A 112459-nucleotide genomic window follows, 5' to 3' on the forward strand; every position below is an offset into this window, starting at 1 on the left:
CATGTGGGAGGCGCCCACCGCAGGCGCCAGACCTGAAGCCCTCCGCCGGGTGAAATATACCTACGCAAATGTCAGCGTCCCGCGGACGCCTATGGATCCCCAAACAGTCCTCTCCGCGGCTCGGGGAGGCCAGCATGTTTAGCCTTAACCCGCCGCCGACCGCCTCTATTGTCATTTGTACCTACACCGCGAAGCGTTGGGACCTGCTACTGGATGTCATCGAGTCCGTCCGGGCCCAAACGGTCGCGCCCCAGGAGGTCCTGGTGGTCATTGACCACAACGAGGCTCTGTATGAGCGGCTCATCGAAATCGTGGACAACGTGACAGTAGTTGAAAGCTCTGGCCCCCCGGGGCTCTCAGGCGCACGAAATACCGGGGTGGGCCTGGCAGACGCCGACGTCGTGGCTTTCTTGGACGACGACGCCGAAGCCGCGCCGGACTGGCTGGAGCGGCTGCTCGCCCTCTATGACGATCCTGATGTCCTGGCCGTCGGCGGCCGCGTGGAACCGGTGTGGGAAACGGGCCGTCCGGGCTACTTCGGTGAAGAGCTCGACTGGATCGTAGGATGCAGCCACCGCGGAATGCCCAANTTTCAGGCTCGAAGTCCTCCGCCAGGTGGGCGGATTCAATGTCTCCCTCGGCCGGCAAGGCACGAAACCGCTCGGGTGCGAGGAGACCGAAATTTGCATCCGCTCCAAGATGGGCTCACCCGGGTCACGGATCGTCTACGAGCCGGCCGCTCTGGTTCGTCACCACGTCCCTGCCGACAGGGGAACCATCCCCTACATGTTGTCGCGTTCCTGGTCCGAAGGTATCTCCAAAGCCCAGGTCAGCCAGATCGTTGGCCACAAGCGGGCACTCGGCCCTGAGCGGCGATACGTCCGGAGCGTACTGCCACGGGCCGTTTTTTCCGGGATTCGTGATTGGGGCCGGGGATCAAACCCCCAGGGCTTGGGCCGCGCTGGTGCGGTGATGGCCGTTCTGGCCTGCACTGCCGCTGGCTATCTGCGAGGGCGCCGGATCGCGCATATCGAGGGCCGCGCATCGGCCGGGACAGCGCTCGTAGGCACACCCTGGAGGGAGGTCCAGTGAGCGAACGCGTCGACGAACTTAGCCCGGTCGCGGGGCGGGCTGCCCTGAAGCTGGCCCCCGCCATGGAGTGCGCCTTTGCCGCCGGAGTGCTTTCCCTGCCTCATTCCTGATCGATAGGGTGGGCTGGGACGCCGACCCATGTTTCGCCGTCGGGTACGTTGCTCAACACTGCCGCCCCCATGCCAACAGTCGCGTAGGACCCCACTGAAGTCCGTGCGCGGACGCTGGAATTCAGTCCCAGGTAGGCCGCCCGGCCGATCCGGACTCCGCCGCCCAGCGACACACCGGCGGCGAACGTCGCGAAGTCCGCCACGTCGTCGTCGTGCGTGAAAGTCACGGACGGCATGGCCACAACATGAGCCCCAAGCGTGACCGAAGCCGTCAGCGTCACATTCCGCAGCAGGATGCTGCCCCGGCCGATCCGGCAACCCTCGGGGCACTCCACGGTGGGGTCGATCGCAGTGGCGTACCGGGCATCGCGCACGCCCTGGGCCGCCAGCCGTTCCACCACGGTTTCCCGGGATTTTCCCGAGGCCAGGCAGACCAGCACCAGTGCGTGCGTGAACTTGGAGGCGTCGTCAATGGTCCCCAGCACCGGCGCACCGTCCACGGTGACGCCTGCCATTTCCTTGTCGTCGTCGAGCAGCCCTACGACGTCGTACTGCCCGCTGGCGCGGACCATGGTCAGGACCTCCCGGGCCAGCCCGCTTGCTGCGATCAGCACGAGTTCGCTCACCGGCGTACACCGGCGGCCGCCCGTACGCTGTTCATGACCCGGTTCAGGCCCACGTTGTCTAGGCCGTGGAAAATCGGGAGAACCAGGGTCCGGTCCGTCAGCCGTTCGGTGTTGTGGAGCCCTGCGTTGCCAGTTTCGCGCCACCGGTAGGCAGGCTGCCGGTGAGCCGCCATGGCGCCGCGGCGCGCCGAAATTCCGGCATCGGCCAGGCGGGCCAGGAGCCCTTCGCGGTCAATGGCGAAATCCGGGAGGACTTCGACCCAAAAGGACTGGAAGTTGGCCGTCCCGTACGGTGGGTCGGCCACAAACCGCAGACCAGTCAGGCCGGAAAGCCCTGCCTCATACTTCGCGGCGATCTCCCGTCGGCGAGCCACTATCTCGCCCAGCCGGCCGAGCTGCACGATGCCGACGGTGGCCTGCAGATCCGTCATCTGGTAGTCGAAGCCGACCTCGACGTACACCTCCGGCGCGGCAATGCGGGATCCGCGACGGTCCGCCGCCGGCACGTTCAGGGAGTGGCCGCGGAGGCTCCGGGCCCGTGCCGCCCAGTCCGCCCGGTGGGTTGTCAGCATCCCGCCCTCGCCAGTGGTCAGCACATTGTCCTGGTGGAACGACCACACGGTAATGTCGGCCCCCGTGCCCACGGGCCTGCCCTTGTATTCAGAGCCAACGGCGCAGCCGGCGTCTTCGATCACAGTGATTTCGTGACGGTCGCACAGTTCGCGGACGGGGTCCAGGTCAACGGGGACGCCGGACTGGTCCACCACGATCACGGCCCGCGTGTCCAGGGTCAATGCCGCCCGGACCGTGGCCGCAGTCACAGTCCCGGTGGCGGGGTCCACGTCGCAGAAAACCGGCCGTGCCCCGATATACGTGACAGCATTCGCCGTGGCGATGAAGGCCAGCGACGGCACCACCACGTCATCGCCGGGACCGATGCCGGCCACTATCAGCGCCAGGTGCAGTGCGGTGGTACTGCTGGAGGTTGCGACGGCGTGGCGCACTTCTTGAGAGGCGCTGAACCTCGCCTCGAACTCTCTGACCTTGGGCCCTTGCGAGAGCAGACCGGAGGCCAGGACGTCCGCCACGGCTCGGGCTTCTTTGTCGCCGAGCCAGGGTTCCATGACGTTGATGCGGGCAAGGACGGTTTCCGCAGTCACCGTGCACCGGCCTTCCTGGTGGCCGTTCTCATGTCCGAGTCCTTCCCACGTGCAGCTCCGGGATGTTCATTGCCTATTGCAAAATTAGTCCCTTCCGTCCCGTTCCGGGGCGGAACGGAAGCGGTACTGCGGGCGCTGGCCGGGAACAATGCGGGAACTGCGGTTACCTGCAACGCCGGTGCCTCAGCTCGGGGCCCGGCGGCGGGATGCACCCCATCAGGGGGCACGCCGCCCGGCTACTGTCCTAGACGGCAGGAAGGACGAACGGCTCCTTAGCGAAGGCGGCTTCCTTGCCGGCCGCAAGGGCCGTCAGCTGGGCTCGTGATTCGACTCCGAGCTTCCTGTAAATCGCAGTCAGGCGCACCTCCACGGTCCGGACGGACACATAGAGGGTGGCCGCGATTTCCTTGTTCCGCATCCCGCGGGCCACCATTCGGGCCAGCACGCGTTCGTGGTCTGCAAGCATCAGCATCGCCGGATTGTCGGGCGTGCCGGCTGGTTCCACCCGCTCGTCGAGCAGCAGCGAGTCCACGTGCTGGGCCCAGGCATGGGCACCCGCTTCGTCGAACATCACTTTGGCACGAAGCAGACCGTCCCGGGCGCTCCGAAGGCGGCCGAAGGCGTTGAGGCGTTCGGAGTAGCAGAGCAGTGTCCTGGCGCGTTCCAGCAGGGACTCCTGGGCGTTCCTGCCTGCAAGTGCATCATTGAACATCTGGAGGGACTGCTCGCCGTCAGCCAGCATCGCCCGGCTCCGGGCAACCGCCATCATGAGCCATGGCGAACGCAGGCCCACCGCCCGGCTTTCCAAGTGCCACAGTGCCTGGGCGGCTTCCCTGTGCCTGCCCAGCCTGACCAGGACTTCCACCAGATCGGCCTCACAGCGCAGCAGAGTCGGGTTGCTGAAGGCCTGGCCGATCTCCGCTGCCCGGGACAGCTGCGCGAAGGACTCGGCGAGATTTCCGCGCATGAGGGCAAAATGCCCCTGGCACGCGGCCAGTTGCGCCGTGATGGCCGGGTGGCTTTCCGCCCCGGAGAAGTGCTGTGCGTCTGTTGCGTAGGCGTGGGCGAGTTGCTCGTTTCCGAGCGCATTGGCCCGCCAGACCCGGAAGACGTGCCGCATTCCACGGTGGTATTTGGTTTCCGGTTCGGCCAGTTCAAGGTCCTCGATCAGTTTCACGGCTTTCCGGACGTTGCCGGCACGGATTTCGTTGTCCACAGCAAAGAAATCGGCGGTTTCCCGCCAATTGACGGTATCGGCCTCCAGCACGTTCCGCACCCGGGCAAAGGCCTCCTGGGCGGCAGCATGGTGTTCGGCGTAGGCCAGCGCGCGGCCCTGTACCAGAAGGGACGCCACGGTTTCGTTCCCGCCGTCGGGCTTGCGGCCGAACTGTCCGGACTTCCCGCCGATCACCTCGATGAGCCGCTGGGCGCTGTCCGCCAGTGCCAGGCAGTCGGGGGAGGCATGGTCCAGGTACTTCTCGGCGTACTGCACCAGGCCGGTGGCATCCTCAAGCTCCCAACGGTCCGCGTAGTACAGCGCAGCGGCCACGAGCAGGCGGGCTGCAAATGCCGGATCATGCTGTCCGAATTCCTTCACCAGCCGGAGCACCATGCTGGAGCGCACGGCGCCGCCCTGGATGAACTGGATCTCGAAGGCGAGGCCTGTCAGTCGAAGGACCAAGGCAGGGTTCCGCGTCACCCGCTGGGCCCAGTCCAGGTAGCGCTTGGCGTAGACGAACTCACCCCTGTTCAACAGCAGTTCGGCCACCGTGGTGAGCCTGGCGGTGGTCTCCGCTTCCCAAGGGTTGATGGTCAGGGCCCGTTCAATGTACTCGACGGCGAAGGGCACCTCGCCGCTTCGGATCAGGTCAACGGCAAACCGGAGCAGGCCAAACGGAGTCTGCCGCTCCAAAGCGGTAAAACTCAGATGCCAGCGGTGGGCATAGGGATCCGCGGGCTCCGCTGCGGCCGCCATGGCACGGTGGCTGGCGGTCCGCGTTGCCGGTGTCATGGCAGCATAAACGTAGCCCCGGAGCAGCTGGTCCTGGATCCTCAGGTGTGGTCCGGACCGGTTGACCATGCCATTTGCCAGCAGTTCGTCGATCCCGCCCCACAGTTGGTCGCATGCCCGTTCCAGGGTGGCGATATCGCTGCGGCAGGACAGCGAGAGGAGGTCCAGGACCTGCCTCGCACCTGGCGAGAGCCCGCCCACGGTGGCGGCGAACTCGGCCTCGAAGCTGCCTTTGCCGGGGAGCGGGACGGGGAGTGCGTATTTTCCCTCGGCCTGGCGTTCCAGCAGCAGCCCAAAAAGCTCGACGGCGGCGAGCGGGTTCCCCTGGGTGGCCGCGGCAACTGCGTGGACCGCCGCTGTCGCGGTCTGCCGAGCCGGAATGGACTCCAACATGCGGACCGTGTCGTTGTAGCTCAGCGGCGCCAACTGGAGGGCCGGCAGGGAGGCGAAGGGACTTTCGGCAGTCTCTTCCCGCACGCTCATAAACAGTGCCATGTCCGTCCCGGTCAGCCGGCGTGCCAGGTATCCGATCACGGCCTGGCTGCTGGGGTCCAGCTGGTCGGCATCATCGATGACGATGACCGTCCGGGATGACGAGCGCTGGTGCAGTCCGTTGAGCAACATGGTGGAGACAGTGGGGACGTTCATGGCGCCGCTGGAATCGCGCAGTAGTTCATCGGCGAAACGGTTAAGGACGGGGTCGTCGATGCCGGTGAGGAGCGCGGTAAGGCCGGAGAGCGGCCAGTCGGACTCGGACACGCTCGCGGTGAGAAAAACGGTTCGGAAGTCGGAAAGGCGGGGAATCTCGGACAGGAGGGCGGATTTGCCCATCCCACGCCGGCCCACCACCTTGAGGGCTGAATCCTTAGGACCCCGGATTACGGAGAGTATCCGGTCCAATTCCCTGCTTCTGCCTATTAACGACATGTGGTCCCCATCCATCGAAGAAGGAGACCGAACTGCTTGCTCTATCCAAAATCCTGGGTCCATCCAGCCGCTTGCGCGACACGCGGACCGGCTTTCCTGGCCGCGTCATTGCGTCCAGCACGGTACCCAGCCGTTCTTGCAAATATAGCCCTGTTCCGCGGCGGGCACCAGAGACTTTTGCCTCATGCGCGGAGCCTGTTTCCCGGGTTATCCACATAGCCCGCCGGACGCTTCCGGCGACGCGCGCGCTACGCGTAGCCTTGAGTCAAGCGCGAATCGCCTATCCGGTCCAAATGCACTAAGATATTGAAGTCTGTGCTGCGCCCTGCCTCCGTTCTGTTGGCCGGGCATTGCACGGCATCGCAAATGAACCTCCTGTTACGGAAATGCCGTAACCGCTTAGCCCAAAGGAGGTGGGTTCACATATGCGTCCTTACGAATTGATGGTAATCATCGACCCCGAGGTCGAAGAGCGTACCGTTGAGCCGTCGCTTCAGAAGTTCCTGAACGTCATCACCAACGATGGTGGAACCATCGAAAAGGTTGACATCTGGGGCCGTCGTCGACTGGCTTACGAAATCAAGAAGAAGTCCGAAGGTATCTACGCCGTGGTGAACTTCACCGCCAAGCCGGACACCGCCAAGGAACTTGACCGCCAGCTGTCTCTTAACGAGACCATCATGCGCACCAAGATCACCCGCCCCGAAGAGCAGAAGGTTGTTGCTGAGTAATTTCAGCTCCGATTTTCATTCTTTACCCCGCAGGATCGAATTCTTCACCCAGGATCGAACAAGGAGGCAGTAGATGGCAGGCGAAACCACTATTACGGTCATCGGTAATCTCACCAGTGACCCGGAATTGCGGTTCACACCGTCAGGTTCGGCAGTCGCGAACTTCACCATCGCTTCCACCCCGCGCACCTTTGACCGCCAGTCCAATGAGTGGAAGGACGGGGAAACCCTGTTCCTCCGCGCAGCGGTTTGGCGTGAAGCAGCCGAGAACGTCGCAGAGTCCCTCACCAAGGGCATGCGCGTGATCGTTTCCGGCCGTTTGAAGAGCCGTTCCTACGAAACAAAAGAAGGCGAAAAGCGCACCGTTATCGAGCTCGAAGTCGATGAAATCGGCCCGAGCCTGCGTTACGCCAATGCCAAGGTCAACCGCACCCAACGCTCCGGTGGTCAGGGTGGTCAGGGTGGCTTCGGCGGCGGCAACAGCGGCGGCGGCTTCGGAGGCGGCAACACTGGTGGAAACCAGGGCGGCAACTCCGGTGGAAGCTTCGGTGGCGGCAACCAGCCGGCTGCACAGGAGGATCCCTGGGCGACGCCCGGTGTCTCCAATGCAGGTGGCGGCTGGGGCAACGGCCCCGATTCCGAACCTCCCTTCTAAACCAATCATTTAGGCCCGACGCCGGGACCGCCGAAAGTGCCGCAAGGCATCTGACGTGGCTGTCGCCGTCGGACCACCACCATCCCGTGGATCAACATCCACGGGCTCCATAGAATAGGAGCTCCACGATGGCTAAGGCTGAACTCCGTAAGCCCAAACCAAAGTCCAACCCCTTGAAGGCCGCTGACATCACTGTCATCGACTACAAGGACGTAGCATTGCTGCGCAAGTTCATCTCCGACCGCGGAAAGATCCGCGCCCGTCGCGTCACTGGCGTCACGGTGCAGGAACAGCGCAAGATCGCCCAGGCAATCAAGAACGCCCGCGAAGTTGCACTGCTGCCCTACTCCGGCGCTGGCCGCGGCTAAGGAAGGGACTGACTAACATGGCAAAGCTCATTCTGACCCACGAAGTAACCGGTCTCGGTGCCGCTGGCGACGTTGTCGAGGTCAAGGACGGTTACGCACGTAACTACCTGCTGCCCCGCAACTTCGCCCTGACCTGGTCGAAGGGTGGCGAGAAGCAGGTTGAGTCCATCAAGACTGCCCGCGCCGCCCGCGAGCACGCTTCCCTGGAAGACGCTCAGAAGCAGGCCGCTGCACTCTCCGCGAAGCCGGTCAAGCTCGTCGTCAAGGCTGGCGAGACCGGACGCCTGTTCGGCACCGTCAAGCAGGCCGACGTAGCCGACGCTGTTGAGGCCGCTGGCCTTGGCAAAATCGACAAGCGCAAGGTTGAACTGCCGGCACACATCAAGTCGGTTGGTTCCTACCAGGCCAACGTCCGCCTCCACGCTGACGTTGCCGCTGTGATCGAACTCAACGTAGTCGCAGGCAAGTAGCCTTTCCGGTTACGCAGCCTCAAACTGCACAAAAACCCCCGTTGCCGTCACCGGCGGCGGGGTTTTTTGTGCCCTGCGCTGCGCCGACATGGCACTTGGCGGCAGTGTCGGTGCCCGGGACTGCGGTTAAGTGCCATGTCGCGCGTCAGTCAGTAGTGGTACCGCCCAAAGCCCACGATGGTCGGCCCCCACATCTCGGGCTCTTTGCCGGTGATCTCCCTCATGAGCGCCAGCAGCCGCTGGCCATCACGGTGCCTGACAGGGTCCCCGACTGCGGCCAGGAATTCGTCCACTGAGGCGCCGGTTGCCTGGGTCTTGTTTTCAGCCATGACGGAAGTCTCGCAGAGCCCAGGTCACTTGTCAGCCGCGCCGGTCCGGATGGTAGCCAGCGGCGGTGAGCCGCAATACTCCCCCCCGCGCGCCGCCGGCGCGATGCCCGGCTCAGCCACCGTCCGGACGCCAGTACCGCAGCCCGCCGCTGGTGGTGCCGTCGCGGGCGACGTCGACCACGGCGTACGGGAACGCCCGACGGTCCGACTGGTCAGGTCCGCGACCGCGGACGTCCGAACACCACGTGCCGGTGTTGACGTATCGGGTGGGGCACGCCTCGAGCGCCGACTCGAGGGCCCGGTGGGTGTGGCCCGAGACGTACCAGGCCACTCCGGAACCGTGCGCCTCGAGGGTACGTGCGAACCGGCCCGCTGCAGCAGGAGCCTTCTCGCCGGTGACTCTGCGCCCGGCGGCCGAGAGCACTATGCGAGTCGCGGCGACCGGGAGCGCCGACACCGTCCGGAACCGGGACAGGCGCGCCAGGTCCCGAACGGCCACCCCGTCGAGCGCGAGCCGCAGTGACTCGCCCTGCAACAGCTCGTCGTACGCGGGCTCCCGAATGCGACGTTCCGCCAGCTCCGACGCCAGGCACGACCGGGCAACGGCCCGGGCACGGCCCAGGCGCGACCTCGACGGATGGGCGTGCCAGGCGGCGAGCGGCGGAAGGTCCAGCTCGTCGGTGCCGTTGACCGCCGCGCGGAGCACCTCGGGAATCCGGTGCAGCGCGTGGTGCTGGTGCCCGTGCTCGGCCACGAGCACATGGGGCACGTGCAGGAACCACGGGTGCACCCGGACCCGCGTGGGCTCTGCGGGGGACAGCAGCGCCGACAGGCGGGCCGCAACCGAGGGCCGGGCCAGCTCCACATCGTGGTTTCCGCACACGAAGTGCAGGTGCACGCCGCGCGCCGCACACTCCTCCAGCGCCCGGAACGTCTCGAGATGTCGGACGAGGATGGACTCGAGCCGGGCCAGGCTCTCGTCCTCATTGACCCCAGCCAGCTCGAACGTGTCACCGACAAAGACGACGTGCTGCTGCAGACCGGAGGCAGCGAGCACCTCGCGGCGCAGGAAATCGGGCAGCACTTTGCCGGGGCACCGGGGGTCGTCGTCGGACACACCCAGGTGCAGGTCGCTGAGGAGCCACCACCGTGCCGGGCGGCTCACGCTAGCAGTTCCAACACACGTGGAAGGAAGAAGAGCAGGGACACCATCCACATGACGGCCACGACCCTGCGGCTCACTGTCCGGCCGAGTAGCCTCGGACGTGTCGTGGGCTGACCGGCTTCCGGCCCAACGCGTCGGACCTCAAGCCCGACGAGGGTAACGAGCAGGGCGAGGGTGACGACCAGCGCGGCTGTCGCGAGCAGTCCCGACAGATCGATCATGAAACGGCCTCCTGTCGTGCGCGTGCTATGCACGCGAGGATGGTGATGACGCCCATCGTGACAACGCATGCCTGCCACGACCACACAGCGAGGTAGAACATCGCCGTGGACACCGCCGTGAGGGCGGCGAGGCCAAGCGCCAGGACCAGCAGCGCGCGGAGCGCGAAGTCGGTAACCGGCGTGAGGCGGGCCAGTGCCTGCCCTGGAAGCAGGATGAGGACGGCTATCGCGGCGACCGCCTGCAGCGGTGTCGGCAGCCCGAGGAGCGTCACCAGCGACAGTGCGACGGCCGCGAGACCGAGCACCGCGGTGGGCCGGCTGATGCCGGCGTTCATGGTGTCACCCGGTAAACGCGTGCGTCAACGTTGCTGAACACGAGCTCCACGCCGTCCTGCGCGCTCAACCACGCCTCCAGCTCGTCGAAGCTGCCCTCGCTGCTGACGCCCCGGAGCACGAGACTCGCCTCCGACGAGCGCGTGAGCAGCACGACGGCACCGGCAGGGTTGTCCCTGGCGTCTTCGTAGACGAGTGGGCCGCACGTCGCCGTCGACAAGTCGGACTTGCACATGAAGTCGATCGTCCGGTACCGGTGTTCGAGGTATGCCTCGCTGCGCCACGGCGTCGGGGTGGACGCCGAGATGATCATCGAGCCGGGGGGCGCGAGACGCTTCACAGCGGCGACGGCGGTGATCTCATTGTCGGTGAAGACGTCATACTGGGCGTTCCCGAACCGGCCTGTCACGGTCATCCCGGCCAGCAGGAGGCACGTGAGCACAAGGCCACCCGCGGCGCGGGAGGAGGGGCGTGTGCTGCCGTCCGCGGGAAGCAGGACCGAGCACGCCTGCAGGGCGATGAAGGGCAACGCGAAAAGCGAGACGCGGATGAGCATCTCCCCGCCGTACAACTGCACGGGGAAGAGCAGCAGTGGGGTGACGGCGAGGAGGACCACCCGGATGTCGAGACGCCCCCTGCGCCAGTCGCGCACGGCCCCCGCCGTGGCGAGCGCCCACAGCACGAGGGTGAGAAGGACCCTGACCTGCACCACGAGCACGTGGCCGGCAGTCCCGCTCACGCGGTCGACGACGTTGGCGTCGATCGCGGCCAGCAGTCCTCCTTCCGCCAGGGGTGGGTTCCCGGCGAGGTATGCACTGGCGGGAAAGACGAGCCAAAGCGCCAGCACGACCGCGGTGATCAGGGGCAGCCGGCTGGGCCAGACACGTCCGCTCAAGGTGAGAGCGGTAACGGTGATGAGCACCAGGAACGGCGTCAGCTGATGGCTCGCACAGATGACCGTGATGAGCAAGAGGGTCACCGCGAGGGCGCTCACCCGGTGCCCCGGCCGGTGCTCTGCGGGCGACCGCCCTAGCCACCACGCCGTCAGGTCGGCGCGTCCGAAGCCGAGAAACTTAGGGGTCCGCGCGGCCAACGGGCCAAGGACCAGCGCGATCACGACGAGGTACAGGAAGAAGCCGAAGGCCTGGGGAGACAAGTAGTCCTGGTCCTGCCAGTTGCCGAGGCAGAAGATCCAGAGCACGAGCCAGCGCCGCCGCGGATCGCGCGTCAGGTAGCCCGTCAGCACACTCAGGGCAGCGAGCCACAGTCCCATGTTGAGCACCGGTGCCCACAGGGCAACGGTCACCGGGTCGAGACCGGTCGCCTTCAGCACCGTCGCCAGAAGGGCGAAGAAACCCGGCCAGTTGAAGTAAGCATCGATGTCGGGGTCGATCCCCTCGGTGCGCGAGAGGGCGTCCGCAATGCCGAGATGACGGAACGCGACCTCACCCCGCGGTACGTCCGTCACGAAGGCTGCGGTCCCGAAGAGCACGAGCACCAGCACCACGACCAGCCACAACATGACCGGGCGGCGCGCCGGGCCCGCGGCATCTCCGCGCAGCGCCACGATGAAGGCGACGTTCAGGATCAGAACCCCCACCCAGAACGGGTAGGGGAGCACGGCGGCGAGCCCCAGATCGCTGCTAACGGGCACTGCCACCGTGGACGCGGCCCACACGGCAAGAGCCAGTGACACTACTCCCGCCAGTGCGCACCACACGTCACGGGGCTTCCAGCGTCCCTGGATGCGGTTGGGTGCTTCAATTGTGGTGGTCATCGTGACTCCTTCGTGATGCGCCGGAGAACGGCGACTAACCGGAGGCCGGCCGCAACGGCCCCAATGGAGAGCACCACCAGCCACGCAAGGGCCATGGCGCCGGGGCCCGTTCCGGCGACGAACAGCGCTGAGGTGCAGAGGGCGACTCCGAGCGTCACGCCTACTACGATCGGCTCTGTGTAGCGGCCGAGAGCCCGGCACACGGCGTTGTACGCCTGCAGCACCGCGTACGGCACCAGTCCGGCCGCCAACCACCGCAGAGCGTCCGCGGATGCGTCGGCGTACCGCTCGCCCAGCAGACTGAGCAGCGGGTGAGCGAGGAGGACGAGGACGACTGCCGCCAGACCTCCTACGGCAAGCGACCAACGGAGACTCGCCCAGGTTGTAGACACCAGGCGGTGCGGGTCGCGGACGCCTTCGGAGAACTGGACGATGCCCATCAACATCGGAGCGGAGTAGGCGGCCCAGGCCATCATCCATGCGGGATACCAGTAGGCAGCGATCTCCGGCGCCACCGTGTGGGCCAGCAGGAGCGGCAGCACCAGCCCGGGGGCGCGCTCGGTGAGGGTGAGGAGCTGGTACGGAATACCCACCGCCAGCAGTGGACGGCCGCGCGCCGAGCGCAAGGATGGTCGCGGCCGGTAGCCAATCAGTTTTCGCAGCTGGATCACACCGACGACGCACGCCACCGTATTCCCGAGGGTCCAGCAGGCCATTACGACGTCGGCGGAGGCGCCGTGCGCCTGCCAGGACACGAGCGCTGCAGCCCCGAGTGAAACCCCGCCGCCCAACGCGTACCTCAAGGTCGCGCTGGCACCGCGTCCCAACGCCACGAGCGCCTGGTCCAGCACAATCACCAAGGTGCCGGTGACGGCAGCCGCGAGGAACGTAAGCCAGAAGAGAACCGATGTCGACGCCGTGTCCGGCGCCACAGCCGACTGCAGCACGAGGTAGCCGAGGGCCAGCACGGTGCCGGCTACCCCCACGATGGCGAACGCCGAGTCCAGCACCCGTGCGGGGGGCTCTCCTCGCCCCACCGCGACGATTACGGCCGACCCGGCACCCAGCACCGCGAGCTGCGTGCAGATCATCACTGCCGCGACCGCGGCCATGGTGAGCCCGACCTCACGGTCTGACGTCGCGCGCGCGGCCACGACCCAGAAGGCAAAACCCCAGCCAATCTGGGCAGCCTTGCCCACGATGAGGCCGAGGGAGCTGCGCAAAGCGGAGTGCCGGACGGTCGAGCCGTCCCGGACAGTGGTCCCCCGCTCAGCGCTCACGACGCAACCCCTTCGCCAGGCCGGCGTAGTTATACCAGCAGAAGGCGAAGTAGTAGCGCAGCCACCGTGGCTGGCCCGCGGCGAGGCTCAAGGCGCTGCCCCGGACTGCCGCGGCGAAGGGCAGCAGCGCCAACCTCGCACCGCGCCAGCCGTGCTTGCGGACCATCCGTCCCAGTCCCGTTCCGTCCATGAGGAACTGGTCGAGCGCGAAGTCGAAGTCGTCTGCGGCAAAACGATGTTCGACGACGACCCGGCGTGACACCGCCGTTCGCAGCCCTGACTCCCGCATCCGCCAACGCAGCTCGATGTCCTCTCCCGACTTGAACGAGTCGTCGAAACCCACGCCCAGCATGAGGTCCCGGTCGACGACCGTCGCCACAAGCCCGAACCAGTTGCGGCTGCGGCCGGTGCGATGGTGATGTGCCAGCGCCTGCCCCCAGTAGCCCGGTCCAGCGACACTCTCCAGACCGGCCTGGAGGGCGTCGTAGCCGCCCTCGACCAGCTCCGTGAGCAGGTCGGCAACCCCCGTGGGCCCGAACACGACGTCGGCGTCGACGAGCAGGACCCAACGGGTGCTGCTGCTCTGCACACCGAGCGTTCGAGCCCATGGCAGGCCGCGCCCCTCGTCACTCAGGACCCGGGCACCGGCCGCTAGGGCGAGGTCGACGGTGCGGTCGGTGGAGCATCCGTCCACCACGATGATCTCGGCTACACCTGACTGACGCAGGGCCCCCAGACAGCGCGGGAGCAGGTGCTCCGCGTTGCGGGCCGGAACGACCGCGGTGATCTCGGCAGGGCTGTGACTCTCTGTGTCCCGCACTTCAGGCCTCCTGGTCGAGGACCGACGGCAGCAGCTCCTCGAGATACCGGACAATGTCGTCCGACGCTTCGTCCGCCGTGTACGCGGAGGGCACCTGCAGCAGGTGGCAGGGACGTCCGTCGAGTGCCTTGCTCAGCACGACCCCCTTCGCCGCGAAGTGCTCGCGCCACGGGAGGACGGACGTGGCCGCCAAGCCAGTCACGACCCGCTGCGAGAAGCCCGCCATCTCGATGTGGAAGTTGCCGATCATGCGGTCGACCATCCAGTCGCTCGTCCGCTCGACGATCCGAGACCGGGCGCCCTCGAAGCGCTCGATGTAGATGGCGGCCGCGAGCGGGGCCGAGGTCGTCACTTCTCGCCCCGGGAACGCGGTCCCCGCCTCGACCATGCGGTGCTCCGGCGACCATCGCCGGGAGAAGTCCGCGAGGCGCGGATAACGGATGACGTAAGGATGCACCACCGTCGTGAGACGGCCGACGCTCTTCGAGAGCTGTGACGGGACGAGGGGTTTCCGGACACCTTCGAACAGGTGCGGGTAGATGGCCCGGTGGTGCGGCTTGATGAACATCGGCTTCGCGTAGCCGAGCAGCGTGGCGTCCTCGGCGAGGAAGGCCCAGTCGTCACCCATGAACGACCACCCCTCGCGCCGCATCAGCTTGGCAGCGGTGCTCGTCTTACCGGTCCCTCCGGCGGCGGGAAGCGCAATCGCGTGACCCCGGTACGCCATCGTTGCCGCGTGGATCATGCCGGCTCCTCGACCGACCATGGCGACATCGAGAACAGGGACCACGGAGGTCAACAGCTCACCCGGTCCGTGAATGCGCCACTGCTCTGCGTCTCTCACGATCTGGACGCGATCGGCTTGGAAGCGCACGCTGTTCCCCGTGTACGCGAGCTCGTGCTCGAGCAGACCCGCATCCGGCATCGGCTCCGGCCCGGCGTCGACGACGATGTCGGCCGGCCGTTCGGTGTCGGTGGCGAAACACGCCAACATGCTCTGGAGCTGGGTCGCTGACGGCGCCTTTGCGTCGACGCGGATCGTGATGCGGCCGTGGATGTCGAAGTGCAGTGCCTTGCTCTGCCAGGTGCGCATGGTCGTCTCCTGTCTGGGGTGGTCTCGGTCGGATGGTGTCTCGGCCCCGGCGACTAATCCAGCCAGTGCCTCTAGAGGAATTCGAAACCCCCGGCCGAGTGACCCTGCCCGTAAATTGAGCATATGACCAGCCCGGCCAGGTAAACACCAGTACTGAGTACTCGCTTTTTGTATCGCGTCCTACATAGGGAATTTCGTGCTCCCGCCAGAGCTAGGTGTGGAGGGGCAGCGCCGAGTGACCTGTTAGGTGGAGTGGGGACTTATCCCGTAACGCTTTAGGTAGAAGGGGTGCCCCTCCCGCGCATCCAGGAAAACGCAGATGCTCATTTCATGCCGCCTGGAGTGCAACCGCCGGTGACCTGGCACCGCTGGAATAAACGCGGACAGGCATCGGTTATCTCGATACATGCAAACACATGTATCATAGGCTGTACCGAACCTCAGGAGTCCAAGTGGAAACCCGCCGCATCACCGTACTGTCCGCCGGCCTGGGCGTGCCGTCCTCGAGCAGGCTGCTCGCCGACCAGCTCGCCGCTGCAGCAGAGCACCGCCTCGCCGATGCGGGTTTCGAGGTGAAGGTTGAGGTCGTTGAGCTCCGGGACCTCGCGGTGGACATCGCCAACAACTTTGTCACCGGCTATGCGGCCCCTCGCCTGGCGGATGTCATTGCCGGCGTGGAGGCAACCGACGGCATCATTGCCGTTAGCCCGGTGTTCAGCGCTTCCTACAGCGGCCTGTTCAAGTCCTTCATCGACGTCCTGGACCCCAAGTCCCTGGACGAGAAGGCCGTCCTGCTGGGCGCCACCGGCGGTACCGACCGCCACCAGATGGTCCTCGAGTACGCCATGCGCCCGCTGTTCAGCTACCTGCGCACCAGGATGGCCGCTACGGCCGTTTTCGCCGGCCCCCAGGACTGGGGTAAAACGGACGACGGCGGCTCGCCCTTATCGTCGCGGATCGACCGTGCGGCGGCTGAGTTCGCCGCCCTCCTCGCGGAGGATCAGCCCGGCCGCAAGCCGGCGGCACTGGAGTCCCTGCCGTTCGAACAGCTCCTGGCAGGCATTTCCGGCGGACGCTAAGGCGCCGGTCCGCAAAGTCCGCGCCCGTCCGCAAAGCTCCCCCGTCAGCGCCCGGGATCCCGGCGTCTGAACTATTCGGTGTCCCCGGTCGTTGACCGGAACATGAAATGTCCTGTGGATTCAATTGACCTGATCATGAGCGAACGCAGCGGCGTCGAGATCGACTACTGCCCGCAGTGCCGCGGCGTCTGGCTGGACCGCGGTGAGCTGGACAAAATCATCGACCGCGCCAACGACGCTATGGACGGCGGCGCTCCTACGCCGGCGCGCCCGGTGGCCGCGGCGCCTGTCGCTGCTCCGGTTCCGCCCCCGCTGTATACGAACTTTGAACCCCGCCGCGAGCAGCCGCGGTACGAGCAGCCCCGTTACGACCAGCCGCGCTACGACGACCGGAAGTACGACAAGCCGGGGTATGACCGCGACCACGACCGCCGGCGGCCCAAAAAGAAGGAAGGCTGGCTGGGAGACATCTTCGACTTCTGACGGCCGGACGGCGCACTGTGCCGCGGCTGGGAGCCTTGGGGTCCGGGAGCGTAGCCGCCCAGGATCCTTAGTCGTCCAGGAGGGCGATGAACTCGCGTGCCTGTTTCATGGAGATGTCCGAGTGCTTGGTCAGCGCAGTGGCGGCGCCTTCGGTGTCGCCACTGCGCGCCAACGTGCGGATGCGGCCGTAGATCTCGTCGTTGAGCATATTGCTGCTGACCTCACGCGTTACATCGCCCTTGCTGGCAATGGCGCGGTAGCGGTAGGGGAACCGCTGGGGCGTGTCGTCATCGTCGGGCTCCGCCTCCGCCGCTTCAGCGGCAGGGCTGCGGTAGGCCTGCGGGTGGGCGGCCAACGCCCCCACCGCGTCCCGGGATGCCCGCAGTCCTTCTCCTGTGGCCTCGTAGTACAGCTTGATGGCCGCCATCGCCTGTCCCTGGGCAATCAGCGCGTACAACCTGCGGTGCTGGTCCTCGGAGAGCTTGGTGGCGGCCCGGCGGGCCACCTCAATCGGATCCGGCGCAGGGGCCGTGCCGGCCTGCTTGGCGGCCGCCTGCCGCCTGCTGACCGCCCGGGCAGCCAATGCGACACCGGCGGCCACGACCGCGAGGATGATAACGGGGATCACGAGCGATTCCATTTCTAAAGCCGATCTACATACTTTTTGGCTGTCGCCAGGTCCGTTTGGGTTGCCTGGCGGAGGAGTTTGATGGCCTGGATCTTGTGCCCGTCGTGCGCCATTGTCTGCAACTGCATGGCCAGCTGAGGGTCCAGAATCCCGCCGGGGAGCGCCGCATAGCCATACTGGCCGGCACCCGCTCCGGACTGCCCGCGCCGTGCTGCCCGGGCATGGTCTTCCTGCTGCGATTGCTGCTGTTCGTTCTGGCTGGGCCGGGTGTTGGCTTCCAGGCGGGCACGCACGGCTGTTGCCACGCGTACCTGCTCGGCATAGTGCTCCGCAGAGCGCCTCGCCAGGTCCTGCTGGTACTTCTCGGCGTCGGACGTCCCGGAATTACGGGGTCTGAGGGCCGTCGTAAATGCCCAGATTATTGCCGCCAACACGCCAGCCGGCAGAAACACCATCAGTACATCGCCCATAATCAGAGCTTATGCCAGATGCCCGTTATCCACAGCACATTCCGGCCGTTGCATACAGCCGATTCGCTGTGGCGTCAAAAGATGCCGGCAGGTGTGCGATGCATCACTAAACCGGTATGAATCGCCGGTGGAGGCGCTCGGATATCCGGATCTTTCAACAGCGCCACGCCGCAAGCTGTGGATGAAGGTTGCGAAAAAAAGAATTTAGTCCACATCTTCGACGAACGTTTTCGCAGGTCAGACGCCTATATACGGCAAAAGTTTTTTTGTTTCCACAGGTCCACCCACAGGCTGTGCACAAGCTATGCCCCTTAGTGCACAGGTTATCCACAGCCCTCCGGGTTGGCGGGCTTGGACGCTGGGGCGGTGGCGGCTACCGTTGCGGGATACCTGCTTTTGGGGTGCTGTGACGCCGTTGCGCACATGTGCTGTCGCAGCAGTGGAGGACTTCGGTCCGGCTGCTGCGGCGCTTTCTGTGGATAACTAGCGGAACATGGGGATAACTCCCACGCGCGTTGCGCAGACTCAACGTTGCGGAGGCTTCAATCGGGCCCGCCGCGCTTCATTGTCGGAGGCCGCTGATAGACCTGAACGTATGCCGTCCCGTGGAGGTCCCGCAGGAGGGCATCCCGGCAGGTGAATGACTTACTCGCCGCATCAAGTCGCGGCACACTATGGAGGACGGCAGCTTTGTCAGTAACGCACCTGGACTCGATCGAGGGTACCCGCGGATCAGAAGGCAGCCGTAAGCCACCACAGGACATTCCCGCTGAGCAGTCCGTCCTCGGCGGCATGATGCTGTCCAAGGACGCCATCGCTGACGTTGTGGAAATCCTCCGCGGACAGGACTTCTACCGGCCTGCGCACGAGACCATCTACGAGGCGATCATCGACCTCTACGGCCGCGGCGAGCCGGCGGATGCGGTTACGGTCTCGGACGAACTGACCAAGCGCGCAGAGATCAACCGGATCGGCGGACCCGCCTACCTGCACGAGCTCATCCAGACTGTCCCTACGGCCGCCAATGCCGGCTACTACGCCGAAATCGTGGCAGAGCGCGCCATTCTGCGCCGGCTCGTCAACGCAGGCACCAAAATCGTCCAGCTGGGATACGGTTCCGACGGTGAGGTGGAGGACCTGGTCAACCAGGCACAGGCCGAGGTTTACGCCGTCGCGGAGCGGCGCACAGCAGAGGACTATGTGGTCCTCAAGGACGTCATGGAAGCCACGGTGGACGAGATCGAAGCGTCCGGACACCGCGGGGAAGGCATGACCGGTGTGCCAACGGGGTTCTACGAACTCGATGAACTCACCCATGGATTGCACCCGGGGCAGATGATCGTTATTGCCGCCCGTCCGGCAGTTGGCAAGTCCACGTTTGCCCTGGACTTCGCCCGCTCGGCCGCCATCAAGAACAACCTGGCCACTGTGATGTTCTCGCTCGAAATGGGCCGGAACGAAATCGCCATGCGCCTGTTGTCCGCAGAGGCAACCATCGGCCTGCAGGACCTTCGCAAGGGCACCATCAAGGACGAGCAATGGTCCAAGATCGCCACCACCATGGGCCGGATGAATGATGCCCCGCTCTTCATCGATGACAGCCCGAACATGTCGCTGATGGAAATCAGGGCCAAGTGCCGCCGCCTCAAGCAGCAGCATGACCTGAAGCTCGTGATCCTGGATTACCTGCAGCTCATGAGCTCCGGCAAGAAGGTGGAGTCACGCCAGCAGGAAGTCTCCGAGTTCTCCCGTGCGCTGAAGCTGCTGGCCAAGGAACTCCAGGTTCCGGTCATCGCCCTGTCGCAGCTCAACCGTGGCTCCGAGCAGCGCCAGGACAAGCGGCCCATGGTCTCTGACCTCCGCGAATCCGGCTCCATCGAGCAGGATGCGGACATGGTCATCCTGCTGCACCGTGAGGACGTCTACGACAAGGAATCCCCGCGTGCGGGCGAGGCGGACATCCTGATCGCCAAGCACCGTAACGGCCCCACCAAGGACATTGTGGTGGCATTCCAGGGTCACTACTCGCGCTTCGCCAACATGGCGGCCGACGCCGGCGGCAGCGGCTTCTAAGGTCGTTCCCGCCGGGGCTGGCTGGCTGGTTTAGCCCTGCCCCAGCAGATGGATCCCTCCGTCTTAGCCCTGCCCCAGCAGGTGGTTGGGCAGCCGGTTCCCCGGGGCGGTCCCACGGATCTCGAGCAGTTCGCGGGCGTGGGCATGCAGGCGTTTGTCCTCCGCCGAGACCGGCACCCAGCCGGGGACGGGCACGGAGTTGCCGTCGGCGTCGCGGGCCACCATCACCGTGAGGCAATACGTGGTGAGGTTCAGTTCTTTGCCCTTCGGATCTCCGGAGCGCACATGTACGGCGATGTGCATGCCTTTCGTCCCGGTGTAGACCAGCCTGGCCTCGACCTCCACTACGTGGCCGATCAGCAGGGGCCGGTAGAAGCGCACGCCGCCGGAGAAGACCGCCACGGTGTCCATGCCGCAGTAGCGGGACGCGCAGACGTAGGCGGCTTCGTCGATCCACTTCATCACGATTCCGCCGTGCACTTTCCCGCCCCAGTTCACGTCCGTGGGGGCCGCCATGAACCGCAGCGTCACGCGTTCGGCGGTCCCGGCGTCGGTATATTCCTGGGCGTTCATGGCTTCGACGATCCGTTCACGGACCTTGATCCGCGCCAGGGCGTGGTCCCGCTGTTCGATCTCCGCGGCCGTGATCGGTTCGAACTGTTTGACGGGTATGGGCTTGCCGTTGTCGCCGACCGCCACAAAGATCACCATGCACTGGCTGCGCATCGTGGCAGGCCCGCCCTTGGGGTCGCTTGACGAGACGACGGTCCGGATGTGCATGGAGGAGCGTCCCGTGTAGACGATGGTGGCCTCCACCTCCACCATGTCGCCGCTGTTCACGGGGTCCGCGAAGTGGATGTTGCCCACGTAGGCGGTGACGCAGTAGGACTTGGCCCAGCCCACGGCGGCAGCGTACGCAGCCTTGTCCACCCATTCGAGGACGGTCCCCGCATCCACCGAGCCGCTGTGGCCCACATCCGTGGGGGCAGCCAGGAAGCGGAGGGTTACGGAATTGGCCGCGGTCTCAGTCATGCTGCGATCTTACTGAGGCGCGGTGTTACCGGAGGGTCGGGGCCGACACATACCCGCAACAGGTACTGCCCCACCCGCCCTTTTGGGGCGGACAGGGCAGTTCTGTCGGTGGACTACTGGAGGCTACTTTGCGCCGGTATAGGTGATATCCGGCTGTGCGGGCAGTTTCATGCCCACTCCGATGAAGAAGCTGGGGTGCGGCGGCTGGTTGTAGGCGATGTTCTCGCGCGCAACCGACTGCCGATACACAGGATCATGCATCAGGGTGCGGAGCCGGACGTCAGTGCCGGCGCTGGTGGTGTAGATCCGCAGTTCCGTGCTGTCCGACGACGGCCACGCAATTTCCTCACGCCAGTCACCGAGCAGATCGGCCTGGATGGCCGGAGTGCCCTTGGTGCTGTTGTTCGACTTCGTTCCGGCCGCCGTCAGCCATGACGCAGCCGAGGTCATCCAATTTGCATCACTATTGATAATGACTATCGTTAGTGATATGATAAAAACTCACTCACATCCCGGCCATATGCGCACTTATCCGCAGGCTCTCCCGGCAGTTCTCGCGGTTTCGGCACTGCTCCTCACGGCATGCGGGGCTGCTCCGGGCGCGGGCTCCGGACCGTCGCAGGGCGCAGGCCCTGACTCGGCCGGCACTTCCGCTTCTGCCACAGCAGGGCGGGCGAAGGAAGGCCAGGCCCCCACCCCTCGGCTGGTCCTGACCCACGACGCCGGCATTAGCGTTCTCGATGCGAAGACGCTGAAGCCCGTGGAGGAAGTGCCGCTGGAAGGCTTCAACCGCCTCAGCCCGGCGGGCGACGGCCGGCACGTTCTGGTGGCCACCGGAGATTCCTTCCGCGTCTTCGATGCAGGTGTGTGGACCGAGGCGCACGGCGACCATGGGCACTCCTATGCCGCCGCACCTCGGCTGACGGACCGGGCCTTCAGCGCCAGCAAGGCCGGCCACGTGGTCAACCACGCCGGGAAGACAGTGCTGTTCAATGACGGTTCAGGGAAGGTGGAGGTCTTTGATCCGGCCGCGCTGACTGACGCACTCAAGGCCGGCCTGCCCGAGACCAGCACCTACACCGCACCCGAAGCCCACCACGGCGTCGCCATCGCGTTGGAGGATGGGAAGCTGCTGGTCACCCTCGGGAACGAGGAGGGCCGCACTGGCCTGGCGCTGCTGAGTGCGCCGGAAAATGGCGGCGGGCAGGGACGCGGTGAACTGCTCCGCAACCAGGAGTGCCCCGGCGTGCATGGTGAGGCAGTGGCGGGCCATGAAACCGTGGTGGTGGGCTGTGAGGACGGCATGCTGGTCTACCGCAACGGCGCCTTCACCAAGGTTGCAGGCCCTGACCCGTACGGCCGCATGGGCAACCAGGCCGGAAGCCATGAATCTCCCGTGATCCTCGGCGATTACAAGGTGGACAGGGACGCTGACCTGGAGCGGCCCACCCGGATCTCGCTGGTCAACACCGACACCGGGACGCTGCAGCTGGTGGACCTGGGCGCCAGCTATTCCTTCCGTTCCCTGGGCCGCGGTCCGGGCGGGGAGGCTCTGGTGCTGGGCACCGACGGGGCGCTTCATGTGATTGATCCGACGACGGGCGAAGAGAGCACTGCCATTTCCGTGGTTGGCGCCTGGACGGAGCCGGATGCCTGGCAAGATCCCCGCCCGACCCTGTTTGTCCAGGGTTCAACCGCCTACGTCACAGAACCGGCTGCTTCCAGGATCCATGCCGTGGATCTCAAATCCGGGAAAATCATCAACAGCACGGACCTGGACCACGTGCCCAACGAACTGACCGGGGTGACCGGCTGACGCTCCTGCCACGGCAAAGACGTTAAAAGCCCGACGGCGGACCGGCACCTGGGTGCCTGTCCGCCGTCGGGCGCTGCTCGTTGAGGAGGAGTCCGCTTAGGCGAGGACTGCCAGTTTGGAGCCCTTGCGGCCGAACAGGACGCGGTCCACGGACACGCGGCCGGCTCCGGTGAGTGCGAGTGCCAGGGCGGCAGCGCCCAGGAGCAGCACCAGTTCGTACCCGCCCTTGTCGGCGAAGACTCCTGCCGAGGCGTGCACCAGGAAGAAGGCGCCGATCATGTTTACGGCCAGCAGGGCGGCCACCACGCGGGTGAGTACGCCCAAGATGAGGGCAATGCCGCCAGCCAATTCGAGGCCTGCGACGAGGGGCGCTGACACGTTGGCTGCCGGAACGCCCATCTGGGTGAACGCGGCCTGGGTGCCGGCGATGGTCCATTCGTTGAACTTCTGCCAGCCGTGGGCGGCGAAGAGGAAGCCGAGGGCGACGCGCAGGACGGTGATGGCAGTGGTGGTGAGGCGTGACTGATTCATAAATCGAGTCTCTCTGACCATTAGTTGAAGTGTCAACTAATGGTCCGCCATTGTGTCCTTTGTCATGACTTCCGGCGTCACGGAAGCGGAGCAGCCAGGTGGGCGGTGCCGGCCGTTAGGCTGAAACCGTGCCCAACCAATCCGCCCCCGCTGCCGTCCAGCGTCCCGCCAGCCATGCCCGGGAAATCCTGCGGCTCGCCGTGCCGGCGTTCGGCGCACTGATCGCCGAACCGCTGTTCCTGCTCGCGGATTCGGCCATTGTGGGCCATCTCGGCGTGGCCCAGCTGGCCGGGGTGGGGCTCGCCTCCGCCGTGCTGCACACCGCCGTCGGCCTGATGGTTTTCCTCGCCTACTCCACCACCCCGGCGGTGGCCCGCGCGATGGGACACGGCCAGCTGGGCAAGGCACTCGCGGCCGGGCGCGACGGCGTCTGGCTGGCACTTCTGCTCGGCTTGGTCCTGGCTGTGGCTGGCTTCTGGGCTGCTGAACCGCTGGTGGCCCTGATGGGGGCGGAGGGTGAGGTTCGCGCGTTCGCCGTTGACTATCTCCGCTGGTCCATGCCCGGCCTGGTGGCCATGCTGCTCATCTTCGCAGGCACCGGCGTCCTGCGCGGATTGCAGGACACCAGGACGCCGCTGCTCGTGGCCACCGCAGGCTTTGCCTTGAATATTGTCCTCAACCTGTGGCTGGTCTACGGGCTGGACTGGTCCGTTGCGGGCTCGGCGGCAGGCACCAGCGTGGCCCAATGGGCCATGGCGGCCGTCTATCTGGTGATGGTCCAGCGCAATGCCGCCCGGCACGGCATCAGCCTGTGGCCCGACTGGAGCGGCATCCGCGCAATGACCCGGGTCGGTTCGTGGCTTATGCTCCGCACGCTGAGCCTGCGCATCGCCATCCTGGCCACGGTATTTGTGGTCACGGGGCAAGGTGCCGTCAACCTGGCGGCACACCAGCTGGCCATGACCATCTTCTCGTTCCTCGCCTTTGCCCTCGATGCCCTTGCCATCGCCGCCCAGGCCTTGATCGGCAAGGAACTGGGCGCCTCCAACGCCGTCAGGGCGCGGCACCTGACCCGGACCATGATCCGCTGGGGCATTGGATTCGGCGTGGTCACGGGAGCCCTGCTGGCCGTCGCGGCGCCCTGGGCAGGGGTGCTGTTCACTTCCGACGCCGGCGTCCAGTCCGTGCTGACCTACGCCCTGTGGATCCTGGCAGCCGGTCAGCCTCTTGCCGGGTTTGTTTTTGTCCTGGACGGCGTGCTGATCGGCGCCGGGGACGCCAGGTACCTGGCGCTGGCGGGCGTGGTCAACCTCGCTGTCTACGTCCCCATGCTCGTGGCCGTTGCCGTCTCCGGCATGTCCGCCGCCGCAGGCCTGGTGTGGCTGTGGGCCGCCTTTGCGCTGGGGTACATGGCCGCCCGGGCGCTGACGCTGGGCCTGCGCGCCCGGGCGGACCGCTGGATGGTGCTGGGTTCGCCATAGGGCCGGCGGCCACTAAACTGGACCGGTGAACCAACCACTGACGCCCACAGATGCTCCCGCCGGCACCGCCCAGCAGGCAGACCTGTGGAAGCCGGTTCTGCTCCGGGCCGTGGCCGCACTGTTGTTCGGCGCCGCGACCATTTTCTGGGCCGGACCGTCGGTCCAGGTCATGGGCTGGGCGGGCGGGCTGTACCTGCTGGCCACGGGCCTGCTGGTCCTCTGGGCCATCCCGAAGACCGGCTACGCGCGTGACGGCATGCCCGGCAAGATCCTCTCCGCCGCAGGGGCCGCCCTGGCAGGCGCCGGTGTTGCCCTGGCGCTGCTTCACGGGGACCGCGTCTTCGGCGTCGTCGCGGCAGTGGGACTTGGCCTGGCCGGAGCCGTGGAGCTGTACTGCGGCCTCAAGTATCGTCGCCGGCACGTGCTGGCCCGCGACTGGCTGGCCTCGGGCATCATCGGCCTTGGTACCGCGACGATCCTGCCCTTCTTCATCAGCCTCGGAGCCCATGCCCTGCTGGGCGTCGCCGGCGGCGGAGCCATCATCTCCGGTGTGCTCTGGGTCCTGTCGGGGCTGACGCTAAGGCACGATTCCCGGCCCGCCTCCACGAAGCCGTAAACTAGAAGCGAAAGGTTCTACCCGGCGTAGAAAACGCGCCCGGAACAACCCCACACATTCGAACCAGCACGCCCTTCGGCATGGCTGTAGGAGAGGAACTACCTTGGCAGACCAGAAACCAGGAAAACCGCGCAAGCTGCGGACCTCGGTGAAGGGGCCGCTGATGTTCTCTGCGTTCTGGGCCGTCCTCGCCTTCGTTACGGTGCTGATCTTCGCCTCCGGCGGCAGCTCGAAGACCCCGCGGTTCGACCTCGCCTTCACGGGCGCCGGCATCGCGTTCATCGTCACGCTGGTGATCGCGGCCATGCTGGCCATGAGCCACAAGGAGAACTCCGAACACCTGGGCAAGGGATCCGGCGTCAACCTGAGTTCCGCCCGGAAACCGTCGCACGGATTCGGGGGACACGGCCCCAGCCAGGCCGGCGGCGCCCCTGAGACTCCGGACGCTGACGGTACCGGCTCCAGCCACTCCTAGCGAACAATAGCCTGCCGCGCGCGGTACGCTGCCACGTGCGCGCGGTTGGCGCAGTTCCCGGTATCGCAATACCGTTTCGACCGGTTGCGGCTGAGGTCCAGGACCACGGCATCGCAGTCCTCGGCCTCGCACACGAGCATGCGGTCCATCTCCTTGCTCCGGATGACGTCCGCCAAGGCCATGGCGGCTTCGGTGCCCATGCGCTCTGCCAGCGGCGCGTCCCTGGCAGTGGCGTGCAGATGCCAGTCCCACTCATCGTGCTTCATTAGCTGGGGGAGTGCGTTGGCCTCGCGCAACAGGCGGTTGACGCCTGCCACAGCAGAGTCTTCGTCTGCAGTCCAGAGGGCGGCAAGCCGCCCGCGCAGTTCGTGGACACTCGACAGCTCCGCCGCATCGCGGGCGCGGGCTCCACTGAACCCCTCGGACTGAAGGAAATGATCCAGGTCCGCCACCGTGGCGAGCGATTCGCGTCCGTTGGCGGCGGTGTTGATCAGGTTGACGACGGCGCGCAGGGCTATTTCGGTGTCAGGGGCAAAGACCATCTTGACTCCTTACTGGGGTCGGGCGTAATGTCAGGACCATTATCACACTTTACTCCTGACAGGAGGCGTCGGTGACTGCCGCCCCTAACCCCGCAGCCGCGGGCGGATTCCTTGGCTCGGGCCTTGGAATCGCGTTGTTCTCCTCTGCCGTCTTCGGGCTCTCCGGCTCCTTCGCCAAAGCGCTCCTGGAAACCGGCTGGTCCCCGGGCGCTGCCGTGACGGCCCGCCTGACCGGTGCCGCGCTGATCCTCGCCGTTCCTGCCGTTCTGGCCTTGCGCGGACGGTGGTACCAGCTGCGCGACAACTGGGTCACCATCGGTCTTTTCGGCCTGATCGGAGTGGCCGCATGCCAGCTGTTCTACTTCAACGCGGTAGCCCGCCTGTCCGTGGGTGTAGCGCTGTTGCTTGAATACCTGGCTCCCGTCCTCATCGTCCTTTGGCTATGGGGAGCCAGCAAGAAGCGGCCACGGGCGCTGACCTTCGGCGGAACAGTGCTGTCGCTCGGCGGCCTGGTTCTCGTCCTGGACCTCACCGGAACGGTCAAGATCGACATCATCGGGGTCCTGTGGGGGGTGGCCGCTGCCGTATGCCTTGCCATCTACTTTTTCATCACGGCCAAGGAGAATGATTCCCTGCCGCCCATCGTCCTGGCGTCCGCCGGGCTGCTGGTGGGGGCAGCCGTTATGTGGCTGGCGGCCGCCACGGGACTGCTTCCCATGGCCTTCAGCACCGCGGATACCAGGCTCGGCCCCTGGATCACGCCCTGGTGGGTCTCCCTGGGTGGCCTGGTCATCCTGGCAACAGTCCTGGCGTACGTTTCCGGCGTTGTCGCTGCCCGCGCCCTTGGCTCCAAGGTTGCGTCCTTCGTTTCGCTGACCGAGGTGCTGTTCGCCGTGACCTGGGCCTGGCTGCTTCTGGGTGAGCTGCCCGGCGCCATCCAGCTCCTGGGCGGCGTCCTCATTGTCGGCGGGGTGGTTCTGGTCCGGCTGGACGAGCTGCGCTCCGGCACGGCCGCTGCAACTGTCGGTGCGCCCGCGCCGCTGGACCACGCGAACGACGTCGAACCTGTGCCCTGAGTGCCGGCTGCCTTGCCCTGTAGGACTTGCCCTAAAAGGCAGGTGCCACAGGCCGGGGCACCGCCGTCGCCCCGCCGTTGTGCCTCCCTTTCGTTGAGCACCCGCCGATAAATGCCGCGAGGGCCCGGACACTGTGCAGTGTCCGGGCCCTCGCAGTAGGGCTTCTGCGGTTAGCGTGAAGCCTGGTCCTGCTCGCTGGCGTTCTTGGTGGCCTTCTTGCTGGCATCCTTCAGCGCCTGGATGACCTGGTTCAGCGCCGCGGTGTGCGTGCCTGACCATTCGCCGCGGAAATGGTCGGCGTCCGGGCCCTTCCAGTTGGTGCTGTCCAGCACGCGCGTCAGGTTGGACCTCTGCTGCTCGATCTCGCCAGCACCGGCCTGCAGCTTGCTGCCAAGAGTCCTGAGCTGTTCTACATCTGCGCCCCAAATAGCCATCAGTTTTCTCCTCGTTGCCTTGGATCCGATCCAGATCGGCATCCCAGCGGCCCCCGGCTCACCCGGAAGATCCATTACCTGGAACCTATCCCGGCCCCAAATCACTGTCGATGGGCACCGCTGCCCATGCACCACTCCCCATGGGCCACAGCTCCCGGTGGTTGAATGTCGACAAGCTCGATCACCGGTGGGCGGGGGGTCGATCCGAAGCGTTCCAGAGCCTAGCATGGGCATATGTGCCGGAACATCCGAACCCTCCACAATTTCGAACCGCATGCCACCTCTGAGGAAGTGCATGCCGCCGCGCTGCAGTATGTGCGCAAGGTCAGCGGCAGCACCAAGCCGTCCAAGGCCAACGAGGACGCCTTCGAAGCGGCGGTGCACGAGATCGCCCACATCACCCAACACCTGCTGGATTCGTTGGTCACCCACGCTCCCGCCAAGCACCGGGACGAAGAGGCCGCCAAGGCAAGGGCCCGGGCGGCCGTGCGCTTCGGCACCGCCTGAGCGGCGCTTCCCCTGAAAGTAAGTAGCGCCAACAGTCGTTTTGAGCGTTCATAACGACAGTTAGCGCTACCTAGTTGGGTGGGCGCTGCCTACTTGCCGAAGCTGCGCAGCCGGAGCGAGTTTGCCACCACCAGGACGGAACTCGCCGCCATCGCGGCACCGGCAATCATCGGGTTTAAAAGGCCCAGGGCGGCCACGGGAATGCCGACGGCGTTATAGAAGAACGCCCAGAACAGGTTGGCCTTGATGGTGGCCAGCGTCCGCCGGGACAATTCGATGGCCTGCGCCACCTGTCCCAGGTCATTGCCCATGACGGTGAGGTCCGCCGCCTCTATGGCCACATCGGTACCGGAACCCATGGCGATGCCCAGGTCAGCCTGCGCCAGCGCGGCGGCGTCATTCACGCCGTCGCCGGCCATCGCCACAATGGCCCCGCCCGCCTGGAGCCGACGGACGGCGTCGACCTTCCCGGCAGGCAGAACACCTGCATAAACGTTGTCAGGGGAAATGCCGACGGCGGCAGCGACCTGCGCGGCCACCGCGGCGTTGTCCCCGGTCAGCAGAATGGGGCGCAGCCCGAGCTTCTTCAGCTTTGCCACAGCTTCCGCGGATCCCGGCTTCACGGTGTCGCGGAGACTGATGATGCCGGCAGGGGTGCCGTCCACCGCCACCCAGATGGCCGTGGCACCGGTAGCTTCCGCATCGGCCAGCGCCTCCATCTGCGCGCCGGAAGGGCGGACGTCGTTCTCCGTGAGCCAGCCGGTGCGGCCCGCGAGGATCACTCGCCCATCAGCGGTTCCCACCACTCCGCCGCCGGGTGCCGAACGGAAGTTTTCGACGGCGGGGAGCCGCCCGCCGTCGTCGTGCCCGGTTTGTGCCTCAAGGGCCGCGGCCGCGATGGCGTGTGCGATCGGGTGCTCCGATGCCGCTTCGACGGCGCCGGCGAGCCGCAGCACGTCCTTGCCCTGGTATCCGTCAAACGCGAGAGTGTTGGCCACGGCGAGTTTTCCGGTGGTGACGGTGCCGGTCTTGTCGAGCAGGATGGTGTCCACGGTGCGGGTGTCTTCGAGGACCTGCGGGCCTTTGATCAGGATGCCCAGCTGGGCGCCCCGGCCGGTTCCGGTGAGCAGTCCCACGGGAGTGGCAAGCCCCAGGGCGCACGGGCAAGCGATGACCAGGACGGTGACTGCGGCGGTGAAAGCTGCCCTGAGCTCGGCAGGCTCAATCACCGGGCTGCTGAATGCGAGCCACAGCGCAAACGTGAGCACGGCGAGGGCAAGAACTATGGGGACAAAGACGGCGCTGATCCGGTCGGCGAGGCGGGCGATGGGGGCTTTGCCGGTCTGCGCCTGCGAGACCAGCCGGGCCATCTGTGCCAGCGTGGTTTCGGAGCCCACGCGTGTGGCCCGGACCAGTAGCCGGCCGGAAGTGTTGATGGTGGCGCCCGTGACCTTGCTCCCGGGCTCCACCTCCACCGGGACGGATTCGCCGGTCAGCAGGGATGCGTCCACTGCTGAAATTCCGTCGATCACCTCTCCGTCCGTGGCGATTTTTTCGCCGGGGCGGACCACAACGACATCTCCCACGCGGAGCTGATCGGCGGGGACTTTATGTTCGGAGCCGTGGCGAAGGATGGTGGCGTCCCTGGCGCCAAGGTTCAGCAACGCCTTGAGGGCGTCGCCGGCCTTCTGTTTGGCGTTGGCTTCGAGGAACCGGCCAAGGAGCAGGAAGGTGGTGACCACGGCGGCCACTTCGAAGTACAGCCCGCCGCTTTCCATGCCCTCCATGGCCGGGTGTTCGGTCATACGGGGATCCAGGGCCAGTTGCCACACGCTGAAAAGGTAAGCGGCAGCGACGCCGATGGAGACGAGAGTGTCCATGGTGGACGCCAGGTGGCGGGCATTGACGGCCGCAGCGCGATGGAAGGGCCAGGCCGCCCAGCTGACCACCGGAAACGCCAAGGCCCCGGCTACCCAGCCCCAGTTGGGAAACTGCACGGCCGGAACCATCGAAATCGCGAGGACCGGGAGCGTCAGTATCGCGGCCACGATCAGGCGCGGGCGCAGTTGCGAGGAGGCGGGGCCGTGGGACATGTGGTCACCTTGCGCGCCGCCTTCGGCGCCATGCTCCGCGTGCTCGGTCGTTCCTCCCTTAGACGCACGCTTCCGCATGCCACCGGAGTCGGCGCTGTGCCCGTCTTCCGTACCGCCGTGCTGAGGCTGGTCGTGATCGGTGGCGTGGTGCTCGTGGGCGGTGCTTTGGCTCGGGTAGCGCGGGAGGCGGACGGTTGCTTTGTAGCCGGTGGCGTTGACTGTGTCCACTATTTGCTGGTCCGTGATGCCGGCCGGGACCGTGACGTGGGCGGATTCCAGCGGGAGGTTGACGGAGGCTTCGACGCCGTCGAGTTTGCCCAGCTTCTTTTCCACGCGGTTCACGCAGGAGGCGCAGGTCATGCCCTCAATGTCCAGTTCAACCACCCGGCTTTGAGGCTGGTGATGGAGATGGTCTGTGCTCATGATGGATCCCCCGATCAGACAGCGTTACGCGTCGTTGGCAACAACCAGGTAGCCTGCTTCGGCTACCGCCTCGCCGATCTCGGACGGCGACAGCTCCTGGCTTGAGGTGATGGTGACGGTGGAAATGCCGCCGGCGTTGAGTTCGACGTCGAACGTTTCAACCCCGGCGAGCGATTCAAGTTCCTCGCTGACAGACGAAATGCAGTGGCCGCAGGTCATGCCGGACACGTTGACGGTGGTGGAGGTGCTGCTCATGGCTGGCTCCTTGAAAGGGGGCCGGCGGTGGCCGGCCGTGAATGGGTGGTCAGTGGCAGGTGGTCAGCGCAGGAGGCGGCCGATGGCCTCTGTAGCTTCCTTGACTTTGACGTCGATGGCTTCAGCGCGAAGGTCAGGGTCAGGTTCCGCGGCGGCACCCACTACGCAGTGGCCGATGTGCTCCTCCACGAGTCCCAGGCTCACGGCGTGAAGCGCTTTGGTGACCGCGGAGACCTGAGTCAGTATGTCGATGCAGTATTTGTCCTCATCCACCATCCGGGCGATGCCGCGGACCTGGCCTTCGATGCGCTTGAGCCTGCGCAGGTATGCCTCTTTGTTGGCGGTGTAGCCATGCGTAGGCGCCGGGTCGGTGCCAGTGTGTGTGGTCAAGGTTTCCTGCGAAGGTTCCATGCTGCCAATATATACCCCGTAGGGGTATATAGCAAGTACCCCCTGGGGGTATCCAATTCGGGGATGCTCGCCACGAGCCAGGGGTAGGTACGGTTGCCGGAGGGCAGAAAAAAGCTCCGGAGTGCGTTATTGGGGGATACGCACTCCGGAGCAGCTTTTGGGGCAGATTAATCCGGCCTCTGCGACCGGATCCTTCTGCTTGAATTAGCTTACGTGCCGGTACAGCCGTCCGCTACCACCTCGAATAACTACTTTCGCTTTATTATTTCGGACCCCCGGAAACGGCCCCGAAGAGCCGAGGCCAACGGCTCAGGCTCCCGGCTCAGGCCTCGTCCTGATGCGCCGGTCTCCGGTAGGGAACCACCAGCACTGGCCGGCTTTGATGATGAGTCAGCCAGAGTCCAACTGATCCGTTGAGCAGTTCGGAGATCCGGTGGGTCAGGCCCCGCTCCGACGTTCCCACGACGATCATGGGGGAGTTGCTTTCCGCGGCGAGACGGGCCAGTGCACGGCCCGGATCCCCCGCCAGGGTCCGCAGGGTCCAATCAACGGGGGCGCCCGACGTCGCGGCGTCGGCCACGGCTCGCTCGATCACCGCCCTGAGGCCGGAGGTGACCGATCGGATATCGTCGTCGTCCTTGTCCGGGTGAAGCGACAGTCGGTGCGCGGATCTGGTCGGATCCCATTCCACCAGGTAGCTGGCCTCGTCAACATAGGCGCACAGCAACGGCGCTGACAGTTTGGCTGCGAGGGATGTTGCGGTCTTCAGCACCTCCGGATGCTGATCGGGCAGCAAGCCGACCAAGAGTGGAGGCGGGCCACTGAAACGTTCTGGATTCATAAGGCCATTCTGTGCCGCTGGGCGCCACTTGAACAGGGCGTCAGGCGCGTGGACGTGTCAGCATGGACGTGTCAGCCGGCAGCGGGCGACGCCGAGACCACCACGTTTTTTCCCCACGGGTCTTCCGTGTAGCAGCTGATCAGGACCACGCGGCTGGGCACCATGTCCCAGATGGGGCTGTCCTTGAGGCTGTCCTTGAGGTATGTGGTGACGCTGTCCACGCGGTAAGGGATGGTGCCGGTTACGGTGACGACCTCGAACGTGTCGCCAATGACGGCAGCGGAGCTGAGGTGATTGAACGGGGCGTCCCGGCCCTCCCAGCTGTGTCCGATGATGTACGTGGTGTTGCCCGACCCGTTGCCGGGAGTCCCGAACGGTGTCAGCCAATACCCGTCCATGGTGGTGGGCGGCTCTACTGTACGGGTGGCGACGGCCGAGGCGTCCGGTTCAAGGGGATGGACGGCCGTGTCGATTGCCGCAGCGGGGTAGAGGATACGCAGGGGTGCGGAGGCTTCCGGCAAAGCCGGGCCGGGGGTGGTGGCGTCTGCGGCCGGGGCTGTTGCCGTCTTTGGAGCTGCCCCCGGAGCTTCGCCAGTGCCGGACAGCGGCCAAGGAACGGACGACGGCGTGGCCCGGGACCGTGCCGACAGTTCCGCTGCGGGGACGGCGGCTTCCCCGTGCTTGAGCAGCGGAGCACCGAAGGTGAGGGACAGGAAACCCAGGACTCCGCACAGCAGGATTGCCAGATCTCCACGGTTCCATGCCCGGACGCGCAGGACTTCCAGGACACGCAGAACGCCACCCCGGACGCCGTGGGTGCTGGAGTGCTTCGCCATGATGTTCCTTTGCGTTCAGAGGGTTGAAGGTGCGCCTGCTTGAAATTGCGCCGAGGGCGTCCCGCCAGGTTTTGGCGGGACGCCCTCGGTGACAGTCTGTGGCAGCGCTGGCGGCGTCAGCCCGCCGTCGGCGATTCCGTGCGGGACTTGCGGCGCACCGCAACCACGGCGCCTGCACCCAGCAGGACACCCAGGCCGGCCAGCCACGTAGTACCTTCATCTGTTCCGCCCGCAGCGGTTTGTGCGTTGAAGCCCTGGTTGGTGCCCTTGCTGACAGCGGCTGCTGCCGCGGCGGGCGCCTTGGCAGCTGCGCCCTTGGGGGCGGCAACCTGGGGTGCTGGCGTCTGCGCCGCCGGTGTGACCGCGCCGGCGGCCCCAGCCACCACTGCCGGTGGGTCCACGACGATGGGCGGAACAACAACCAGTGGATCCACAACAACCGGTGGGTCCACGACGACGGGCGGAACAACAACCGGCGGCAGCGTCACGGCCTCGCAGTCATTGTCAAAGTCCGCCATCCCTTGAACGTCCCAGTTCAATCCGCCAGGCAGCAGCTCATTGGGAGGGATGATGTCCCTTGAGTGACCGCTATGGGCACCCAGGCCGTTCACCCCGCTAAGGTCAATGCTGATGGTGTGTCCGTTGTGGCAAAGAGTGAAGTTGTCTGCCGCGCTGGCCGGGGCCGTGACGCTGAGCATTGTCAGCCCCACCACTCCCAAGGTTGCGAATGTTCGTTTCATGGTTTTTCGTCTCCCCAGATTTTTCCGAAAGGACCATGGCGGCGAGGGAGAAGCGGCGGTTCTCTGAATGCCCCCAGCAGCATGATCAGTTTTGCTTGTGGATTCAGGCTAGGGGCGCCGGACGGGCGCGGTCGCGAGTAGCGGGTACTCGTCTTTTTCCGCCTTTGACCTGCGCCGTTACCTGTGGGTACGCGGAAATGGGAGCCCGCTACTGGAGTTTTCCACCCTTGAACGTGGACAGAGCGGCGCCTAACGTTGGAGCATACGAAAGGTGCGTGACCGGCATGGAAATCTACATGTGGTGGCTGGATCTGGACCTGCAAACCAAGGAATGGCTGAGAGAAAACCTCCGTGCGGCGGAACTGCCGCTGCCGGTGCTGCAGGGCATCGCCGAAGCCGGCGGGCCGCATCCGGATACCCCGGTGGCTGTCCTCACCGAAGCCGACTGGGATTTCATCGAGACGCAGTCCGAATTCGTCGACTGACCGGACGCCCCTGGCGCCGCCGGCACGGCCACGCCGGACCGGTACACCCGGAGCAGTCCCCTCGGACCAGTCCACATAGCGAAGAAAAGCGTTGCGGCCCTCCGGCCGGGGTGGTTGCATGGGTGCATGGCAACCGCAGAGAACTTTGTCTTAGCGATCGGGACCAAAAAAGGCCTCTGGCTGGCCACCAGCCAGGACCGGAAGCAATGGTCCTTCTCCGGCCCGCATTTCCTGATGAGCGAAATCCCGAGCATCGGGATCGACACACGGGACGGCCGTACCCGGATCATGGTGGGCGTCAGGTCCGAGCACTGGGGCCCGACTGTGGCCCATTCCGATGACCTCGGCGCCACCTGGACCGAACCTGGACAGGGCGCCATCACGTTCCCCGAAGACACCGGCGCGGCCGTGGAGCGCATCTGGCAGATCTACCCGGACGCAGAGTCGCGGCCAGGGGTGGTATGGGCAGGTGCCGAACCGATTTCGGTCTGGAAATCCACCGATGGCGGCGAGCATTTCGAACTCAACCGCGGGCTATGGGACCACCCTCACCGCAGCGACTGGGGTGCGGGCTACGGCGGCGCCGCCGCCCACTCCATCGTGGTGAATCCGGCCGGGGACAACGTCCACGTCGCCATGAGCACCGGCGGTGTGTACCGCTCGCTCGACGGCGGTGAGTCCTGGGAACCCCGCAACAAGGGTATTTCGGCCTACTTCATGCCGGACCCCAATCCTGAGTTCGGCCAGTGCGTCCACAAGATCGCGGCGGATGCTGCGGTGGAAGGACGGCTGTACGCGCAGAACCATCACGGCGTCTACCGCACGGATGATAACGGCGAAAACTGGAACTCCATCGCCGAGGGACTTCCGGCCGACTTCGGTTTTGTGATGCTGACGCACCCGCGCCGGGAAGGAACCGCCTGGGTTGTGCCGCTCAAGGCCGACGGCGAGCGGATCCCGCCCGAAGGGAAGCTTGCCGTGCACCGAACGGACGATGCCGGGGCCACCTGGAAGCGCCTGGATACGGGCCTGCCCAAGGGGGAGTACAACAGCGTCCTCCGCGACGCCGCGGGCGTGGATTCATCCGAGCCAGCCGGCGTCTACTTCGGAACGCGCGGCGGCACCGTGTACGCCAGCGCGGATGAGGGGGAGACGTTTGCTGAGGTTGTCAGCCATCTCCCCGACGTCCTGTGTGTCCGCGCCTGCGTAGTCTCTACGGCTGGACTGCCGGTTCCGGAAACGGCAGCGGCCCGCGGTGCCTGACATCAGCGTCGTACTACCCAGCATCCTCCAGCCGCTGGCCGGCGGCCAGTCCATCCTGACTGCGCCCGCCGACGGGACGGTGACGGTGGGAAGCCTGCTGGATTCGGTGACCGGGGATTACCCGGTGCTGGCCAGGCGGCTGCGGGACGAAACCGGGGCGCTTCGCCGGTACGTGAATATTTACGTTGCCGGTGACGAAGTGCGTCGGCTCCAGGGCCTGGAAACTGAGGTGTCGCCCGGCCAGGAGGTACTGGTCATCCAGTCGGTGGCCGGAGGTTAGGGCCGAAGTATCTCTCGGGCGGTCCGGCGGGCAGTCCTGACTGACTGCGCCCGCCCTCGTCGTGCAAGACTCCGGAGTACAAGATTCAAGGGTGCAAGATTCCGCAAGTAGTGCTGCGCCAGCGGCCCAACACGCGGTCAGGCAATGCGCCAGACGCTGCATTCGTCCGTATTGATCGCTTTCCGCGAGCCGGTGTGATGGTCCATGATCCAGACAACGCCGATTCCCGGTGCTGTCTCCTGGACACGGCCACGGCGGATGACCACGTCGTCGTAGCTGGGGCCTACGGAGAGGCGGGCCTCGATTTCATCGCCGCGGTGGAGCTGGTCCAGGGCGCGGACTCTTGTTACATGGGCTTTGGCTTCCTTCAACATGGGGGCCTCCTGGCTGGAGCTGGTGCCTGCGCTTGCCGGCACTTCCAGTGTGGCTGGGCAATGTTGCGCCCTGGTTTCCTCAACGTTAGGAGCCGGTTAGTTCTCCGCGATCGATTCGTTTCCGCCGGCACTACAGATTCGGCGAATCCCACACGTCAAACCCCGCTGCGGCCTTCAGTTGGGCATCGTGCCGGTTCAGGCCTACCGCCGGCGGGCCTCCCGGGCAAGAATGAGCACTATGCAACTTCCCGTGATGCCTCCCGTCCCGCCCATGCTCGCCAAGGCCGTCAGCGGGATGCCCGACGGGGCCCTCAGCTATGAGCCCAAGTGGGACGGGTTCCGGTCCATCATTTTCCGCGACGGCGATGAGCTGGAGATCGGCAGCCGCAACGAAAAGCCAATGACCAGGTATTTTCCTGAGCTCGTGGAAGCCCTGAAGGAAAACCTGCCGCCCCGCTGTGTGCTGGACGGCGAGATTGTCCTGGTGGGGGCCTCCGGTGACCGGCTCGATTTCGATGCCCTGCAGCAGCGCATCCATCCTGCCGCCAGCCGGGTCAAGCTCCTCGCCGAACAGACGCCCGCCAAGTTTGTGGCCTTTGACCTGCTGGCCCTGGGCGACGACGACTACACCGGCCGGCCCTTCGCCGAGCGTCGGGCAGCGCTGGAAAAGGCGCTCGCCGCCAGCAAGGCTCCCGTCCACCTCACCGCCGCGACCAAGGACAAGGCCACCGCCGAGCAATGGTTCCAGCAGTTCGAAGGTGCAGGCCTGGACGGGATTGTGGCCAAGCCGCTGGAGGGGAGCTACCAGCCGGACAAACGCGTGATGTTCAAGGTCAAGCACGAACGTACGGCCGATTGTGTGGTGGCCGGCTACCGCGTGCACAAGAGCGGACCGGACGCGATCGGCTCTTTGCTGCTGGGCCTGTACAAGGACGACGGCGGCCTGGCGAGCGTGGGCGTGATCGGCGCCTTCCCCATGAAGCGCCGGCAGGAGTTGTTCGAGGGACTCCAGACGCTGGTCACGGACTTCGACGGTCATCCTTGGGCCTGGGCCAAGCAGGAGGAAGGCGAACGGACCCCGCGCAACGCGGAGGGCAGCAGGTGGAGCGCGGGCAAGGATCTGTCTTTTGTGCCGCTCCGGCCACAACTGGTGGTGGAGGTCAGGTATGACCACATGGAGGGCGACCGCTTCCGCCACACTGCCCAGTTCAACCGCTGGCGGCCGGACCGGGATCCCGAATCCTGCACCTACGCCCAACTGGAGGAACCGGTCAGCTTCGACCTTGCCTCGGTCCTGGACACCGGACGGCCGTAGGCACCCTGCCCGCTTCCCGCCGTCGAACGTTCCAGCCCATCTGCCCCGCGCGGGTACGGAAAAGCCGGCGCGTCCTGGGGACACGCCGGGCCTTCCGGTAAGCAACTGGGCAGCAGCGTCCGGGCTGTAACGTCTGGGCTGCCGGGCCTACTTCAGGCCAAGCTGCTTGGTGGGGACGTTGAAGGTCTCCTTGGCTGTCAGGGCGGAGATGGCCGAGATCCCGCAGATGACGGCGGTGAAGATGCTGATCTGGACCCAGCCGCCGGGCCTGATGCCGCCCATCGCTGCCACGATGGCGGGAGCGAAGCCTGCCATCAGGAAGCCGAGCTGGGTTCCGATGGCCAGGCCGGAGAAGCGGACCTTGGTGCTGAACATCTCGGCGTAGAAGGACGGCCAGACGGCGTTGGAGGCAGCGTAACCGCAGGAGAAGAACCCGATCGCTGCGAGGAACATCAGCGGGACGCTTCCGGATTCCAGGCTGAGCAGGAAGACCGGCGTGAGGATGGCGCTGGAGAGTGCGCCGTAGATGAAGACCGGCTTGCGGCCGATCCTGTCGGCGAGCATGCCAAAGAGCGGCTGGGTGCCCAGGGCCACCAGGTTGGCGCCGACGACCAGCCAGAGCGTCGTGGTCCCGTCAACACCGGCGACGGTCTTGGCGTAGCTGATGGCGAGGGTGCCGAACACGGTGGAGACAGCGGCGATGAAGGCACAGCAGACCACTCGGAGCACATCGCGCCAGTGGTCCTTGAGGAGGTCGGCAACGGGCAGCTTGGAGATCTGGGCGGTCTTCTGGGCTTCCTCGAAGGCCGGCGGTTCGTGCAGTGTGCGCCGGATGAAGAACGCCACCAGCACCACCACAGCGCTGAGCCAGAACGGAATGCGCCAGCCGATGCCGTACTTGATCTCGTCCGGGAGGGCCAGGACGGGGATGAAGACGAGGGCGGCGAGGATCTGGCCGCCCTGGGTGCCCGTGAGGGTCCACGAGGTGAAGAAGGAGCGGCGGTTGTCCGGCGCGTGCTCCAGCGTCATGGATGACGCCCCGGCCTGCTCGCCCGCGGCGGAGAGACCCTGGCAAAGCCTTGCCAGCACCAGCAGTGCCGGAGCCCACCAGCCCACGGTGTTGAAGTCAGGCAGGCAGCCGATCAGGAACGTGGACGCGCCCATTAGCAGCAGCGTGAACATCAGCACCTTCCGCCGGCCCACCCGGTCACCGAAGTGGCCCAGGATGACGGCGCCCACCGGCCGTGCCACGTAGGCGAAACCGAAGGTGGCGAAGGACATGATGGCCGCGTTGGCCCCGGCGTCCGGGAAAAACACCGTGGGGAAGATCAGGGCGGCGGCGGAACCGAAGATGAAGAAGTCGTAGTATTCGACGGCGCTGCCCAGGAAGCTGGCGAGGGCTGCTTTCTTTGGCGTCCCGGCCGGGGCAACGGTGCCCGGCCCGGCGGACGGAAGTGTCTGGCTCATGGAGTTCCTTTGATGTGACGACGTTGTCGCGGATGGATCTGGAGGGCGCAGCCGCACCTGCCTGAGTGATGGCGGAGCGCGGTGCGGCTGGTGTCCGTTGAAAGACCCGGACCAGTAGCCACATGGTGGGAGCTACTTGTGCGATACAGCAATGATGGCTGTGAGCGCAGTCACTTGTCAAGAAAATAATCACCATCTAGAAATAGTTCCCACGATGTGGCAACATCGACGTATGAGTGTGAATCAAACCACAGCAGTCGATGACGTTGCCGCCGAGTCACAGCCGCCCAAGGGTGACCGTACCGACATGGTGGGCAAGGCCCTGGGCCTGCTGGTCCTCCTGGGCGACGAACCCCGCGGTGCCAGCGCCGCGGAGATCTCGCGCCGGGCCGAACTTCCGTTCAGCACCACCTACCGCCTCCTGGGTTCCCTGACGCGCGACGGCTTTGTGGACTATGAGCCGGACGGCCGCCGCTACCACCTGGGCCTCCGCATCTTCCAGCTGGGGCAGCGGGTCTCCAATCATCACGGATTTGCCGGCACGGCCCTGCCGGTCCTGCGTCGCGTCACCGAGCAGACGGGGGAGGCCACCATCCTCAGCGTCCGCGACGGCCATCATCACCTCACCGTTAACAAGGTTGACGGCCCCCAGGCGTTTCGCGTCACCAGCGACCCCGGCCACCTTGGCGCCCTGCATGCAACCGCCGTGGGCAAGGCCCTCGTGGCGTTTGCCGAGGACGCGGAGCGGGAAGCCCTGATCGAGGAGCTCCAGTTGGAAGCGCTCACCGAACACACCATCACGGACCGGGGTGCCTTCCGCGCCGAAATGGAACTGGTTCGCCGCCAGGGGTATGCCGTGATGGATGAGGAGAACGAGAACGGCATGCGCGCCGTGGCCGTGCCGCTGCTCAATTCTCAGGGCCACGCCTTCGCCTCCCTTGCCACCGCCGTTCCCGTGTTCCGCCTCAGCATGGAAGCCCTGCTGGCCCATGTGCCCCTGCTGCAGGATGCCGCGGCGGAGCTGGCAGCGCGCTTGCCGCAACGGTAAATAACTCCAAAATGTTCGCATCTAGAACAATCGTGCGAGAAGTGAACAAGTGTTGTACTGTAATCCCTATCACCCGACCCGCCGCAGACGCCTCGAGCGCCGCTGCCCGCCGGGTGCCGTATCAAAAGGAGCTGCCCGGATGAGCAATCGAACTGAGTCCTACCTCGTGGGACTGGTCGGCGATGGCGTGATGCCGTCACTCACTCCCGCCATGCACGAACGCGAAGGCGATGTGCAGGGCCTGCGCTACCTCTACCGCCCCATTGACCTGCTGGAGCTCGGGCTTTCCGGCGATGCCGTGGGGGATCTGCTCAAGAGTGCCCGCAGCCTGGGCTTCAACGGCCTGAACATCACCCATCCGTGCAAGCAGCTTGTGCTGGCGCACCTGGACGAGGTTTCGCCGGATGCACTCAGGCTCGGGGCCGTCAACACAGTCGTCATCGAGGACGGCCGTTTCATCGGCCACAACACCGACTTCTCCGGCTTCGCCGCCGCGCTTGCCTCCGGCCTTCCGGGCGCGCGGCTGGACCGCGTGGTCCAGCTTGGCGCGGGAGGTGCTGGGTCCGCCGTCGCCTATGCCCTGCTCACGGCCGGCGTGAAGGCGCTGGACCTGGTGGATGTGGACCCCGCCCGCTGCGCGGCACGCGCCGCCGAGCTGGCCGGCTTCTTCCCGGGCCGCACCGTCACAGCGCGTACGACGGCGGAGCTGCCGCAGCTGATGCACTTGGCCGACGGTCTGGTGCACTGCACGCCCGTGGGCATGGCCGCCCACCCGGGCGTCCCGCTGGACCTGGACCTGCTGGAAACACGGCACTGGGTGGCGGACATCGTCTACCGCCCGATCGACACCGAACTGGTCCGCGGCGCCCGCGCCAAAGGCTGCGAGGTCCTGGACGGCGGCCGCATGGCCGTGGGCCAGGCGGCGGACTCTTTCCGGATTTTCACCGGGCAGGAAGCCGACGCTGACCGTATGCGCGGCCACTTCCTGGAGCTTGTGGCCAAGGAAGAGGTGGCTGCCTGATGCGCACCGGAATCGCTACGGTCTGCCTCTCCGGCACCCTGAAGGAAAAGATGCAGGCCTGCGCCATCGCCGGCTTTGACGGGATCGAAATCTTCGAGCAGGACCTGGTCACGTCGCCGCTCACGCCCGAGGACGTCCGCAAGATGGCGGCGGACCTCGGCCTCACGCTGGATCTTTACCAGCCGTTCCGCGACTTCGACAGCGTGTCCGAAGACCTCCTGGCCGCCAACCTCCGGCGTGCCGAAGCCAAATTCAAGCTCATGGCGCGGCTGGGCATGGACACCGTCCTGGTCTGCTCGAATGTGGCCACCGCCGGCATCGACAGCGACGACCTCCGGGTGGAACAGCTCGGCCAACTGGCTGCGCTGGCCGGGGACCACGGCGTCAAGGCGGCCTACGAGGCCCTGGCCTGGGGCAAATACGTCAACGACTACGAGCACGCCCACAAGCTGGTGGAAGCCGTGGACCACCCCAACCTGGGCACCTGCCTGGATTCCTTCCACATCCTTTCCCGCAACTGGGATACCGCCCCCATCGAGGCCTTCAACCCGGACAAGATCTTCTTCGTCCAGGTGGCAGACGCCCCCAAGCTCTCCATGGACGTCCTCTCCTGGAGCCGGCACTACCGGGTGTTCCCGGGCGAGGGCCAGTTCGAGCTCGCCAAGTTCATGGGCCACGTGGTCCGGGCGGGGTACAGCGGCCCGGTGTCGCTGGAAATCTTCAACGACGTCTTCCGCCAGTCGGACGTGGAGCGCACCGCCGTCGACGCCATGCGCTCGCTCATCTGGCTGGAGGAGCAGAGCGCCAAGTGGCTGGATGCTGCTTCTGACGGCGAGACGGGCACGGGTGCCGCTGGCACCCGTGCCCCCGGCCGCCGTCGTTATCCAATGGAACTCGCCACGCTCCCGCAGGTAGCCGAACCGGCAGGCTACAACTTCGCCGAAGTCAGGGCCGCGGACACCAAAGGACTGGAAACCGTCCTGGGCCAGCTGGGCTTCGAGTTCAACGGTCGGCACCGCACCAAGGACGTGCAGCTCTGGAGCCTGGGCCACGCCCGGGTGATCATCAACGAGGCCGCACCAGCAGACGGGGACGACTCAACGGTGGGCACGTCAGCGGGGGATGCGTCGCCCGCCACCGCTCCTGCCATTGGTGCCCTTGGCTTTGACGTCGCCTCCCCTGTGATTGCCGCTGCCCGCGCCCAGCAGCTGAAGGCCCCCGCGGTCCCGCGCAAGAGCCAGGCCAACGAGGAAGTGTTCCAGGGCTTCGCCGCCCCGGATTCCACGGAGATCTTCCTGTGCCAGGGCACGTCCGACGGCACCGCGGCCTGGACCAGCGAATTCGGGGAGGGGCTCGAAAAGCCAGCCGCCGGACCCTCCGCCGTGATCGACCACGTCAACCTGGCGCAGCCGTGGCAGCATTTCGACGAGGCCGTCCTCTTCTACACAAGCGCCCTGGCCCTGGAGCCGCAGCCGTTCGCGGAGGTGCCCAGCCCCACCGGCCTGGTCCGCTCGCAGATCATGGCCACCGGGGACCGCGCCGTGCGGCTGGTGCTGAACCTGGCGCCGCTGAACCAGCAGCGCAGGACCTACCAGGAACACATCGCCTTCGCCGTGGATGACCTGGTGGCCACCGCCAGGGACTGCAAGGCCCGCGGGCTGGAGTTCCTGCAGATCCCGGCCAACTATTACGAGGACCTGGACGCACGCTTCGGGCTGGTACCGGACTTCCTGGCCACGCTGCAGGAACTGAACCTGCTGTACGACCGGGACGCGGATGGCGAATTCCTCCACTTCTACACGGCCACCGTGGGCAGTGTGTTCTTCGAAATGGTGGAACGCCGCGCGGCCTACGACGGCTACGGCGCCCCCAACGCCCCCGTGCGCCACGCAGTCCAGTACGACCACCTGCAGCACCGGTAAAGACAGCACCACCACTCAGAAGCAACAACCAGAGAAGAGGAGGCCGCAGTGGAGACACAGCAGGATCTCAGTGCAGAGATAAACGCCATGGGCGATGCCTACGCGCGGGCGCTCAAGGACGGCGTCTCGGCCGAGACCCAGCCCCGGCTGGACTACGCGCCATACCGCAGCAGCATCCTGCGGCACCCCACCAAAAGCCTGCACCACGCGGACCCGGAAACCATTGAGCTGTACTCGCCGGCGTTCGGCCACCAGGACGTGCACGCCCTGGAATCGGACCTGACCATCCAGCACAACGGCGAACCCCAGGGCGAGCGGATCATCGTGGCCGGCAAGGTCCTGGACGGCGACGGCCGCCCCGTGGCCGGGCAGCTCGTGGAAATCTGGCAGGCCAACGCGTCCGGCCGCTACATCCACAAACGCGACCAGCACCCGGCGCCGCTGGACCCCAACTTCACCGGAGTGGGCCGCTGCATCACCGGCCCGGACGGCTCGTACCGGTTCACCACCATCAAGCCCGGCGCCTACCCGTGGAAGAACCACGTCAACGCCTGGCGGCCGGCCCACATCCACTTCTCCATGTTCGGCACGGAGTTCACGCAGCGGATCGTCACGCAGATGTACTTCCCCGGGGACCAGCTCTTCCCGCTGGACCCCATCTACCAGTCCATCGTGGACCAGGACGCCCGCGACCGGCTGGTGGCCAGCTACGACCACAACCTGACCGAGCCGGAGTGGGCGCTGGGCTACAACTGGGACATCGTCCTCACCGGTTCCAAGCGGACCTGGACCGAAAACGAGGCGCTCGGCGCAGCAGGAGACGAGGAATAACATGAGCACAACCACCAATCTTGTTCCCACCCCCGGCCAGACCGTCGGCCCGTTCTACGGTTACGCCCTGCCGTTCGAGAAGGACAACGAACTCCTGGCTCCCGGCTCGCCCGGTTCCCTCCGCCTCCAGGGCACCGTTTACGACGGCGCCGGGGAGACCATCCCGGACGCCATCCTGGAGATCTGGCAGCCCGACGCCGACGGCAGGATCGTGCAGCAGACCGGCTCCCTGGTCCGCGACGGCTACACCTTCACCGGCTGGGGCCGCGCGTCCGTGGGCCACTCCGGCGTGTACACCTTCACCACCGTGAACCCCGGCCCCACCGGACCCGGTGCCGCACCCTTCATCTCCGTGGCCGTATTTGCCCGCGGCCTGATGAACCGGCTTTTCACCCGCATGTACCTGCCGGAAAACGAGGAAGCCCTCGCCAAGGACCCGCTGCTCAGCTCCCTGGACCCGGACCGCCGCAAGACCCTCATGGCCCGCCGCGATCCCGACGGCGGACTCACCTGGGACATCCGCCTGCAGGGCGAGGGCGAAACAGTCTTCCTGGACTTCCAGTGACGGACGCCGCCGGCATGGAAGGTACCGGCCACTTCGGAACCGCTGCGGACGGCGACGTCGGCCTGCTCAGTCCTGTCTCGGCGTCGCCCCTGGTGACGGCGCTGACCGGTGACCGCGCGGTGCTGGCGGCGATCCTCGCCGTCGAGTCCGGCTGGGCCGCCGTGCTGGAGAAGGCGGGCCTGGCACCTGCCGGTTCCGCCGCCGTCGTGGCCTCCGCCGCCGAGGCGGGGCGGTACGACGCAGCAGACATCGCGCTCCGGGCCCAGGGCGGCGGCAACCCCGTCATCCCGCTGCTGGCAGATCTGCGGACGCATGTCTCGGCGTTGGACGGTGCCCGCATCGGCGCAGTAAAGGCGGTCCACGCGTCGCTGACCAGCCAGGACGTCCTGGACACGGCTCTGATGCTGCTCGCGCGCAACACCGTTGAGGCGGTGCTTGCGGACCTGAAATGCACGACGGCGGCGCTCGCCTCCTTGGCGGAACAGCATGCGGACACGCTGGGCGTGGGCAGGAGCCTGACCCAGCACTCGCTTCCGTATACGTTCGGGCTGCGGGCGGCGCAGTGGTTCCATGGGCTGGCCGCCGCGGGCCGGCAGCTGGGCACCGTGCAGTTCCCGGTGCAGTTCGGCGGGGCGGCCGGAACATTGGCCGCCGGAACCGTGCTCACTTCCGACTCGGCCACCAGCCCCTTTGATCTGGCCGACTCACTGGCCCGGCAACTGGGCCTGGCCGCGGCGCCCGCGCCCTGGCACACCAACCGTCTGGCCGTCACGTCCCTCGGACATGCCCTGGCCTCGGCGCTGGATGCCGCCGGCAAGATCGCCACCGACGTTCTGTTTCTGAGCCGGCCCGAGGTGGCCGAGCTCGGCGAACCGCGCGCCGCCGGACGCGGCGTCTCCTCGGCCATGCCGCAGAAGCAGAACCCCGTGTTGTCGGTTTTCATCCGCAGCGCCGCACTCCAGGCGCCGCAGCTGGTGGCCCAGCTGCACCTGGCCGCCGCCAACTTCAACGACGAACGCCCCGACGCCGCCTGGCATACGGAATGGCCGGCCCTGCGCCAGCTTCTCCGCCTGGCACTTGGCGCGGCCGGGCACCTGCGGGAACTTGCCGAGGGCCTGCAGGTTTTCCCCGACGCCATGCGCCGCAACCTCGAGCTCGCCGGCCCGTTGCTGCTGGCCGAAGGCGTGGGCGCCGCAGTTGCCCCGCTGCTGGCCGAACAGGATGGCCGCAGCGGGAAGGAGCAGCTGCAGGCCGTGGTGGACCGGGCGCTCCAGGCGCCCGCCGCCGAGCAGGGCGCCACCTACCGCCGGCTGCTCCGCGAGGCTATCCCGGCGGGCGTGCTCACCGATCTGCGGCTCGACGAACTCCTGGACCCGGCCAGCTACCTGGGCCAGGCAGCCGAAATATCGCGCCGCATCCTGGCCGCGTACCCCGACTTTTCCAAACCTACCCAGAACGGAGCCAACCGTGGCTAAACCGACCCTGAAGGCAGTTCTGCTGTCGCCCGAACGGGCTTTTGGCGATCGTCCCCTGCTGGTGGTTGGACCATCACTGGGTACGTCCTCCGTCCTGTGGTCCGACGCGGCCACCCTGCTCAGCAACGACTACGACGTGGTGGCCTGGGACCTGCCCGGGCACGGCGTCTCACCCGCCGCAACCGAGACCTTCGACGTCGCGGGCCTGGCGGATTCAGTGGTGGACCTGGTGGACTCGATCGCCCCGGGCGAAGTCTTCCACTACGCCGGGGTTTCGCTCGGCGGTGCCACCGGCCTGCAGCTGGGCATCAAGCACGGCGAACGCCTCAAGAGCCTGTCCATCCAGTGCGCCGGGGCCAAGATCGGCACCCCCGAGGCGTGGCTGGAACGTGCCGAAACCGTGCGCAGCCAGGGCACTCCCGTGATGATCCAGGGCTCCGCGCAGCGCTGGTTCGCGCCGGGCTTTATGGACCGTGAGCCCGAGCGGAGCAGCCGGCTCCTGCATGCCCTCCGCGACACCGACCGCTTCAGCTACGCTTTCTGCTGCGAAGCCCTTGCCGGCTTTGACGTCCGTGCCGAACTCGGCAGCATCACCGTCCCCACCCAGGCAGTGGCGGGTGCGGCAGACACTGTTGTGCCGCCGTCGTTCGCGGAAGAAATTGTTGCCGGCATTACCGCCGGGGGCGGCACTGCCAACGCCGTGACGCTCGGGGGAGTGGCCCACCTGGCCCCGGCCGAGGCGCCCGCCCACGTTGCTGACCTGCTGCGGAGCCTCATCACCTGGAGCGAATCCCGTGGAGCAGCCAAATGAGCGGCGCGGAACTTCCGGGCGATGAACGGCACGGCGTCGTCCAGCCGGACGCCACCAGCCAGCAGATTTACGACGGCGGCATGGTGGTCCGCCGCGAAGTGTTGGGCGCCGCGCACGTGGACCGGGCCAACGCCAACAAGGACGAATTCACCGACGACTTCCAGGACATGATCACGCGGATCGCGTGGGGTGGCATCTGGACCCGGCCGGGCATCTCGCGGCAGATGCGCTCGGCCGTGACCATCACCGCGATGGTGGCGCACGGGCACTGGGAAGAGCTGGCCATGCACATCCGCGCGGCCATCACCAACGGCCTGAGCCGGGACGAGATCAAGGAAATCCTGCTGCAGACCGCCATCTACTGCGGAGTTCCCTCCGCCAACACAGCCTTCAAGACCGCCCAGCAGGTATTCCAAGAACTGGACGCCGCCACCCCACCCACCACCCCGGATAACGCGCCCACCCCACCCCACTAGCCCACCCACCCACCCAACTAGGTAGCACTAACTGTCGTTATGAGCCCTCAAAACGACAGTTAGTGCTACCTAGTTGGGAACACCACAGAATTTTGAGGACCAGTTATGAATCAGGCTTTTGTGTACGACGCCGTGCGCACCCCGTTCGGCAAGTTCGGCTCCGGCCTTGCCGCCGTCCGCCCGGATGACCTTGCCGCCCACGTCATCACCGAATCCGTGAAGCGGGCCCCCGGGCTGGATCCCGAGCGGATTGACGAGGTCGTGTTTGGCAACGCCAACGGCGCGGGCGAGGAGAACCGGAATATCGCCCGGATGGGCACGCTGCTGGCCGGCTTGCCGGTCTCGATCCCGGGCACGTCCGTGAACCGGCTCTGCGGTTCCTCCCTGGACGCGGCGATCATCGCCTCGCGCCAGATCAACGCCGGCGACGCCGAGTTGATGCTCGTGGGCGGCGCCGAGTCGATGTCCCGCGCCCCCTGGGTCCTGCCTAAGACGGAGAAGCCCTACCCGGCCGGGGACATGACCCTGGCGTCCACCACGCTGGGCTGGCGGCTGGTGAACAAGGCCATGCCCAAGGAGTGGACCATCTCCCTCGGCGAGGCCACCGAGCGGCTCCGCGAGAAATACGGCGTCACCCGCGAGGCCCAGGACGAGTTCGCGGCGAACTCGCACAACCTCTCCGCCGCCGCCTGGGACGAGGGCTTCTACGACAACCTCGTCGCACCGGTCCCCGGCACCGACCTGGTCCGGGACGAGGGCATCCGCGCCGGGTCCTCGGCAGAGAAGCTGGCCGGGCTGAAGACCGTGTTCCGCACCGAGAACGGCACCGTCACCGCCGGGAACGCTTCCCCGCTGTCCGACGGCGCCTCCGCGGCCTGGATCGGCTCCGAGAACGCCGCCGGGCTGCTCGGGCTCGAACCGCTGGCCCGCATCGCCGGCCGCGGCGCGCACGGCAACGACCCCCAGTTCTTCGGTTACGCCCCGGTGGAGGCCGCGAACAAGGCCCTCGCGAAGGCGGGCATCGGCTGGGACCAGGTAGGCGCCGTCGAACTTAACGAAGCATTCGCCGCGCAGTCCCTGGCCTGCATCAACGCCTGGGGCATCGACCCGGGAATCGTGAACCGGCACGGCGGCGCACTCGCCATGGGCCACCCCCTTGGCGCGTCCGGCACCCGGATCCTGGGCACCCTCGCCCGGTCCCTGCAGGCCTCCGGTGAGCGCTGGGGCGTCGCCGCGATCTGCATCGGCGTGGGCCAGGGCCTCGCCGTCGTCCTCGAAAACGTCACTGCCGCCCCGCCGGCAAAACCAGTGAAGGGCTAAGAGATGCTGACTTTTGTAGATACCGTGGCCGACGCCGTTGCCGGCATCAAGGACGGCTCCACTGTGATGATCGGCGGGTTCGGCAACGCCGGCCAGCCGTTCGAACTGATCGACGCGCTGATGGACTGCGGCGCCAAGGACCTGACCGTGGTGAACAACAACGCCGGCCAGGGCGATCAGGGCCTCGCACTGCTGATCAAGGAAGGCAGGGTGAAGAAGATGATCTGCTCCTTCCCGCGGCAGTCCGATTCGTGGCACTTCGACGCCAAGTTCCACGCTGGCGAGATCGAGCTGGAACTGGTGCCGCAAGGCAATCTGGCCGAGCGGATCCGCGCCGCCGGTGCCGGTATCGGCGGGTTCTTCACGCCCACCGGCTACGGCACCATGCTGGCCGAGGGCAAGGAAACCCGCATTATTGACGGCCGCGGCCAGGTTTTCGAAACGCCCATCCTCGCCGACGTCGCGCTGATCAAGGCACTGAAGGCCGACGGCGTGGGGAACCTCGTGTACCGCAAGACCGCGCGGAACTTCGGTCCCATCATGGCCGCCGCCGCGAAGCACACGGTGGTCCAGGTGTCCGAGATCGTCCCCACCGGGGGGCTCGATCCCGAAAACGTTGTGACCCCCGGAATCTACGTCAACAGCATCGTGAAGGTGGCCTGAACATGAGCGCACAGACCAACAGCCAGGCCAGCATTCAGACGTCCGACAAGCCGCTTGGCCGCGATCAGCTCGCGGAACTGGTGGCCCGCGACATCGCGCCGGGTTCCTTCGTGAACCTGGGCATCGGCCAGCCCACCCTGGTCTCCAACTACCTCAAGCCGGAGCAGAACATCACGCTCCACACGGAGAACGGCATGCTGGGCATGGGCCCGGAAGCCGTGGGTGACGACATCGACGGCGACCTCATCAACGCCGGCAAGATCCCTGTCACCGAGCTGCCCGGGGCATCCTACTTCCACCACGCGGATTCATTCGCGATCATGCGCGGCGGCCACCTGGATATCTGCGTGCTTGGCGCATTCCAGGTCTCGGCCACGGGCGACCTCGCCAACTGGCACACCGGCGCCCCGGACGCCATCCCGGCTGTGGGCGGCGCGATGGACCTCGCCACGGGTGCCAAGGACGTCTTTGTGATGATGACGCTCCTGACCCGCGACGGCGCTTCGAAGATCGTGGACGCGTGCACGTACCCGCTCACCGGCGTGGGCTGCGTGACCCGCGTGTACACGGACAAGGCCGTCTTCCTCACCGGGCCCGACGGCGTCACAGTCCGCGAGACGTTCGGCTGCACCTTCGAGGAACTCCAGGAACTGGTGCCCGTGCCGCTCAAGTCAGCCGCCGCCGTCGCGCTCTAACCCACGGGGCGCGAACTGGCACTCAAGCGCCGAATAGGATTGGTAACCATGACCAATGCACCCGCAGACTCACGGGCCGCCCCGCAGGCGAGTGACCAGTACGTGCAGTCGCTGGCGCGCGGGCTGGCCGTGATCCGCGCCTTTGATACCGACCACCCGGTCATGACCCTCACCGAGGTGGCTGCCCGGACGGACCTGACCAGAGCCACGGCCCGGCGCTTCCTGCACACCCTCGTTGAGCTGGACTACGTACGGACCGACGGCAAAACGTTTGCGCTCACGGCCAAGGTGCTGCAGCTCGGCTACGCCTACCTCAGCGGGCTGTCCCTGCCGCAGCTGGCCCAGCCCCACTTGGAGGAACTGTCCCTCAAGCTGGGCGAATCCACATCTGCGGCGGTGCTGGACGGCACGGACATCGCCTACGTCGCCCGGGTGACCACACGCCGCATCATGAACGTGGGCATCACCGTCGGCACGCGGTTCCCGGCCTATGCCACGTCCATGGGCAGGGTGCTGCTCGCGGCCCTGCCGCCCGCCGGACTGAAGGACTACCTGGAAGCGGCGGAGATTAAACCGCTGACGCCGCGCGGGCTGGGCACTGTCCCCGAGCTGCTGGTGGTGCTGGAAACCGTCCGCGCCCAGGGCTGGTGCCTGCTGGACCAGGAGCTTGAAATCGGGCTGATGTCCGTTGCCGCTCCCGTGTACGACGGGCCAACCAAAGTGGTGGCCGCGGTTAACGTGTCCCTCCAGGCCCAGTCGGTAGCAGCCCAGCCGGACCCGGAAGCGTATCTGGCCGCAGTGACCCGGGGAATCGTGGCTACCGCGAAGCTCGTCTCGGCGGACCTGACCGCCCGGCGGTAGCCTCCGTAAGGTCAGGCGCGTTTCGACCAGGCGGCGATCGGCCTTTTTGGCTTTCCGATCGACTTTCCGGATTCAATCCGGTCGAGGTTATAGCCGATCCTGTCCCGGAGAGCGGGGCTGCCGCCGGAAATGACCGGCGTTTCGTTCAGGGCAACAGCCAGGCGGGCAAGCGTGTCGCGAATGACCGACTCGGTGCGTCGTTTTCCTATTCCACCCCAGCTGGCGGCTTCGGCGTAGAAATGATCAAGGGTGATCCGGTGGTGGTTGAACTCATCGCCGATCGCCAACGACAGCTCGTCGCCAATCTTCCGTGAACCGATCCGCGACGGATCGTCGTTAATGTGCAGAATGGGGACGGCGTCGTAGAGGTCGGCGATCCGTGAATCCCCCTTCGGATCATGAACTATGGAGGCGTTTTTCGCGTGCGCGTCATGATTGCCGATGATCACGTTGTAGACCAGGTGTTGCAACCAAATCTCCAGATCTGTCCCGTCGCCGAAGGATCCAAAGAGTTCCGCGATCTTCCGGGACGAGGGCCTTAGCGGCGAGGTGGGCTGCTCGGGATTCTGAAACTTGACGGCGGAGTCAGTCCAGTCGAGGCCGAGAGCCTGTGCAGCGTCCTCCTGATGGATGGGACGGACGGCTTCTCCCTCCACGATGCGGTCGTATCGCTGGATGGCAAGGAACGTGACTCGGTTGTAGGTGACCAGCTCACTCTGGAAGCTGGTCAGACCCATGTGTCGTGACAGTTCGTGGGAGTAGTACTCATCGAAGATTGTTGCAGGGCGGTGTGGTGGCGGCGGCTTAAGAATGTGAGTCGAATGCGCCCGATTCTCCGGGTAGGCCCACTCATCAGCGAATTTCGCCAGGAGAACTTTTGGTTGGAACCCCGGGAGCATCGAGCGGCCGCTGTCTGGCTCATTTCCCAGGTCAAAGTCCCGCTGGGCTGTTTCGAGCTTACGGATCACTTCTCGCGTGTTGAGAGGCCGGTAAGCGCCGGGGGCATGGTCGCCGGGCGAATCGGTTCGGAAGGAGAGGGCCCCGGCCATGGTTAGCCCGTATTTCTTGAGGAATGCGAACAGGTCACTCTCATCAATGCGGGCTTTACGTGCAAGCTGGATGCGGTGGTTTCCTTCGGGGGCGTAACCGCCGAGAAAATTGGAGACCTGCCGGGTGTCGACAGTTGTCCCCGGGACGAGTGAGAAACCCTCGCTGAGAAGCCCCGGCGCCCCGGCGAATGAAGGGTTCACCGTGAATGTCACCTGCCGCCGGTCCCGCCGCGTGGGCGTTACCGTGCCAATGTGATCATCGTAGAGATAGACGTCCAAGTGGTCAGGCACCAGTGGATCCTGCGGGAACGTCGTAGCTGATGGTCACCCTGATTCCAAGGCGACGAAGAGTCCGGAACATGCGTGTGGCCCATAGGGTCGGGGTACCGGACTCAAGGCTCGCAAGATACAGGCGGGGGATACCGAGTTCCTCCGCCAGCTGTTCCTGCGTCAATCCGCGTCCAGTGCGCACGTGCTTTACTGCGGCGCCGAATTCCTTGGGGCTGCGGGCTTCGAAGGCGGGCATGCCACTCCTCATGATTGATTATGGCAACACTGTCAAGTGTATGAATATTACAACATTGCGCATTGTTTGAATATACCAACATCGTCGGATGTGTGGATATTCAAACACTCGCTGGCGTTTCAAGCTTCGGACCGATGCCCGGGGCAGCCGCAGACACGCCCCAAAAGACAGCCAACCGGTTGACCCGCAGCAACATAGCCACCGCATCCCATCAAAGCGCCATAGACTCTAGCCAACCACGTGCAGCAGTGCCGCTACTCGAAGCCCCGCCCTGAAACAGCCGGACCACGGCTGGGAGCCAACGCCAGAGGTACTGCCGCACTCGTCCGTAAGGGAGTTGGCGGTTTGAAACTGGGCATACCGCGGGAACGTCATGAGGGTGAGCGGCGTGTGGCCGCCACGCCGGAAACGGTCAAGCAGCTGGCGGGACTTGGCCTGGACGTCCTGATCGAGGCAGGAGCAGGGGCCGCCGCCGGCTACTCAGACCACGATTACGCCGACGCCGGCGCCCGCATCGTCCAGGACCTGGATCCCGGCGAACTGAACGTCCTGGTCCACGTCCGCCCGCTGGAACCCCCGACGGCGGCAGCCCTGAAGAGGGGCGCCGTCACCGTTGGCCTGGCCTCGCCGTCGTCCGAACTCGCCACCGTGCAGGCGCTCGTGGAGGCCGGCGTCACCGCCTTCGCCCTGGAACTGGTGCCCCGCATCTCGCGCGCCCAGTCCATGGACGCACTCAGCTCCCAGGCCCTGGTGGCTGGCTACCGCTGCGTGCTCGAAGCCGCGATCCGGCTCCCGCGCTTCTTTCCGCTGTACATGACCGCCGCCGGCACCGTCCCGCCGGCCCGCGTGCTGGTGCTCGGAGCCGGGGTTGCCGGGCTGCAGGCCATCGGCACCGCGAAACGGCTGGGGGCCCGGGTCTCCGCCAACGACATCCGGCCCGCCTCCGCTGACGAGGTTGCGTCGATGGGCGGCACGTTCATCAAGCTGGACCTGGAAACGGCGGAGGCATCGGGTGGCTACGCCCGCGAACTCAGTGCCGACCGCGGCGCCCTCCAGCGAAAACTCCTCGCCCCGCACGTCGCCGTGGCGGATGTCCTGATTACGACGGCGGCCGTCCCGGGCAGGCGCGCACCGCTCCTCGTGAGCCGCCAAATGGTGCAGGGCATGCGCCCCGGCTCCGTCGTCGTCGACCTCGCTGCGGAGTCCGGCGGTAACGTCGAGGGCGCTGTTCCCGGCGAGGACATCCTGGTTCCGACCGCCGACGGGCAGGGCCACGTCACGCTGGTGGGGCTGAAGGACGCACCGTCCGCGATGGCGCAGGACGCGTCCCGCCTGTATGCCAAGAACGTGGCCAACCTGCTCGCCCTGATGGTCCGGGACGGCACCGTTGCCCCCGATTTCGAGGACGACGTGATCGCCGGCGCGTGCCTCACGCACGACGGCGCGGTGCGGCACCTGCCCACGGCAGAGGCACTGGCGGCTCTTGTCCCCGCCCTGCCCGACCATGCGCCCCGGGTCCAGGACGATCGGGTCCGGAACGACGGGATCCGGATCGAGGGGCTCCAGATCGACAGGGTCCAGAACGAGGGGGGAATCTGATGGACGGCATGAGTCTGCTGACGGTCACCGTGCTGGCGGTGTTTGTCGGCTTCGAAGTGGTTTCCAAGGTCTCCAGCACCCTGCACACGCCGCTGATGTCCGGCGCCAACGCCATCCACGGCATCATCCTGGTGGGCGCCATTATCGTGGCCGGCCAGGCGGCGGACCCGTGGATCCTGGCCGTGGCGCTGCTCGCCGTGGTGCTGGCCACCGCCAACCTGGTGGGCGGCTTTGTGGTGACGGACCGGATGCTGCACATGTTCCGTGCCCGCAAGGACGTCGCCCGCCAGGGAGCCCCGGCTAAGGAAGCCACCGGCAGGCAGGACGCAAAGTGACCCTCCTCGATCCTGTCTGGACCTCCCTCCTCTACCTCGCCGCCGCGGTGTTCTTCATTCTTGCCCTTCGCGGCCTCAGCTCGCCCCGGACTGCCCGCCGCGGCAACCTGATCGGTGCCTTCGGTGCGCTGCTCGCCGTCGTCACGGTCTTCGTTTCCGCCAGGCTGGACAACATCCCCTGGATCATCGGTGCCATCGCGGTGGGGACCGCGGTGGCAGCGCCGGTGGCCCGGCGGGTGCAGATGACTCAGATGCCGCAGCTCGTGGCCCTCTTCAACGGCGTGGGCGGCGGCGCCGCAGCCCTGGTGGCGCTGCTGGAACTCAGCCACACCGCCGACCCCTGGGTCCGCCTCGCCATCGTGTTCACCCTCCTGGTGGGGACCGTGTCCTTCGCCGGATCCGGGGTCACCTTCGCCAAACTCCAGGAGCTCATGACCACCCGGCCCATCGTTTTCCCGGGACTCCCCGTGGTTATGGCAGCGGTGCTGCTCGCCGCGGTGGGCACCGCCGTCGCCGTCGTCCTGACCGGTTCCCTGGCGCTCGCGGTGCTGCTGATGGTGCTGGGCCTGGCCGCCGGTGCGCTGCTGGTGCTGCCGGTGGGCGGCGCGGACGTGCCCATCGTCATCTCGCTCCTGAACGCGTTCACCGGACTGGCCGTCGCCGCGTCCGGCGTGGTGTTGGGCAACGTGCTGCTGGTGGTGGCCGGCACCCTGGTGGGCGCCTCCGGTACCATCCTCACCCGGGCCATGGCGGCCGCGATGGGCCGCAGCGTGGCTGGCATCCTGTTCGGCGCCTTCAAGGGAGGTTCGACGGCGGGATCCACCGCCGTGAGCGAACGTCCAGTCAGGTCCTCCAGCGCGGAGGACGTCGCCGTGCTCCTGGGCTACGCGCAGCGGGTGATCATTGTCCCCGGCTACGGCCTGGCGGTGGCGCAGGGCCAGCACACCGCGGCCGAGCTGGCCCTGGCCCTCGAAGCCCGCGGCATCGAGGTGGACTTCGCCATCCATCCCGTGGCCGGCCGCATGCCCGGGCACATGAACGTGCTCCTGGCTGAGGCGAACGTGCCGTACGAATCGCTCAAAGAGATGGGCGAAATCAACTCCGAGTTCCGCATGGCCGACGTCGCTTTGGTCGTGGGCGCCAACGACGTCGTGAACCCGGCGGCAAAGACGTCCTCCGGCTCGCCGATCTACGGTATGCCCATCCTGGAAGTGGCCGACGCCCGGCAGGTGATCTTCCTGAAACGCTCCATGCGGCCCGGATTCGCGGGAATTGAGAACGAGCTCCTGTACGAACCGCAGACCTCGCTGCTCTTCGGCGACGCCAAGGATTCCCTGGCCAAGGTGCTGGGCGCGGTGAAGGCGCTGTAGCGAAGTACGCTTGTCCGCAAGGCCCAATTCCCATGTCAGCGAAGGACACCATGACAGCCAACAGCTCCACTTCCCTCAAGCGCCCGGCCATCATCATCAATCCTGCCAAGCCGGTGGACATCGACGTCCGTGCCCTGGCAGCCAAGCATTGCTCGAAGAACGGCTGGGGAGATCCCATCTGGCTGGAGACCACCAAGGAGGACCCCGGCGTCGGCCAGGCGAAGGAGGCACTCAAGCAAGGGGCCGACGTCGTTATTGCCGCCGGCGGCGACGGCACCGTGCGGTGTGTGGCCGAGGTCCTTTCCGGCGGGGACGTGCCCATGGGGTTGCTTCCGTTCGGCACCGGAAACCTCCTGGCCCGGAACCTGGGCATGGACGTCACCGACTTTGACGGCGCCATGGCCGGGGCCCTGGCGGGCACGGAGCGGAAGATCGACGTGGTCCGGGCCGCCCGCAATGATCCGGACAAGGAGCAGGTCTTCCTGGTCATGGCCGGAGTGGGCTACGACGCCACCATCATGGCCGACACCAACGAGGACCTCAAGGACAAGGTGGGCTGGCTGGCCTACGTGGACGCCGGGATCCGGAACCTCCCGGGCAAACCAGTGAAGGCCACCATCGTCCTCGACGGCAAGACGGTGGTGCACCGCGGGGTCCGCAGCGTGATGGTGGGCAACTGCGGCAAGGTCCAGGGCGGACTGGAGATCTTCCCGGATGCCAAGATGGATGACGGCCTGCTGGACGTGGCCGTGCTGGCACCGAGGGGGAAATTCGGGTGGTTCTCCGTGGTGGCCGGCATGATCGGCAAGGGCCGCGGCAAGGACACGTCCGTGGAGTACTACCAGGGTAAATCCGTAGAGGTCACCCTCGAGCACAACGATGACTATCAGCTCGACGGCGACCACGAAGGCGACGGCAAGCACGTCCTGATGACCATTGAGCCCGGCGCGCTCACCATCCGGATGTAACCGGCCCAACTAGGTAGCGCTAACTGTCGTTTTGAGGCCCCATAACGACAGATAGCGCTACCTACATTGGCGGGGAACCTACATGCAGGGTGAGGGCGCCGGACGGTGGGCCAGGATTTCGGCGAGCTCGGCGAGCCGGTGCGCGCGGGCTGACTCGGCGGGTGTGAAGGGTTCCCCGGGACGGGCGAAGGTGATGGGGCCGTGCCAGGCGGTGGGGATCTTCAGGCGGGTGCCGTCGGCGTCCGCTTCCAGGGTGGCCTCTGCGGGGGTGAGGATGCGGGCACGAAGCAGCTCGGCGACTGCCAGCGGAAGCTCGTCCGGGGCGTCGGCGATTCGTGCCGCCAGGCTCAGCGCCTTCGTCTGGCCGTCCGCCATGGCCAGCGCGGTGGTGGGCCAGACCCGCGAACTTGAGCCGCCGCCGTCGTGCAGTGCCTCCAGCAGGTGCCGTTCACTGAGGTTCCCCGGCGCCGAGAGCACAAACTCGTCCAGCACACCGCCTGCAACGGGGTGGACGTGGATGCTGAGGATGTTGGTGTCCAGGCGGGCCAGCGCCCGGGTGATTTTCTGCAGCGAACCCGGGTGGTCCTGGAGCACCGTGCGTGCCCGCCACAGCGCCGGTGCGCTGCCCAGCTTCCTGTGGTGCCGGAGCGCCGGCGCGTGCAGCCAGCCGCGGAGCATCCGGGCGGCGGAGGGCTCCGCCACCCAGATCACCAGCACGGTGGCCGTGAGCGTGAGGACCAGCACCTTGGCAAGATACGGCAGGTGCGTTCCCACCACGAGGGCGTGGACCAGCAGTTCGATCGGGAGCATAACGGCCACGTTGGCCAAGGTCAGGCGGGTCTTGGTGGGTTCCGGCATCAGGCCGCAGACTTCACAGCTCAAATCAGCCGCGGCAGGGTTCCTTGCAGTGGGCTTCATGCCTCAAGGATCACAGCGGGGTGTTTCGGCGGCGTTGCCCCGCCGTTCCGATTGTGGGAACAGGCTGCGGGGGCAAACTCACGAGCCCAAGCGGCCGCCGGACTCCTCGAGATAGCAGGAGCCGCAGAGGGACTCGTACCAGACGTCCTGGCCGTCGATGGCCACCTGGTCGCCGTCGAACACCACTTCGTTGCCGACGCGCCGGGTGTTGAAGATGGCCTTGCGCCCACACCGGCAAATGGTCTTGAGCTCTTCCAGCGTGTGGGCGACCTCCATAAGCCGGCGCGATCCCGGGAAGGCGCGGGTCAGGAAGTCAGTCCTGATGCCGTAGGCCAGCACCGGCACGTTGTCCAGGACGGCGATGCGGAACAGGTCATCCACCTGGTCCGGGGTGAGGAACTGGGCCTCGTCCACCAGCAGGCAGGCCACCGGCTTCTGATCCACGTGCTCCAGCAGGGCATCGGGGTCGTCGCCGGCCGCATGGGCGGCGAAGAGCTCACGGACGGGCGTGGTGGCGGAGATCAGGAAGTCCACGGACCGGGTCATGCCCAGCCGGGACACAATGTCGGTATCGCCTTTGGTGTCCACGTCGGGCTTGGCGAGAAGGACACGCTGGCCCCGCTCTTCGTAGTTGAAAGCGGCCTGCAGGAGCCCGGTGGACTTTCCTGAGTTCATGGCGCCGTAGCGGAAGTAGAGCTTGGCCAAGAGGGTCCTTTCAATGGGTCCGGCTATCGATCCTATGCCGTACGTCCCAGGGATCCATCGCAAACGGCCGGCATCCCGGCTGCCGGCACGCCCGCTCGGGTCTCACCCGCCCCGCCCCGCCCGCGCGGGGCCCGTCCCGCCGTCGTCAGTCCTGAATGAGGGTTTCCGTCAGGTGATGCGTGGGAATCCGGTCCCGCTCATAGGTGATTTCGGTGTAGCCGTGAGGCTCGGGCTTGCCGGCCGGGCTGAGGTTCACAAAGACGATCTCTTCGATGGTGAGGATGCTTTGGCGCGTGATCATGTTGCGGACTTCGGCGCGCATAGTCAATGACGTCCGTCCGAAGCGCGTCGCCGTCAGGCCCATTTCCACCAGGTCTCCCTGCACCGCGGAGCTCACGAAGTTGATCTCCGAGATGTACTTCGTGACCGCACGGCCGTTGCCAAGCTGGAGGATGGCGTAGATCGCGGCTTCCTCATCGATCCATTTCAGCAGGCTTCCGCCGAAGAGGGTTCCGTTGGCGTTCAGGTCCTCCGGCCGGATCCATTTGCGGGTGCGGAAGGTGATGTCAGTGGATTCCATATGGCGAGGTTAGCGTGCCGCGGCGCAGGTTACGTGCTGGCAGTTGTTGTGTAACGGACCGCCGCCCGGATTTGGCTCAGGCCATGGCGGTGTGGGCGGCGCTGTGCGAGTCAATCGACTTGGCGTAGCAGTACGAGTGCTCCACGCCCACGTAAGCGCCAAAGTTGGGGACGGAATCGAAGCCGGAGTTCTCGTAGAAGTTCCGGCCGTCCGGCTGCGCTGAGCCTGCTTCGGCCTTGATGCGCGTGATGCCCTGCTTGTGCGCCTCCGCTTCGAGGGCAGCCAGGATGGAGCTGGCCACGCCAGAGCCGCGCGTATAGGGAAGCACGTAGAGCCGCTTGATTTCGGCCGTGGCGCTGTCCAGCAGCCTGAGTCCGCCGCAGCCCACGGGCTGTCCCGAGCCTTTGTCGTACGCCACCAGGAACACGGCACAGTCAGCGCCCGACGGCGGGGTCCCCGGTTCGTGGTCAGGGGTACCGAAGCGGGCGTCCAGTTCCGCCTGCTGGGCCCTGCGCAGATCGGCACCCACAGGGTTGGCCCAGGTGACCTGCCTGATGTTGAGCCGTGGGTTGGTCTGCATCGCGAGCCTCTTTCGCCGGAGGGGTTATGCACAACAAGCCTACGAAGCCGCGGTTACCGTGGTGTTTCCTTGGCGTAAGCGTCCGGAGAACACGGGCTACCGGCGGACCAGGGTTCGCAGCAGCTTCAGGGCGACGGAGATCGAGGCGATGTCCACGTCCCCTGGTTTGGTCACTTCAGCAAACGTGTCCTTGATCCGGGCCAGCTGCTCCTGGTACCCGCGCTCCCAGGCCACGATCCGTTCCATGGCATCGACTCCTGGAGCTTGTGGCGGAGTGGACTTCATGACGGACGTGGTCATGTCGGCGGCGGCCGAATAGGCATCGTCGCGCAGCGCCGCCCGGGCAAGGGCTTCCCAGCGGTTCGCCCTGGGGAGGTCCGTTATGCGAAGCAACAACCTGACCACGCCAATGCGCTCGAAGATTGCGTAGTGGACGTCGATGATCGCGGTGACGGGCTCCCGGACTTGTTCCGAGATGAGCGAGATGTCCAGGAGACCGAAGCTTTCCAGCAAATCAGACGCCCGCTTGCCGAGCTCGGCGGGCAGACCGACGCTGTCCCAGTGCGCCAGGCGGTCCTCCATAAGGTCAAGATCGGCCCCGCGCAAGTAGTGCGAGGTCTTGGTTCGCAGGATGTCGAGCGTCGGCTTGATCCGGGCCAGGGCTTCGGAGATCGGCTGGTCCCTGTGGTCATGGGTCACATACCAGCGGGTGGCGCGGTCCAAAAGCCTGCGCATGTGCAGGGCCACCCCGCCGCTTTCCTTGCTGGGGAATTCCGGGGGGAGTGCGGCCAGGGCCGCGACTATCGAATCCAGATCGTAAGCCTCCCGCAGGACCACGAAGGCCCTGGCAACGGCGGCGGCGCTGGCCGTGGTTTCCTCGATGGCGCGGAACGCGAAAGTAATTCCGCCGATATTGACGATGTCGTTGGCCATGACGGTTCCCACGATCTCACGGCGCAGCGGATGCCTGTCCAGTTCGGCGCCGAAGCGTTCCACGATCTGGCGGGGGAAATAGCTGCGCAGGGCCTGGTGGAACCAGGGGTCGTCGGCGAGGTCGCTGGCATTCAGTTCCCGGGCCAGTTCGATCTTGGCGTAGGCGGCCAGCACGGACAGTTCGGGGGAGGTCAGTCCTTCCCCGTGCTCCAGGCGGGCATGCAGGGCCGCCGTGCTCGGCAACCCTTCAAGGTTCCGGTCCAGGTCGGCCGTGGTTTCCAGCCAGTCCATGGTCCGCTCGAACCCGGGGCTCCAGTTCAGCACGAGCTGCCGCTCGGCCACGAGGAGCGCGTTTTGCTCGGTGTTGTCCTTCAGGACGAGCCTGGCCACCTCATCGGTGAGCGAATGCAGGAACCCGGTCCGCTCCTCCCGCCGCATCAGTCCTGCCGCGATCATCGCATCGACGAAGATCTTGATGTTGACCTCGTGGTCGGAACAGTCGACGCCGGCCGAGTTGTCGATCGCGTCGGTGTTCAGGAGGATTCCGTGCAGCGCGGCTTCGATCCGGCCCCGCTGGGTGACGCCAAGGGTTCCGCCTTCGGCGATGACCCGGGCCCGCAGTTCGTGTCCATTGATGCGGATGGCGTCGTTGGCCTTGTCTCCCGCCTCGGCCTGGGTTTCGCTGGAGGCCTTGATGTACGTGCCGATGCCGCCGTTGTACATCAGATCCACCGGGGCGCGAAGGATGGCCTGGAGGAGTTCCTGCGGCGCCATGCTGCTCCGGCCACTTTCGAGGCCCAGCGCGATCCGGACCGGATCGCTGATTAGGACGGTCTTTGCGGACCGGGCGTAGACGCCGCCGCCCGCGCTGATGGCCCGGGCGTCATAGTCGGCCCAGGAGGACCGAGGCAGCCCGAAAAGTCGCCGGCGTTCTGCATAGGAGGTGTCCGGATCGGGGTTTGGGTCCAGGAAGATGTGCCGGTGGTCGAAGGCCGCCACTAGCACGATATGGCGGGAGAGCAGCATCCCGTAGCCGAAGACGTCGCCGCTCATGTCGCCAATGCCCGCGACCGTGAAATTCTCCTGCTGCGTGTCCAGGCCCAGCTCGCTGAAGTGCTGCTTCACCGACGCCCACACGCCGCGGGCCGTGATGCCCATTTCCTTGTGGTCGTAGCCTACGGACCCGCCGGAGGCGAAGACGTCGTCGAGCCAGAAGCCGTACGCGTGGGCCACCTCGTTGGCGGTGTCCGAAAAAGCAGCCGTCCCCTTGTCTGCGGCCACCACCAGGTAGTAATCGTCGCCGTCGTGCCGGACCACATTCTTGGGGGCTACCACCGAGCCGCCGTTTCCGGAACCAAGCAGGTTGTCCGTGAGATCGAGCATTCCCCTGATGAAGATCCGGTAGCTCTCCTGCCCCTCGGCCATCCATGCGGCCCGGTCCATCGCAGGATCCGGAAGCCGTTTGGCGTAGAAGCCGCCCTTGGCCCCGGTGGGCACAATGACCGAGTTCTTGACGTTCTGGGCCTTGACCAGCCCCAGGACTTCGCTGCGGTTCGACCAGCGCAGGCCCCCGCGGGCCAGCATGCCGAACCGCAGGTGAACCCCTTCCACGCGCGGCGAGTACACCCAGATCTCGAACTTGGGCCTCGGAAACGGTGCGTTGGGGATGGCGCCCGGGCTGAGCTTGAAGCTCACATGGGGCCGGTCCAGGAAGTAGTTGGTTCTGAGTGTGGCCTCGATCAGGTTCATGAACGTGCGGAGCAGCCGGTCGGCGTCGAGGCTGGGGATTTCCTCGATCGCGGCCATCAGTTCCTTCCTGGCGGCGGCCGTTTCGCGGAGGCGCCGGGTCCAGTCAATGCCGGGAACGAATTTGGCGTGGAACAGCGCGAGCAGTGCGTGCGTGGCCCGGGTGTTGGACAGCAGGGTGTCCGCCATGAAGCCATAGGAATTCAGGGTGCCCAGCTGCTGCAGGTATTTGGCGTAGCTGCGGAGGACCACGGCCTGGCGCCAGCTGACCCCCTCCCTGATCACCAGGGCGTCGAAGCCGTCCGACTCGATGTCTCCTCGCATGGCCGCGCAGAACGAATCCGCCAGCAGCATGCTGGTTTCCAGGGGATCGATGCCGGGCGGGTACTTCAGCCCGAGGTCGTAGAGGAAGAGGTCCTGGGCGCTGAGGTAGAGGCGCATCCGCGCGTCCTCTGCCGGCGGCCGCGTGGCTTCCGGCCGGACATAGACAGCCAACAGAGGGTCGTCCAGCGCCCGCCCGTCCCGTCAAGGTCGAATTCCTCGAAGGCGGCGATGTCGCGGACCGCGTCCTCGGCGTCGTGGTCCGCACGGTAGCCGGGCGGAAACGAGCCTTGCCACAGTGTCGAGAGCCGCGCCGCCTCCTCTGCGGTGAATTGGTCACGGAGGGACTCGTCCAGGCCCTCCGTCCACGAGCGGCTTGCCGCCACTACACGCCGCTCCAGCTCCAGGGGGTCGACGTCGGGCGCTGGCGTCCCGGGGCCCAGCAGGATCCGGAAGAACACCCGGGCCATGGGGGAGTCGCCCAGCCGGACCTCGAACTCGATGGACGGGGATTTGAAGGCGTGCCTGAGTTCCTGCTCGATCCTGAGCCGGACCGCCGTGTTGTAGCGGCGCCGGGGAAGGAAAACCAGGGCGGACATGAAGCGGCCGATGCTGTCCGGCCGCAGGAAAAGCCGCGTTTGGCGGCGCTGCTGCAGGCGCAGGATCTCCGTGGCCAGCTGGGCCAGATCGTGCTGTTCCATATGGAACAGCTCGTCGAGTGGAAACGACTCCAGCACCGCCAGCAGTTCCTTGCCCTGGTGCGAGGCAGTCTTGAAACCAAGGTGTTCCTGCACGGCCAGGACCTTGTCCCGGACCACCGGAATGCGGCGTACGGACTGGCCTGTGGCGCCCGGGGCGAGCAGGCCCACAAAGCGCCGCTCTCCGGCCGCGGCTCCGCCATCGTCGAAGATCCGAAGACGGATCTCGTCCAGGTAGGCGGGCCGGGGGACCGAGGAACGCAGATCCGAGGTGGCGAGCGTGAGTGCCCGCGGGCTGTGGGGGCTTGCCTCCCCGGACTCCTCTGTGTGAGGTGCGCCGGAGGCGGGACCAGTCCCGCCTTCCGGACGGTCCTCCCGGAGCAGCCCCAGCCCCGCGCCCGCCCGCACGCGCAGGGCATCCCGGCCGCCCGCCGTCGTGCGCTCATATTCGCTGTACCCGAGGAACACGAAGTTGCCGTTGTCCAGCCAGAGCAGCAGTTCCCGGAGCTGATCCGGGGCCGGGACCGTGGCGCTGGGGAATCCGTCAACGGAGCCGACGGCGGCTGTCACCTGGGCATGGATGGTTGGGAGGTCTTCGGCGACTGCCTGAACATCGGCCAGCACCCCGTGGAGGTTCGCGATGACTTCCTCGGCGCCCGAGTCCCCAGGCAGCCTGCCGATTTCCACGGCCACCCAAGTCTCTGTGGTCCCGTCCTGGATGCCGTCCAACTCGTCCGGGCGGACGTCCGGGATTTCCGCGTGGCCGGCGTTCGCCGCTGTCAGTCCGGCCCGCGATGGCCCAGGCGCGACGTCCAGCAACGCATGCGTTTCAGGGTCCCGCCACACCCGGAACGTGGGATGCACCAGCAGCCGGATCGACGGACTCTCCCTGGTCAGCTCGGCTGTCACCGAGTGAACCAGATGGGGCATGTCATTGGCGACCACCATCTTGATGCTCGCATCGGTTTCATTCAGGACCCCGACGACGGACTGTCCGGGAGCGCGGATGCCCGCTAATTCCGCGTGGTACCGAGCCCGCCGGCCCAGGGTCTCCGGACTGTAGTCCAGGAGGTCCTCCGCCGCGACGTGCTCGTAGTAGTCCGCGAAGAAGGAATCGTTGGCCTCGAACGGACCGGCAGCCCCTCCCTGGGCAGCCGGTGCGGTTTCGCGTGACATTCCACTGCGCCTCCACGGCAAGGGCTGGCACCACTGGCCGTGGTCCCCTGGGGAAGCCTCATGCCTGACTTCATCATGGACGCCCCGCCACATGGCGTCCAGTGTTTCCCAGCGGCTACGCGGCGCCGCCCGTAGGGTCCTCGGCGGTCGGATCCGCGAGAGCGAGGCCGCCCACCGGGCTCCCGTCCCAGTGGATCAGCTTCCAACCGGCGCCGGGGTCCCCTTCCAGGGCCACGATGCCCGTGTTGGACAGGACGTGGCGGGCCGCGAACTCATGGTCGGCGCCGGCGGCGCGGAGCCCGGTCCAGGTGCGGATGGCCGCGCCGTGACTCACCACGGCCGCGACGGCGGAGCCACCATTGCTGGCCGCGCGCTCGGCAATCCGGTTGATCGCGGTATCGAACCGCTCAAAGAATTCGTGGCCGTCCGGGCCCGCCGGCATCCGGCGCTCCAGGTCACCGGCTGCCCATGCGAACACGGTCCCCATGTAGCGCATGTGCGACTCGTGATCGGTCAGTTTCTCCAGCGCCCCGGCTTCGATCTCGTGCAGCCCATCCAGGACTTCAAGCTCAAGCCCGTGGAGCCGGGACAGCGGGGCGGCCGTGATCTGGGTCCGCAGAAGTGTTGATGCGTACACTGCGCCTATCTGCTCGTTGGCCAGGGACCGTGCCATGGCCTCGGCCTGGCGTTCTCCCAGCTCGGTCAGCCCCGGCCCCGGGTGGGCGGTGTCCAGCTGGCCGAGTACGTTGCCGGGGGTCTGTCCGTGGCGGATGAGGAGCAGCTTCATGACTCCAGTTTCGCATCCGGCGGCGAGATCCGGCGTCTGCCTGCCGGGCCGACGTCGGGCGCGCCCACCGCAACCGGTTTCGGCAAGCTCAACCACCGAAAGGCGCCGGGCCCTCCAAGGACCCGGCGCCGCCGTCGTACTTCTTGTGCCCGCGGGCGTGCTTACTTGAGGTGGTCCACCAGCTGGTCAGCGATGCCCGTGTACTTGCCGGGCGTGAGGGCGAGCAGCCGGGACTCGGCGTCGGGGGAGAGGCCCAGGCTCTGGACAAATTCCTGCATCCGGGCGGCGTCCACACGCTGTCCGCGGGTGAGATCCTTGAGGCGCTCGTACGGGTTTTCCATGCCTTCGACGCCGGCGATCGCTTCGGCACGCATGACCATCTGGATGGCCTCGCCCAGAACTTCCCAGTTGGTGTCCAGGTCCCCGGCGAGCACGTCTTCGGCAACATCGAGGCGGTCAAGGCCCTTGGCCACGTTGGAGATCGCCAGGAGGGAGTGGCCGAACGCCACACCGATGTTGCGCTGGCTGGAGGAGTCGGTGAGGTCGCGCTGCCAGCGGGAGGTCACCAGCGTGGAGCCCAGCACGTCCAGGAGGCCGGAGGAAATTTCCAGGTTCGCTTCGGCGTTCTCGAACCGGATGGGGTTGACCTTGTGCGGCATGGTGGAGGATCCGGTGGCGCCGGCCACGGGGACCTGGGCGAAGTAGCCGATGGAGATGTAGCTCCACATGTCCGTGCAGACGTTGTGCAGGATCCGGTTGAACCGCGCGACGTCGGCGTAGAGCTCGGCCTGCCAGTCGTGGCTTTCGATCTGGGTGGTCAGCGGGTTCCAGGTCAGGCCCAGGCCCTCGACGAAGGACTTGGCCACCTGCTGCCAGTCAGCGCCGGGGACAGAGGCCACGTGGGCTGCATAGGTGCCGGTGGCGCCGTTGATTTTGCCCAGGTATTCGGTCCCCGCGATCCGGTCCAGCTGGCGGGTCAGGCGGTGCGCGATGACGGCCAGTTCCTTGCCCAGGGTGGTGGGCGTGGCCGGCTGGCCGTGCGTGCGGGACAGCATGGGGACTGCGCGGTTGTCCTCGGCCATCTTGCTGATCTGGGCAACGAGGGCGCGTGCGGCGGGCAGCCACACGTCCTCCACAGCACCCTTGACGCCCAGGGCGTAGGAGAGGTTGTTGATGTCCTCGGACGTGCAGCCGAAGTGGACCATGGCGGTCAGGTTCTCGATGCCGATGGCGGGCAGCCGGCGGCCGATGTAGTACTCCACAGCCTTCACGTCATGGACGGTAACGGCTTCGATTTCGGCGAGCTCGGACACCGAGGCGGAGTTGAATTCGGTGACGATCGCGCGGAGCTTTTCCTGCTGTTCCGCGGTGAGCCGGCCTGCGCCGGGAAGGACATTGTTGCTGGTCAGGTGGATGAGCCACTCGACTTCCACGGCCACGCGGTCACGGTTCAGGGCTGCCTCGGACAGGTAGTCAACGAGGGGCGCAACGGCGGACTGGTAACGGCCGTCCAGCGGACCCAGGGCGATCTGGTCCGGTGACGCGGCGAGGGCCAGGCGTCCGGAGGGCGTGCGGGTATCAGCTGTGGCGGCAGTTTCAGGCATGTGCTGATTCTTTCATGAACTCCTCACTGCCGCTTAAGCGGTCCGTCGCATGTGAACAGCGGCGTGACTTGTCCACATAGCCGACGGCGGTGCTTCCGTCGTGGGGGCGGCGTTCCGTAGCGTCGGGGTTCAGGAGTTGGCCTTGACTGACGAGAAGTTCGGGCGGGTATCCGGGAGGGGGAACGGGCATGGGCAGTGACGCGACGGCAGCCGACATGGCGGCATGCATGTCCCGAGGTTATGAGGTTCAGCAGTTGGCGGCCCGGGTTGACCTTTGCTTGGGGAGGGTGGAAAAGGTCCTCGGCGGCTTTCGCGAGATCCAGCTTTTGGACTGGCAGTCACCTGCCGGGAGGGCGTACAGGAACTCGGTGGCGTTGCAGGAGGTGGCTCTTGGAACGGCCAGGGTACGGCTTGAGGACGCGTTGGCTTCGGTGAGACGCCATGCGCAGGCGGTGGGAATGTCCGCCGGCAACCCGGCGGGGCGGTACTGATGGCCGAGGTGACGCCATCCGGCAGCGGCGGTCCTATCCAGCTGACAGGGCCTGCCGTGGACGGAGGCATGGAAATCAGGGGCGGCGTTAGTGGCATCAGTTTTCAGTTGGAGGAGCTCGTAGGCGGCGCGGACAAGCTCGAGGCTGCTGCGGGGGAGCTGGCTGCCGTGGAAGTGGAGGTTCGCCGCATCTGGGAAGACCTGTGCCCGTACCAGGATGAAGCGCGTCCCACCGGAACGGCGGCCCTGATGGACGTCGGGGAGGCCCAATGGAGCGTCCAGGCGGTTCGGACGGAGCTGCAGGGAATCAGCAGCCAGGTGCGGGACTGCAAAAGAGACTACGAAACGGCGGAAGCGTGGGCGGGATTCTCGCGCGGAATTGGGGGCGGCCTGACGAGCTCCGAAACCCTTGGCCGGCAGGCGGTAGACCTCGGCATGGGTCCGGTTCCCAACAGGGAAGTCACGGAACTCGCCGTGGGACCTCTTGCGATTGCTGCCTTGCTGGCAGTCTCCCCGGAGCGCTTTTGGGTAGCGCTTGCGGCAGACATGGCGGCGGGCAGGCATATTGCGGCGGCGGTACCTTTGCTCGCCGGTGTGTCCGGGCGTTCAAACCGAATCCTTCAGCCGCGTTCGGTCACGTTGGAAAAGAAGGAGACGCTGCCCATTGAATTCGACGGTTCTCCGGCTGCGTTGTTGGAACGGGCACGGATCATCGATGAACGCGGTGAAGGCTACATCGAAGTCGTCGAAGTGGATAACGGGGAACAGAAGGCCTACGTGGTGGTCATTCCCGGAACGCAGGCCGGAGGTGAAATGGGCGGCGTTAATCCCTTCGACGAAGCCGGCATCGTTGAAGGGCTGGGCCACAACTCCGCAGAAATCAACGCGGCGGTGCTACGGGCCCTGCAGGCAGCCGGCGCGGAAAAGGGGGCACCCGTAGTGGCCGTGGGTTACAGCCAAGGTGGAATCCATGCAATGAACCTGGCGGCCAACGATCTATTCCTTAACGAGTACGACATGAAATTTGTCCTCACCGCAGGGTCTCCCGTGGGTGGCATTGTTCCGGACGCCGACGTCACTGCCCTTCACCTGGAGCACCGGCAGGATTGGGTGCCCGGCAGTGACGGCACACCGAACCCGGACGCCCGAAACCGGGTTACGGTGACCCTCAACAGCCCAGTAACCACGCCCGAAGGCGGCGAATTCGGTATCGGGCCGGGCCACAATCTCAACAACTACCAGGGAGCCGCGCGGCTCGTCGCAGCAAGCGACGATCCCTCTCTGATGGCGTCAACCGCGGTTCTTGGCGGCGTCCTGGGGGCAGGCGGCACGGCAACGGCCACCCGCTTCGCGCTGTCCCGTTCGAAGCCTCCCGAGACCGCGCTGGCCCCTGGGGCGGTGCCAACGCCCATGGCGCAGGCGCCACCTCAGCCGCCGCAACCCTCAGCGCAACCGTCTTCACCCCAGCCGGTGCGACGTGATAGTCCGGTGCCGGCGCCGCAGCCGACACAGCGCTAAATGATGCTGCCAGGCAATCCGGCCGAGCAGATCAGGCTCGCCGGTCAGCGCCTACCGGCGCCTGTCAGCCGCCCGGCAACCAGCGAAATGAGGGTGATGATGATGGCCGCGAGGACGGCCGTCCAGAAGAACGAATCGATGGTGAAGTTCACCGGCGTGTAACTGCTGAGCCAGGACGTCAGGTACAGCATGGCGGCGTTGATGACGATAGTGAACAGTCCAAGCGTGAGGATGGTGATGGGCAAGGACAGGAAGCTGACCAGGGGGCGGACAAACGCGTTCACCACGCCGAAGATCAGCCCGATAAACAGGTACGCGAGAACGACGCCGATGGTCTCCGTGCCCTGTGTGACGCCCGTGGTGGCCACCGCCTCGGTAGCGGCGGAAGTTGAGATATCCAGGCCCGGCAGTATCCAGCTGGCAATCCAGAGGGCCAGCCCGTTGATAAGGACTCGAACAATAAAAGAGCGCATAGGCCCATGCTGTCACACTGCCCTGAGCCCCGACTGGGCGCCCACCCGGCCCGTGCCGGTCAGGCGAAGTAGGCTAGTTTGCATGACTTCATCAGAGATCCTGCCTGGCGAAATCCGGCCGCGCCCCGTGGTTAGCCGGCTACCCCGGTACGCTGCAGGAAAGCCTCCCGTCGCCGTGGATGGGCTGGCCAGCTACAAGCTATCCTCGAACGAGAACCCCCTGCCCCCTCTTCCGGCAGTGCTGGAGGCAATTTCCAACCAGACGGACTTCAACCGCTACCCCGATCCCCTCAGCAGCAAGCTTCGTGCGGCGCTCGCCGAATTCCTGGCAGTGCCGGCCGAGGACGTGGTCACCGGCGCCGGAAGCCTCGGCGCCCTCAACCAGCTGCTGTCCACGTTCGCCGGCCAGAACGACGACGGCAAAGCGGACGAGGTGATCTATGCGTGGCGGTCCTTCGAGTCGTATCCCATCAGCGTGGGCCTTGTGGGTGCGGAGAGCGTCCGCATTCCGCTGACGGCCGAGGGACGCCACGACCTGGATGTCATGGCTGCAGCCGTAACGGTCCGCACCAAAGTCATCCTGCTCTGCACCCCGAACAACCCCACCGGCCCCATCCTGACCACTGCCGAAACGGAGCGGTTCATCCAGGCGGTCCCGTCCGACGTCGTGGTGGTGATTGATGAGGCGTACCAGGAGTTCGTCCGCGCCAGCGATGCCGTGGACGGCATCGCGATGTACCGCAAATACCCGAACGTTGTGGTGCTCCGGACGTTCTCCAAGGCACACGGACTGGCGGGCCTGCGCGTGGGCTACAGCGTCTCGAACCCCGCGCTGACCCAGTACTTGCGCGTGGCGGCCACGCCCTTCGCCGTGTCACAGATCGCTGAAAATGCAGCCATTGTGTCGCTGCAGAACTACCCCCTGGTTGTAGAAAGGGTACAAAGCATCGTGGACGAACGAGCCCGCGTAGCCTCCGGACTGCGTGAACTCGGCTGGTTCGTACCCGAGGCGGAGGGCAACTTCGTCTGGTTGAACCTGGGCGAAAACAGCTCGGAATTTGCCGAACTGGCGGGCACCCAGGCGCTTTCGGTGCGAGCCTTCGGCGGCGAAGGCGTGCGGGTCAGCATCGGGGAGGCAGAGGCCAACAGCCGGTTCCTCGATCTCTGTGCAAACTATACAAAGGCGCCACGACGTTCCTAGCGCTTAACATGCATCAGGAGCGGCACCTACTGAAGATAAAGTAAGGACCAGTAAGCCAATATATATGCCAACACGGGAATGCATTCCTCTAGCGGCATATATCCCAGCGACATTGCAATGCATCCGCATGCGGCAAGCAAGGAGACGGTATGGGCGCCACACATCTGCCCTCCACCGAGTTCGATGAGACAGCGGCAGACGACCAACTCGAGGCTGAGGCCGAGGCCCAACTGGGCAGTCCGGCCGAGCCTATGGTGCAGCTGCTGGCGCCTGACGGGACCTTGGGGACGGATCCGGTCTTCTCCGCGTATGCGGATCGGCTGGACGGTGAAAAGCTGCGTGGCTTCTACGCTGACATGGCCAAGATCCGCCGCTTCGATGTGGAGGCAACCGCACTCCAGCGCCAGGGCCAGCTGGCGCTGTGGGTCCCGCTGACCGGCCAGGAGGCCGCGCAGATCGGCTCCGGGCGGGCCAGCCAGCCGCAGGACTACATCTTCCCCACCTACCGCGAGCATGGCGTGGCGCTGACACGCAATGTCGACCTCGCGGAGCTTCTGCGCCAGTTCCGCGGGGTTTCGAACGGCGGCTGGAACCCGAAGGACACCAACTTCCATCTTTACACCCTGGTCCTCGCCGCGCAGACGCCGCATGCCGTCGGCTACGCAATGGGGATCCAGCGGGACCAGAAGGCGGCCGCCGCAGTCGCCGCGGATGGGGCGCAGGACCGGCCGGCCGAGCCCAAGGCCGCGGTGATGGTCTACTTCGGTGACGGGGCCAGTTCCGAGGGCGATGTTCACGAATCCATGGTTTTCGCCGCCTCCTACAACGCGCCGGTGGTGTTCTTCTGCCAGAACAACCACTGGGCCATCTCCGTTCCCAGCTCGGTGCAGACCCGCATTCCGCTGTCCAACCGTGCCAAGGGTTACGGTTTCCCGGGAATCCGGGTGGACGGCAACGATGCGATCGCCGTCCACGCCGTGACCGAGTGGGCGCTCGAACATGCCCGCGAGGGCAAGGGGCCGGTGCTGATCGAGGCGTTCACTTACCGCGTCGGTGCGCACACCACGGCTGATGACCCCACGAAGTACCGGGAATCCGCCGAGGAAGCCCTGTGGCGGGCCAAGGATCCGCTTGACCGTCTGGAAAAGTACCTCCGTGCCCAGGGGCTGGCCGATGACGCGTTCTTTGACCACGTCAAGGCTGACGGCGACGAACTCGCCGCCTACGTCCGCAAGACCACCTACGACCTCGAGACCCCGGACATCCGGACCGCCTTCGCCAACACCTATGTCGAGGCCCACCCCCTGGTGGCCGAGGAATTGGCCTGGTTTGAGGAATACAGTGCAGGTTTCGCCGAAACGCCGGAGCACAACAGCGCTGAACCTGGCAGCCCGGACCCGGATGATGCAGCGACAGGAGTGGCCCGCTGATGACCACCATGACCATAGCCAAGGCCATTAACGAGGGCCTGCGCGCAACTCTGGACAACAACCCGCGGACCCTGCTTATGGGCGAGGACATCGGGGCCCTGGGCGGCGTCTACCGCGTCACTGACGGCCTCCTCGCGGAGTTCGGCGCGGACCGCGTGGTGGACACGCCACTCGCGGAGTCCGGCATCATCGGCACGGCCATCGGCCTGGCCCTGCGCGGCTACCTGCCCGTCTGCGAGATCCAGTTCGACGGGTTTGTGTTCCCCGGTTTCAACCAGATCACCACCCAGCTGGCCAAGATGCACGCCCGCAGCAACGGCAACCTCACCGTTCCCGTCGTTGTGCGGATCCCTTACGGCGGCGGTATCGGCTCCATTGAGCACCATTCGGAATCACCGGAGGCGCTGTTCGCCCACACCGCAGGCCTGCGCATCATCACACCGTCCAACGCCCACGACGCGTACTGGATGACCCGGCAGGCCGTGGAGTGCCAGGACCCCGTGATCGTCTTCGAACCGAAGCGTCGCTACTGGCTCAAGGGCGAGGTCGACACCCAGAACCCCGGCGCGTCGGCCGACCCCTTCAAGGCACACGTGCTCCGCGAGGGCACGGACGCCACCGTGGTGGCCTACGGACCGCTCGTGCCGGTCGCCCTCGCCGCTGCCGACGCCGCTGCCGAGGATGGCCACAGCATCGAGGTCATCGACCTGCGCTCCATTTCGCCGATCGACTTCGACACCGTCACGGCGTCCGCCAAGAAGACAGGCCGGCTCGTGGTGGCGCATGAGGCACCGACCTTCGGCGGCATCGGCGGCGAGATTGCTGCCCGGATCAGCGAACGTGCATTCCTCTCACTGGAGGCTCCCGTGATCCGTGTGGGCGGCTTCCACATGCCGTACCCGGTGGCCAAGGTCGAGGAAGACTACCTCCCCGACATCGACCGGATCCTCGAGGCGCTGGACCGCGCCCTGGCCTACTAGGCGCAGGCACCTTTCCCGCTCACGCTTCCCGCTCACGCTTGCCGCGAAAGAGGACATCATGACTCTGAACAAGTTCAACCTGCCCGACGTTGGCGAAGGCCTTACCGAGGCGGAAATCGTCGCCTGGAAGGTCAAGCCAGGGGACACAGTTGCCATCAACGACGTCCTTTGCGAGATCGAGACCGCCAAGTCGCTCGTTGAGCTGCCGTCCCCTTTCGCCGGCACCGTCACCGAACTGCTGGTCCCCGAGGGCGTGACCATCGACGTCGGAACCGCCATCATCAGCGTCTCTGACGCCGTCTCCGGTGACCCGACGCCGGCCGATGTCCCGGCCCCTGAAACTCCCGTCCAGCCCCTCTATGGCAAGCTTCCCGCGGACGACGGCGGCACTTCAGGCAGTGCCCTGGCCGGCGGTCCGCTGGTGGGATCGGGCCCCAAGGCCGACGCCGTCAAGCGCCGTCCCCGGAAGGCGGCACCCGCCGCCCCGGCCGGGTCAGCCCCGGTCCCGGCGATTTCGACAAGCTCAGTCACCGAAAACCCGGCGGTCAGACCTGTCGAGACCCAGGCAATCACCGAAGCCGTCGATAACCGGCCCACTCTCGGCGGAACGATCACAGGGCTCGTGAACCGCGTCCTGGCCAAGCCGCCCGTCCGCAAGATCGCCCGGGATCTGGGGATCGATCTCGCCGATGTGGTGGCCACCGGCTCCCGCGGCGAAGTCACGCGCGAGGACCTGGTCAGCTACCAGTCCCAGCGCGATGCAGAGCTGGACCAGGCCGAGGGCTTCTGGGGCAAGGCAGGCAAGCCCCAGGACCAGCGGATTGAACGGATTCCGGTCAAGGGCGTCCGCAAGGCGACGGCCAAGGCGATGGTGGAGTCGGCTTTCTCCGCGCCGCACGTGAGCATCTTTGTTGATGTTGATGCCAGCCGCACCATGGAATTCGTCAAGCGGCTGAAGGCTTCACGCGACTTTGAGGGAATCAAGGTCTCCCCGCTGCTGATCCTGGCCAAGGCCGTCATTTGGGCCGCCGCCCGGAACCCCAGCGTCAACGCCACCTGGGTGGACAACGTGGACGGGACCGACGCCGCCGAGATCCAGGTCAAGCACTACATGAACCTCGGCATCGCTGCAGCCACCCCGCGCGGGCTGATGGTGCCGAACATCAAGGATGCGCAGGACCTGTCGCTCAAGGAGCTGGCGCTGGCGCTGAACAACTTGGCCACCACGGCCCGGGCGGGCAAGACACAGCCAGCCGAAATGCAGGGCGGAACGCTCACCATCACCAACATCGGTGCGCTTGGCATTGATACCGGAACGCCGATCATCAACCCGGGTGAAGTGGCCATTGTTGCCTTCGGAACCATCAAGCAGAAGCCCTGGGTCCTGGACGGAGAGGTCATCCCGCGCTGGATCACCACCCTCGGCGGCTCCTTTGACCACCGGGTGGTGGACGGGGACCTGTCCGCCCGCTTTATGGCCGACGTCGCCGCGATCCTTGAGGAGCCAGCGCTCCTGCTGGACTAGGTCGCCGGGACTAAGAACATCAACACCGTGAACCAAACCGCCATTCAGTCCAGGAACCGGGCCGCCAGATGGCTGACAGAGGTATTCCAACCACCGGTGGTAGTGACGCTTCAGCTGCTGGTCAGCCCTGTAGTCGAGGCCGGATTCCCAGGCACCATCGGCTATGGAGCCTTGGCCGCGCTGTTTGTGTGCGCACTGCCGCTCGTTGTGCTCCTGGGGCTCGTAAGGCTGGGCAAGGTCACGGACCACCACGTCAGCAACCGTAAACAGCGGGCACCCGTACTGCTCATGGCACTGGCGTCCGTGGCCGCCGGCCTGGTGGTGCTGCAGGCCGCCGGTGCGCCGCGAAGCGTGATGGTCATGGTGGTGGCCATCGTCGGCGGCATCGTTGTGCTGGCCGCCGTGAGCCCCTTCTGGAAGATCAGCGGCCACGCGGCGGCGGTGTCGTCGGCGGCAGTTATTTCCGTTCTGATGCTTGGTCCGGCCTGGCTGCCGTTACTCCTGCTTGTTCCCGCCGTCGGCTGGTCCCGGGTGGTGCTCCGCGCGCACACCCTGGCACAGGTGGTGGCCGGGTCGCTGTTCGGCGGTCTGGTGATGGCCGGCCTGTGGTGGCTTTTGCGCGGGTGGCTCCTCTAGCGGAAGCCTGGCGTCAGTAGCCGTAGGCGGAGTAGGCCGTCATCATCTCGACCATCTCGAGATTACCCGCCATGGCGTCAGCCAAGGCAGGCAATGTGGCGAACATCAGGCCGCCCAGAACCAGGGCAATGCCTGAGAGGGCAGCGAAGAATTTCCAGTCGCCGCGCAGCACGCTCTCCAGGGTCTCCGGCAGGAGCAGCCCCGGCGCGATGAGGTTGGGGGCGCTGTCCACGGAGCCGTCATCCAGCAGCGCAATGACGCGGCCGTTGCCGCGGTCCACCCGCATGGAGCAGATGTGGTTGCCGTGGCGGCCCAGGAGAATGTCGTGGCCTACAAGTTGGCGGCGCTGATGAGTAAGCAAGGGCCCCGTTGGCAGTTAGTCGGCGTCGTAGGTGTTGGCGATATAGACGTCGCAGGTGGCGTTGTGAGCCACGCTGTTGGCCACGCTTCCCAGGACCCGGCCAATGCCGCGCATCCGCCGGTTGCCCACCACGATCATCTTGGCGCCCAGGCGCTCGGCTTCCTTGATGAGCGCTTCGGCAGGCTTGCCGCGGGCTGCCGAGTAGGTCACCTTGATGGAACCGGCCAGGGCCTCGGCCACTGTCTTGGCAACATGCTCGGCACCGTCGGCGTCGGAAACGATCCACTGGTCGCTGCCAGAGCCGAAGACCTCAGTGCGGTCGCTGTCGAAGGCTGAGACGACGTGCAGCGAGGCGCCCACGGCGGCGGCGAGATCCCGGGCCGATTCGGCGGCCTTCTTGGCGGTGCCGCTGCCGTCAACGCCAACAACAATAATTCCGCTCATGCTTTGGACTCCTCTTTCAGTTTCACTCTTGGCCACACTCAGTCCGGCCAACGTTACAGCGCTCCCAGGGCTTCGCGCAGTACCGGGGCCAAGCGGCGGACACCTTCCTTGATGGCGTCGGGCGGCACCGCGCTGAACGCCAGCCGCAGCTTATTGGACGGCGAATCGGACGGTGTGAAGGCAGCCCCGGGGATAAAGACCACGCCGGCGTCGATCGCCTTCTGCAGCAGGGGATAGGTATCCACGCCTGCCGGCAGCGTGACCCAGACGAAGAAGCCGCCTTCCGGGCTGGTCCAGCTGGTGCCGGCTGGCATGTGTTCGTCCAGGGCGGCCAGCATCGCCGTGCATCGTTCGGCGTAGAGTCCGCGGTAGGTCTCGATCTGGCCCTTCCAGTCATAGTCGCTGAGGTAGGCGGACACCAGCATCTGGTTCAGCGTCGGAGGGCACAGCGTGACAGATTCGGATGCCAGGTAGTAGCGCCGCTGGAGGTGCTCCGGGACCAATGCCCAGCCGATGCGGAGACCAGGGGCGAAGATCTTGGAGAACGATCCCATGTAGATGACATCGGCGGGGTTGGCCGCGCGGAGCGGTGCCAGATGTGTCCCGTTGTACCGGAGGAGCCCATACGGGTTGTCTTCCAGCACGAGAATATTCGCGTTCCGGCATATATCAACAACCCGCTGGCGGCGTTCCCCGGCCAGGGTGATTCCTGAGGGGTTGTTGAAGTTGGGGATGGTGTAGAGGAACTTAATGTTCTTTCCGGCTGTCTGGAGGGCGGCGATCCGGGCCTCCAACAGCTCAGGCACCAGGCCGTCGTCGTCCATTTCCACGGTGGCCACCTCCACCTGGTACGCCTCAAACGTATTGAGGGCACCCACGTAGGTGGGGTTCTCGACCAGCACCACGTCGCCCGGGTTGCAGAAGACCTTGGTGGCCACATCCTGGGCCGACTGGGAGCCTGCGGTGATCACCACATTCTCCGGGACCGCGTCCAGGATTCCTTCTGCCGCCATCACCTCGCAGATCTGGGTGCGCAGTTCTTCCGTGCCCTGCCCGCCGCCGTACTGCAGGGCCGTGAGCCCTTCGTTGGCGATGATGCTTGCCGCCGTGGCGGCCAGCCGCTCAAGCGGAAGGGATTGCAGGTACGGACTGCCCCCGGCAAGGGACACCAGTCCGGGGCGCATCGAAATGTCGAAAACGTCCCGCACTGCTGACTGCTTAATGTTGGCTGCGCGCTCCGAAAACAGCGCCTCATGGGGATGGGTGGTGCGGTGGGCGGACGTGGCCGCGCGCTCGATGGCATCAATGGCTTCGGCCGGTAACTGCACTGCGCCGGCATCAAGTGTTTCGTGGCTCACATCTTCAGGATACAGCCGGCAGTTGCCGATAAGGCAACATCTGTTGATCAGCTGCGCTACTGGAGGCGTAGTGCCTCGGCGAGCCTCACGCCGTTGACGTAGACCTCGGCGCGGATGGCGCCCACCGAGGCGACGGCGGTCTGCGTGAGTTGGGCCTCGATGCGCGGGATGTCGCACACCCCCGCCGGACGGATCGAGCCGGACAGGTAGACCGTTACGGCCGTGCCGTCGAAGGTGCCGGACAGGAACGTGAGGGTTGAGCCGGACAGGGAGTTGTACAGGCCGGGGGCGGGTTCTGCGGTGTTGTCCAGCAGGGCGCGCATGGCATTGGCCAACGGTTCCGTGGAGCCAGCCACGGTGCGGCGGACGCCGGCCAGGCTGTCGTTGCAGCCAAAGCGCACACCTCCCGCCCCGCCGTCGTCGAGCAGCACGTAGTAGGCGGTCACCGTCTGGGATCCGCCGGACTGGCCAGGGGCCGGCTGGGCCGGGGGCGGGGCCGAGGACTCGGGGGCCGGCGAGGGGCTTGCTCCCAAGGCAGTAGATGTACCGGGTGCCGCGGCGGCTCCGGGCGCGGCAGTTCCGGGTGAAGTAGTTCCGGACGCCGGAGCGCTGCCCGGGCCCTGTTCCAGTGTGCGGGGCGCCCCGCCGGACGCGTGGCCCGAGGGCTCGGAGGGCGAAGCGGCGGACGAGCCGGTGGTTTCGGCGGGTACGGCGGTGACCGGCGGGGGTGCCTGCGGCTGGGGAATCGGAACCAAGGGCGGCTGGACGCGGTCCGAGTGTTCAATGGTGGTTGCGCCGGGCGCGACGGTGCTCCCGGCAGACGGGTTGGAGGTGGGGGCGCAGCATCCCAGCCACAGCGGAAGCGTAAGTGCTGCCGCCGTCGCCATCAGCTTTCCGGCGCTCCGCCTGCCTGCCATGTCCGCACCGCGTTCCATCCCCGAATGCATTCCGTGCATTAAACGTTACGGCGGTCCCTCAGCCCTGAAAATGCCCGCGAGGTACCGGTTGGAACAAGACTTGGTCACACGTTCGGGCGTGAGCGCCACTCCGCTCACGGTGCGATAACAAATGCCCCGGCCACCTTGCGGTGCCCGGGGCATTTGGGTGCTTGGCGCTGCTGCGTGCGGCTGCCTTACGCTGCCGGCTGGGCGGCGGCGAGTGCGTCGAAGACGCCCTTGATCTGCTCCACTACCTCGGCATCGTCCTTCGGGTGCAGCTCGGCAAAGCGGACCATGGAGCCCGGGACGGCGAGCTTGACGTCCTCGAGCACCTGGGCGCCGGCAATGCCCACCGCCTTGCGGGCTTCGTCCTGTGCCCACACGCCACCGAACTGGCCAAATGCGGTACCGACGACGGCGGTGGGCTTGCCGGAGAGGGCGCCGGCACCGAAGGGGCGGGACAGCCAGTCGATGGCGTTCTTCAGCGATGCTGGCACGGTGCCGTTGTGCTCCGGGGTCACCAGGAGAATAGTGTCGGCGTCGTTGGCTGCTGCGCGGAGGGCGGCGGCAGCAGCGGGAACCTGGCCCTCGACGTCGATGTCCTCGTTGTAGAACGGGATGTTGCCCAGGCTTTCGTGGATGACCACGTCAACCTGGTCGGGGGCGTTCAGCTGGATGGCTTCGGCGAGCTTCTGGTTGGTGGATTCGGCGCGGAGGCTGCCAACAAGGGTGAGGACGGTGCTCTTCGACATACGGACTCCTGTAGTGGGGCCGCGGCTGGGCCGCTGGCCGGTGGAAGGTGGAGGCTTGGTGCCTTCATGGTCTAAACGGACCGTAGTCCGATTATTATTCCCGGGTCTAGGATATGGACTGTGAGCTTTATCCCGCTGCTGCCCGGTTCGCTCTCCGGCCCGCCCGCTGAGCGCAGTGATGCTGCCCGGAACCGTGAGCGGCTGTTGGGCGCGGCGCGGGAGCTGATTGCCGAATGTGGCCCGGACGCCCTGACCATGGACAGGCTGGCCGAGCGGGCCGGCGTGGGCAAGGGCACCGTCTTCCGCCGATTCGGCAGCCGCGCCGGGCTGATGATGACGCTGCTGAGCGATTCCGAGGCCGCCTTCCAGGCCCGCTTTATGTTCGGCCCGCCGCCCTTGGGGCCGGGCGCGCCGGGCCTGGAGCGGCTGATCGCCTTCGGTGCTGAGCGGATCGCGTATGTGATGGAGCATGGGGACCTGGCGAGGGCGGCCGAGGCTTCGGCCCGCAGCCGGTACGAGGTCCCGGCAGTTAAGCTGTGGCAGCGCCACATCGAGCTCCTCCTCCGGGAGGCTGGCATGGATGCGGATCCGCTGCTGATGGCCATGTCCCTGGCCGCAACACTGGATCCGGACCGGCTCCTGCACGCCGTCCGCGTCCACGGCCTGGCGCCCGAGCGGCTGACGGACTCCTGGCGGGAACTTGTTACGCGGGTGGTCCGCGGGCGGTAGAGTACGCCTGAATCCAGTGGCTCGTCCAGTCACATCAATTCCACTGAATTATTCATAACAATCTGATACGGAGCGCGCGGATTCCGCTCAGGTGCCCGCATTTCGGACGCTACTCTGTGGTAGTTTCCTCTGGAATGTGACCCGCAACATAGTCCACCCGGACTTGCTCTGCGCTGGTCGCGGGAGGCCGGCCACACGCTGGTGGGGACCCGGTGGCGGCGAGACCCGTTGCTGGCCGGGAAATCGGAAGGATCTGGAACGTGGATGTAGTGAAGGCAGGAACTCCGTTGCCGGCCCAGGGGCATCCCTTGGAGTGTTCGTCCGCGGTCCTGGTGGCAAAGATCCTGAAGTAGCTGCCACATGATCAGGTACCTCGCCAAGCGCGGCATCACCTACGTCTTTATGATTTTCCTGACCACGTCAGCCGGCTATTTCCTGGCGGTCAGCTCCCTCAAGCCAGCCCTCCTCGAGCAGGAGCGGATTCCCCGGCCCACACCCGAGCAGGTCGCCAACTCCATGCGCCTGAAAGGCCTGGACCCGGACCTCAGCCCGTGGGAGCGCTACGTTGAGTGGCTCACCGGGATCATGACCCGCTGGGACTGGGGCCGCAGCCCCAACGGCGCCTTTATCAACGCTGAATTCGGGGACCGCGTCTGGATCTCCACCCGGCTCTTCCTCGCATCCATCGTCCTGACGCTGGTCATCGGCGTCGCCCTCGGGGTCTACTCGGCGGCCCGGCAGTACAAGTTCCAGGACCGGGTGATCACCTCCTACAGCTACCTCGCGTACATCGTGCCTGCGCCCATTGCCTACTTCCTGGTGCAGCTCGGTGCCATCAACATCAACGAAACCGTCGGGGAGCGCATCTTCTTCGTGACGGGCATCTCCACGCCGGGCATGCAGCCTGGGTGGGCGCAGTTTGTGGACATGGTGGCCCACTATGCGGTTCCGACGATCGCCATCACGCTGGTCGGCTGGGGTTCGTACCAGATCGCGCAGCGCCAGTACCTGCTGGACAACGTCAATGCGGACTTCGTCCGGACGGCACGCGCCAAGGGGCTGACGCGGAACCAGGCCATCACCCGGCACGCCCTCCGGGTTTCCTTCATCCCGGTGGCCCAAAGCATCGCCTTCACTATCCCGGCCATCTTCGCCGGTGGCTTCTTCGCCGAGAAGATCTTCGCCTGGCCAGGAGTGGGGTCCTGGAGCATTGACGCCATCTCGCTGCAGGATGTGAATGCGGCCACGGCCACCCTCGCCTACGGCTCGGTCATCTTCGCCCTGGGCGCCATCCTCGCCGACTTCGCCACCACGCTTGTTGACCCGAGAGTGAGGGTGCAGTAGCCATGACCAACCTCAATGCCGTTGATCCGGCAGCAGTGGCGCAGGATGCGCATCTCGAAAATGCCGATGTGGTGATCGCCAAATCCACCATCATTTTCCGCCGCTTTATGCGGAACAAAACTGCCGTCGCCGGGCTGGCGGTTTTCCTGGGCCTGACCATCTTCTCCTTTCTCGGCGGGTTCTTCAGTCCTTGGGACAAGGAGACCATCGACCCCTTCAATATCGGCATGCCGCCTTCCGGCGACCACTTCCTGGGCACGTCGCAGGCCGGCATCGACCTCTACGCCATGACTGTCGAAGGCACCAGGATCTCCATCATGATCGGCCTGATTGTGGGCCTCGTATCCGTCCTGGTTGCCGCGGTCTATGGCTGCACCATGGCCTATTTCGGCGGCAAAGTGGACAAGGTGATGCTCTTCGTTCTGGAGGCCCTCATCATGATGCCCGCCCTGCTGGTGGTGGCAGTGGCCACCAGCGGCGGAGGGGACGGCCTGAAGAAGAACCTCCCCAGCTGGCTCCTGCTGATCATCGTGCTCCTGGTATTCAGCTGGATGGGGACCGCGCGGCTTATCCGCTCGATGTCCATGTCGCTGATGCAGCGGGACTTCGTCAAGGCGGCCCAGTACATGGGCGTGCCGCCCCGGCGCATCGTGTGGCGGCACCTGGTCCCCAACATCGGGTCGCTGCTGGTCCTGGACATCACCCGCGGCGTCACCGGGGCCATTCTCGCCGAAGTGGCGTTCTCCTTCATCGGCATCGGCATCAAGGTGCCGGATGTGAGCCTCGGCGTGCTGATTGGCGGCGCCACGTCCCAGGTCCAGACCTTCCCGTGGATGTTCTGGGTCCCGCTCACCGTGATGTTCCTGCTCACGGGATCCCTGGCCATGATGAACGATGGCCTGCGTGACGCCTTCGACCCGAGCTCCAGTTCGGTTGGCCGGGCCAAAAAGAACAGCACAGAGAAGATGAGCAAATGAGCACCTTCCTTGAGCCGGCGGACCCGGCCCCCACAGCGGCCGAGCGGCTCCACATCGCCGGTCTCCACTCGCCGTCGGACGCTGTCCTGTCCGTCCGGGACCTGAACGTCAGCTTCAACTCCGAAAACGGGGCTGTGCATGCCGTCCGGGGCGTCAACTTCGACCTCATGCCCGGCAAAACGCTGGGAATCGTGGGGGAGTCCGGGTCCGGCAAATCGGTAACATCGCTGGCCATCATGGGCCTGCTGCCCGCCACGGCCGAGATCTCCGGCTCGGTCAGGCTCAAGGGCAGGGAACTGCTGGGCCTCAGCGACAAGGCCATGTGCGCGTACCGCGGCAACGACATAGCCATGGTGTTCCAGGACCCGCTGTCCTCCCTCACGCCGGTGTACACCGTGGGGACCCAGATCACCGAGGCCCTCACCATCCACAACCCCGGCATGAGCAAGGCGGCGAAGGAAACCCGCGCCGTCGAACTCCTGGCAATGGTGGGCATTCCCAGCCCCAGGAACAGGCTCAGGGCTTTTCCGCACGAGTTCTCCGGCGGCATGCGCCAGCGCGTGATGATCGCCATCGCCATCGCCAACAACCCGCGCGTGCTGATCGCGGATGAGCCGACGACGGCCCTGGACGTCACCATCCAGGCCCAGGTGCTTGAGGTGCTGCATACGGCGCAGGAGGAAACGGGCGCCGCCGTCGTGATGATCACGCACGATCTGGGCGTGGTGGCGGGCATCGCCGACGACATCATGGTGATGTACGCCGGTAAGCCGGTGGAAACCGGCAGCGTGGATGACATCTACTACGATCCCCGGATGCCCTACACGATGGGCCTGCTCGGGGCGGTGCCACGCGTGGACGTCGCGGAGAAATCCTCGCTGGTCCCCATCGACGGCATCCCGCCGAACCTCCTGCACACCCCCACCGGCTGCTCCTTCGCACCGCGGTGCCCGCTGGTGACCGACGCCTGCCTGGACGGCGAGCCCGCTTTGAGCCCGGTTCCGGGAACTGGTTACCACCAGGCGGCCTGCATCAAATCCGCTTCCCTCGGCGGGGACGTGGATGTCCACGAGATCTTTTCCGCCCCGCCGGTCCCGGTCTCGCGCTTTGACCTCATCCCCCGCGGGGACCGCTCAACCGTGCTGGAACTCAAGGATGTCCGCAAACACTTTCCGCTGACCAAGGGTGCTCTGCTCAAGCGGCGCATCGGCACCGTGAAGGCCGTGGACGGCCTGAGCTTCGACATCCGCGAAGGCGAGTGCTTCTCCATCGTGGGCGAGTCCGGTTCGGGCAAAACCACCACCCTGCTGGAAATCATGGAGTTCCACAAGGACCAGGACGGCGAGGTGATCATCGGCGGCATCAGCAACAAGCAGGCCGCCGACGCCAAGACCAAAAGCGCCATGCGCCGGGAAATGCAGATGGTTTTCCAGGATCCCACCGGCGCCCTGGACCCCCGCTTCACCGTCTACGAGGTCCTGGCCGAGCCGCTCCAGAACGCCGGCATGGATAAGCGGGCCATCAAGAAACGCATCATGGAACTGATGAATCTGGTGGGCCTGCAGCCGGACCACGTCAACCGGTTCCCCAACCAGTTCTCCGGCGGCCAGCGGCAGCGCGTGGGCATCGCCCGGGCACTGGCCGTGAATCCCAAGCTGGTGGTCCTGGACGAGCCCGTGTCCGCGCTGGATGTCTCGGTCCAGGCCGGCGTCATCAACCTCCTGGACAAGCTCCGCGCGGAGCTGGGGCTCAGCTACCTCATGGTGGCCCACGATCTGTCCGTGGTCCGCCACATCTCCAACCGGGTGGCCGTGATGTACCTGGGGAAGATCGTGGAGATCGGGGAGGTGGACCGGGTTTTCGACAACCCCCGCCACCCGTACACGCGCGCCCTGCTGTCCGCGATCCCTGTCCCGGACCCGCAGTTCGAACGCACTCGGGAGCGGATCATCCTACAAGGGGACCTGCCGTCTCCGTTGGACGCCCCGAAAGGCTGCAACTTCGCCACCCGCTGCCCCGTCTTCGCGGCGCTTCCCGCTGCGAAACAGGAGCATTGCCTGACCCTGGAGCCCCCGCTCGAGGCCGTGCAGCCTTCCGCTGCCGTGGAGATTCTGGAGGCCGGCCCGGTGCCCACACCGGATCAGCAGTTCGCCTGCTTCTTCCCGGATGGTGAACTGGACGAGCACATGCTGGTGGTCCACGAAACGGCGGAACCCCATGCACCCTGATTTTTTCGACCCATCACAAGCACCACCCGCACCTATGAAGGGAAAACCATGAGGAATCTGACCAAGATCGGCGGCGCAGCGGCCATTGCCGCAGCCCTGACGCTGACGGCCTGCGGCGGTGGCGGAACACCCACCGGACCGGAAACCGCCAAGGGGCAGGGAACGGGCAGTGACCTGGCCAAGCTCATCAGCATCAACGAGAAGCCGGCCGCTGATCTTGAGCCCGGCGGCAAGGTCACCCTGCCGCTGGGCAGCATCGGGCCGGATTTCAACGGGTTCTCCAACAACGGCAACAGCTCCGACAACTCCGCGATGATGGCCCCGATCAACCCGGTGGCCGTGAACAGTGGCGGCATCGGCGGTTGCTGGAAGGTCGACTTCGTCGGCAAGGCAACGCCGAACAAGGACTTCTGCGAGTCGGTGGAGAGCAAGGTTGTGGACGGCAAGCAGACCGTCACCATCAAGGTCAACGACAAGGCCACGTACAACGACGGCACGCCGATCGACATCAAGGCCTTCCAGAACACCTGGAACATCCTGAAGAGCCCAGATGCCGGCTACGACATTGTGAGCTCGGGGGCCTATGAATTCGTTGAGTCCGTCGAGGCTGGCAGCAGCGACAAAGAAATCATCGTCAAGACCACCCAGCCGGTTTACCCCGTAGATTCGCTCTTCTTCGGCCTGATCCACCCGGCCGTGAACACGCCTGCGATCTTCAACGAAGGCTTCGTGGGCGAAATGCATCCGGAATGGATGGCTGGCCCCTTCAAGGTGGACCAGTACGACGCCGCAGCCAAGACCGTCACCATGGTTCCCAACGACAAGTGGTGGGGCACTAAGCCGGTTCTGGAAAGCGTGGTCTTCCGCCAGCTGGAAACCAGCGCACAGATCGCGGCTTTCAAGAATGGCGAGATCGATGCCATGTCCGCCAACACCATCGCCCTGTACAAGCAGCTTGAGGGCACCAAGGACTCCGAGGTCCGCCGTGGCCAGCGCCTCTTCGCCGGTGGCATGAACATCAACGCCCAGAAGATCACCGACGTCGCCGTCCGCGAGGCCATCTTCGCCGCTGTTGACCGCGAAGCCCTCCGCAAGGTCCGCTTCAATGGCCTGAACTGGGAAGAGCCCAGCTCCGGTTCCATGATGGTTCTGCCGTTCTCGGACTACTACCAGGACAACTACCCTGTGAAGGAAACCGGCGCGGACGTTGCCAAGAAGGTCCTGACCGACGCCGGCTACGCGCCCAACGCCGCCGGAATCATGGAGAAGGACGGCAAGCCCGCCGCCTTCAAGATCAGCAACTTCGGTGACGACCCCACCACCCTCGCCTTCACCCAGACCCTGCAGAAGCAGCTCCAGGCCGGCGGCATGGATGTTGGTATTGACCAGCGTGCCTCCGCCGACTTCGGCAAGGTCATCGGCGGCCGCGACTTCGACATGAGCGTCTCCGGCTACACCGTTGGCCCGGATGCCACCGACGCCGTCAAGCAGTACTACGACTCCAAGGTCAACGAAAACGGCCTGGGCGACGCCGAGCTGGACAAGAAGATCGCCGATCTCGCGTCCATCGAGGACAACGCCGAGCGCAACAAGGCAGCCATGGAAGTTGAAAAGGAGCACATGGCCAAGTACTTCTCCATGGGTGTTGTGATGAACGGCCCGCAGATCTCCTTCGTCCGCACCGGCCTGGCCAACTACGGCCCGTCCCTGTTCCAGAGCCTCTCCCAGGTTCCGGACTGGTCCACCCTGGGCTGGATCAAGAAGTAACATTTTCTGACTGAATCAGCGCTATACGGCGAAGGCCGGCACAGCCCGCGAACCGGGAAGTGCCGGCCTTCGTCGTTCCCGCCCCCCGGACGCTCTCTCACCTTTCGCAGGTTTTTCCGGATCGCTCTCTCACAAGTGCTGGCGGGGTAGCCTAGCCCTTATGACCGGGACTGAAGCTGAACGCACTATCCGCACCGCCGTCGTCGGCTATGGACTCTCAGGGAGCGTTTTCCACGCGCCGCTCATCGCGGCGGATCCCCGCTACTCGCTGGACGTCGTCGCCACGTCCGACGCCGGCCGGCAGGCTGCCGCGACGCAGCGGTGTCCCGGCGCCAAAACAGTGCCCGACGGCGATGCGGTCCTTGCGCTCGCCGGTGACCTTGACCTTGTGGTGCTGGGGACCCCGCCGGCCACTCACTTCCCGCTGGCGAAGGCCGCCCTGGAGGCCGGGCTCGACGTCGTCGTCGACAAGCCGTTCGCCGTCAGCAGTGCCGAGGGGCAGGAGCTGATCGCCCTCGCGCAGCGGCTGGGCCGGGTGCTCACGGTCTTCCAGAACCGGCGCTGGGACGGCGATTTCCTCACGGTCCGGAAATTGCTGGCCGGCGAAGCCTTGGGTGCCGTGACCCGCTTTGAGTCCAGCTTCGAGCGCTGGTCCCCGGACATCTCCAAGGCGTGGAAAGCCAGCGCCACGGCGGCGGACGGCGGCGGCGTGCTGTTCGACCTGGGCGCCCACCTTATCGACCAGGCGCTTTTGCTGTTCGGTCCAGCCGCCGTGGCCCACGCGGAACTGCAGGCGCGGCGTCCGCACGAGAAGGTGGACGATGACGTTTTCCTGGTGCTCAACCACGAGTCGGGGGTGACCAGCCACCTGAGCATGAACATGCTTTGCGCCCAGCAGGGCCCGCGCTTCCGCATTCTCGGATCCACTGGCGCGTTCACCAAGCACGGGATCGACCCGCAGGAACCGTACATCGTTGCCGGCGGCAGCCCGCTGGACACTGAATACGGCGTTGAGGCACCGGAATGGGCAGGAGCCCTGGGCCGCGACGGCCACCTCGATCCGCTGCCCACGGAACGAGGTGCCTACCCCGAGTTCTACCGGCTCCTGGCAGCCAAGATCGACGACGGCGGCACCTCCTCCAACCTGCCCCTCCCGGTAGACCCGGCAGACGCCGTCGAGGTGCTGAAGATTATCGAATCAGCCCGGGCTTACGGAACCGCCGGCTGTTGAAATTGCGTGAGGTGAGTCACTAAGGTCTCTGTTGCGGGTGATACCGAATTGTTGGGCAGGTGTAGCCCGGAAGGATCCGAGGCAAACAGCCGTCAGGGTCGTGATCGATTGACTCTTGCCAGCGGCACCTGCGATCGTGTGGTGCCCGCCGGCAGAATTGGAGCAACACCATGCAAAGGTTCACCAAGCTTGTGGCGCCAATCGGGGCACTAGCCCTCGCCATTGGCCTTTCGACCGCCGCGGCTCCTGCGGCGTTGTCGGCCAATGGGCAGTCTGTCCAAACCGTAATGCAGGCAAATGCCCAAGCCGGAAGCCAAACCTACATCGTCCTGTACAAAGCCAACGGCGTTTCCCGCGCTTCGCTTGCGGCAGTGCAGGGCGCCGGCGGCACGGTGGTGCAGGCTTATCCGCAGATCGGTGTGGCCATTGTAAAGTCGGACCGCGGCGGCTTTGATGCGGCCCTGCGCGCAGCAGATTCTTCCATTCAGGGGGCCGCTTCCACAGCAGGCTTCGCCGTGGCTGTCGAAGACGACAACTCCGGTGCGGCTGTGGCGGCCATAGCACCCGGCGCCCCGGCACCCGGCGATGACAACCTGGCCGCACTCCAGTGGGATATGGACCAGATCCAGGCCCCGGCCGCCCGGGCGATCAATGGCGGCAGCGCCTCGGTGGTGGTGGGCGACATCGACACCGGACTGGACCACACGCACCCCGACCTTGCCCCGAACGTTGATTTCTCCAGGAGCGTTTCCTGCGTTGGCGGCGTCCCCAACACGGACCCGGCGGCGTGGATGGACAACAACGGCCACGGCACCCACACGGCGGGAACCATCGCAGTCGCGAACAACGGCATCGGCATGGTGGGCGTTGCGCCGAACGTGAAGATTGCCGGGATCAAGGCCGGCGACGACGACGGATTCTTCTACCCTGAAGCCGTGGTCTGCGCCTTCATGTGGGCAGGATCGAACGGTATCCAGGTCACCAACAACAGCTACTTTGCCGATCCCTGGCTCTTCAACTGCAAGAATGACCCCACCCAGCGGGCCATCTGGGAAGCTGAGCGCCGGGCCATCAAGTTTGCCCAGCAAAACGGCACCACAGTTGTGGCCTCGGCAGGCAATCAGTCAGACGACCTGGCTCATCCCACCCAGGATGTCACCAGCCCGGATAACACCACCGCGGTCACGCGCGACATCACCAACGCCTGCGCCGTGGTTCCGGTGGAAGTTCCGGGCGTGATCGGCGTGAGCGCCAACGGCAACAAGCTGATCAAGTCGTTCTACTCCAGCTACGGTGTGGGCGCCGTCAGCGTGATCGCGCCTGGTGGAGACTCGATCCTGCAGCAGACGGCGGCCGCCACTAACGGCCGCGTGCTGTCCGCGTGGCCGTCCGCTGCCGCCGCATCCTGCCCCAAAGTGTTGACTGTGACGGACGGAGCCGCCCGCTACTGCTACCTGCAAGGCACATCGATGGCCGGACCTCACGTTGCCGGTGTCGCGGCGCTGGTGGTCAGCACCGGAGTCAGCAAACCGGGCACCGTGGCATCGCGGATCAACACCACCGCCGACAAGATGGACTGCCCCGCTGACATGAGTGTGTACGCCCCGTTCCCTGCAACGGACAACGGCGCACCCCAGGTGTGCCAGGGGGGTGCCGGCTACAACGGCTTCAACGGCCACGGCCAGGTGAACGCTCTCCGCGCGGTCGGCGGCTGACCCTGTCGAAGTCCGCCGGAATGGCAGTCATCCAACGCGTGCTGCTCCTTCGTCGCTTTGACGCACGCTTACTGGATGGCTGCCATTCCGACGATAAGTGCGCAGCGATTCCCGCGGTCGTTCTCGCACCATGGGGAGAGTTACGCGGAAACCAGCTCGTGCCAGTCCGCCACGAGGGGCAGGTTGTGCGCCTCGGAGACGGAGTGGTGTGCCACGTGGCCGGCGGCGATGTTGAGGCCGGCGGCGAGGGCCGGGTCGCGGTCGAAGGCGGCCTTGACGCCCAGGTTGGCCAGGGCCACGGCGTAGCGCAGGGTGACGTTGGTCAGCGCGTAGGTGGAGGTGTTCGGGACGGCGCCCGGCATGTTGGCAACGCAGTAGAAGATCGTGTTGTGGACCTTGTACGTCGGTTCCTGGTGTGTGGTGGGGTGCGTGTCCTCGAAGCAGCCACCCTGGTCCACCGCGATGTCCACGAGCACGGAGCCGGGCTTCATGCGGGACACGAGTTCGTTGCTGACCAGCTTGGGGGCCTTGGCGCCGGGGATCAGGACGGAGCCGATGACGAGGTCGGCGTCGACGACGGACTTCTCGATCTCGTAGGAGTTGGAGGCAACTGTCTTGAGTCGGCCCTGGTACTGGGCGTCGAGCTCGCGGAGGCGGTTGATGTTGATGTCCAGGATGGTGACGTCGGCGCCCAGGCCCAGGGCCATGGCAGCGGCGTTGGTGCCGGCGACGCCGGCGCCCAGGACAACCACCTTCGCCGGGCGGACACCCGGTACGCCGCCCAGGAGGACGCCTTTGCCGCCGGCGGGTGCCATCAGGGAGGTGGCGCCGACCTGCACGGACAGGCGGCCGGCAACCTCGGACATGGGGGCCAGCAGCGGCAGCGTGCGGCCTTCCTGCACGGTCTCGTAGGCGATGGCGGTCACGCCGGAGTTGATGAGTTCCTGCGTGAGTTCCGGTTCGGCGGCGAGGTGGAGGTAGGTGAAGAGGATCAGGCCCTTGCGGAAGCGGTGGTACTCGGCCTTGATGGGTTCCTTGACCTTCATGACCATGTCGGCGCGGGCCCAGACGTCATCGGCCTCGGCAACGATTTCGGCGCCGGCGATCGCGTATTCCTCGTCCGTGATCCCTGAACCCAAGCCTGCGCCGCGTTCCACCAGGACCGTGTGGCCGTGGGTGCGGAACTCGTGAACGCCAGCAGCGGTGATGGCGACGCGGAATTCGTTGTTCTTGATCTCTTTGGGGACACCGATGATCATTTGTGGCTCCATACTCTCAGGCCGCGTAGGCCCGAAATTGCGGGGAAGGTTGTGATTCCAGAATAAATCCGGCTGTGACCCAGCTGACAGGAAAGCGGGGTCCGGGGCACGCATACTCAGCGTCATTCCGGGAATTTTTGCTCTCGTGGGTCGACAAATGTTCAGCGTGAGGGCGTCAGGTGTCGCCTGCTGTTCGTTCGCCCGGATGCCCGCCGGAGCAGTAGGGTTACCCCATGCAGCAGGACGTGGAACAACTCGTGGAGCAGGTGGCGCAGAAGCTTGGCCGGGGACTGTCGCTGGAGGACCTGGACGGCCTGCTGCTGGCTTACAGCTCCAACCAGTCCCACGCGGACCGGGTCCGGGTGAACTTTTTGTTGAGCAAGCGGGTCCCGGCCGATGTCAGCGCCTGGCAGCTTTCCCATGGCATCGCCACGGCGGTCCGCCCGGTAGCGATTCCCGCCAACCAGGACCTGGGGATGCTGGGCCGGGTGTGTGTTCCGTTGATGGTGCGCGGTTTCCGCGTCGGCTACCTCTGGGTGCAGCAGGACTCGGCAGAGGAAAGTCCGACGGCGATCCTCTCCCAGTTGCCGGACGTGACCCCGGAGATCGAGCTGCTTTCCGGCCTGCTGCTGGACTCCAACACCGCCGAGTCCGAATTCCGGCGGGGCCGCGAACGCGAGTTCCTGGCCGCCTGTTCCGGCGAGGCCAACGCGGTGGCCGCCGTGGCGGGCCGGAAGGAAATCCAGGGCAAGGGGCCGTGGCAGATGGTCACCGTGCTCGACGCCGATGGCTGGGCCGGCGGCCCGGATCCCATTGCTTCCACGCTGATCCACCGCTCAGCCGCCCTGCAGGCCACGGTGGGGGTGGACGTGGCGCTGTTCAGCGCCGGCACGGAAACCCATTCGGTGGTGCTGTTCCGTGAGTCGGTGGGCCGGGCAAACCATGCCCAGGTGCTGGTCCACTACCAGCTGGAGCTGGCCAAACGTTCGGGCCGGCCCGTGCACCGCATCATCCTGGGCATCAGTGAGGGTTTTGCCAAGCCGCGCGAGCTTGCCGAGGCATACCGGCAGTCCAAGCAGGCGGCTCAGGCGGCGGCTGTGGACCCCCAGCTGGGCGAACTGGTGGACTGCCGCGCCACCGGTGTTTACCAGCTGCTGGCGTCGGCGGGCGGGGGAGCCGGCGCCTGGGCTGACTCCGGGTCCGTATATGTGCGGATGCTGGAGGACCACGACCGCAACGATGAGCTGCTCCCCGTACTGGAGCTCATCTACGATAACGACGGATCGGTCCAGGACGTGGCCACCAAACTCCACCTGCACCGCAGCAGCATCTACAACCGGCTGGGCCGCATCCGGCAGCTCCTGGGCGTGGACCCGCTGAAGGGGATGCCCCGGCTCGAACTTCATGCGGCACTGAAAATGCGGCGCTGGGCGGCCCGCCCGCGGATCTAGCTCGCGTGCCGGGATCCAACACCCGGGACTCAACACCCGGGACCCGCCCACCCTGCGCCAGCTTACGACGGGGCTAGGCCTGCTCTGGCTGCTCTGCCTGCTCTGGCCCGTCAAGCTTCTTCTGCCGGTCCAGCCAGACCATGATGGCGGCCAGCCTGATCCGGCGGTGCGTGCCGCGGTATTCCACGGGGATCTCGCCGCGATCGGTCATGTTGCGCAGGTACGTGTGGGAAATCCCGGCGAGTTCGGCCGCCTGGGAGGTGGTGAGCACTTCCTCCACGCTGCTGACGGTCACCGCTTCGCCGCGGCCCAGCCGAGCGAGCAGGTCCACGACGGCGTCCCTCGCCTGGGGCGTCAGCCGGTGGACCGTGCCGTCCACGAACACCGTGATGTCGTTGCTGTCCCGGAGAGAACGTGCGAGGTTCAGGGCGTCGTCGGCGGGCAGGCCAGCCGTGACGCGTGGAGCTATCAGTGCCATGCCAGAAGCCTAACCCTGTACCTCCGGGCGGCGGCGGTAAGCTCGCGGGATGAAGCTCAGTGATGGCGAGGACATTGAATCCGGCGGGCTAGCGGGCAGGCTGTACCGCTCCGTGGCGCCAGCAGGCGATGTGCAGCGACCGACGTATGTCCTGCTCCACGGCATCGGCGTTTCCCACCGCTACTTCGCTCGGCTGCACCGGGAGCTGGCCCTCGCAGCCGACGTCTACTCCTTTGACCTCCCAGGGTTTGGCGACGCGCCCAAGCCCCGGCGCCAGGTGCCGGTGGGTGAGTATGTGGCTTTCGTGCGGGCAGCGCTTGCCGCCGCCGGCGTGACGTCCTGCGTGGTGATCGGGCATTCCATGGGAACCCAGCATGCCGTTGAACTCGCCCTGCAGGAGCCGGAGCTCGTGGACGCCGTGGTGCTGATGGGTCCCGTGGTGGACCCCCGCCGCAGGTCGGTTGCGCGGCAGGCGCTGGCGTTGACCCGCGACGCCATGTTCAGCGAGAGCCCGTCGGCGAATGCCATCGTCTTCGCGGACTATTTCCGGGCCGGCCCACGCTGGTACCTCACCGAGCTGCCGGTGATGATGCAGTATCCCCTTGAGGCCAGGATCCGCGGAATCAGCCAGCCGCTGCTGGTGTTGCGGGGCAGCAGGGACCCGGTGGCCGGGCCCGACTGGTGCCGTCGGCTGGCTTCCCAGGCCCCCCAGGGCAGCATGACGGAAATCTCCGGCCATGGCCACGTTTTCCAGCACACCGCCCCGGGACCAGCGGCCGCCGCGATCACCAGCTGGGCCCCTATTCGGCGTCGAGGTCCGTTTCCAGGAGCTTGACCAGCGAATCCAGTGCCGCGTCGGCGCCGTCACCTTCAGCCCGGAGCACCACAACATCGCCTTTGGCGGCGCCCAGGGTCATCAGCGACAGGATGCTCGAAGCGTCCAGCGCGTCGTCCTCCGGGTCGCCCTGCATGGCAATGGTGACCTCAACTCCCACGTCTCCGGCGGCTTCCGCAAACAGCGCGGCGGGGCGCGCGTGCAGGCCGGAGCGGCTGGCGATGGTGGCGATGCGTTCGGGCATTGTTCCTCCTGGTGGGTGCTTCTTTGTAGCTAGCGGCGGGCGGTTGGTACGAACCGGCCGGTCAGAGGCCGAGTTCTTCGAGGACTGGCAGTTTTTCCCGTACCCAGGCCTTGGCTTCGGTGGCGCTGGGCGCGGACAGCGCCAGCTTGGCCAGCTGCTGCGCCTCGGCCAGCGTAACGGTCTTCAGCACCGCGGCCACGGCGGCCAAGGACCGCGCGGTCATGGACAGCGTGGTGACGCCCAGCCCAGTAAGTACGACGGCGAGGGCCGGGTCAGCGGCCGCCTCACCGCAGACGCCCACGGGCTTGTTGTGGCCTTCCGCGCGGGAGCCTTCCACGGTCAATCCCACGAGGCGCAGCACGGCAGGCTGCCACGGGGTGTTGAGGTTGGCCAGCGGGCCCAGCTGGCGGTCGGCCGCCATGGCGTACTGCGTGAGGTCGTTGGTGCCCAGGCTCGCGAAACCCACCTCGCGCAGGATGGATTCGGCGGTCAGTGCTGCGGACGGCACCTCCACCATGACGCCCGGGTTGGTGATCCCGGCGGCGGTGCACATCGAGGCAAAATGGGCGGCTTCCTCCGCGGTGGAAATCATCGGGGCCATGACCCAGACGTCAGCCTCCGAGTCCTTCTCCGCGAGGGCGATCGCCTGCAGCTGGCGCTCCAGCACGCCCGGTGTGGTGAAGTCGGTACGGTAGCCGCGGACGCCGAGGGCCGGGTTGGGCTCGGTGGCGTCGGTGAGGAACGGCAGCGGCTTGTCGGCACCGGCATCGAGCGTGCGCAGGACCACTTTTTTGCCCGGAAAGGCGTCAAACACGCTCTTGTACGCGGCTGCCTGCTCTTCCACGGAGGGTTCGGTGTCGCGCTCCAGGAAGCAGAATTCCGTGCGGAACAGCCCGACGCCCTGCGCGTTGAGGCCGGCGGCGGCCACGGCATCCTTGCCGCCGCCCACGTTGGCGAGGAGCGGCACCAGGTGGCCATCCGCCGTCGCGCCGTTCCCTTCAAACACGGCCAGGAGGGATGCGTTGGTTGCCCAGGCCTCGGCGGCGGCGCGCTGGGCGTCATCCGGGTCCACGGTGATGGAGCCTGCGGCGCCGTCGACGAACACTTCGGTGCCGTCGGCCAGTTCGTCCACGCCTGCGGCCGCGACGACGGCGGGGAGGCCAAGGGAGCGGGCAATGATAGCGGTGTGGGACTGCGGTCCGCCGCCAGCTGTGACCAGGGCCAGCACCTTTTCAGGGTCCAGCGTGGCCGTGTCGGCCGGTGCCAGGTCCTCTGCCACGAGGATGAACGGCGTGCTGGCGGAGGGGATGCCCGGGGCGGGTACGCCCCGGAGTTCGGCCACGATCCGGGCGCGGACGTCAAGGACGTCAGTGGCGCGTTCGGCCATGTAGCCGCCCAGGTTGTGCAGCATTTCGGAGACCGAGGCGCCGGCTTCCCAGATGGCTCGCTGCGCCGAGGTGCCGCGGGCGATCAGCTTGGCGGCGTTCTTCAGGAGCATGGTGTCCTTGGCCATCAGCGCCGTGGCCTCCAGCACCGCCTTGCCGTCGCCGCTGGCCGTTTCCGCGCGGGCTTTCAGCTCGTCATGGACGGCGGTCGCTGCTGCCTTGAGCCCCGCCGTGGCTTCTTCGGCGGACGTACCGCCGGCCAGCTGCTCGCCTGCAGGGGGTTCGCTGATCGGTTTGGGCATCTGCCGGACGGTTCCGATGATGCGGCCGGGGCTGACGCCAACTCCTGGGAAGGTCTGCACTGAAGGTCCTCATTCTCTGCCGGTAGCCAGGCCCGCCTAGGTTTATCCCGGCGCCATGCCGGGGCCGCCGCGACCACTATGTGCGAGGGCGGAAACGTGCCTGAAAAAATTGTATGTGATTCAGTTCATATAGCAATGCTATAGGTGATAGGGTAGCGGCTATGAGTTTGGATGGCCAGCTTCCCCCCAAAATGCGTCTGTTGCGTGCAGCGGCCGAATTGCTGGCAAAGTCCGCTGGAGCATCCGTCTCCACCCGTCAGATCACGCAGCTGGCAGGGGTCACGGCGCCCACGCTGTACCACCACTTCGGTGACAAGGAAGGTCTCTTCGACGCCGTCGTCGCCGCAGGTTTTGAAGAGTATGTTGCGGGCGAGAGGGACTTCGCCCCGTCCGGAAATCCGCTGGAAGACATCCGGCGGATGTGGGATAACCACGTCCAGTTCGGGCTCAAGCAGCCGGAACTGTACCTGGTGATGTTCGGCAATATCCGCCCGGAAAGCCGCCCCGCCATCGTTGCCGATGCCGAGGCGCTCATGGAGGAGATGCTGAACAAGGCAGCGGCGGCGGGCCAGCTGAACGTCCAGCCGCGCGAAGCAGCCAGGTCCATCCTGGCAGCCAACGTGGGTGTGACCCTGATGCTGATTGCGGAACCCGCCGCCGAACGGAACCTTGAACTGTCCACCATGACCCGGGACGCCATGATTTTTGCGGTGTCTGCGGCACAGGCCGAAGGGGCCGCGCCGGAAGACTCCGGCAAGTCCTCGGTAGTGGTGGCAGCGATTGCCCTGAATGCCGCACTTCAGGCTTCGCACTCAGACCAGCTTTCAAGCTCGGAACTCAAACTGTTCCTCGAATGGCTTCACCGAATCTCCACCAGCACGTCGTCGTAAGTATCGGACCCATCCTGCGCTGCAGCAGGAATGACGGTTAGGAAAGCACATGGCAACAGAGACAGTTGCGAAACCCCGCACCAGCCTGCGGGTTCACGTCCAGAAGTTCGGGACGTTCCTGTCCGGCATGATCATGCCCAACATCGGCGCGTTCATTGCGTGGGGCCTCATCACGGCCCTCTTCATTGAGAAGGGCTGGATCCCGGTCCCTGCCCTCGGCGGCTTCGGCACCAGCGCCGAGGGAGTGCCCAATGTGGGCCTCGTTGGCCCCATGATCACCTACCTGCTGCCGCTGCTGATCGCCTACACCGGCGGCCGGATGGTCTACGACGTCCGAGGCGGCGTGGTGGGAGCCATCGGCACCATGGGCGTCATTGTTGGCGCCGGCATCCCGATGTTCATCGGCGCCATGATCATGGGCCCGCTCGGCGGCTGGACCATGAAGAAGATCGACCTCCTGTGGGAGGGCAAGATCCGCCCCGGCTTCGAGATGCTGGTCAACAACTTCTCTGCCGGTATCTGGGGCGCGCTGCTGGCGATGCTGGGCTTCTACGGCATCTCGCCGCTGGTCCAGGCCTTCAGCACGGCCGCCGGCAACGTCGTGCAGTTCCTGGTCAACAACGGCCTGCTGCCGCTCACCAGCATTTTCATCGAGCCCGCCAAGGTGCTGTTCCTGAACAACGCCATCAACCATGGCGTGCTGACCCCGCTGGGCATCCAGCAGTCGCTGGAGCAGGGCAAGTCCATCCTGTTCCTGCTCGAGGCCAACCCCGGCCCCGGCATGGGCATCCTGCTGGCGTACATGTTCTTCGGGAAGGGCTTGGCCAAGGGTTCGGCCTCCGGCGCAGCGATCATCCACTTCTTCGGCGGCATCCACGAAATCTACTTCCCGTACGTCCTGATGCGCCCGCTGCTGATCCTGGCCGCGATCGCCGGCGGCATGACCGGTATCGCCACCCTGGCCATCACCGGCTCCGGCCTCGTTGCGCCGGCGGCGCCTGGTTCGATCATCGCCGTGCTCGCCCAGACCTCCCGTGACAGCTACGTCGGGGTGATCCTCGCGGTGGTGCTCGCCATGACGGTCTCCTTCCTGGTGGCCTCGGTGATCCTGAAGACCACCAAGCACAGCGACGAGGTGGTCCTCAGCGACGCCACGTCCAGGATGGAAGCGATGAAGGGCAAAAAGAGCTCCGTCTCCTCGGTGCTGACCGGCGCCGGTGCTGGGGTGGGCACGGCTGTCCTGGCCGGCCCCATCAAGAACATCGTGTTCGCGTGCGACGCCGGTATGGGCTCCAGTGCCATGGGCGCCTCGGTGCTGCGGAACAAGATCAAGGCTGCCGGGTTCCCGGACGTCAAGGTCACCAATGCGGCGATCGCCAACCTCAGTGACACCTACGACGTGGTGATCACGCACCAGGACCTGACCGAACGCGCCAAGCCCGTCACGTCCAGCGCCGCGCACTTCTCGGTGGATAACTTCATGAACAGCCCGCGGTACGACGAGATTGTGGAGCTGGTCAAGGAGCACAACACCGAAGGCGCAACGCCCGACGCCGGTGCTGCCGCCGGCCACGGCGCCCACGTCGCCGGTGCCCCGGTGGACGCGGCACCCGACAGCGGTGCAGCACCGGCCGCCGTCGTGCCTTCCGACATCCTCGTGGCCGACAGCGTCATCCTTAACGGCACAGCCACCACCCGTGACGCGGCCATCGACGAAGCAGGCCAGCTGCTCCTGGCCCGGGGCGCCGTGGACGAGGGCTACCTTGCGGCCATGCACGAGCGCGAGGAATCCGTGTCCACCTACATGGGCAGCTTCCTGGCCATCCCGCACGGCACCAACGCCGCCAAGGACCACATCCTGAAGTCCGCGGTGTCCGTGATCCGCTACCCGGACGGCATCGACTGGAACGGCAAGCAGGTCAAGTTCGTGGTGGGCGTGGCCGGCATCAACAACGAACACCTCCACATCCTGTCCTCCATCGCGAAGGTCTTCACCAACAAGGCCCAGGTGGCCCAGCTGGAAGCGGCCACGTCCGTTGAGGAAGTCCTGGAGCTGTTCGGAAAGGTGAACGCATAGTGAAGGCCGTACATTTCGGAGCCGGGAATATCGGCCGCGGCTTTGTGGGGCTGCTGCTGCACCAGGCCGGTTATGAGGTGGTGTTCGCGGATGTCGCGGACGCACTCATCGACCAGCTCGCGGCAGCAGTCAGCTACAACGTCCACGAGGTGGGGGAGAACCCCACCGTCCGGACGGTGGACAACTTCCGCGCGCTGAACTCCGGCACGCAGGAAGCGGCGCTGGTGCGGGAAATCGCGACGGCGGACATTGTCACCACCGCCGTGGGGCCGCACATCCTGAAGTTTGTGGCGCCCGCCATCACGAAGGGCATCGCGGCGCGGGCTGCCGGGCTGGCGCCGCTGCAGGTCATGGCCTGTGAGAACGCCATCAACGCCACGGACATCCTGCGGGCCGAAGTCGCCGCCCTCTGGGACGACGCCGCCGGCTCCCTGGACGACGCGGCGGTATTCGCGAACACCGCGGTGGACCGGATCGTGCCCAACCAGGCGCCGGGGCAGGGCCTGGACGTGACCGTTGAGACGTTCTACGAATGGGTCATCGACCGGACAGCGTTTGGCGATGCTGCGCCTGTCATCCCGGGCGCAACGTTTGTGGACGAGCTCTCGCCCTACATCGAGCGGAAGCTCTTCACCGTGAATACGGGGCACGCCTCCGCTGCGTACTTCGGCTTTGAGGCCGGGCTGGAAAAGATCTCCGAGGCCATGGCCGACCAGGACGTTGCGGAAGATGTGCGGGCCGTCCTGGAGGAAACCAAGCAACTCCTTGTGGCCAAGCACGGCTTCAACAACGACGAGCAGGAAGCCTACGTCCAGAAGATCCTGGTCCGTTTCTCCAACCCGCACCTGCCGGACACCGTGAACCGGGTGGGGCGTGCCCCCATGCGCAAGCTCAGCCGGCACGAACGGTTCATCGGCCCCGCGGCTGAACTCGCAGAACGCGGGATCGTGCCCGAGGCGCTTCTGGGTGCCATCGCCGCGGCCCTGCGATTCACCGACCCCGCCGACGCCGAGGCCACCGAACTCGCGCAAATCCTGGCTTCCTCATCGCCTGCCGACGCCACAGCCAGGATCACGGGGCTGGCACCGGAGCACCCCCTGTTCGCGGCGGTGTCCACGCTCGTGGAGGAACGCCAGGCGGAAGGGGTGAAGGCCCCGGCCTGACCCTCTCTCACTTCCTGCGGGTTTTTCCGGAACCCTCTCGCAGATCCTGCGGGTTTTTGGCCAACGCTCTCTCACCTGGATGAGAGAGCGTTGGCGTTTAAGGCACCGAAAGTGAGAGAGGGTCTCGGGGGGAGAGGTTCGCAAGCCTTGTGGAATGCTGGGGAGATGACCACGAACCCCGGCGCCCTGACCGCCTTGCTGACCGCCGACGTCGACGGCGGGACCTTCCGCCTCCGGCACGCCGTGTCCGCGGACCTGCCCGCCATCGTGGCACTGCTGGCCGACGATTCCCTCGGCGCCAGCCGAGAACTGGGCCACGACATGGCGCCTTACGAGCGGGCCTTCGAAGCGATCGACGCCGACGCGTGCCATTTGCTGGTGGTGGGCGAGCACGTGCCGGCTGGGGCAGCTGACGGCCGCGTCGTGGCCACCTTCCAGTTGAGCTTCCTGCCCGGCATCTCGCGGCAGGGCTCGTGGCGCTCGCAGCTTGAGGCGGTCCGCGTGGCGGGCAGCCTTCGGGGCCAGGGCCTGGGAAACCTGATGGTGGGGTGGGCGATCGAGGAATCCAGGCGCCGCGGCTGCACGCTGCTGCAGCTGACCACGCACAAGTCGCGGACGGCCGCCCACCGGTTCTACCAGCGGCTCGGCTTTGACGCCAGCCATGAGGGCATGAAGCTTACTCTCTGACCCGGCGTTAGGCCTTCTTGGAACCCTTGGGCACAAACAGCGTTTCGGCCTGCTCCAGGGACATGCCGTTGGTTTCCGGCACCTTGAACATCACAAAGAAGAACGACGCCGCCGCGAACAGCGCGTACATGGCGTAGGTCAGCGGCAGGGAAGCGGCGGCCATCACCGGGAAGCTGAGCGTGATGGCAAAGTTGGCCACCCATTGCGCGGCGGCGGCCAGGCCCAGGGCGCGGGCACGGATCCGGGACGGGAAGATCTCACCAAGGAGGACCCAGACCAGCGGGCCCCAGGAGGCGCCGAAGCTGACCACAAAGATGTTGGCTGCCATGAGGGCCACCGGACCCCAGGCACCCGGCAGGGAGATCTCGGAGCCTGAACCGACCGCGGCCGAGAACGCCAAGGCCATGGTGCCCAGTGAGACCGCCATGCCGATGGACCCGGCCAGGAGAATGGGGCGGCGGCCGATCCGGTCCACCAGGGCGATGGCCACGAGTGTCACCAGGATGTTGGTGATGGAGGTTGCCACCGAGATGGTGAGCGAGTCCTTCTCCTGGAAACCGACGGCCTTCCACAGCGTGGTGGAGTAGTAGAAGATCACGTTGATGCCAACGAACTGCTGCAGGACGGAAAGGACGATGCCCACCCAGACCACTGCCTGCAGGCCGAAGGTCTTGCCGCGGAGCGAGCCTTTCTGGCCGGACAGCTTGTCCTCTTCGATGGCGTCCTGGATCTCGCGGATGTGCCGGTCCGTGTCCTCGGACGGGGCGATGGAGTCGAACACCTTGCGGGCTTCGTCTTCTTTGCCCTGGAACACCAGGAACCGCGGGGATTCCGGGAGGGTGTAGGCGATCCAGCCGTAGACCACGGCAGGAACCGCCGCGGCGAGGAACATCCAGCGCCAGGCTTCCAGGCCCAGCCAGAAGGCCTGGTCCGCGCCGCCGGCGGTGGTGGCGAAGAGCGCGTCGGACAGGAGTGCGGCGAAGATACCGGTGGTGATGGCCAGCTGCTGCAGCGACGCCAGCCGGCCACGGACCTGCCGCGGGGAAATCTCGGAAATATACGCGGGTGCGATCACCGAGGCCAGGCCGATGCCCAGGCCGCCCACCAGGCGCCAGAAGATCAGGTCCCAGACGCCGAACGCGAAGCCGGTTCCGATGGCGCTGACCAGGAACAGCAGCGCGCCGAGCTTCATAGCGGGGATGCGGCCGTACCGGTCGGCGACTTTGCCGGCGAGGAAGGCGCCTGCCGCGCAGCCCAGCAGGGCGATGGCCACGGCAAAGCCGGTGACGGCCTCGGAGAGCGCGAACTCGTCCTTGATGGCGTCCACTGCACCGTTCACCACGGAGGAGTCGAAGCCGAACAGGAATCCACCCACCGCGCCTGCGAGTGCCAGCCAGATCACCCGCTGCGGGATCTTGGCGGTGGTCTGCTCCTTGGCGGTGGGCATGCTGCTCCCTGAGATTTGGGGGTGGGGTGGACGCGGTGCGGACGTCGTCGGCTGCGGGACCGGCTTATGGCCGGCGCACACGCGCTAAACAGTGTGGCACGTCACCGCCCGCCGTTCCACTTGCGACTTGTACCCTCCGAAACAGAAAGCCGACGACGGCGGGGTGTGCCGCCGTCGTCGTCTTCCACCTCCGTAAGGGGTCCGGTGCGCCCGCGCGTCACGCAGGGCACGCTTTTGGGCCGGTCGGCACGGAAAAGCCCGGGATTCCGCGGAACGACATCGGCAGCAGCCCAAAAGACTGCCTGCCGTGACAGGACTCCGCTCACCGCGCGGAACCCGGGGGAGCTAGTGGGCCGCCACCGCAGCTGTGTCTCCCCGCGGGGCGACCTTCGGATCCGTCAGCTTCTTGTTCGGCAGGGCGAAGCTGATCAGGAACGCGATCCCGGTGAGCACGGCGGCGGTGAGCATCACGGTGTCGATCGCGTAGGCGAAGCCCTCCGTGATGGGGCGGGTCAGCACGCTGTTGGCCGTATGGAGCCAGCTGGTGTCATTGAGCGATTCGTTCGATGCCCCGTTCTGGAAGAACTCGTACAGCTTGGCGTTGGCGGGGTCCGCGGCCACGGCCGGGTCGCGCAGCACGGCCTGGTAGTCGGCACTGGACATGGCTGACTTCATCGTGTCGGCGATCCGGCTCGCGGCCAGGCTGAACAGCATGGAGATGAACACGGCCGTGCCCACCGCGCCGCCCATGGACCGGAAGAACGCCGCGGAGGAGGTGCCTACACCCATGTCCTTCGGGGGCACGGAGACCTGCATGGCCAGCGTAAGCGGCTGCATGCAGAAACCGAGGCCCATGCCGAAGAACACGGCGATCACGCCGGGAACCCAGAGGCCCGTTTCCACGCCCAGGGACAGTCCCATAACCAGCGCGGCGACGGTGAGAATGCCAGTACCCACAATGGGGAAGATCCGGTACGTGCCCGACGCCGAAATGGTGCGGCCCGCGGTGATGGAACCGGTCAGGATGCCGAGGGTGAAGGTGATCATCATCAGGCCGGCTTCGGTGGGCGTGAGCCCCTTGACCAGCTGCAGGTACATGGGCAGCATGGCGATGGCGCCGAACATGCCGATGCCGATGATGAAGTTCAGCAGCGAGGACAGGCCAAAAGTGGCGTTCCGGAAGAGCCGAAGCGGGATCAGGGCGTAGTCCCCGGCGCGTTTTTCGGCCAGCAGGAACCAGAGGATGCCAACCGCGCCCAGGCCGTAGCAAAGGAAGGAGTTCAGCGACGCAAAGCCCCAGCTGCGGCCCTGTTCCGCCACCAGGAGCAGCGGGACGATGGCGAGAGTGATGGCGGCTGCGCCGAAGTAGTCGATCTTCTGCTTCACGTGCTTGGCCGGCAGGTGCAGGAACATAAACACCACGGCCAGGGCCGCCAGACCGATGGGCAGGTTGATGAAGAACACCCAGCGCCAGCCGTCAAAGCCCAGGATGTTGGCCGACCCTGCGAACGCGCCGCCCACCACGGGGCCGAGCACGGAGGAGATGCCGAACACCGACATAAAGTAGCCCTGGTACTTGGCCCGGTCCTTGAGGGACACGATGTCACCGATGATGGTCAGCGCGAGGGCCAGCAGGCCGCCGGCGCCCAGGCCCTGGACGCCGCGGGCGATGGCCAGCTCGGTCATGGAGTGCACTGAGCCGGCGTAGAGCGAGCCGACCAGGAAGATGACGATGGCTATCAGGTACAGCGGACGGCGGCCGAAAATATCGCTCAGCTTGCCGTACAGCGGCGTGCTGACCGTGGACGTGATGAGGTAGGCGGTGGTGGCCCACGCCTGGAGGGACAGCCCGTCCAGGTCGTTGGCGATGGTGTAGATGGAGGTGGACACGATGGTCTGGTCCAGGGATGCCAGGAACATCCCCAGCATGAGCCCCACCATCACGGTGACGATCTGACGCTGTGTCAGGGTTTCGCCGGCGGCACGCACAGCGGTTGTTTTGGACATGGCTTCTCCAGGAAAGAAAAAGGGATGACGCTCGATAGTTGCTTTCAGTAACTATGTTAGTTCGCGTTTCATTCCCGCTGCCGGAGATTTCTTCCGGAACCGCCGCTCCCGCCCGGGCCCCCGCCCGAACTGGAGGACCCAAATCAGCGCTCCACGAGGATGCCGTCCGGATCGCACCAGACGGTGACGCCGGGACGGAAGGTCACGCCGTCGAGCACTACATCCACGTCAACCTCACCGGCGCCGGCCTTGGCGCTCTTGCGCGGGTTGCTGCCCAGCGCCTTGACGCCCAGATCCAGTTGGGCGATCGCCTCGCGGTCGCGGATGGCGCCGTTAATTACGACGCCGGCCCAGCCGTTCGCCACGGCGCTCTCGGCGATCATGTCCCCCATCAGGGCCGTGCCCAGCGAACCGCCGCCGTCCACCACCAGCACGGCGCCATTGCCGGGGGTGGCCAGGGTGGACTTGACCAGGGCGTTGTCCTGGAAGCAGCGGATGGTCCGCACCGGGCCGCTGAAGTGTGAACGGCCGCCGAGGGACTGGAACTGGAGTGAAACGGACGCCAGGTCCTCGCCGCGCTCATCGTACAGATCGGCGGTGTTGACGGGGCTGTTGGTGTTGCCAGCAGATGCGGTCATTGGATCTCCAGGTGTTCAGTGTCGTGGGGGCTGCGCGCTGTCCATCGCCACACCAGGCAAGCGCCGTAAGGCAAGCGGGGCGATGCAGCCCACGATAGTCTGATTTTCAGAATCACCAACCGTTCCAGGGGGAAGCAGCATGAGCCTGTCCAACACACCCGCAGCACCGGATCCCAGCGCAGCGTCGGTTCCCGGGGCGGGATCGGAAAGCCCGACGGCGGCGCTCGCCGAGCCGACGCAGAAGGTCACCGCGCGCTGGGTGACCGGGCTGGTGCTGGTCAACGTCGGCATCAACGCCGCCTTCTTCGGCCCCATCAATGTGTTCATCGGCCAGCAGGCCATCAGCATTGACGCCCTCAACAAGGAAGCCATCCTGTCCCTGGTGACGGGCTGTGGCGCCGCCGTCTCGCTGGTGGCCAACCCGCTGTTTGGGGCCCTGTCCGACCGGACCGTCTCAGGCTTCGGCCGGCGTGCCCCGTGGGTCCTGGCCGGCGCCGTCCTGGCTACGGCTGCGTTGCTGGCGATGTCCGGAGCCACGGCGGTGGCCCTGATGGTCCTCTTCTGGTGCCTGGTCCAGCTCGGTGCCAACGCTGCCTACGCGGCCATCACCGCGGCCGTCCCGGACCGCGTGCCGGTCCTGCAGCGCGGCGGAGTAGGCGGGCTGGCAGCCATGGGCCAGACCCTGGGAATCCTGCTCGGCGCAGTTTTCGGCGCGGTGGTCTCGGGAAACTTCATGGTGGGGTACACGATGTGTGCGGCCGCCCTGCTGTTCTCCGTGCTGCCGTATCTCTTCCACCGGAATGATCCCCCGCTCCCGCGGGAGGCCCGGCCGCCGTTCACCTGGACCGGATTCCTGCGCGGTTTCTGGATCAGCCCGGCCCGCCACCCTGACTTTGGCTGGGCCTGGCTCACCCGCTTCCTGGTCAACGTGGGCAACCAGCTCACCATCGTTTACCTGCTCTTTTTCCTGCGGGACGTCATCAAGCATGAGGACCCGGCGCTGGGCGTCCTGATCCTCACGGGAATTTATGCGGTGATGGTCATGATCACCGCGGTGCTCGCCGGACCGTGGAGTGACCGGGTGGGCAAACGCAAGCCGTTTGTGATCGGCTCGTCCGCCACGATCGCCATCGCCGGACTGATCATGGCGTTCTTCCCGGTGTGGCCGGGGGCCTTGGCGGGGGCGGCGGTGCTCGGCATCGGATTCGGCGCCTACCTGGCGGTGGACTTCGCGCTGCTCACGCAAGTGCTCCCGAAGGCTGCCGACCGGGGCAAGGACATGGGGGTCATCAACGTGGCCAACTCGCTGCCGCAGGTGTTCGCCCCGCTGATCGCCTTCCTATCCCTGCAGTTCCTGGGAGGGTACGTCACGTTGTTCACCACGGCCGCCGTCATCGGCCTGCTGGGCGCTGTGTTCGTGGTCAAGATCAAGGGCGTGGACTGATTCCGGCTTTTGCCTGTGCCGCGTATAGTTGAGGCGGACTGCAGGCACACGGGATGGGGACTCTCCCTGCCGCTGCACCATAAGAACACAACCCCGGAATCCTGATGCCCGAGACCCTTTCAGCCCATCCGTCCATGGCCGCCCGGCCCTCCACGCCGCGTCAGCGGCTCCGCTACACGCGCGTCCTTGAGTCTGCCGCAGGGTTTGCCCGCAAAGGGCTGGAGTCCGTGGACCTCGCGGAAATTTCGGAAAAGTCCGGCGTGCCGTTGGGCACCGTCTACCGCTATTTCCCCACGGCCAACCACCTGATGCTGTCCCTCTACCGCCAGCAGCTGGACGAGCTTCAGGGCAGGGCCCGCACGTCGGCGGCCAGCTTCGGTGGCCGCGCCCTCACCGGCGTGGTGATGGAGATCTTCCACATGCGGGTGATGCAGCCGGCAGTCGAACAGTGCCTGAGCCGCTGCGTGTACCTCAAGGGCATGGACACCACGGCACTCCTGCATGAAATCGATGCCCTGAGCGAATCGGCTGTAGCCACCGCCTCCGACGACGCCGTAGCGGCCCGGGTGCTCCTGCTGACCGTCACTGGTCTGGTCCAGTCCGTCCGCAACCGCCGGCTTTCGCTCTTTGAGGCCGAAGAGGACCTCAAAAAGGCCTGCACCTTGCTTGCTCCGGTGGCTGCCGGGGCTCGTGAGGCCCACCGATCGGCGTAACTGGTCTAGACCAGTAAGCCAATAAATACGTCTTTATGCCGTGATGTGGCTCACAAATCGGCCTGATTAAACGATTTGGCACGGTCTCGGAGCGTCGAATGCACTTTCTGGCGCGTGGGCGCTGTTTATTATGGCAGGACCGGAGTGGCTGGCAACCCGCATCTGCAAGGGCTTCACCCCGGGCCCGCCACCTCTGGGCCCAAGAAGCAACGAATTCCACCTTGAGCCTCCCTGTGCTTGAGCCTTTCTGCGCCGTGCGCCCACGGCTAGCCCCAGGAGACAACGACGTGTCCATTGACGTAATCGCACCGACCGACAATTCAGCAGCCACTGCCCTGACCGAAGCCGAGATCTTCGACGCCCACCAGGGCGGGAAGCTCTCGGTGACAAGCACGGTCCCGCTGTCCAACAAGCGCGACCTGTCCATCGCCTACACCCCCGGTGTGGCCGAGGTCAGCCGCGCCATCCACAACAACCCGGAACTCGCCAAGACCCTCACCTGGGCGCAGCGCCTGGTGGTTGTGGTCAGCGACGGTACCGCAGTGCTGGGTCTGGGCAACATCGGCGCCGCCGCCTCACTGCCCGTGATGGAGGGCAAGTCCGCCCTGTTCAAGACCTTCGGCGAGCTGGATTCCATTCCCCTGGTCCTGAACACCACGGACGTTGACGAGATCGTGGAAACCCTGGTCCGCCTCCGCCCCAGCTTCGGCGCCGTCAACCTTGAGGACATCTCGGCCCCCCGTTGCTTCGAGCTGGAAGAGAAGCTGATCGAGGCGCTGGACTGCCCGGTCATGCATGATGACCAGCACGGCACCGCCGTGGTGGCCCTCGCCGCCCTGACGAACGCCGCCAAGGTCACCGGCCGCGAACTCGCAGAACTCCGCGTGGTGGTTTCCGGCGCCGGAGCTGCAGGCATCGCCGTCGCCGAAATCCTGCTCGCCGCCGGCATCACGGATGTTGTCCTGCTCGACTCCAAGGGTGTCATCAACCGCGAGCGGGCCGACATTGCCGCCGACCCGCAGAGCAAAAAGTCCCAGATGGCGCAGCACAGCAACCCCCGCAGCGTCACGGGCGGCCCAGGCGAAGCGCTGCTTGGTGCTGACGTGTTCATCGGGGTTTCCTCCTCGAAGCTGGACGAGGCACACCTGAAGCTGATGAACGCCGACTCCATCGTGTTTGCCCTTTCCAACCCGGACCCCGAAGTCCTGCCCGAGGTGGCCGCCAAGTACGCCGCCGTGGTGGCCACCGGCCGCAGCGACTTCCCCAACCAGATCAACAACGTCCTGGCCTTCCCCGGAATCTTCCGCGGCGCGCTGGACGCCGGCGCCCGCCGGATCACGCCCGCCATGAAACTCGCCGCGGCCCGCGCCATTGCCGAACTCGCGGAAGCTGACCTTTCGGTGGACTACATCGTGCCCAGCCCGCTGGACCCGCGCGTTGCCCCGGCAGTGACGGCTGCAGTCGCCGCCGCCGTGGAAGCCGAGTAAACCTCCGCAGCCACACGCTGACACAACGCCCGACGGCGGTGCCTCCCCGCGCAGGGGACGCGCCGCCGTCGGGCGTTAAGCTGCCGGGCTCACCGCTGCGCCGCCCTAAACTGGGGCTCATGAACTCCGAAACCGTGGTGAGCATCCTGTGCGGCCTGGCGATCCTGGTGGGGGTGGCGGGCACCATCATCCCCATCCTGCCCGGCAGCTTCCTGATCGGGCTCAGCCTGCTGGCGTGGGCCATCTGGGGCGGTGCCGGGGCCACGGGCTGGGTGGTCTTCGCGGTGGGAATGGTGTTTGTGCTGGCCGGTATGGCTGCCAGCGCCGTGCTGACCGGACGGAAGCTCAGGGAGCACAGCATTCCCAACCGCAGTGTGGTGATCGGCCTGGCAGCGGGTGTGGCCGGCATGTTCGTCATCCCGGTGGTAGGGCTTTTTGTGGGTTTCGCCGTGGGACTGCTGCTCAGCGAGTTCCTCCGCACCCGGAACTTCGGCACCGCAACCACCACCAGCTGGGCCGCCCTGAAGGCCACCGGGCTGGGCATGCTGGCCGAGTTCGGGCTCGCGTGCCTGGCGGCCAGCACCTGGGTGATCGGGCTCTGGGTCGCGGCGGCCACGTAGGGCGTGCAAGCAGGTCCGCCACGTAGCATGGAGAGATGACCGCGGGGGATACCAGAGGACCGATCTACCGGGACACCCGTGACCTGACGCCGTTCGGGAACGCCCGCCTGCAGACCCCCGTCCGGGAACTAGCCGGCAGTGTGGGCGGGCTGATCCATGGTGTGCTGGGTGGCCGGGATGCCGCGCTGATTGCCGTGGACGGCGAGATCCCCAGGCTCAAGCGGATGCCGGGCAAGGCGCCCAAAGCAGTCCACGATGCCATCTTCACCAGCAGGGAACCGGAGCGGCTCATCGCCGTGGGGCGCGCATATCCGGGCTGGGCGGGGCTCTGCTCCGTCATGGCCGGGCTCCTGGCCTACCAGCACGGCGGCTACCTGCGCGCGTCCGAACTCCTCCAGCGCGGCCTGTCCATCAGGAACGACGACGACGCCAACCAGTATGCGGCCACCTATCTCACGCGCGTGGTCACCCGGGTGGAGGTTGCCGAGCGCATCGAAGTCCCCGTGCTGTTCAGCCAGGAATCGGTCTTCCTGGCCCTGTCGCACTCCCTGCGGGAGACGGGCCAGCTGGAAGCCGCGCTGCAGACGGTGGCCGGGCTGCCGCCGTCGTTGCCTTCAGCCTTGGCCCGCTGCGCACTGGCGTTCGCGCTGGGACGCGACAAGGAAGTGGTGATCTGGACCGAGGGGCTGCTGAACTCCGACGACCTCTCGGCGGCCCTGCTGCTGCTCCGCGGGCGCGCGCTCCGGCGGCTCGGCGCCCACGCAAAGGCGCACGAGGCCCTGAAGGAGGTGCTCCGCCGTCGGAAAACGGACGTGGTGCTCCGCAACGACGCCCTCACCGACCGTGCCCTGCTGGTGCTCGACAACGGCCGCAAATCCCTCAACCCGCGGGACTGGCTCCGCGGCCGGCCGGCGGAGCTGGAAACGTTCGAAGTCATCCGCAAGGACATCGACGAGCGCCGGCTGTGGGAGCAGGAGTGGGAAAACCTGGACGGGAAATAGGCTCCGGGTGATGGCGGCCTTAGGGACTTGCCTGGTGGCGTTGCCTTGTGGACTTGCCTTGTGGACCAGTCCGTCCCGGAGTACAACGGAGGAATGAGCGACGCAGTGCGGTCCTGGATGGAAAAGTACATCGCGGCGTGGACCTCCAACGACCCGGAGGACATCAGGGCGCTGTTCACCGAGGAAGCCGTCTACGCCACCCGGCCGCATGATGCCGACGCCTGGCGGGGCCGCGAGCAGATCGTGGACCGCTGGCTGGAGGCGGCGGACGGCCCCGGGAACTGGACCTTTGAGTGGACGCTGTTGGGGGCGGACAGCGGGCTGGGGACCGACGGCGGGCTGGCCTTTGTGCAGGGTTTCACGGACTACCTCGGCGATAATCCCAGCTACGACAACCTGTGGGTCATCCGCCTCGAACCGGACGGTCGGGCGTCGGAGTTCACGGAATGGTTTATGGAGCGCAAAGCCTAGGCTTGCTGCGTGAGCCTTGCAACCAGCGGAACCAGCTGCTCGGAGAGGAGCGCCACGCCGAGGGCAACCATGATGATGCCGCTGGCCAGGGTGACTGTCCGTGCGGCGCCGGGCCGTGACTGCAGGAGTTTGCGGGCCAGCAGCGCCACGCAGGTGTAGACGGCCCCGGCCAGCAGGACAAACGTCAGGCCCAGCAGGCCGGACTGGACGGGGACCGGGAGGGACGCCTCCGGGCTGACGAACTGCGGCACCAGCGCCACATAGAACAGCAGCCCCTTGGGGTTGATGCCGCTGGTTCCCATGCCCTGAAGGAATGTGCGGAGCTGGTTGGCGGGCTTCCCGACGGCGTCTGCCGCACTGAAGGAGGCCCCGCGCCAGGAGCGGAGGGTGCTGATGCCCAGCCACAGCAGGTAGCCCGCGCCGGCCACGGTCAGCCAGCCCAGGACGCCGGGCAGGCCGGACAGCAGGGCCGCGAGGCCTGCCACCATCAGCAGTGTGTGCAGCAGGTAGCCGCCGCAGAGTCCGGCCACGGCCGGGACGAAGCTGCGCTGCCGCAGACCGGCCGTGATGGAGTACGCCCAGTCCACGCCGGGGGTGCAGGCGAGGGCGACAGCCACCAGCACAAAGGCGAAAAACAACTGGGGATTCATGGCGGGCTCCTGTCCGATGGGTATAGGACAAACCTTATGAAGTTTCGGGCCATAAGTGCTTACCCTTTTCGCCCAGGTTGAGTCCGAATTGGTAAGATATTTGCGTGATTGACCACATTGACAGAAACATTTTGCGCCACCTCAAAGAAGATGGCCGGATGACCGCCACGGCGCTGGCCGCGAAGGTCGGGCTCACGGTGGCGCCATGCCACCGGAGGCTCCGGGATCTGGAGGCATCGGGCGTGATCCGCGGCTACAAGGCGGACATCGATCCGGCCGCCGTCGGGCTGGGTTTCGAGGCCATTGTCTTTGTGACTTTGCGCCAGGTGGACCGCTCCACCATGGAGATCTTCGAGAACCGGGTGGCGGACAATCCCAACATCGTGGAGGCACAGCGGCTGTTCGGCTCCCCGGACTACCTGTTGAAGGTCATCGCCGAGGACCTGCCCGGCTACCAGCGCTTCTACGACGCCGAACTCACGTCACTGCCCGGGGTTGAGCGGCTGACGTCCACGCTGGTGATGAAGAACATCAAGTCCAATGCGGGCCCGCCGCTGTAGCGCTTGCGCCCTTGAGATGCGTCCGTCCTGCGTTGCCTCAGTCCGTGGGGCGGACGTGGACGATGATCACCTGGGTGTCCTTGCCGCCGTCGTACCGGAGGTCGTAGTTCACGTCCAGGCCTGTGGAGGTGCCGGAGGTGATGGAGAAATCGGTCTTTCGTTCCGGGTCCCGCTGGGCACCGGCGATCCAGCGTTCGGCGGAGTCGGCGTCGATCCCGTACCGCGCCACACCGTCCCGGATGAGCTCAAAATACTCGTCAGGAGAGCCAGCGGTGAGGAAGTAGGTGACCTCGCTGAAGTCCGGCCGCTTGTTCGTGGTGTTCAATCGGATGCGGTCCGTTTCCCCACTGATCTCGCCGCTCGGAGCAACGATGGTGAGCTTGATCTTTCCCGAGTCCCTGGTGTTGATGTTGGCCGTGCCGGCCCACTGCAGGTCCGGGTTGGAGAGGTACGCCTGGCCGTAGAAGTCGTAGACCTTCTTGATGGTCTCCCAGTTGTGTTCGGTGCCTTTGGAGGTGTCCCAGCTGGCGGGGTCGATGCCTATGTCCAGCATTGCCTGGTTGTTCCAGTAGTCGCTGAGGAAATCCGCGTCTTCCTCGGAGCTTTTGTCGATCAGCCCAGATCGGCGGCAGCATCCATGGCGGCCTTTGCAGCCTCGGAATTTTCAAGCGCCCAGTGCCTGAATTCCTCGCTGCCGAGGTACTCCTGGCGTTCTTCGGGGGTCATGCCGTTCGGCCGGTCCGTCAGGTCCTGTGCAACGCCGTTCCCGGAACCGCTGCCACCACTCCCGGAGCCACCGCCTGAGCCGGCCCCGTTGCTGGCCTTCTCCTGCTCGTCGGCGTTGGCGAGCACCGACTTGGAGGCCGACTCCAGCCCGGCCGTTGCGGACTTCAGCAGCTTCGAGTGCGATGGGGAGAGCTCCCCGTGCGGGGTCGAGTGCGGGCCCGGAGAGACGGAGCTCAGTCCTGCAACAGTCCGGTGGTCCGGTACGGGATGACTTCCCGCAGGAACATGCTGGTGGACGTCCGGACAATGCCGGGGCAGAGCCGGATCTCCTCGGACACGCGGTAGAGGTCGTCCGGGCTGGTGGCCACCACGCGGATCAGCAGGTCGGTGTCGCCGGCAGGGGCATGGCATTCGAGGACCTCGGGGATTTCTCGCAGGGCCGCGATGGCTTCGTTGAGGTGGCTCTGGTCCAGTTCGGCGCTGACGGCCGCGGCCACACCCCTGCCCAGGGCGGAGGGGAGCACCCGGCTGCTGTTGGGACGGAGAGCGCCCGACGCCGTCATCCGCTCCAGGCGCGACTGGACGGTCCCGCGCGCCAGGCCCAGCCGCTGGGCCAGCACCATGATGGGGGCGCGCGGGTCCTCGTCCAGGGCATTGATGATGCGCTTGTCCGTGGCGTCCAATTGCTGCAATCTGATCAGTTCCTGTCGGAGCTTGTGGTCCCTATTGGTCAGACTGACCAACGAAATGCTTGCTAGTTGTGCCAACTGTATGGCGTCTGCTCAAATTGTGGCAACAAGGGCTGAGGCTACCGCCGAATCCCGCAGGCTACAGGAACCCGGCACACCACCCGGCAACTGGACACCGCCTCCCGCAAGGAGGACGCCGCTGATTGACACTTGTTCACACCACGGTCATTCTGCACACACGGCAAGAGCCACTGAGCCACCGACGTCGGATCCCCGAAGTCATCGGTAGCTGAGGGGCTCT

At 66.1% G+C, this 112459-nt stretch carries 112 protein-coding genes and 1 pseudogene; 60 read left to right on the forward strand and 53 right to left on the reverse strand.

All coding sequences use genetic code 11. The features are described from left to right. The first annotated feature begins 134 nt into the window (after nt 1–134). Entirely contained in the window at nt 135–869 is a 735-nt protein-coding gene (locus NG697_RS13905; RefSeq protein WP_252614504.1) for a glycosyltransferase family 2 protein, read from the forward strand. Nucleotides 870–1192: 323 nt separating this feature from the next. Here NG697_RS13905 and NG697_RS13910 read toward each other — a convergent pair whose 3' ends face one another. The 3 genes from NG697_RS13910 to NG697_RS13920 all read right to left on the reverse strand — a co-directional run bounded on the left by NG697_RS13910 (nt 1193) and on the right by NG697_RS13920 (nt 5989). Continuing rightward, a complete protein-coding gene (locus NG697_RS13910) occupies nt 1193–1828 on the reverse strand; it encodes a NeuD/PglB/VioB family sugar acetyltransferase (protein WP_252611444.1) in 636 nt (211 codons plus the stop codon). Then, nucleotides 1825–2988, reverse strand: coding sequence for a DegT/DnrJ/EryC1/StrS family aminotransferase (locus NG697_RS13915; RefSeq protein WP_252614505.1), 1164 nt, complete (start codon nt 2986–2988; stop codon nt 1825–1827). Before NG697_RS13915 ends, NG697_RS13910 begins: the two co-directional genes overlap by 4 nt. Before the next feature lie 244 nt (nt 2989–3232). Further along, entirely contained in the window at nt 3233–5989 is a 2757-nt protein-coding gene (locus NG697_RS13920; protein ID WP_308293092.1) for an AAA family ATPase, read from the reverse strand. A gap of 362 nt (nt 5990–6351) precedes the next feature. Here NG697_RS13920 and rpsF point away from each other — a divergent pair, with 362 nt between their 5' ends. The 4 genes from rpsF (at nt 6352) to rplI (ending at nt 8150) form a co-directional block, all read left to right on the forward strand. Beyond that, nucleotides 6352–6657 carry a 30S ribosomal protein S6 gene (rpsF, locus tag NG697_RS13925; RefSeq protein WP_011693941.1) on the forward strand — a complete coding sequence of 102 codons (306 nt, stop codon included), beginning with the start codon at nt 6352–6354 and terminating at the stop codon, nt 6655–6657. A 73-nt stretch (nt 6658–6730) separates the two neighbouring features. Continuing rightward, nucleotides 6731–7312 (forward strand): single-stranded DNA-binding protein, encoded by a 582-nt coding sequence (locus NG697_RS13930; RefSeq protein ID WP_056341689.1) that lies wholly within the window; start codon nt 6731–6733, stop codon nt 7310–7312. Between the two features lie 128 nt (nt 7313–7440). Beyond that, complete coding sequence (rpsR, locus tag NG697_RS13935) at nt 7441–7680, forward strand: 30S ribosomal protein S18 (RefSeq protein WP_003800144.1); 240 nt, start codon at nt 7441–7443, stop codon at nt 7678–7680. Between the two features lie 17 nt (nt 7681–7697). Next, the gene (rplI, locus tag NG697_RS13940) at nt 7698–8150 is read left to right on the forward strand and encodes a 50S ribosomal protein L9 (RefSeq protein WP_056341694.1); all 453 of its coding nucleotides are present in this window, start codon (nt 7698–7700) and stop codon (nt 8148–8150) included. A 149-nt stretch (nt 8151–8299) separates the two neighbouring features. Here rplI and NG697_RS13945 read toward each other — a convergent pair whose 3' ends face one another. The 8 genes from NG697_RS13945 to NG697_RS13980 form a co-directional block, all read right to left on the reverse strand. Then, nucleotides 8300–8479, reverse strand: a complete 180-nt coding sequence (locus NG697_RS13945; RefSeq protein WP_308293052.1) for a hypothetical protein — start codon at nt 8477–8479, stop codon at nt 8300–8302. A gap of 112 nt (nt 8480–8591) precedes the next feature. Further along, nucleotides 8592–9644, reverse strand: a complete 1053-nt coding sequence (locus NG697_RS13950) for a metallophosphoesterase family protein (RefSeq protein WP_252614507.1) — start codon at nt 9642–9644, stop codon at nt 8592–8594. After that, nucleotides 9641–9865, reverse strand: coding sequence for a hypothetical protein (locus NG697_RS13955; RefSeq protein WP_252614508.1), 225 nt, complete (start codon nt 9863–9865; stop codon nt 9641–9643). Before NG697_RS13955 ends, NG697_RS13950 begins: the two co-directional genes overlap by 4 nt. Next, nucleotides 9862–10200 carry a hypothetical protein gene (locus NG697_RS13960; protein WP_104062931.1) on the reverse strand — a complete coding sequence of 113 codons (339 nt, stop codon included), beginning with the start codon at nt 10198–10200 and terminating at the stop codon, nt 9862–9864. Before NG697_RS13960 ends, NG697_RS13955 begins: the two co-directional genes overlap by 4 nt. Beyond that, the gene (locus NG697_RS13965; protein WP_252611454.1) at nt 10197–11975 is read right to left on the reverse strand and encodes a glycosyltransferase; all 1779 of its coding nucleotides are present in this window, start codon (nt 11973–11975) and stop codon (nt 10197–10199) included. The genes NG697_RS13960 and NG697_RS13965 overlap by 4 nt, the downstream gene beginning before the upstream one ends. Then, the gene (locus NG697_RS13970; protein WP_252611456.1) at nt 11972–13255 is read right to left on the reverse strand and encodes a lipopolysaccharide biosynthesis protein; all 1284 of its coding nucleotides are present in this window, start codon (nt 13253–13255) and stop codon (nt 11972–11974) included. The genes NG697_RS13965 and NG697_RS13970 overlap by 4 nt, the downstream gene beginning before the upstream one ends. Continuing rightward, complete coding sequence (locus tag NG697_RS13975) at nt 13245–14129, reverse strand: glycosyltransferase (RefSeq protein WP_252611457.1); 885 nt, start codon at nt 14127–14129, stop codon at nt 13245–13247. Before NG697_RS13975 ends, NG697_RS13970 begins: the two co-directional genes overlap by 11 nt. Then, nucleotides 14077–15168 (reverse strand): hypothetical protein, encoded by a 1092-nt coding sequence (locus NG697_RS13980; protein WP_141138841.1) that lies wholly within the window; start codon nt 15166–15168, stop codon nt 14077–14079. Before NG697_RS13980 ends, NG697_RS13975 begins: the two co-directional genes overlap by 53 nt. A 452-nt stretch (nt 15169–15620) precedes the next feature. On the opposite strand from NG697_RS13980, the gene NG697_RS13985 reads away from it, so the two are divergent. Next, entirely contained in the window at nt 15621–16247 is a 627-nt protein-coding gene (locus NG697_RS13985; RefSeq protein ID WP_252611459.1) for a CE1759 family FMN reductase, read from the forward strand. Between the two features lie 114 nt (nt 16248–16361). Then, nucleotides 16362–16730 carry a TFIIB-type zinc ribbon-containing protein gene (locus NG697_RS13990; protein ID WP_252614509.1) on the forward strand — a complete coding sequence of 123 codons (369 nt, stop codon included), beginning with the start codon at nt 16362–16364 and terminating at the stop codon, nt 16728–16730. 67 nt (nt 16731–16797) lie between these two features. Here the strand turns inward: NG697_RS13990 and NG697_RS13995 are convergent, their stop codons facing one another. Beyond that, entirely contained in the window at nt 16798–17370 is a 573-nt protein-coding gene (locus NG697_RS13995) for a hypothetical protein (RefSeq protein WP_252611463.1), read from the reverse strand. 2 nt (nt 17371–17372) lie between these two features. Further along, the gene (locus tag NG697_RS14000) at nt 17373–17828 is read right to left on the reverse strand and encodes a hypothetical protein (protein WP_056341733.1); all 456 of its coding nucleotides are present in this window, start codon (nt 17826–17828) and stop codon (nt 17373–17375) included. 690 nt (nt 17829–18518) lie between these two features. Here NG697_RS14000 and dnaB point away from each other — a divergent pair. Further along, a complete protein-coding gene (gene dnaB / locus NG697_RS14005; RefSeq protein ID WP_058930676.1) occupies nt 18519–19901 on the forward strand; it encodes a replicative DNA helicase in 1383 nt (460 codons plus the stop codon). A 63-nt stretch (nt 19902–19964) separates the two neighbouring features. On the opposite strand, the gene NG697_RS14010 is transcribed toward dnaB, so the two are convergent. Further along, on the reverse strand, nt 19965–20933 hold the full coding sequence (locus NG697_RS14010) for an acyl-CoA thioesterase (protein WP_252599684.1): 969 nt from the start codon (nt 20931–20933) through the stop codon (nt 19965–19967). A gap of 123 nt (nt 20934–21056) precedes the next feature. After that, nucleotides 21057–21389, reverse strand: a pseudogene (locus tag NG697_RS14015) (rhamnogalacturonan lyase family protein); the annotation flags it as partial. Nucleotides 21390–21453: 64 nt separating this feature from the next. Here NG697_RS14015 and aztD point away from each other — a divergent pair. Next, on the forward strand, nt 21454–22749 hold the full coding sequence (gene aztD / locus NG697_RS14020; RefSeq protein ID WP_252614510.1) for a zinc metallochaperone AztD: 1296 nt from the start codon (nt 21454–21456) through the stop codon (nt 22747–22749). A gap of 96 nt (nt 22750–22845) precedes the next feature. Here aztD and NG697_RS14025 read toward each other — a convergent pair whose 3' ends face one another. After that, nucleotides 22846–23280: a DoxX family protein gene (locus NG697_RS14025; protein WP_252599682.1), complete on the reverse strand. Its 435-nt coding sequence runs from the start codon at nt 23278–23280 to the stop codon at nt 22846–22848. A gap of 128 nt (nt 23281–23408) precedes the next feature. Between NG697_RS14025 and NG697_RS14030 the strand changes: the two genes are divergently transcribed. The 3 genes from NG697_RS14030 (at nt 23409) to NG697_RS14040 (ending at nt 25852) form a co-directional block, all read left to right on the forward strand. Continuing rightward, nucleotides 23409–24761, forward strand: coding sequence for an MATE family efflux transporter (locus NG697_RS14030; protein WP_252611469.1), 1353 nt, complete (start codon nt 23409–23411; stop codon nt 24759–24761). Between the two features lie 25 nt (nt 24762–24786). Continuing rightward, nucleotides 24787–25377 (forward strand): hypothetical protein, encoded by a 591-nt coding sequence (locus NG697_RS14035; RefSeq protein WP_252611472.1) that lies wholly within the window; start codon nt 24787–24789, stop codon nt 25375–25377. A gap of 103 nt (nt 25378–25480) precedes the next feature. Further along, on the forward strand, nt 25481–25852 hold the full coding sequence (locus tag NG697_RS14040) for a hypothetical protein (protein WP_058930682.1): 372 nt from the start codon (nt 25481–25483) through the stop codon (nt 25850–25852). Here the strand turns inward: NG697_RS14040 and NG697_RS14045 are convergent. Further along, nucleotides 25849–26394: a CGNR zinc finger domain-containing protein gene (locus NG697_RS14045; protein ID WP_252599679.1), complete on the reverse strand. Its 546-nt coding sequence runs from the start codon at nt 26392–26394 to the stop codon at nt 25849–25851. The genes NG697_RS14040 and NG697_RS14045 overlap by 4 nt on opposite strands. A 71-nt stretch (nt 26395–26465) precedes the next feature. Between NG697_RS14045 and NG697_RS14050 the strand changes: the two genes are divergently transcribed. After that, nucleotides 26466–27470 carry an EamA family transporter gene (locus NG697_RS14050; protein ID WP_252599678.1) on the forward strand — a complete coding sequence of 335 codons (1005 nt, stop codon included), beginning with the start codon at nt 26466–26468 and terminating at the stop codon, nt 27468–27470. A gap of 170 nt (nt 27471–27640) precedes the next feature. Here the strand turns inward: NG697_RS14050 and NG697_RS14055 are convergent, their stop codons facing one another. Next, nucleotides 27641–27904, reverse strand: coding sequence for a WXG100 family type VII secretion target (locus NG697_RS14055; protein ID WP_252611473.1), 264 nt, complete (start codon nt 27902–27904; stop codon nt 27641–27643). Nucleotides 27905–28138: 234 nt separating this feature from the next. Between NG697_RS14055 and NG697_RS14060 the strand changes: the two genes are divergently transcribed. Next, entirely contained in the window at nt 28139–28411 is a 273-nt protein-coding gene (locus NG697_RS14060) for a DUF2277 domain-containing protein (RefSeq protein ID WP_104062916.1), read from the forward strand. A gap of 89 nt (nt 28412–28500) precedes the next feature. On the opposite strand, the gene NG697_RS14065 is transcribed toward NG697_RS14060, so the two are convergent. The 6 genes from NG697_RS14065 to NG697_RS14090 all read right to left on the reverse strand — a co-directional run bounded on the left by NG697_RS14065 (nt 28501) and on the right by NG697_RS14090 (nt 34010). Further along, a complete protein-coding gene (locus NG697_RS14065) occupies nt 28501–30927 on the reverse strand; it encodes a heavy metal translocating P-type ATPase (protein WP_252614511.1) in 2427 nt (808 codons plus the stop codon). 24 nt (nt 30928–30951) lie between these two features. Continuing rightward, nucleotides 30952–31182, reverse strand: a complete 231-nt coding sequence (locus NG697_RS14070; RefSeq protein ID WP_252614512.1) for a heavy-metal-associated domain-containing protein — start codon at nt 31180–31182, stop codon at nt 30952–30954. Nucleotides 31183–31245: 63 nt separating this feature from the next. Next, nucleotides 31246–31593, reverse strand: coding sequence for a metal-sensitive transcriptional regulator (locus NG697_RS14075; protein ID WP_252599675.1), 348 nt, complete (start codon nt 31591–31593; stop codon nt 31246–31248). A gap of 322 nt (nt 31594–31915) precedes the next feature. Then, on the reverse strand, nt 31916–32434 hold the full coding sequence (locus NG697_RS14080) for a universal stress protein (protein WP_252599674.1): 519 nt from the start codon (nt 32432–32434) through the stop codon (nt 31916–31918). A gap of 71 nt (nt 32435–32505) precedes the next feature. Continuing rightward, nucleotides 32506–33270 carry a class F sortase gene (locus tag NG697_RS14085; RefSeq protein WP_252614513.1) on the reverse strand — a complete coding sequence of 255 codons (765 nt, stop codon included), beginning with the start codon at nt 33268–33270 and terminating at the stop codon, nt 32506–32508. A 116-nt stretch (nt 33271–33386) separates the two neighbouring features. After that, a complete protein-coding gene (locus tag NG697_RS14090; RefSeq protein WP_252614514.1) occupies nt 33387–34010 on the reverse strand; it encodes an LPXTG cell wall anchor domain-containing protein in 624 nt (207 codons plus the stop codon). A gap of 284 nt (nt 34011–34294) precedes the next feature. Here NG697_RS14090 and NG697_RS14095 point away from each other — a divergent pair, with 284 nt between their 5' ends. The 3 genes from NG697_RS14095 (at nt 34295) to NG697_RS14105 (ending at nt 36038) form a co-directional block, all read left to right on the forward strand. Then, entirely contained in the window at nt 34295–34495 is a 201-nt protein-coding gene (locus NG697_RS14095; RefSeq protein WP_056342139.1) for a hypothetical protein, read from the forward strand. Nucleotides 34496–34621: 126 nt separating this feature from the next. Continuing rightward, complete coding sequence (locus tag NG697_RS14100; protein ID WP_252614515.1) at nt 34622–35758, forward strand: WD40/YVTN/BNR-like repeat-containing protein; 1137 nt, start codon at nt 34622–34624, stop codon at nt 35756–35758. After that, the gene (locus NG697_RS14105; RefSeq protein WP_058930693.1) at nt 35751–36038 is read left to right on the forward strand and encodes a MoaD/ThiS family protein; all 288 of its coding nucleotides are present in this window, start codon (nt 35751–35753) and stop codon (nt 36036–36038) included. Before NG697_RS14100 ends, NG697_RS14105 begins: the two co-directional genes overlap by 8 nt. Before the next feature lie 137 nt (nt 36039–36175). On the opposite strand, the gene NG697_RS14110 is transcribed toward NG697_RS14105, so the two are convergent. Further along, entirely contained in the window at nt 36176–36412 is a 237-nt protein-coding gene (locus NG697_RS14110; RefSeq protein WP_056341782.1) for a hypothetical protein, read from the reverse strand. Nucleotides 36413–36650: 238 nt separating this feature from the next. Here NG697_RS14110 and NG697_RS14115 point away from each other — a divergent pair, with 238 nt between their 5' ends. Continuing rightward, complete coding sequence (locus NG697_RS14115) at nt 36651–37727, forward strand: ATP-dependent DNA ligase (RefSeq protein ID WP_252611481.1); 1077 nt, start codon at nt 36651–36653, stop codon at nt 37725–37727. Nucleotides 37728–37874: 147 nt separating this feature from the next. Here NG697_RS14115 and NG697_RS14120 read toward each other — a convergent pair whose 3' ends face one another. After that, nucleotides 37875–39194, reverse strand: a complete 1320-nt coding sequence (locus NG697_RS14120; protein ID WP_252611482.1) for an MFS transporter — start codon at nt 39192–39194, stop codon at nt 37875–37877. Between the two features lie 232 nt (nt 39195–39426). Here NG697_RS14120 and NG697_RS14125 point away from each other — a divergent pair, with 232 nt between their 5' ends. From NG697_RS14125 to NG697_RS14180, 12 genes are all read left to right on the forward strand, one after another. Next, a complete protein-coding gene (locus tag NG697_RS14125) occupies nt 39427–40242 on the forward strand; it encodes an IclR family transcriptional regulator (RefSeq protein ID WP_252599667.1) in 816 nt (271 codons plus the stop codon). Between the two features lie 139 nt (nt 40243–40381). Next, nucleotides 40382–41263, forward strand: a complete 882-nt coding sequence (locus NG697_RS14130) for a shikimate dehydrogenase (RefSeq protein WP_252599666.1) — start codon at nt 40382–40384, stop codon at nt 41261–41263. Further along, nucleotides 41263–43185, forward strand: a complete 1923-nt coding sequence (locus tag NG697_RS14135) for a bifunctional sugar phosphate isomerase/epimerase/4-hydroxyphenylpyruvate dioxygenase family protein (protein ID WP_252599665.1) — start codon at nt 41263–41265, stop codon at nt 43183–43185. Before NG697_RS14130 ends, NG697_RS14135 begins: the two co-directional genes overlap by 1 nt. A 48-nt stretch (nt 43186–43233) precedes the next feature. Next, nucleotides 43234–44016, forward strand: coding sequence for a protocatechuate 3,4-dioxygenase subunit beta (pcaH, locus tag NG697_RS14140; protein WP_252614516.1), 783 nt, complete (start codon nt 43234–43236; stop codon nt 44014–44016). A gap of 1 nt (nt 44017) precedes the next feature. Continuing rightward, nucleotides 44018–44581, forward strand: a complete 564-nt coding sequence (gene pcaG / locus NG697_RS14145) for a protocatechuate 3,4-dioxygenase subunit alpha (RefSeq protein WP_252599663.1) — start codon at nt 44018–44020, stop codon at nt 44579–44581. 14 nt (nt 44582–44595) lie between these two features. Next, the gene (locus tag NG697_RS14150) at nt 44596–46056 is read left to right on the forward strand and encodes a lyase family protein (RefSeq protein WP_252614541.1); all 1461 of its coding nucleotides are present in this window, start codon (nt 44596–44598) and stop codon (nt 46054–46056) included. Further along, entirely contained in the window at nt 46049–46867 is an 819-nt protein-coding gene (locus NG697_RS14155) for an alpha/beta fold hydrolase (RefSeq protein WP_252614517.1), read from the forward strand. Before NG697_RS14150 ends, NG697_RS14155 begins: the two co-directional genes overlap by 8 nt. Continuing rightward, nucleotides 46864–47343 carry a 4-carboxymuconolactone decarboxylase gene (gene pcaC, locus NG697_RS14160; protein ID WP_252599661.1) on the forward strand — a complete coding sequence of 160 codons (480 nt, stop codon included), beginning with the start codon at nt 46864–46866 and terminating at the stop codon, nt 47341–47343. The genes NG697_RS14155 and pcaC overlap by 4 nt, the downstream gene beginning before the upstream one ends. Nucleotides 47344–47448: 105 nt before the next feature. Beyond that, nucleotides 47449–48663 carry a thiolase family protein gene (locus NG697_RS14165; protein ID WP_252614518.1) on the forward strand — a complete coding sequence of 405 codons (1215 nt, stop codon included), beginning with the start codon at nt 47449–47451 and terminating at the stop codon, nt 48661–48663. 3 nt (nt 48664–48666) lie between these two features. Then, nucleotides 48667–49326, forward strand: coding sequence for a 3-oxoacid CoA-transferase subunit A (locus NG697_RS14170; RefSeq protein ID WP_252611494.1), 660 nt, complete (start codon nt 48667–48669; stop codon nt 49324–49326). A 2-nt stretch (nt 49327–49328) separates the two neighbouring features. Beyond that, nucleotides 49329–50021: a 3-oxoacid CoA-transferase subunit B gene (locus NG697_RS14175; protein ID WP_252599658.1), complete on the forward strand. Its 693-nt coding sequence runs from the start codon at nt 49329–49331 to the stop codon at nt 50019–50021. A 48-nt stretch (nt 50022–50069) separates the two neighbouring features. Further along, nucleotides 50070–50882 carry an IclR family transcriptional regulator domain-containing protein gene (locus NG697_RS14180; protein WP_252611496.1) on the forward strand — a complete coding sequence of 271 codons (813 nt, stop codon included), beginning with the start codon at nt 50070–50072 and terminating at the stop codon, nt 50880–50882. 11 nt (nt 50883–50893) lie between these two features. Here the strand turns inward: NG697_RS14180 and NG697_RS14185 are convergent, their stop codons facing one another. Further along, complete coding sequence (locus NG697_RS14185) at nt 50894–52210, reverse strand: type II toxin-antitoxin system HipA family toxin (protein ID WP_252614519.1); 1317 nt, start codon at nt 52208–52210, stop codon at nt 50894–50896. Between the two features lie 4 nt (nt 52211–52214). Next, complete coding sequence (locus NG697_RS14190) at nt 52215–52457, reverse strand: helix-turn-helix transcriptional regulator (protein ID WP_252614520.1); 243 nt, start codon at nt 52455–52457, stop codon at nt 52215–52217. Between the two features lie 345 nt (nt 52458–52802). On the opposite strand from NG697_RS14190, the gene NG697_RS14195 reads away from it, so the two are divergent. From NG697_RS14195 to NG697_RS14210, 4 genes are read left to right on the forward strand one after another with little or no spacing between them, the layout of a single operon-like run. Further along, nucleotides 52803–54056, forward strand: coding sequence for a Re/Si-specific NAD(P)(+) transhydrogenase subunit alpha (locus NG697_RS14195; RefSeq protein WP_252611501.1), 1254 nt, complete (start codon nt 52803–52805; stop codon nt 54054–54056). Further along, a complete protein-coding gene (locus tag NG697_RS14200) occupies nt 54056–54391 on the forward strand; it encodes an NAD(P) transhydrogenase subunit alpha part 2 (RefSeq protein ID WP_252611503.1) in 336 nt (111 codons plus the stop codon). The genes NG697_RS14195 and NG697_RS14200 overlap by 1 nt, the downstream gene beginning before the upstream one ends. Then, nucleotides 54388–55761, forward strand: coding sequence for an NAD(P)(+) transhydrogenase (Re/Si-specific) subunit beta (locus NG697_RS14205; RefSeq protein WP_252611505.1), 1374 nt, complete (start codon nt 54388–54390; stop codon nt 55759–55761). The genes NG697_RS14200 and NG697_RS14205 overlap by 4 nt, the downstream gene beginning before the upstream one ends. Nucleotides 55762–55811: 50 nt before the next feature. Further along, nucleotides 55812–56729 (forward strand): diacylglycerol/lipid kinase family protein, encoded by a 918-nt coding sequence (locus NG697_RS14210; protein ID WP_252599651.1) that lies wholly within the window; start codon nt 55812–55814, stop codon nt 56727–56729. Between the two features lie 78 nt (nt 56730–56807). Here the strand turns inward: NG697_RS14210 and NG697_RS14215 are convergent, their stop codons facing one another. The 8 genes from NG697_RS14215 to purB form a co-directional block, all read right to left on the reverse strand. Beyond that, nucleotides 56808–57647: an ACT domain-containing protein gene (locus NG697_RS14215; RefSeq protein WP_252599650.1), complete on the reverse strand. Its 840-nt coding sequence runs from the start codon at nt 57645–57647 to the stop codon at nt 56808–56810. A 78-nt stretch (nt 57648–57725) separates the two neighbouring features. Then, on the reverse strand, nt 57726–58352 hold the full coding sequence (locus tag NG697_RS14220) for a thymidine kinase (protein ID WP_141138805.1): 627 nt from the start codon (nt 58350–58352) through the stop codon (nt 57726–57728). Between the two features lie 145 nt (nt 58353–58497). Further along, nucleotides 58498–58932, reverse strand: a complete 435-nt coding sequence (locus NG697_RS14225; RefSeq protein WP_082575848.1) for an acyl-CoA thioesterase — start codon at nt 58930–58932, stop codon at nt 58498–58500. Nucleotides 58933–59008: 76 nt separating this feature from the next. Further along, nucleotides 59009–59512: a GNAT family N-acetyltransferase gene (locus NG697_RS14230; RefSeq protein WP_056341852.1), complete on the reverse strand. Its 504-nt coding sequence runs from the start codon at nt 59510–59512 to the stop codon at nt 59009–59011. 96 nt (nt 59513–59608) lie between these two features. Next, complete coding sequence (locus NG697_RS14235) at nt 59609–62632, reverse strand: NAD-glutamate dehydrogenase domain-containing protein (protein ID WP_374209930.1); 3024 nt, start codon at nt 62630–62632, stop codon at nt 59609–59611. Next, on the reverse strand, nt 62581–64386 hold the full coding sequence (locus NG697_RS14240; protein WP_374209931.1) for a hypothetical protein: 1806 nt from the start codon (nt 64384–64386) through the stop codon (nt 62581–62583). Before NG697_RS14240 ends, NG697_RS14235 begins: the two co-directional genes overlap by 52 nt. A gap of 115 nt (nt 64387–64501) precedes the next feature. Then, nucleotides 64502–65173 carry a histidine phosphatase family protein gene (locus NG697_RS14245; protein WP_252611509.1) on the reverse strand — a complete coding sequence of 224 codons (672 nt, stop codon included), beginning with the start codon at nt 65171–65173 and terminating at the stop codon, nt 64502–64504. A 161-nt stretch (nt 65174–65334) separates the two neighbouring features. Beyond that, complete coding sequence (gene purB / locus NG697_RS14250) at nt 65335–66777, reverse strand: adenylosuccinate lyase (RefSeq protein WP_058930721.1); 1443 nt, start codon at nt 66775–66777, stop codon at nt 65335–65337. A 559-nt stretch (nt 66778–67336) separates the two neighbouring features. Here purB and NG697_RS14255 point away from each other — a divergent pair. Beyond that, entirely contained in the window at nt 67337–68785 is a 1449-nt protein-coding gene (locus NG697_RS14255; RefSeq protein WP_252614521.1) for a hypothetical protein, read from the forward strand. Nucleotides 68786–68829: 44 nt separating this feature from the next. Here NG697_RS14255 and NG697_RS14260 read toward each other — a convergent pair whose 3' ends face one another. Continuing rightward, the gene (locus NG697_RS14260) at nt 68830–69258 is read right to left on the reverse strand and encodes a phage holin family protein (protein ID WP_252599645.1); all 429 of its coding nucleotides are present in this window, start codon (nt 69256–69258) and stop codon (nt 68830–68832) included. Between the two features lie 82 nt (nt 69259–69340). Between NG697_RS14260 and NG697_RS14265 the strand changes: the two genes are divergently transcribed. The 5 genes from NG697_RS14265 to NG697_RS14285 all read left to right on the forward strand — a co-directional run bounded on the left by NG697_RS14265 (nt 69341) and on the right by NG697_RS14285 (nt 75030). Beyond that, complete coding sequence (locus NG697_RS14265; RefSeq protein WP_252614522.1) at nt 69341–70459, forward strand: histidinol-phosphate transaminase; 1119 nt, start codon at nt 69341–69343, stop codon at nt 70457–70459. A gap of 149 nt (nt 70460–70608) precedes the next feature. Then, nucleotides 70609–71889, forward strand: coding sequence for a thiamine pyrophosphate-dependent dehydrogenase E1 component subunit alpha (locus NG697_RS14270; protein WP_252614523.1), 1281 nt, complete (start codon nt 70609–70611; stop codon nt 71887–71889). Beyond that, on the forward strand, nt 71889–72869 hold the full coding sequence (locus NG697_RS14275; protein WP_252599642.1) for an alpha-ketoacid dehydrogenase subunit beta: 981 nt from the start codon (nt 71889–71891) through the stop codon (nt 72867–72869). Before NG697_RS14270 ends, NG697_RS14275 begins: the two co-directional genes overlap by 1 nt. A 58-nt stretch (nt 72870–72927) precedes the next feature. Then, complete coding sequence (locus tag NG697_RS14280; RefSeq protein ID WP_252614524.1) at nt 72928–74394, forward strand: dihydrolipoamide acetyltransferase family protein; 1467 nt, start codon at nt 72928–72930, stop codon at nt 74392–74394. Between the two features lie 27 nt (nt 74395–74421). After that, nucleotides 74422–75030: a phosphatase PAP2 family protein gene (locus NG697_RS14285; protein ID WP_374209932.1), complete on the forward strand. Its 609-nt coding sequence runs from the start codon at nt 74422–74424 to the stop codon at nt 75028–75030. A gap of 13 nt (nt 75031–75043) precedes the next feature. Here NG697_RS14285 and NG697_RS14290 read toward each other — a convergent pair whose 3' ends face one another. The 5 genes from NG697_RS14290 to NG697_RS14310 form a co-directional block, all read right to left on the reverse strand. Then, the gene (locus tag NG697_RS14290; protein WP_252614525.1) at nt 75044–75391 is read right to left on the reverse strand and encodes a hypothetical protein; all 348 of its coding nucleotides are present in this window, start codon (nt 75389–75391) and stop codon (nt 75044–75046) included. Between the two features lie 15 nt (nt 75392–75406). Next, nucleotides 75407–75835 carry a universal stress protein gene (locus NG697_RS14295; protein ID WP_248763517.1) on the reverse strand — a complete coding sequence of 143 codons (429 nt, stop codon included), beginning with the start codon at nt 75833–75835 and terminating at the stop codon, nt 75407–75409. A gap of 53 nt (nt 75836–75888) precedes the next feature. Further along, nucleotides 75889–77193: an aminotransferase-like domain-containing protein gene (locus tag NG697_RS14300; protein WP_252614526.1), complete on the reverse strand. Its 1305-nt coding sequence runs from the start codon at nt 77191–77193 to the stop codon at nt 75889–75891. Between the two features lie 56 nt (nt 77194–77249). Further along, nucleotides 77250–78110, reverse strand: coding sequence for a hypothetical protein (locus tag NG697_RS14305; protein ID WP_252614527.1), 861 nt, complete (start codon nt 78108–78110; stop codon nt 77250–77252). 215 nt (nt 78111–78325) lie between these two features. Further along, nucleotides 78326–78883 (reverse strand): NAD(P)H-dependent oxidoreductase, encoded by a 558-nt coding sequence (locus NG697_RS14310; protein WP_252564526.1) that lies wholly within the window; start codon nt 78881–78883, stop codon nt 78326–78328. Nucleotides 78884–79003: 120 nt separating this feature from the next. Between NG697_RS14310 and NG697_RS14315 the strand changes: the two genes are divergently transcribed. The 7 genes from NG697_RS14315 (at nt 79004) to NG697_RS14345 (ending at nt 88874) form a co-directional block, all read left to right on the forward strand. Beyond that, complete coding sequence (locus NG697_RS14315) at nt 79004–79612, forward strand: TetR/AcrR family transcriptional regulator (RefSeq protein WP_252599637.1); 609 nt, start codon at nt 79004–79006, stop codon at nt 79610–79612. 360 nt (nt 79613–79972) lie between these two features. After that, a complete protein-coding gene (locus NG697_RS14320) occupies nt 79973–80956 on the forward strand; it encodes an ABC transporter permease (RefSeq protein WP_252599636.1) in 984 nt (327 codons plus the stop codon). A gap of 2 nt (nt 80957–80958) precedes the next feature. Further along, entirely contained in the window at nt 80959–81933 is a 975-nt protein-coding gene (locus NG697_RS14325) for an ABC transporter permease (RefSeq protein WP_252614528.1), read from the forward strand. Beyond that, nucleotides 81930–84161, forward strand: coding sequence for an ABC transporter ATP-binding protein (locus NG697_RS14330; protein WP_252611085.1), 2232 nt, complete (start codon nt 81930–81932; stop codon nt 84159–84161). Before NG697_RS14325 ends, NG697_RS14330 begins: the two co-directional genes overlap by 4 nt. A gap of 48 nt (nt 84162–84209) precedes the next feature. Further along, nucleotides 84210–85928 (forward strand): ABC transporter family substrate-binding protein, encoded by a 1719-nt coding sequence (locus NG697_RS14335; RefSeq protein ID WP_252599633.1) that lies wholly within the window; start codon nt 84210–84212, stop codon nt 85926–85928. Between the two features lie 160 nt (nt 85929–86088). Then, on the forward strand, nt 86089–87159 hold the full coding sequence (locus NG697_RS14340; RefSeq protein ID WP_252611087.1) for a Gfo/Idh/MocA family protein: 1071 nt from the start codon (nt 86089–86091) through the stop codon (nt 87157–87159). A 170-nt stretch (nt 87160–87329) separates the two neighbouring features. After that, entirely contained in the window at nt 87330–88874 is a 1545-nt protein-coding gene (locus tag NG697_RS14345; protein ID WP_252614529.1) for a S8 family peptidase, read from the forward strand. Nucleotides 88875–89014: 140 nt separating this feature from the next. Here NG697_RS14345 and ald read toward each other — a convergent pair whose 3' ends face one another. After that, entirely contained in the window at nt 89015–90133 is a 1119-nt protein-coding gene (ald, locus tag NG697_RS14350; RefSeq protein ID WP_252599630.1) for an alanine dehydrogenase, read from the reverse strand. A gap of 233 nt (nt 90134–90366) precedes the next feature. Here ald and NG697_RS14355 point away from each other — a divergent pair, with 233 nt between their 5' ends. Beyond that, nucleotides 90367–91584: a PucR family transcriptional regulator gene (locus tag NG697_RS14355; RefSeq protein WP_252599629.1), complete on the forward strand. Its 1218-nt coding sequence runs from the start codon at nt 90367–90369 to the stop codon at nt 91582–91584. 73 nt (nt 91585–91657) lie between these two features. Here the strand turns inward: NG697_RS14355 and NG697_RS14360 are convergent, their stop codons facing one another. After that, on the reverse strand, nt 91658–92062 hold the full coding sequence (locus tag NG697_RS14360; protein ID WP_252614530.1) for a helix-turn-helix domain-containing protein: 405 nt from the start codon (nt 92060–92062) through the stop codon (nt 91658–91660). 49 nt (nt 92063–92111) lie between these two features. On the opposite strand from NG697_RS14360, the gene NG697_RS14365 reads away from it, so the two are divergent. Then, nucleotides 92112–92897: an alpha/beta fold hydrolase gene (locus NG697_RS14365; RefSeq protein ID WP_252599627.1), complete on the forward strand. Its 786-nt coding sequence runs from the start codon at nt 92112–92114 to the stop codon at nt 92895–92897. Here the strand turns inward: NG697_RS14365 and NG697_RS14370 are convergent. Both NG697_RS14370 and ptsP read right to left on the reverse strand, forming a co-directional pair. Beyond that, complete coding sequence (locus NG697_RS14370; RefSeq protein WP_056341927.1) at nt 92863–93141, reverse strand: HPr family phosphocarrier protein; 279 nt, start codon at nt 93139–93141, stop codon at nt 92863–92865. The two genes, NG697_RS14365 and NG697_RS14370, sit on opposite strands and share 35 nt — an antisense overlap. Nucleotides 93142–93202: 61 nt before the next feature. After that, nucleotides 93203–94888 carry a phosphoenolpyruvate--protein phosphotransferase gene (gene ptsP / locus NG697_RS14375; RefSeq protein WP_252599626.1) on the reverse strand — a complete coding sequence of 562 codons (1686 nt, stop codon included), beginning with the start codon at nt 94886–94888 and terminating at the stop codon, nt 93203–93205. Nucleotides 94889–95049: 161 nt separating this feature from the next. On the opposite strand from ptsP, the gene NG697_RS14380 reads away from it, so the two are divergent. The 4 genes from NG697_RS14380 to NG697_RS14395 all read left to right on the forward strand — a co-directional run bounded on the left by NG697_RS14380 (nt 95050) and on the right by NG697_RS14395 (nt 99705). Next, nucleotides 95050–95778 (forward strand): TetR/AcrR family transcriptional regulator, encoded by a 729-nt coding sequence (locus tag NG697_RS14380; protein ID WP_252599625.1) that lies wholly within the window; start codon nt 95050–95052, stop codon nt 95776–95778. Between the two features lie 49 nt (nt 95779–95827). Beyond that, nucleotides 95828–97855 carry a PTS mannitol transporter subunit IICBA gene (locus NG697_RS14385; RefSeq protein WP_252614531.1) on the forward strand — a complete coding sequence of 676 codons (2028 nt, stop codon included), beginning with the start codon at nt 95828–95830 and terminating at the stop codon, nt 97853–97855. After that, entirely contained in the window at nt 97855–99018 is a 1164-nt protein-coding gene (locus tag NG697_RS14390) for a mannitol-1-phosphate 5-dehydrogenase (RefSeq protein WP_252614532.1), read from the forward strand. The genes NG697_RS14385 and NG697_RS14390 overlap by 1 nt, the downstream gene beginning before the upstream one ends. Nucleotides 99019–99183: 165 nt before the next feature. After that, a complete protein-coding gene (locus NG697_RS14395) occupies nt 99184–99705 on the forward strand; it encodes a GNAT family N-acetyltransferase (RefSeq protein WP_252599622.1) in 522 nt (173 codons plus the stop codon). A gap of 7 nt (nt 99706–99712) precedes the next feature. Here the strand turns inward: NG697_RS14395 and NG697_RS14400 are convergent, their stop codons facing one another. The 3 genes from NG697_RS14400 to rraA all read right to left on the reverse strand — a co-directional run bounded on the left by NG697_RS14400 (nt 99713) and on the right by rraA (nt 103797). Beyond that, nucleotides 99713–101152: a sugar porter family MFS transporter gene (locus NG697_RS14400; RefSeq protein WP_252614533.1), complete on the reverse strand. Its 1440-nt coding sequence runs from the start codon at nt 101150–101152 to the stop codon at nt 99713–99715. A 345-nt stretch (nt 101153–101497) separates the two neighbouring features. Next, a complete protein-coding gene (locus NG697_RS14405) occupies nt 101498–103159 on the reverse strand; it encodes an MDR family MFS transporter (RefSeq protein ID WP_252611100.1) in 1662 nt (553 codons plus the stop codon). 143 nt (nt 103160–103302) lie between these two features. Beyond that, nucleotides 103303–103797: a ribonuclease E activity regulator RraA gene (rraA, locus tag NG697_RS14410; RefSeq protein WP_252599619.1), complete on the reverse strand. Its 495-nt coding sequence runs from the start codon at nt 103795–103797 to the stop codon at nt 103303–103305. A 139-nt stretch (nt 103798–103936) separates the two neighbouring features. On the opposite strand from rraA, the gene NG697_RS14415 reads away from it, so the two are divergent. The 6 genes from NG697_RS14415 (at nt 103937) to NG697_RS14440 (ending at nt 109533) form a co-directional block, all read left to right on the forward strand. Continuing rightward, nucleotides 103937–105241 carry an MFS transporter gene (locus NG697_RS14415; RefSeq protein WP_252599618.1) on the forward strand — a complete coding sequence of 435 codons (1305 nt, stop codon included), beginning with the start codon at nt 103937–103939 and terminating at the stop codon, nt 105239–105241. 104 nt (nt 105242–105345) lie between these two features. Beyond that, nucleotides 105346–105954 (forward strand): TetR/AcrR family transcriptional regulator, encoded by a 609-nt coding sequence (locus NG697_RS14420; protein ID WP_252614534.1) that lies wholly within the window; start codon nt 105346–105348, stop codon nt 105952–105954. A 287-nt stretch (nt 105955–106241) separates the two neighbouring features. Further along, nucleotides 106242–107441 carry an NAD(P)-dependent malic enzyme gene (locus tag NG697_RS14425; RefSeq protein WP_252614535.1) on the forward strand — a complete coding sequence of 400 codons (1200 nt, stop codon included), beginning with the start codon at nt 106242–106244 and terminating at the stop codon, nt 107439–107441. 119 nt (nt 107442–107560) lie between these two features. Further along, nucleotides 107561–108061, forward strand: coding sequence for a DUF456 domain-containing protein (locus NG697_RS14430; RefSeq protein WP_252599615.1), 501 nt, complete (start codon nt 107561–107563; stop codon nt 108059–108061). A gap of 35 nt (nt 108062–108096) precedes the next feature. Continuing rightward, entirely contained in the window at nt 108097–109062 is a 966-nt protein-coding gene (locus NG697_RS14435; RefSeq protein WP_252599614.1) for a hypothetical protein, read from the forward strand. 93 nt (nt 109063–109155) lie between these two features. Then, complete coding sequence (locus tag NG697_RS14440) at nt 109156–109533, forward strand: YybH family protein (protein ID WP_252611106.1); 378 nt, start codon at nt 109156–109158, stop codon at nt 109531–109533. On the opposite strand, the gene NG697_RS14445 is transcribed toward NG697_RS14440, so the two are convergent. Next, entirely contained in the window at nt 109530–110183 is a 654-nt protein-coding gene (locus NG697_RS14445) for a LysE family translocator (RefSeq protein ID WP_252611108.1), read from the reverse strand. The genes NG697_RS14440 and NG697_RS14445 overlap by 4 nt on opposite strands. A 104-nt stretch (nt 110184–110287) precedes the next feature. On the opposite strand from NG697_RS14445, the gene NG697_RS14450 reads away from it, so the two are divergent. Beyond that, nucleotides 110288–110743 (forward strand): Lrp/AsnC family transcriptional regulator, encoded by a 456-nt coding sequence (locus NG697_RS14450; RefSeq protein ID WP_141138772.1) that lies wholly within the window; start codon nt 110288–110290, stop codon nt 110741–110743. A gap of 37 nt (nt 110744–110780) precedes the next feature. Here NG697_RS14450 and NG697_RS14455 read toward each other — a convergent pair whose 3' ends face one another. From NG697_RS14455 to NG697_RS14465, 3 genes are all read right to left on the reverse strand, one after another. Beyond that, a complete protein-coding gene (locus NG697_RS14455) occupies nt 110781–111296 on the reverse strand; it encodes a hypothetical protein (RefSeq protein ID WP_252614536.1) in 516 nt (171 codons plus the stop codon). A gap of 59 nt (nt 111297–111355) precedes the next feature. Beyond that, a complete protein-coding gene (locus tag NG697_RS14460) occupies nt 111356–111595 on the reverse strand; it encodes a hypothetical protein (RefSeq protein ID WP_252614537.1) in 240 nt (79 codons plus the stop codon). Between the two features lie 107 nt (nt 111596–111702). Further along, nucleotides 111703–112161 (reverse strand): Lrp/AsnC family transcriptional regulator, encoded by a 459-nt coding sequence (locus NG697_RS14465; protein ID WP_252611111.1) that lies wholly within the window; start codon nt 112159–112161, stop codon nt 111703–111705. Nucleotides 112162–112459 lie beyond the last annotated feature (298 nt).

Source organism: Pseudarthrobacter raffinosi (assembly GCF_023913835.1).
Taxonomy (GTDB): domain Bacteria; phylum Actinomycetota; class Actinomycetes; order Actinomycetales; family Micrococcaceae; genus Arthrobacter; species Arthrobacter raffinosi.

Bases quoted from the DNA above. Each gene is read 5' to 3' on its own strand.
- NG697_RS13920 (WP_308293092.1), bottom strand. From the start codon at position 5,989: ATGGACCCAGGATTTTGGATAGAGCAAGCAGTTCGGTCTCCTTCTTCG.
- rpsF (WP_011693941.1), top strand. From the start codon at position 6,352: ATGCGTCCTTACGAATTGATGGTAATCATCGACCCCGAGGTCGAAGAG.
- NG697_RS13930 (WP_056341689.1), top strand. From the start codon at position 6,731: ATGGCAGGCGAAACCACTATTACGGTCATCGGTAATCTCACCAGTGAC.
- rpsR (WP_003800144.1), top strand. From the start codon at position 7,441: ATGGCTAAGGCTGAACTCCGTAAGCCCAAACCAAAGTCCAACCCCTTG.
- rplI (WP_056341694.1), top strand. From the start codon at position 7,698: ATGGCAAAGCTCATTCTGACCCACGAAGTAACCGGTCTCGGTGCCGCT.
- NG697_RS13945 (WP_308293052.1), bottom strand. From the start codon at position 8,479: ATGGCTGAAAACAAGACCCAGGCAACCGGCGCCTCAGTGGACGAATTC.
- NG697_RS13955 (WP_252614508.1), bottom strand. From the start codon at position 9,865: ATGATCGATCTGTCGGGACTGCTCGCGACAGCCGCGCTGGTCGTCACC.
- NG697_RS13960 (WP_104062931.1), bottom strand. From the start codon at position 10,200: ATGAACGCCGGCATCAGCCGGCCCACCGCGGTGCTCGGTCTCGCGGCC.
- NG697_RS13965 (WP_252611454.1), bottom strand. From the start codon at position 11,975: ATGACCACCACAATTGAAGCACCCAACCGCATCCAGGGACGCTGGAAG.
- NG697_RS13980 (WP_141138841.1), bottom strand. From the start codon at position 15,168: ATGCGCACCTGGCAGAGCAAGGCACTGCACTTCGACATCCACGGCCGC.
- NG697_RS13995 (WP_252611463.1), bottom strand. From the start codon at position 17,370: ATGGAATCGCTCGTGATCCCCGTTATCATCCTCGCGGTCGTGGCCGCC.
- NG697_RS14000 (WP_056341733.1), bottom strand. From the start codon at position 17,828: ATGGGCGATGTACTGATGGTGTTTCTGCCGGCTGGCGTGTTGGCGGCA.
- NG697_RS14010 (WP_252599684.1), bottom strand. From the start codon at position 20,933: ATGACTGAGACCGCGGCCAATTCCGTAACCCTCCGCTTCCTGGCTGCC.
- aztD (WP_252614510.1), top strand. From the start codon at position 21,454: ATGCGCACTTATCCGCAGGCTCTCCCGGCAGTTCTCGCGGTTTCGGCA.
- NG697_RS14025 (WP_252599682.1), bottom strand. From the start codon at position 23,280: ATGAATCAGTCACGCCTCACCACCACTGCCATCACCGTCCTGCGCGTC.
- NG697_RS14045 (WP_252599679.1), bottom strand. From the start codon at position 26,394: ATGGTCTTTGCCCCTGACACCGAAATAGCCCTGCGCGCCGTCGTCAAC.
- NG697_RS14055 (WP_252611473.1), bottom strand. From the start codon at position 27,904: ATGGCTATTTGGGGCGCAGATGTAGAACAGCTCAGGACTCTTGGCAGC.
- NG697_RS14060 (WP_104062916.1), top strand. From the start codon at position 28,139: ATGTGCCGGAACATCCGAACCCTCCACAATTTCGAACCGCATGCCACC.
- NG697_RS14065 (WP_252614511.1), bottom strand. From the start codon at position 30,927: ATGAGCACAGACCATCTCCATCACCAGCCTCAAAGCCGGGTGGTTGAA.
- NG697_RS14070 (WP_252614512.1), bottom strand. From the start codon at position 31,182: ATGAGCAGCACCTCCACCACCGTCAACGTGTCCGGCATGACCTGCGGC.
- NG697_RS14075 (WP_252599675.1), bottom strand. From the start codon at position 31,593: ATGGAACCTTCGCAGGAAACCTTGACCACACACACTGGCACCGACCCG.
- NG697_RS14080 (WP_252599674.1), bottom strand. From the start codon at position 32,434: ATGAATCCAGAACGTTTCAGTGGCCCGCCTCCACTCTTGGTCGGCTTG.
- NG697_RS14085 (WP_252614513.1), bottom strand. From the start codon at position 33,270: ATGGCGAAGCACTCCAGCACCCACGGCGTCCGGGGTGGCGTTCTGCGT.
- NG697_RS14090 (WP_252614514.1), bottom strand. From the start codon at position 34,010: ATGAAACGAACATTCGCAACCTTGGGAGTGGTGGGGCTGACAATGCTC.
- NG697_RS14095 (WP_056342139.1), top strand. From the start codon at position 34,295: ATGGAAATCTACATGTGGTGGCTGGATCTGGACCTGCAAACCAAGGAA.
- NG697_RS14100 (WP_252614515.1), top strand. From the start codon at position 34,622: ATGGCAACCGCAGAGAACTTTGTCTTAGCGATCGGGACCAAAAAAGGC.
- NG697_RS14110 (WP_056341782.1), bottom strand. From the start codon at position 36,412: ATGTTGAAGGAAGCCAAAGCCCATGTAACAAGAGTCCGCGCCCTGGAC.
- NG697_RS14115 (WP_252611481.1), top strand. From the start codon at position 36,651: ATGCAACTTCCCGTGATGCCTCCCGTCCCGCCCATGCTCGCCAAGGCC.
- NG697_RS14120 (WP_252611482.1), bottom strand. From the start codon at position 39,194: ATGAGCCAGACACTTCCGTCCGCCGGGCCGGGCACCGTTGCCCCGGCC.
- NG697_RS14125 (WP_252599667.1), top strand. From the start codon at position 39,427: ATGAGTGTGAATCAAACCACAGCAGTCGATGACGTTGCCGCCGAGTCA.
- NG697_RS14130 (WP_252599666.1), top strand. From the start codon at position 40,382: ATGAGCAATCGAACTGAGTCCTACCTCGTGGGACTGGTCGGCGATGGC.
- NG697_RS14135 (WP_252599665.1), top strand. From the start codon at position 41,263: ATGCGCACCGGAATCGCTACGGTCTGCCTCTCCGGCACCCTGAAGGAA.
- pcaG (WP_252599663.1), top strand. From the start codon at position 44,018: ATGAGCACAACCACCAATCTTGTTCCCACCCCCGGCCAGACCGTCGGC.
- NG697_RS14150 (WP_252614541.1), top strand. From the start codon at position 44,596: ATGGAAGGTACCGGCCACTTCGGAACCGCTGCGGACGGCGACGTCGGC.
- pcaC (WP_252599661.1), top strand. From the start codon at position 46,864: ATGAGCGGCGCGGAACTTCCGGGCGATGAACGGCACGGCGTCGTCCAG.
- NG697_RS14165 (WP_252614518.1), top strand. From the start codon at position 47,449: ATGAATCAGGCTTTTGTGTACGACGCCGTGCGCACCCCGTTCGGCAAG.
- NG697_RS14170 (WP_252611494.1), top strand. From the start codon at position 48,667: ATGCTGACTTTTGTAGATACCGTGGCCGACGCCGTTGCCGGCATCAAG.
- NG697_RS14175 (WP_252599658.1), top strand. From the start codon at position 49,329: ATGAGCGCACAGACCAACAGCCAGGCCAGCATTCAGACGTCCGACAAG.
- NG697_RS14180 (WP_252611496.1), top strand. From the start codon at position 50,070: ATGACCAATGCACCCGCAGACTCACGGGCCGCCCCGCAGGCGAGTGAC.
- NG697_RS14190 (WP_252614520.1), bottom strand. From the start codon at position 52,457: ATGCCCGCCTTCGAAGCCCGCAGCCCCAAGGAATTCGGCGCCGCAGTA.
- NG697_RS14200 (WP_252611503.1), top strand. From the start codon at position 54,056: ATGGACGGCATGAGTCTGCTGACGGTCACCGTGCTGGCGGTGTTTGTC.
- NG697_RS14210 (WP_252599651.1), top strand. From the start codon at position 55,812: ATGACAGCCAACAGCTCCACTTCCCTCAAGCGCCCGGCCATCATCATC.
- NG697_RS14215 (WP_252599650.1), bottom strand. From the start codon at position 57,647: ATGAAGCCCACTGCAAGGAACCCTGCCGCGGCTGATTTGAGCTGTGAA.
- NG697_RS14225 (WP_082575848.1), bottom strand. From the start codon at position 58,932: ATGGAATCCACTGACATCACCTTCCGCACCCGCAAATGGATCCGGCCG.
- NG697_RS14230 (WP_056341852.1), bottom strand. From the start codon at position 59,512: ATGCAGACCAACCCACGGCTCAACATCAGGCAGGTCACCTGGGCCAAC.
- NG697_RS14235 (WP_374209930.1), bottom strand. From the start codon at position 62,632: ATGCGCCTCTACCTCAGCGCCCAGGACCTCTTCCTCTACGACCTCGGG.
- NG697_RS14240 (WP_374209931.1), bottom strand. From the start codon at position 64,386: ATGTCACGCGAAACCGCACCGGCTGCCCAGGGAGGGGCTGCCGGTCCG.
- NG697_RS14245 (WP_252611509.1), bottom strand. From the start codon at position 65,173: ATGAAGCTGCTCCTCATCCGCCACGGACAGACCCCCGGCAACGTACTC.
- purB (WP_058930721.1), bottom strand. From the start codon at position 66,777: ATGCCTGAAACTGCCGCCACAGCTGATACCCGCACGCCCTCCGGACGC.
- NG697_RS14255 (WP_252614521.1), top strand. From the start codon at position 67,337: ATGGAAATCAGGGGCGGCGTTAGTGGCATCAGTTTTCAGTTGGAGGAG.
- NG697_RS14260 (WP_252599645.1), bottom strand. From the start codon at position 69,258: ATGCGCTCTTTTATTGTTCGAGTCCTTATCAACGGGCTGGCCCTCTGG.
- NG697_RS14265 (WP_252614522.1), top strand. From the start codon at position 69,341: ATGACTTCATCAGAGATCCTGCCTGGCGAAATCCGGCCGCGCCCCGTG.
- NG697_RS14270 (WP_252614523.1), top strand. From the start codon at position 70,609: ATGGGCGCCACACATCTGCCCTCCACCGAGTTCGATGAGACAGCGGCA.
- NG697_RS14275 (WP_252599642.1), top strand. From the start codon at position 71,889: ATGACCACCATGACCATAGCCAAGGCCATTAACGAGGGCCTGCGCGCA.
- NG697_RS14280 (WP_252614524.1), top strand. From the start codon at position 72,928: ATGACTCTGAACAAGTTCAACCTGCCCGACGTTGGCGAAGGCCTTACC.
- NG697_RS14295 (WP_248763517.1), bottom strand. From the start codon at position 75,835: ATGAGCGGAATTATTGTTGTTGGCGTTGACGGCAGCGGCACCGCCAAG.
- NG697_RS14305 (WP_252614527.1), bottom strand. From the start codon at position 78,110: ATGGCAGGCAGGCGGAGCGCCGGAAAGCTGATGGCGACGGCGGCAGCA.
- NG697_RS14310 (WP_252564526.1), bottom strand. From the start codon at position 78,883: ATGTCGAAGAGCACCGTCCTCACCCTTGTTGGCAGCCTCCGCGCCGAA.
- NG697_RS14320 (WP_252599636.1), top strand. From the start codon at position 79,973: ATGATCAGGTACCTCGCCAAGCGCGGCATCACCTACGTCTTTATGATT.
- NG697_RS14325 (WP_252614528.1), top strand. From the start codon at position 80,959: ATGACCAACCTCAATGCCGTTGATCCGGCAGCAGTGGCGCAGGATGCG.
- NG697_RS14330 (WP_252611085.1), top strand. From the start codon at position 81,930: ATGAGCACCTTCCTTGAGCCGGCGGACCCGGCCCCCACAGCGGCCGAG.
- NG697_RS14335 (WP_252599633.1), top strand. From the start codon at position 84,210: ATGAGGAATCTGACCAAGATCGGCGGCGCAGCGGCCATTGCCGCAGCC.
- NG697_RS14340 (WP_252611087.1), top strand. From the start codon at position 86,089: ATGACCGGGACTGAAGCTGAACGCACTATCCGCACCGCCGTCGTCGGC.
- NG697_RS14345 (WP_252614529.1), top strand. From the start codon at position 87,330: ATGCAAAGGTTCACCAAGCTTGTGGCGCCAATCGGGGCACTAGCCCTC.
- ald (WP_252599630.1), bottom strand. From the start codon at position 90,133: ATGATCATCGGTGTCCCCAAAGAGATCAAGAACAACGAATTCCGCGTC.
- NG697_RS14355 (WP_252599629.1), top strand. From the start codon at position 90,367: ATGCAGCAGGACGTGGAACAACTCGTGGAGCAGGTGGCGCAGAAGCTT.
- NG697_RS14360 (WP_252614530.1), bottom strand. From the start codon at position 92,062: ATGGCACTGATAGCTCCACGCGTCACGGCTGGCCTGCCCGCCGACGAC.
- NG697_RS14365 (WP_252599627.1), top strand. From the start codon at position 92,112: ATGAAGCTCAGTGATGGCGAGGACATTGAATCCGGCGGGCTAGCGGGC.
- NG697_RS14370 (WP_056341927.1), bottom strand. From the start codon at position 93,141: ATGCCCGAACGCATCGCCACCATCGCCAGCCGCTCCGGCCTGCACGCG.
- NG697_RS14380 (WP_252599625.1), top strand. From the start codon at position 95,050: ATGAGTTTGGATGGCCAGCTTCCCCCCAAAATGCGTCTGTTGCGTGCA.
- NG697_RS14385 (WP_252614531.1), top strand. From the start codon at position 95,828: ATGGCAACAGAGACAGTTGCGAAACCCCGCACCAGCCTGCGGGTTCAC.
- NG697_RS14395 (WP_252599622.1), top strand. From the start codon at position 99,184: ATGACCACGAACCCCGGCGCCCTGACCGCCTTGCTGACCGCCGACGTC.
- NG697_RS14400 (WP_252614533.1), bottom strand. From the start codon at position 101,152: ATGCCCACCGCCAAGGAGCAGACCACCGCCAAGATCCCGCAGCGGGTG.
- NG697_RS14405 (WP_252611100.1), bottom strand. From the start codon at position 103,159: ATGTCCAAAACAACCGCTGTGCGTGCCGCCGGCGAAACCCTGACACAG.
- rraA (WP_252599619.1), bottom strand. From the start codon at position 103,797: ATGACCGCATCTGCTGGCAACACCAACAGCCCCGTCAACACCGCCGAT.
- NG697_RS14415 (WP_252599618.1), top strand. From the start codon at position 103,937: ATGAGCCTGTCCAACACACCCGCAGCACCGGATCCCAGCGCAGCGTCG.
- NG697_RS14420 (WP_252614534.1), top strand. From the start codon at position 105,346: ATGCCCGAGACCCTTTCAGCCCATCCGTCCATGGCCGCCCGGCCCTCC.
- NG697_RS14430 (WP_252599615.1), top strand. From the start codon at position 107,561: ATGAACTCCGAAACCGTGGTGAGCATCCTGTGCGGCCTGGCGATCCTG.
- NG697_RS14435 (WP_252599614.1), top strand. From the start codon at position 108,097: ATGACCGCGGGGGATACCAGAGGACCGATCTACCGGGACACCCGTGAC.
- NG697_RS14440 (WP_252611106.1), top strand. From the start codon at position 109,156: ATGAGCGACGCAGTGCGGTCCTGGATGGAAAAGTACATCGCGGCGTGG.
- NG697_RS14445 (WP_252611108.1), bottom strand. From the start codon at position 110,183: ATGAATCCCCAGTTGTTTTTCGCCTTTGTGCTGGTGGCTGTCGCCCTC.
- NG697_RS14455 (WP_252614536.1), bottom strand. From the start codon at position 111,296: ATGCTGGACATAGGCATCGACCCCGCCAGCTGGGACACCTCCAAAGGC.